Below are 115,343 nucleotides of genomic sequence, written 5' to 3'. Positions count from 1 at the left end.
TATAATTACACCAGTTTATAACGGTGAGAAATTTATAGAATCTTGTCTTCAAGTTGTCATTGACCAAAACTATTTAGAAGTGGAGCATATCATTTTAGATGGAGGTTCAAGCGACAAAACAGTAGACATTATTAAGGAAAAAGCCAATCAATATCCCCACATTCGCTGGGTTAGTGAAAAAGATCGAGGGCAATCTGATGCTATCAACAAAGGAATTTCTATGGCAAAAGGACAGATTATTGGTGTTTTAAATGTTGATGATTTCTATGAACCAAATGTTATTAACCGCGTTTGTAACATTTTTAAATTTTTACCAGAACCTAGCTTAATTGTTGGCAACTGCAATATTTTAAACCAGCAAGATAAATTAATTTCTATTAATAAACCTAACCGATTACAAACGCTTAGCTTACTATTAGAAAGGCGAGTTAACAATGGAACTATTGATGCTTCATTTCCAGTAAATCCATCTGCTTACTTCTATCACAAATCATTGCATGAGAAAATTGGTTTATATAAAGTAGAAGAACATTATGTAATGGATCTAGATTTTCTGTTAAAAGCGGTTTCTTCATCTCATGTTAAGTACTTTAATGAGACTTGGGGTAACTATAGATATTATCCAGGAACAAAAACATTTGATGATTCTGCAAGAGGAAACAGCCTATCGCGGATTAAACAATTATTTGATGATTATATTAAAACATTATCCTTGATGGAGCAATGGCAGATTTGGATAGCTAGGAACATGAATTTTATTTTGTTAAAAATATTTTATTTTTATAAGTATCCAGAACGATTACCCGAATCGATTAGGCAGCGATTAACGAAATATAGTCAAACTTACTAAAAAGAATTGCAATTTGCAAACATTAAAGTCAACAAAATCTCCAACTTGTCTGGACTTTCACCAAAAATGGCAATATAGATTCAGATGTTTCAGGAGGTATTATGTCTTTAAGTGTCAAAGATTTGGAGAAAATACAGGCTGCGTATCCTGACTATCGGATGGAATTGGTTGATGGGGATATAGTTGTCATGAGTCCATCAGGTTACGAGTCGGAAGAAGTTGGAACTGAATTTTCACGTCTTTTGGGTAATTGGGTAAGACCGCGCAAGTTGGGGCGTGTAACTGGTTCCAGTGCAGGCTTTAGACTGCTTAACACAGATTTACGCGCTCCTGATGTATCTTTATATACGGGAAGACAGGCTCAAACGTTCCACGGAAGACTACGCCGAATTGGTTCGAGACTTAGTGATAGAAGTGAAGTCTAAAACTGATTCCCTAGATAAACTCCGCCAGAAGATTCAGGAGTTTATTGGCTTGGGTACTCAAATCGGAATTTTGATTGACCCCAAGACTAGAACTATGGAAGTTTATCGTCTTAGCGAAAAAGTAGTATTACGGGATGGCGATGTGTTGACTTTACCAGACTTACTCCCTGGCTGGGAAGTAGCGATTTCTAAAGTGTGGTCGCCAGTATTTGAATAGTTAAGTGCAAAGCATGAAAAACCTGACTAATAAGAGCAGCCGGAATCGAACCAGAGATTTGAGCTGGAGCTGGGGATTGGGGAGATGAGGGAGATGAGGAAGCAGGGGACAAAGGGCAAATGACCAATCGCTAATCAAAAGTCCTGGAGTGCATTACTAGCTTCTAGATACCCAAAGTCTCTACAATTCGTTTGTTAGTTAAAAAAATTTGTTCGACTTATGACTAATCAAGCTGCTATCCCAGTTATTGTCAACGGTGCTGCTGGCAAAATGGGCCGTGAAGTGGTAAAAGCGGTGGCGCAATCATCTGACTTAAACCTAGTGGGTGCAATTGACCGCAGTCCGCAACATCAGGGTCAAGACGCTGGAGAACTGGCGGGTTTAAGCGAACCTCTGGAAGTGCCTATTACCGACCAATTAGAACCAATGCTGGGGTACGTGGCTGGCGATAGACAGTCTCCTCCAGGAGTGATTGTAGACTTTACACATCCTGATTCAGTTTATGACAATATTCGCAGTGCGATCGCCTACGGTATTCGTCCTGTAGTCGGTACAACAGGTTTAAGCCCAGAACAAATTCAAGACTTAGCAGATTTTGCCGACAAAGCGAGTACTGGTTGTCTAATTATTCCTAACTTTTCCATTGGCATGGTATTGTTGCAACAAGCCGCAGTCACCGCCTCCCAATATTTTGACCATGTAGAAATCATCGAACTCCATCACAACCAAAAAGCTGATGCTCCCAGTGGTACAGCCATTCAAACAGCGCAGTTACTAGCAGAATTTGGTAAAACTTTTAACCCGCCGCTTGTGGAAGAAACGGAAAAGTTACCTGGAGCAAGAGGAAGTCTGGCAGACGAAGGTATTAGGATTCATAGTGTGCGCTTACCAGGATTAATTGCTCATCAAGAAGTAATTTTTGGCGCAGCAGGTCAAATTTATACTTTACGGCATGATACGAGCGATCGCGCTTGCTATATGCCAGGAGTCTTACTGGCAATTCGCAAAGTCTTGCAGCTAAAGTCGTTAGTATATGGATTAGAAAAAATACTCTAAGCTTAGCACTCATGCTCGTCCCACTGACTCGCCAGAAATTTGAACAAATCATCCCCCTGATTGCCACTGGTTTGCAGTATAAATACTACTGGGGGAAATTTTCAAATTTTTTGCAGCGGCTATTAATTTCTGTAGTTGCCGTAGTTGTTATTTTGCTTCTAATAACCTTGTTCAAGCTAGAGTTTGGCCTGATTATATTTGTGCTAGGAGTAGTTGGCGCTCTTTTTTGGCTGTGGTATCCAGCGTTTCAGGCGAGTGTGCAGAATATACAATGTCGCCGTTATAAGTACAGCGGCTTTTTCCGTGGTCGAGTGCTAGACTGGTGGATCACAGACCGAGTGATTGGTAAACAAGAAACTGTCAACAGCAAAGGCGAATTGGTAATTGTCGAAAACCGAGAGAAACGGATTAACCTAGAAATAGGTGATGATACAGGATTTAGCATTGAGTTTGACGCACCACTACGTCCTGCTCATAAAGCCATTGCTCGTGGTCAAGTTGCAGAAATGGTAGTCATGTCAAATCGCGCAGATTTGAGCATAATTGAAGAATTTAGTGATATATACTTTCCTAACCGCGACGTGTGGGTCAGCGACTATCCATATTTGCGAAGAGATTTCTTTAATGAAGTTGGTCGCCGCTTGAGTGAAGACCAACAAGAAAGGCCGCGTCGCCGTCGCCGTCCATCCAGGGAATAAGCTTTGCCGGAGTAGCCGAAATTGCACATTTACTCTAGTAGTCTGTCAACGAAAAATTGAGGAGTATACGCTCTCCGTAGTTGGCGCTTAAGCGGTGAAGCGTCAACTAATAACTGATGTATAGGTCAATACAGTTTATTTAAGCATTTCTTCCTTCTCTTAGCGTCCTTCTCCCTACAGCCCTTCTCCTAAAGGAGACCAAGCCGAACGGGCATCCTATGGCAGGCGCTAACCTCTCCCTTTGGGAGCTATCCATTAGTCACATCTTTCTTTACAATCTCAAAACCTTTGTTTTATAAGCATCGTAAGCACCAATGTGTTAGGCATACTTGACAAATTTGCCCTTAATCTTCTCGCTAAAATCTCATTTTTATTGAGAATTAAAGACTAGCTAATAAGGGTTAGAAAAAATGTGAGTGAATATTCTCGCAAATGTTGAGAAAGATCGGGGTAATGGATAGCTTTGGGAGAAGGGGAGACGCTAACGCGTAGCTTGCTTCTCCGTAGGAGTATGCGGTTAGTTAAAAAAAAATGACTTTGGCAAAGAGGTTTAGCCTTAACTGAACTGTATTGATATATTGGCTTAACTTTTACTTTATAAATAAACTCTTATTATGGTGTTTTACCTTGACAGTTTTTTAGTGTAGAAAAAAAGTTAAAATTACCAATTTTCCAGGCTTGCCACGTCCCTTGTCCAAAAAATCCCTGATTTAACAGGCTTCTATCGCTATCAACATAACTTTGCCAGCCAAGAGTAGCAACTGTTGGGTACTGTCCTACAAAGTCTCCTGGTACAGGATTTACCTGTTGGCTAAGATTCCATCCAACTTTTTTACTAAATTCTTTTATTTGATTCTCACAAGTTTTGCAATTCAAACCCCCCACTTGCTGCCATATACTTATCTGTGGGGTAAATCCATATTTTCCATTACTATGCTTGACCCACAGCTGGTCTATACTGCTCAGGTTTGGACAAGAAAGATTTGCCGAGTCATTGCGAATTAGAGAGATAGTCTCTTCATTAGCTTCGTACCATTTTCTTGCTTCTAATAAAGATTGGAGTTGAGCAAAGTTATTAGATGCTTGTTGTGATAAAACTGGAGATGCTGTATGAAAGACTATAAACGACACGCTAACTAGTGTTGCTGAAAACAGATAGTTAAGTTTCATCGTCAAAAACCTCAATTACTTAGTCTTAGCTTACTTGCTTTTGTTACATCTCATATGTTTTCCATAATACATTGTGAAGTCACGCACTTAATCTATTTTTAAAGCTATTTTTTAACTTCTCGAATTTCCATCTTGTCCATAAGCTTGCCAAGCCAAGTCTACCAGTCCATCAACGATCGCAGCTGCGACAACTGCATTACCTTTGCGACTGTCAATAGTAATATAAGGCACTAGAGAGTCTTGCAAACGCCCTTTGGCTTCATCCACATTCACAAATCCCACTGGCGTCGCAATTATTAAAGCCGGTCTAATTTCTTCAGTTTCAATTAAATCAATTAGTACAGTCAGTGCTGTTTGTGCTTGACCTACTACAAAAATACCTTCTGGATAACGCTTAGCTAGAGTTTCTATTCCCCACGCTGCACGAGTCTTTTCTTTTTGGGGACGTGTTAAAGTTTCCAAGCTGCAATACACAGGATTAGCAAAGGTATTTTGAATCTCGTAAGCAATACCTACTTGTACCATCGGAACATCTACTACAATCGTAGTACGCGCCGCTAATGCTGCTGCACCTGCTTGCAAAGCATGGTCAGAAAAGTGTATCAAAGACTTATACTCAAAATCAGCAGTAGCATATATCACCCGCCGTACAATCTCATATTCAGCGGGCGAAAATACATGATCGCCAATTTCACTATCAATAATTGCTAAACTTTGAGCATCTGTTGTGTGCCATTCCATTGTTGTTGAGCTTCTCAGATAATAGCTTTCAGCTTATCAGCTTAAGACAATTATGAGTCACCGAAGATTTGAGCGGCTTGCGCCGCTCAAACTTCTTGCTGAGTAGTAGTCAAAATACTCAGCACTAACAACTTCAAGACTCAGCATTAGAAGAAGGTCGGCTGAAAACAGGTGAGAGGTATGCAACTAAAGCACCGATTAGGAAACCAGCGATATTGCGAAATAAAGGTAACCAATCGCTCGTACGTGTCACAACTGGGCCAATACCAAAAGCAATAAACAAAATTCCCCACAAGGGCGAGAAAATTAAAGCCCATTGCCACGCAACAATTTGTTTATCACCGCGGGGTTGAGCCGCAAATCCACAAATCACTCCCCCAATGATTGAGGTGATAAGGGTAAGAATCCACTGCTCCCGTGGCAACCCGGGAACAACATTGCAACCACCTTTAAGCAAACAGCCTTTAACCGATTCTAAAGCTTGCAAAATGGCTTGGTCTTCGCCTTGTTCGCGGACAAAATACAAATTACCGAAGCGGGTTTGCAATTCTATCCAGAAAGTCCGGGGTAAAAGTTCATAAACAGCGTCGCCAACACTAAAACTGAGAATGTTACCGCCACGGGAATCAGCAACTAGCAAAATGCTCTTATCATCCAAACCCCAATATTTGATGACTGCCCGACCTGGAGTGCGGTCATATTGGGTCAATACTCGCAGTTTCCAGCCAGTATCTGCTTCAAATTGCTCTAAATCTTGGACAAGCTTTTCTTCTTGCAGGTCAGGCAGAGATTTAGCCAAGTCTACAACTGGGGTAAAGGTGCTGGGTAGTAAGTCAGGATTGTCGTAAGCCAGCGCTGAGGGAGAATGTATCGCCCAAATTGACCCAGCAAAGAAAAATACTGCAATAGATACTAAAATTCGTCGCCAAAAACAAGACTGCATGGACGTTTTTATATAAATATCAACGGTAGAGGTGAACAAGTTGTTTTAAAAGAGTATGGGAAAAGTGATACTTCTTTACACTTGTTTACTTTACTCTAATATTAGGGATCAAAGCAAAGCGTTTTTGGTGATTAGGGATTAGGGGAGATGAAGAGGATGAGGCGATAAGCAGTACAGACAAATGACAGATGACAAATACCTAATCCCTATCCTCAAAGCTGGCTTCCCAACTAGCAGGATCGCTGTAACTGTCATTAGTACGATATGGTTCTGCTTTGGTGCGGCGATTTTCTTGTCTTAGTGCTTCTCGTTCTCGCAAGGTTAGCGGTGATTTTTCATTAATTGGTAAATGTTCAACTGTCCGCCTTAAAGGTTTTTGGCGCGTGAAGGTTTTCCAAGCAGCTTTGACGCCTACAACAATGCTGCGTGTGCCTAGTTGAACATTCTGAGCTTGTTTTCTGGCATTATCCAGGCTTTGATCAACTTGTTTAACAACTTGACTGGCACTTTTGACACCTTCGCTGACATCATCAGTTAAATCAGTGATTTCCAAGCCAGTCATGCGGATAGCTTCTAGAGTAGGGGGTAATTCTCGTGAGAGTGTATCAAATAACTTTTCCGCACTACGAGCGGCGCGTGCTAATTCCTGCAATGCGGGTATCGCCGCCACCAGAACTGCGGTCAAACTGGTGGCGACTAAGAGTAGAGATAGTCCCAACCAAAACAGGGGATCAATCACAGTTATGCCATCTATGAGCGTTCTAATTGCTGGGGAAGAGAATCTGAGTCTTCTACTGCTACTGGTTTTTGCCGTTTCAAGACTTGAGTTTCTCTTTGACTGGCATCTACACCAGCGGCGATCGCTTCCCGCAATCTGTCCAATGTATCGTCCCAATTCCGCAGTGCGCTAGCAGAGAGACGATCTGCCTGAATTTGCACACTTGTTGATAAGTCCTCTGCCAATTCTGGGATAGCATTGGCAGATTTTTTCAATAGTTTACGCGTTTCACGCCCTGCGCGTGGAGCTGCGAGTAACCCAGTTAAAGCACCGATGGTAGCTCCCAGCATTAAACCGCCAATAAATACTCCAGAACGGTTATTAGACATTTTTATTGTTTCTCTCCTTACACTCATTTTAGGTGGGTTTTCTCCCCTTGCAAGACCCAAATGATTTTATCTAGTTAATCTATCGTGACAATATATCAGCTATGAATGTTGCTTTTATTCATTAACTCATTTTGCAGGGATATTTTTACCACGTATATATCCTCGCCTACCAAATGAACGTCCCCAGATTGTTCGTCCTAGAAATAGCAAGTTGACAATTTGCCGCACTTGCTGAATCTGTACCTCTAATCTTTGGTTTCCCTGCCGCAAATTATTAATATTCTCCTGGGCGGTGTAAATATTGTCGGGTGCATTGTAGAGCGCTGCATGGGTATTGCGTTCATAAACAGTCAACTTATCAGCTATCTGCCCGATGATTTGCTTTAATTTCCACACCCGCCAAGCCACGTAAAGTAGTATCAGCGAGATGAAGATGTTAATGAGTACAACCACCGTAACCATTGTTTACCTCTATAGAAAAAGTTACGATACTTAAGTAAATATGCGAAGTAAAACCCAAATAATGTCAAGTAATGTTCAGGTATTAATTGACTTAACTGATGCTGATCTAGATTTAGAGCCAGAAGAGTTAGAAGAATTAACTACTAATCTTGCACAAGAAATTAGTGAAATAGTAGAAGATGCTGAACCTGTTAGAGAATCTGAAATCCCAGAGGGGAGTAAATCAGCTTTAGCGGGATTTATACCAGGAATGTTGAAAACTGTGGTAAATCCGAAGAAAGCTAAAGAACTCCTAGACTCGCTGGGGAAACGCTTCTATGGTAAAACAGTGAAAGTGGAATATGAAGATAATGGCACAAAGTACAAGCTAGAGTATGGCAATAAAGAGCAGCTAGAAGATGCTTTGAGTGCTATTGAAAGACTTTCTAAAATAAAAGTTAGTGTAACAAAGGCTGATGGCTAAATTTGCCTTGCTGATTGGTGTAAGCGAATATGAACAAAGTCTGACCCCGTTACCCTCTGCTGCTAGGGACGTGGAAGCCCTAAAGCAGGTTTTGATACATCCTGAAATGGGCGGGTTTGCAGTAGCAGATGTGACGGTACTAACTAATCCGCAGCGACAGGTGATGGAGAGAGCCATTTACCAGTTGTTTAGCAATCGCCAAAAAGATGATTTGGTGCTATTTTACTTTTCTGGTCACGGGGTTAAAAATGAAAGTCGCAATCTTTATCTGTCAAGCGGTGAAACTAGTCTAGACAGAGGCAGATTAATTCCACCAACGGCTGTCGCTGCTAGATTTCTTCATGACAGCATGAATGGCAGCAAATCAGAACGGCAAATAATCATTTTAGATTGTTGCTTTAGTGGAGCTTTCCCTGATGGATTGGCTGCCAAAGATGATGGTTCTGTGGATATTCAGGCAGAGTTAGGCAGTAAAGGTCGGGCAATTCTCACATCTTCCACCTCCACACAATATTCCTTTGAACAGGAAGGGTCTGACCTTTCTATTTACACCCGTTATCTAGTTGAGGGAATTGAAAAAGGAACAGCAGATCAAGACGAGGATGGTTGGATTTCAGCAGATGAGTTGCATATTTATGCCAGTAGTAAGGTGCTGGAAGCAGCCCCGGCGATGACACCGCAGTTTTATCCTGTCAAAGAAGGCTACAGGATTCGACTGGCGAAAGCACCTGTTGGTGACCCCAAGCTTAAGTATCGTAAGGAAGTGAAGTTGCGGGCTAATCAAGGTAAATTTACCATCCCCGCTCGTCGGTTGTTAAACTCTCTACGAAATCAGTTACAGCTTTTACCAGAAGAAGCAGAGGCGATAGAAGCAGAGGTTTTGCAGCCCTATCGCGAGTTTCAACGCAAGTTACAAGAGTATGAGCAGACGCTACGGGAATGTGTTGAAGCAGAAGATCCGTTAAGCGAAAGAACCCTCGATGACTTACTGGCTTATCAGCAACATTTGGGACTCAGGGATGAGGACATTGCACCGATTGAAGCTAGGATTATTGCCCCACTAAAAGCGACCTCTCCCCCTACCCCTCTCCTAAAAGGAGAGGGGAGTTCAACTCCCCCCTTCCCTGCTAGGGAAGGGGGGCCGGGGGGGTTAGGTCAGTTTGAATTTGACATCGTAACTGTCAATGCCGAAGGTAAGGAAACTAACCGTCGTCGCGGTCAAGCGGAGTATTTTACTGCTGACTTGGGGAATGGTATCACCCTGGATATGGTTTCTATTCCTGGTGGTGAGTTTTTGATGGGTTCTACAAAAAATGAATTAGAGCGAAGTGACGACGAAGAACCACAGCATCAAGTCACAGTTCAACCTTTTTTTATGGGTAAATTTCCAGTAACTCAAGCTCAATGGCGGGCTGTTGCTGCTTTACCCAAAATTAAAAGTGACTTGGAACCTGACCCATCAAGTTTTAAAGGAGTAAATCGCCCCGTAGAGCAGGTATCCTGGTTCGATGCAGTTGAATTTTGCGCGCGGCTTTCTCAAAAGTTGGGAAAAGAGTACCGTCTACCTAGCGAAGCCGAGTGGGAATATGCTTGTCGGGCTGGAACTACTACACCCTTTCACTTTGGCGAAACAATTACAACTGATTTAGCAAATTATGACGGAAATTATATTTATGGTTCTGGTTTAAAGGGTGGACATCAGGGAAAGACTACAGACGTGGGCAGTTTTGGTGCAGCAAACGCCTTTGGAATTTACGATATGCACGGGCTAGTTTGGGAGTGGTGTCTTGACCAATGGCACGATAACTATCAGGGCGCACCCACAGATGGCAGGGCATGGTTAACTGACAACGATAATGATAATCATGCTCGGCTGCTGCGCGGTGGTTCGTGGGACTACGCTCCTAGGCATTGCCGTTCTGCTTCTCGCGATAGGCTCGCGCCGGACGATAGGTTCAACGTCATCGGTTTTCGGGTTGTGTGTGCCGTGGCGAGGACTCCTTAGCCCTTTGCTCTCTTGCTCTTTTGCTCTTTACACTTCTTTGCTTTTCTCTCTTTTTTTCCGCCGCAGGCGGATGATTTTTTTTTGAGATTTTTAACAACCAATAATGTTTTATAGCCTACTTATTATATGATTATTTAATGAATGAGTTACCAATTATCCAAAAAACGTATGACTTAATAAAGTGGTACGTCCCAATTCTTAATCGTCTACCCCGCGACCATAAATTCAACTTAGGAAATCGGATGATTTCAGGGCTTTATGATTTGCTGGAGAATTTAATAATAGCACGTTATACCCAAGAAAAGTTAACAATTATAGAGTCTTTAAACAGCAAACTAGATATTTTGCGCCATCAAACTCGACTACTGCTAGATTTTGACTTAATCAAGACAGAACGTTATGAATATGCAAGCAAGTTAATTAATGAAATAGGTGTTGATTTAGGTGGTTGGATAAAACAACAAAAGAAGCAAAAGATTACGATATGAAACGCTACGGTAATCTTTGGAACCAGATTACAGATTTTGCTAACCTATTACAAGCCGCAAAGCAAGCCCAGCAGGGGAAGCGGTTTCGAGAAAATATTTTAGCTTTTAACTATAAATTAGAACAAGAACTAATTCAATTACAAACAGAACTAAAATTAAAAACTTACTGCCCTGGTCAATACAAAACTTTTGAAATTAAAGAGCCAAAACCCCGTTTAATTTCGGCTGCGCCCTACAGAGATAGAGTTATACATCATGCTCTTTGTAATGTAATTGTTCCAATTTTTGAGCGTACTTTTATTAGCGATTCTTATGCTAATCGAGTTGGTTTTGGCAGTCATCGGGCTTTACATCGCTTTACTGAATTTGCCCGTTCTCATACTCACGTTCTTCAGTGTGATATTCAAAAATATTTTCCTAGTATCGACCACACTATTTTAAAAAATCTTTTACGTCGCAAAATTAAATGTTTAGATACACTTTGGTTAATTGATACTATTATTGATGGTAGTAATCAGCAAGAGCCAGTATTAAATTACTTTCCTGATGATAATTTACTAACACCATTAGAACGGAGGCGCGGTTTGCCAATTGGCAATCTTACTAGCCAATTTTTTGCCAATATATATCTTAATAGCCTAGATCATTTTGTTAAAGAGCAACTCAAAGTAGGTAAATATCTGCGCTATGTTGATGATTTTGCGCTGTTCTCTAACGATCATCAATTTTTGCAAACAGCCAGATTAGCCATAGAAGAATACTTGATAACCTTAAGGTTGAAGATCCATCCCATCAAAAGTCAACTTTTTGAAACTCGTCATGGAGCCAATTTTGTTGGGTTTCGTGTATTGCCTGATTGCATTCGCATTCGCACAGAAAATCTGCGTCGTTCTAGGCGTAAGTTGCGACAAATGCAGGCGGACTATGCCCAAGGTAAACTCGAATTTGAGCAGGTGTGCCATTCGCTGCAAAGTTGGTGCGCCCATCTAGATCACGGTGATACTTGGCAATTACGTCAAAAGATATTCAGTTCTCTTGTTTTTTCGAGAAACTGAAGATGGGGCAGGCACTTTCGGCTGCTGCGCGGTGGTTCGTGGAACAACAATCCTAGAAATTGCCGTTCTGCTTATCGCAATAGGAACGCGCCGGACAATAGGAACAACAACATCGGTTTTCGGGTTGTGTGTGCCGTGGCGAGTACTCCTCTCGGTCAGAATTGGCAGATGGGAATTTGCCGAGTGTATGAAGGGGAGTCCAGACCTGTTCCAGTGATGGGGGCGACTTCATCCAAAAATCAAACTGAGTCGGATGGCTTGGTAAGCAATAAAGCTGAACAGTCGTCTGACTCTAATTAATATTGGATACGAATCTGTGAGCGCTTCCCTACAGTCACAATGACGAAATTACGTTACTGTTGCGTAAGTCCTGATTGGATATGAATCTGCGATCGCCCCAAAGCACAAACTAGCAGCCTAGCTCATAATAAAATTAAGACTATTGGCAAAACACCTATGGAAGCTTTCACCTTGAATGTACCCCCAGCCGTAGGTCTGACGGATGAGCAGTTTTATCAACTCTGCGTAGCCAATGAAGAATGGCGGTTGGAACTAACTGCTGAAGGAGAATTAATAATTATGCCCCCAACTGGCGGCGAAAGCGGCATTAGAAATGCTGATTTAACAACGGATTTGAACTTGTGGAATCGCGAAACAAAGCTAGGAAAGGTTTTTGACTCTTCAACTGAGTTTCGGTTGCCTAATGGTGCTTACCGTTCTCCTGATGCTTCCTGGGTAATACTAGAACGCTGGGAAGCATTAACCCCTGAACAAAGGCGGCGCTTCCCTCCATTGTGTCCAGATTTTGTAATTGAACTTCGTTCTGAAAGTGATTCTCTAGCCAAATTGCGCTCAAAAATGCGGGAATATCAGGATAACGGCACTCGCTTAGGCTGGCTGATTGACCCTTTAACACCCCTAGTTGAAATCTATCGCGGTTTTACTGATGTAGAAACTTTAAATTTCTCTATTGACAAACCACCGATGCTTTCAGGTGAAGATGTGTTACCTGGATTTGTCTTGAATCTCACCGCAATTCTAAATACTTAAAAACTACGCTTCAGTCTGTGAAATCGCTCAGGATAAAAGAGTTAGGGATAAGCGATCGCCTTCTCTATTGTTCATGATTACATGAAATCGAGGTTCAAGGTTAGTTTCCTAAAACCACAACATTTAGTAAAGAAACTTTATCTTTAATAGACTTTTTTAGCTAATGCCAGGAACCGGACTTGAACCGGTGACACGAGGATTTTCAGTCCTCTGCTCTACCAACTGAGCTATCCCGGCGGGGATATTTTTCTTTGCCACGATTACTTAATGTAGCAAACTTATAATGATTTGACAAGAGGTAAAAGCAAAAATTTTATGCGGCTTTCATCTGCAACTTGACCCAAGTAAAAACAGCTACAAATAGTAGAAACTGGACAAGAACGATACTTGGGCCAGAGGCAAGGTTGAAAAGACCAGATACAATAATGCCGACGATGCTGCTAGCAGAACCAACAATCACCGAGATGACCAAAAAGTGGCTAAAGTGGTGACTCATCAGTTTAGCTGTGGAAGCAGGAATGACTAAAAACGCGTTAACTAACAAAACGCCAACAGCTTTAATCGCTACAGCAACGGCTAGTGATAGCAATACCACAAACCCGTAGCGATACAATTGCACAGGAATACCTTGAACTTGTGCTACATCCGGGTTAAGCGTCAACAAAATTTGCTGTCTGAGAGTTGATATTAAGAAAATACTGCTTCCCACAAGTATCAGCAGCGTCAAAATCAAGTCTGTGGCATCAATCGCGAGGATATCACCGAACAGTACGCTCATCAAGTTGCCGCGATATCCTTTAATCAGGCTAGTAAGAATCACACCGATCGCTAATGCTCCTGATAGCACTATACTGAGAACGCTATCGCTACCTAAATCGGTTTTGTCGATAAAGTAAAGGACAATAACCCCAAAAACTAAAGTAAAAGGTAATAGCATTCCAGTAGGATTTACCTGTAGCAGCACGCCTAACGCCACACCTACTAAGGCTGCATGACCGACAGCATGGCTGAAAAAAGATAGTTGACGTAAGGTGACAAAACTGCCTAACATACCACCAAGTATTCCCATCAAAACTGCACCTGCGATCGCCCGCTGCATGAAGGGGAATTGTAATAACTGAAATAAGTCTTGACTATTAGTAATAGCTAGCCAAATACTCTGGTAATCATTCAATAAATCCATGCGTAACATTTTAAACTTATTAACAGTATGAAGTCAGGAATTGAGGGTGAGGAAGAACAATCTCTAACTCAATTGTGGTGATGCTGGTAGCGACTGAACCCCGGGCCGTAAGTTGCTAATAAGTTTTGCGGTGAAAGGGCAATTTCTGGCTTACCAGTACAAACAAGGGTTTGATTAAGGCAAAGGACGCGATCGCAATGACGGTTTACCATATCAATATCATGGGAAACTTGTAATATTGTCCAACCTTCCTCCCGCTTCAATTTATTGAGTAAAGCATAAAAATCTGCTGTACCTTGCACATCAACCCCAGCAAAAGCTTCATCTAATACTAAAAGTCTTCGAGGCATTACTAAACAGTAAGCTAGTAATACTCGCTTCAGTTGACCGCCGCTAAGAGTGCCAATAGCTTGATGACGCAGATGATAAGCATCAGTTCGCCGTAAAGCTTCTGCTATGGCTGCTGATTTTTCCCTATTTGGTCTCCATAGCTTGGATAAAAATAAATTTTTCTGTTGTTGGGATGATGAACTTATAGAAGAATCTTTAGTGTCGTTATTTCTCAATCTGTCAATTTCTTTATCCGCCTTCCCGCTTTTCCCGTTCCATAATTCTCTAGGAGTTCTTACCCATCCTAGTCCTACTAATTCGCTGACAGAAATAGGAAAGCTGCGGTCAAAAATAAAGTTTTGCGGCATATAGCCCAACAGGTGACGTAAATTTCCTAGCCTGACAATTGGGCGGCCAAATATTTCAATCGTACCAGCACTTCGAGGTATCAAATCTAAAACGGCTTTTACTAAAGTACTTTTACCTGCACCGTTAGGGCCAACTATCGCTGTGTCTGTTCCTGGCCACAATTCAAAGGAAACATCTCGAACAGCTAGATAGCTGCCTTGGTAGACAGTTAATCCCTCTACTTTTAAAATAGGCGATGTCATTAGTCCTTGGTCGTTAATCATCGACAAACAAAAATTCATAAATCATTATTTATAATTAACCTATTTACACGCAGCTTCCAGAGTTTCCAAGTTAGCTTTCATAGCCTTGAAATAATGTTGCGGATCTGTTTCGCCATTTTCCAGAGAATCTAGAGGACGCAAAGTTAATTTCAAGTCTTGCGAGAGACTTTTCAGCAATTTGTTATCTACTCCTGGTTCGCTAAATAAGGCTTTAACTTTATACTTTTTTACAGCATTTACAGCATTTTGCACATCTGCTGGAGAGAGTTGATCTTCAGGAATTTCAACCACAGCAACTTGCTTAAGTTTATAACGTTGGGCTAAGTAGGGAAATGCATCATGAAAGGTCACAAAGGTACAGGTAGGAGTCTTCTGCAAAGTTTGTTGATATTCGCTGTTTAAGTTTTCCAATTCTTTAATATAAGCGGTAGCATTCGACTCATAACTAGCTTTATTCCCGGGGTCAGCAGCAATTAACCCATCTCTAATATTTGTTACTTGCTGTTTTGCCAACACTGGATCTAGCCAAACATGAGGATTACCAGCTTCATAATCGTGGTCTTTTTCTTCTTTTGCTGTTTGTTCTACAGGAGAAATTTCATTTAGAGGTTTAATACCTTTACTTGCATCAATTTCAGTTAATTTAGGATTTTGAGCATTTTTGACGGTATCTTGCAAAAATTGTTCTAACCCTAAACCATTTTTTACTAATACCTTAGCAGTAGCGATCGCTTTTACATTTTCTGGTGTTGCTTGATACTCGTGTACTTCACTACCAGGAGGTACTAAAATTTCTACGTCAGCTACATTACCAGCTACTGCCTTGGTAAATAAATACATTGGCAAAAACGTCGTCACTACTTTAGTTTTCTCTGGCTGCGCTGATGGTGTAGATGCAGCTTCCTGTGCTTGTTGCGACTGTTCAAAAGCTGTTCTTTGACTTGTATTTGATTGATTACAGCCAGTAGTTATTGACAACATCAGTAGAGCAATTAGAGGCAAGATGCCTCGTCTTTGCCTGTCTGTTTTACGCCGTATACGATTTTGGCTCACGCCGTTTCTCCCTCTAAAACGATGCTAGCTCTGCCTTTGGCAAATTTTTTTGACAATGAGACTTATTCTATACTGTATATTATAATAATTCTCATTCTCAAAAATTTACATAATATTCTTCTGGAGTTTCTTGTATAAGGATTCACAACAGAATTATTCAAGAGTGATTGTGTCTGCAATTATGCGATTCCTGAATAATTAGGATTTTTTGACTTGTTTTGTGAAAATATTTGCTTAATTCTGATAAGATTACTGAGAAACTTTCTTAAGAAAAGTGCCTTGAAAAAAGCGCAGTGTGGGTGTGAATTGTAGATAGGTGTGAGGAAAAAAATGCAAAGATTGTGGAAATATCTGCTGGCTAGCCCAGCAGTTTACGGTGCAATGCTATTTGTTAGTGCTGCTGCATTTGCAGGAGAAACATCAGCTACACCAGAAATTAATCAACCTCAAGTTGTAGCCAATCCAGATACAAAAACTCAGAATATTTCTCAAGACAAGGTAATGGCGCAAGTTACCTCGGTGTCTCAGTTGTCGGACGTACAACCCACAGATTGGGCATTTCAAGCTTTGCAATCGCTGGTAGAGCGTTATGGCTGCATTGCAGGATACCCAAATGGCACTTATCGCGGCAATCGCGCAATGACGAGATATGAATTTGCTGCCGGGTTGAATGCTTGTCTTGATCGCGTTAACGAACTAATTGCTACAGCCACTGGCGAACTTTTAAGAAAAGAAGATTTAGCCCAACTGCAAAAGTTGCAAGAAGAATTTTCAGCAGAACTAGCGACATTGCGGGGACGAGTGGATGCATTAGAAGCACGTACTACGGAATTGGAAGCTAATCAGTTCTCAACCACAACGAAACTACAAGGGCAAGTTGTCGCAGTCATCAGTGATGTTTTGTCAGGTGACAATGTTAATGGCGCAAAAATCACAGATCAGAATACAACTCTTGGGGTGCGGGCGCGTATCGAACTCGTAACCAGCTTCACAGGAGAAGATACGCTGTTTACCAGAGTCCAAACTAATAATATTGTTAGCCCTAACATTAACACTACAGAAGGAAACTTGTTTTTCGCCAGTGGTAATAGTGGTGCAGATGCTAACAATGAGGCTTTCATAGATGCACTTTGGTACAAATTTCCTCTGGGGAAAAATACACAAGTAATTGCGATCGCTAATGCAGGTGCAGCAGATGACCTGACGACGACAGTTAATCTATTCGATGGTGATGGTTCGTTTGGTGCTTTGTCCACCTTTGGCACGCGCAACCCAATTTATGGACAGATGGCTGGTGCAGGGTTGGGAATAACCCATGAGTTCAGTGATAAATTGGCATTAACTTTAGGATATTTGAGTGGTACAGCTAATAACCCGACACCTAAGAATGGTTTATTTGATGGTGCTTACGGTGCGTTAGGTCAGCTAACTTTTACGCCAAGCGATCGCATTTCTGTTGGTTTAACTTACATCAATTCATACAAACAACCATTACTCACTGGTAGCAATGCAGCTACTTTTGTAGATTTGGCAGCATCTCAGGGGTTGGACGATGTAGCATTTTCCAGTAATTCTTATGGTGTCCAAGCATCTATCGGCATCAGTGAGAAATTTGTCTTGGGTGGTTGGGCTGGATACACAAACAGCCGCACCTTAAGTGGAAGCCGTGGAGAAGTTGAAATTTGGAACTATGCCGTTACCCTTGGCTTCCCCGATTTGGGTAAAAAAGGTAACTTGGCTGGTATCATCGCTGGTGTAGAACCTAGAGTAACAAGTTCTACTGTTGCAGCACTGGATGAAGATGACGATACTTCTTATCATATTGAGGCGTTCTACCAATACAAGCTGAGTGATAATATCACCATTACTCCAGGAGTTATTTGGTTGACAGCTCCAGATCATAACGATAATAACGATGATGTTGTGATTGGTGCGCTGAGAACCACATTCAGTTTCTAATTTTCCTAATTTTACGAAAAGACGCAAAGTTTTCCTTTGCGTCTTTTCTTTCATGTGTTCTCAAAATAAAACCCAGTATTTTTGCTGGGCTTGATATCTCAAAACCAAATTTATAATTTTTAGAAAGTTTAAACTGTCTTCGATTTCCGTTTTACAAATGATCCAACACTCATAGCACCAAATACTAGTAAACCCAACGTAGTACTAGATTCAGGAACACTAGCTTGTCTGTAGCTATGGTTATCAGTTTCAAATGCACGACCAGTCGATCTCAAAACTATCTTGTCAAAAGTCTCCCCTTTACTAGTATCTGCTAATAAATTAACGTAGACATTATTTGTACTACCACTCTGTGTACCATTGGCTGGCGCACCAGGAACATCTGCCCCAGTAAAAGTTTTAACTAGATTACCCCCGCTATAGACATCCACAAAGTTATATGTGTCTATTGACCCCCAGTAGAAGCCATAATAATCAAGAGCCTGAGCAAACTTAATAGTTACGTCGCCAGTGTTTCCAGCAAAATCTTGACCATTAACTTTGTCACCTTTTGGGGAAATCGTTAGATAATTGCTGGTGTCACCAAAGGGAGTAGCATATTGACCATCTACAGACCCTTTTACAATTCCATTCGTTGCTGAGTAAGTAACAAATCCAGAAGAAGGTGCTACACCGTCGTTAAAGTTGATAGTTGTAGCTCCTTGAATATTAGTATATTGACCTTCTCCTGCAACAGGTGTAGAACCTCCTTTTGTTAGGCTAACAGCACCAGCTGGATTAGCTCCCATCAGAACAATTGCTGTTCCAGCTAAGGCTAATGATAGTTTTTGTAGAGTAAGCATTGATTTATTTATTTTTTAACAATTTGATGCTCATATCGTCACATATTATTTTGAGATATGTGTAGTGATAAAGAATTATATTTACCAAAAAAATGTATTGAAATAAGGAGTCTGAAGCTGAGAAAAAGCTATTTAAAATAAAGCATTCCCAAGCAAGAAATATCAATATATTTACGGAGTAAATATATAGGTTTTTTATTCACATCTATTATGAAGTATTATTAAAAATCAATTACTCAGTGAAGTTCACTATTTTTAAAGTCAGTGAGGAGGTGGAAAAATAAAATCACTAGTAAATTTAACGGAGTTAAAAGAGATAAGATGTGGAGATTACTGAAAATTTTCAATCATTTAATATCCGGCGAGACTCAATAAAGTTTGGTATTCCTCTAGAGATAGTCTTCTGTAACCACAGTTATAGCAATCTCTAAAGCTGTTAGGACAAGTCAGCGGTAGACGTCTTCAACAGGGTATATTGTGAATTGATTGTTGTTCTAAGCTTTCTGTTCGTGGCTAGATAGTACGAGTTCTTATAAATACAGCAAGATTTCTGCCGAAATAAGCTAAAAAAAGCCTTGCTGGTTCTAACAAAAAGACCAGCCTCCCACAGCTGGTCTAAACAATATTTTTGCGTTGTCTTCTCAATGGAGTTAAACTATGTTACGCGTTCCCAAAATGCAACGGGCAACTTTTCTTAACAATATTGTAACAGCCAACACAGATTTTTCGAAAAATTTACCAAAAAAAGATAAGAAAAAAGCCTAAAAGCCTCTATCTATCAGGGTAATTGGGTAGTCCGCAAGGTAGAGATGGGGGCAGAGAGGCAGGGGAGCAGGGGGGCAGAGGGGAGAATAAACACTGCTCCTAACTCCTCCTGTACAGACGCGATTAATCGCGTCTCTACTCCTAACTCCTCCTGTGACGCGTAGACGTTCTGCTTCGGCTTCTCGTAAGAGTATAATCGCGTCTCTACTTACTCTTGACTATTAACTGCGGTTGTCCCCAGAGGATGCGCTCTTGCTTATAAATGGCAATTCCAGGCTTGGCTCCTTTGGGTTTATAGACGTGCTTTGGCTGAGTGTAAACTACTGGCACTTGGTCACTTTGACGGGCGCGACTGTGGTAAGCAGCAAGATTAGCAACAAATTGCAAATCGGCTTCTTCAGGAACAGTTCCTGCTTCTAGACGCAGTAGCACATGGCTCCCTGGAATTTCTTGAGCGTGGAACCACAGGTCATAATCTCCAGCTACACGAAAGGTCAAGTGGTCATTCTGGCGATTGTTCCGACCAATTAATACTTCAAAGCCGCTAGGCGTGCGGTAACGATAAAAGTTGCTGATGGCGGCTTCATTTGTGTTGCGGTTACGGTACTCTGGGTCTTCTAAATACTTTTGACTAATTAACTCTTCGCGGATTTCTTCTAAAGCCTGCAAATCTTCTGTTGTTTGGTAGTTTTCTATCTGAGTAATCGCAGCTTCCACTTGTTCTAAATAGTCAATTTCTGCTTGCACTTCCAAAAGTAGCGGTTCGACAGCAGAACGAGCGCGTTTGAGCTTTTGGTTCTGTTTATAAAGACTTTGGGCATTTTGAACAGCATTTTTATCTGGTTGGAGAGCGATCGCAACGGGCTTGCTAGTATCAAAGTCTGCAAGGATAATTTCTTTCATCCCTGGTTCCCAGTTTTGCAGGTGAGCCATCAATAAATCAGCTTTTTGCCGATACTCATCGGCTCGATCTGATTGCTGCAAGCGTTCTTTAAAGGTTTGAGCTTTATTCCTTAATTTCGCCAGAATATTATTTAATTTCTGGCTCAGTTGATGTCGTAGCTGGGAAAATAGCTGTTGATTGATCTGGTCAGTATAATAGCGACCAAGTAACTCTTGGATATTTTTTACGGTTGCAACTGCACCCCAACCCATCACCGTGTATCCGTCTTTAGTCCAAGCTGGTTGAAATTTAGCAGATTCTAAAGCTTGCAGCCATTCTTGCCAGCGCTCAAACAGCCTTTGCCAGTCATCAGGTTTAAGGGTGTCAGTAGTTGTTTCTGGTGCTATATTTGCTGCCAATAACATTAAATCTAGCAGCGCTGCACTTAAGCCGCTATAACTTTTGAGTAACTGCCGCTTGATTGCTCCTGGTACTAGACTTACCCGTTCTTGCCATCGTTCTTGAGATTCGCTCAAGCTGGGAATAGTACCAGTGAGTTTCGGTGGCGTTTCATAAGGTTGTCCAGTTTGAATCGGACGAACGCTTGATTGTTGCTGGCTGACTTGATGGGCAGCTGTAATAATTACATTGCTGGCGTCGGTGAGGATGACGTTGCTATATTTGCCCATAATTTCCGCATACAGATGATAAAGCGGACTTTCACCAGGGCGACGGGCAAATTGTAAATCAATAACACGCTCCCAAGGAGCGATCGCTTCAATTCCTACTAGCGCCAAACCACCTAACTGATGTATTAGTTGTTGACTGAAAGTAAAGGTATCTGGTGTGCGTGGTGGCGGTTCGCCGATGCAAATATGTGCTGCTTGGGGATGCCAAGAAACCTCTAGCCAATCCCGCTGTTTGAGGGTGCGTAATGCTATGGCAATAGTGTAGCGATCGCGCTGGTAAACTTGCTCTGTCCGGGAGGGTAGCCAGTTAGCGCGCAGTTCGCTACAAGCAGCTGTAAGGGTGGTAAAGTCAACTGGTTGCAAAACGATTAATTACTGGCGTTTAAATGTCGATGCTCAGTATACTTCCATCATCTCTGATTCAGAGTGGAATAACCCAAAAAAAAAGCAGTCAGCCATCCTTATCTTTTCAAAGGTCAAGCTGACTGACTGCTTTTGTCCTAGAGGTGTAATATCATTTTTTTATCATTTAAATAATTTTTTGGACTCTGGCTTATACTTAGCAAAATTTGTCTTAAAGGTTAAAGGCACGCAGAGTCAAACAGAAGAAAATTCGCTACGAATTAAGGAAACGCTCTACTCAGCCAATCGCAAAAAGTAAAAAGGAAGAAGTAGAATAACAAATTAATGCCGAAGTGCTTCTTCCTTTTTACTCTTAACTATCAGCTATTACCAGACACAGTTAAGAGTTATTTCGCAACAAGCAGAATGGGTTGTTTGGTCTGTTCCTGTTGTTGTGATAGTTGAGTATAAAGTTCACTCAACTGAGTCGCTACCCCATGCCAACTAAACTTGGTTTCGACGCGCTTTCTGCCAGCTTTTCCTAACTCGTTTCGCCACTCTGGATTTATCAGAATTCTGTCAATGGCAGATGCAAAAGCATTGACATCTTCTGGTGGTGCCAATAAACCAGTTTCTTCAGGAACAACGGTAAACTGAAGTCCACCGACATCGCTGGCGATAACTGGTGTACCACTTGCCATCGCTTCGATCGCTACAAGTCCAAATGGTTCGTAGTGACTAGGAACGACGCAAACATCAGCAGCTGCGTAATAAGTTGGCAAGATATCCTGGCTGAGACGACCAGCAAAGGTGGTCAAGTCGCTCATCCCCAATTCTTTGACAATTCCCTCAATGCGATCGCGCTCTTTGCCATCGCTGTTACCTGGGGTGCTACCACCACCAATAATCAGTTGCAGGTTATGAGAGTCACGTAACTCAGACTTGTTTAATGCACGCACCAAGGTTTCTATACCTTTGCGTGGATCAAAACGACCTACATATAACACAACTTTCGCTTCTGGAGCAATTCCTAACTCGGCTCTAGCTGCATCTCGTCCTATCGAACCAAAGCGATTAATATCTGTACCACAAGGAATGATGTCAATATTACCTTTTGTGGAAACGAGCGATCGCATATGTTGTTTTTCTTGCGGACTCGTAGCCACAATCCTTTCTGCTGTTTCTAAAACTTCTTTTTCTACTGCTAATCGCTGACTAGCAATTAAGGGAATAGTCTTGATTGTATTGTACTTAACTGCTCCTAGAGAGTGATAGGTGTGTATCTGTTTGCTCCCTTGGATTTTCTTCAACTGCATCCCTACCCAGCTAGATAGCCAGTAGTTGGTGTGAACTAATTGATATCTAATGTTATTTTCTTGTTGAAATTTGAGAACATTCTCTACAAATTCTGGCAAATAGGTAAAAAGATTATCTCGCGGCACAAACTCAAGGGGGCCAGCTTTCAAACGAATGGTACGACAATTTTCGCTGTGTTGAACAATTGTGTCTTGCTCTGTACTCCCTTTTCGGGTAAACATATCAACTTGCCATCCCAGTTGTGCTAGCGCTTCACCCACATGGCGCACATAAACATTTTGTCCTCCAGCTTCTTCCTTCCCGATTTCAATCGCCGGATCTCCGTGGACGGATATTAAGGCGATGCGTTTTTCAGTGGTAGAGTTCATAGTTTGTGTGTTGCTGATGGTAACAAAGTCTCAGGCTGCTCCAAGTTTGCGCGTGGTACGCTTACCTGAATTGTTTAGTAACTTTGAGTATTCTATTTTAAATTTAATACCTGATTTTTTTTTATACATCTGCTACCAGAAGTATTTTATTAGGCTGAATCAGCATTTATATTTAATTTCTTTATGAATAAATTACTAATTTGTTATCTAATTCTCTTGACGTATCTATTCTACTTCCTATGGTGATTGTGCAGATATAATCCCGTAGATATATGCATTACATAGATAATTTACTGTTGCTGTAACAGGATCTTAAATTATGTAGTTTATAATACTGAAAATATAAGTGTTATCGGCTATTTACTTTAGCGAAATTAAAAATTTAATAATTTTTCTCTATTAAAATCCTACTTAAAATAAGCTTTTGGCAATTTAAAAATAATCTATAGATTGTGTAAATAGACCTTTTGCGCCAATATTTATTGAATTAAATTTACGTTCATCTAAACCTGTTTATTAGCGGTTTTTACCCAAATTGAGGAGTTTAAGCTGTAAAATCAGCTTTTTCTATGTATATAGCTCCAGACTTCCATTCTATTAGCGCACAAGCCTGTTACTAGCGTAATTTGAATTATCTAGCAAGAGATATAATCTGCTGATGATTACAATTTTAGACCGCAAGTAGCTGCATTATACTTGCTTAAAGTAGGTAGAAATAGATATTGGCAAATATTTACAGTAGAATTTAGTAGGCGGCAGCGCGGTGGTGAAGCAGTCCGCCCAAAACGAGCAGCTAGTGCGCTTCTCCAGCTTTGATTATAATGCAGAAGTAAAACAGCTTTATACTTGGCTGTGAGACCTAGTTCGTGTACTTGATCAAATAGAAATCCGCTATAAATACTCCTCAGTTCAAGCTGAAGGGATTTCCTTTTTATTCCTCCTTTATGCCTTTGCCGAAGAGAAGGATAAAAAGAGGCTTTTTAGTAAAGTTTACCTATGCAATAAGAATTGATTGCTGTTGATGAGTTTTACTTCGCCCTTCCCCAGGCATTTCGGACTCTAGAGATTTATAAAAATCTAGTTTATTTAAATTAAGTGCAATGGTACTAAGCGATCGCCTACAGTGAGCGCTTAACACCATCGCACTTACAACAATGGCTGCAAGTATACTTTAACTTAGCAGCCAGGGAATAAGTAACAATTAAAAATTAAAAATCAAAAAATAATTCTGACTTTTAATTTTTAATTTCTCTCCCTTAGTTATTAATTGGTAGTTTGTGCAGCTAGCATCTGCTTGAGCTTTTCTAATTCAGAAGCCCAACGGGGATCTGGACGAATAGCATCTGAATCTGTAGCAGTGCTGGTTTCACGGGAACCACCACCACCGCGACGAGGTTTCTTAGAGCTTTTCTCACGACGGCTGCCTTCTTTATTAGGGCTAGGAGTCGGGTTAGCACTAGGATGACTAGCAGCTTTGGGTGCTTGCTCTTCACCTTCGTCACCCTTTGTACGAGGTAATGCCTTTTCTAGCTTAATAGCAGTGTCTTTAAACAACTGACCATTATACTTTTCTATTATTTGATCAGCTTGTTCGTCATTGTTGACTGTAAGAAAACCAAAACCACGGCATTTGCCAGTTTTGCGGTCTTTTATTAGTTTAGTGGTGACAGCATCACCTTCTTCTGCAAAAACTGCTTGGAGCTCCTGACGATCTATTTCTTCTTTTGGCAAATTACCTATATATAGACGAATGGACATGAACTATACCTCCAGATTTAATTAAACATGGCAAAGCTAGAAAACAGTTACTTGGCTTTGGCTTTTAAATATATGCTATTTACCAAGACTGGCATAAACCAATTTTTTTGTTCCAAACTGTCAACCTATACAATACAGTTTTTCCTCGGGTTCAAGCTTGTTTAATCCAAAAGCTCACACTACGCTGAGCTAATCACACCTTAATTCTAAGAATTGTAAATTTAATAGCCTATTGCCTGCCAAAGTACACGCTTTCTTTAAATGCCTTTTTTTGCAGAATACAATACCATTCCTTACATTATCACGGTATTTTCTACGTAGCTAGTTCAGCGCATACATTTCTGACCATAGCATTATTGAATCGTAACATGAAACACATATTTTTTTTCAACAAGGGATATTTGGAAACAAAAACCAGCCAGTGGCTGGTTGATTTACTGCTGTGTTGGAAGAATAAAAGGGAATGGATTCATCACAAGCAACCAAATTGATAACAAAGCCATGAAGCTGAGTTATATCTGTTGCTATTGAATGTGTAAATAAATGTAACATTTTTAAAGAAAAATCTGCAACTTTTGTTTACATTCTTTTTGTCAATTGTCCTTTGTCTGAAAATAATAACCAATACTTCTCTACGAGAGGCTGCGCCCTAAGCGTAGCTATGCCGCAGGCTTTACGACTTCTCTGCAAGACCAAGGCGTTAGCGGAGCTTTCGCTTTAGCGATACGCTCAGTACAAGTGACTAATGACAAATGACTAACCTGTAAGGAAGATGTATGCACCCCAAGCTTGTGCCGCAACAGCCAAAACAGTAGACCAAATGGGATGAGGGCTATTAATGGTTTTACCATTTTGAGTTTGCAGAGTTTGGATATCGATCCAAGGCGTTGCTCCGCGCCGGAACCAACCTGTAACTGTAATCTGTCGACCAATCAATTCTTGATGATTAAAGGATTGTCCTAGCCAAGAAATATGGTGTAATTTCACCAAAGCTGTGCTGGACTGTAAGATTAAGTCTTGTGCTAGGCAGTTGCTTGTGCCTTGGCGACCTATTAGTTTGCCAACAAGACGCACGCTGACGCTATCAATGGGTAGAGCAGATGGGTTAGCTAACAGGGTAGGTAGATCGTCTTCAGTTTGCACCGTAGCAGGTTTGATATCAGGAAAAAAAGAATTCATCCGCATCACTGTACCGATGCTAAAGCCAATAAGTAAGCAACCTGTAATAAATGACCAATCCTGATATATCCACTTTAGGTTTAAAAACTTGAGTGCAAATGCTATTTGCCAAATCAGCCAAATCAAACCTGCAAACAGAAAACCTAGAGGAATTCCCAACCAAGGAGCGATTTGTAATAAGAAAGATTGACGCTTAACCTTTAAGGATTGTTCGCTAGGAAAATGTAGTTCGGTATCTAGATGCCAGTGGCGGGCAATTTGACAGAGGCGTTGAATGCGATCGCCTATTAAAGGATGGCTATTGTTGATCGTAAACCATCGGCGATAGGGATTAACAGTGTCCCACATCAAAAAGGATTCAAAAGAAATATGATCTAAAACACTACCCAACGAAAGGCTCTGTTGGTGACCTATTGGTGTTAAGAGATTTAAGCTTTCTAACTGCCAACTGGTGTATTCTTGTGTTTTGACATCACCTGTAATACCGATCGCAATTTTGAGTAAACCGCGAATTAAAGCATTGGGATTACCAGTTATTTCAGCTGCGACGCGATCGCTATAATAAAGCCGCAAGCGCGATAACCATAAAGCAGTCCCAGTCAGCAAACACCAAACTCCATAAACGAGACTAGCTAAGATTGTCACTGGCCAACGCCAAATTCCTGATGATATCTTATTTCCCCACTTTGATAGTTGCTGATATAATCTGTAAGTTGGTAGTGTCACCAGCAACACCAAAGACATTACAATAAAATCCCAGTGAGCAATATGCCCTAACTGCATCGCATAGAGAGTGGCAATTTCATCATCTGCCAATTGCTCTAATAGCCCCTGACTAACTACAATCCGGGCATTGCGGGGTAAATTACCATAGGTAAGAATTATTGGTGCAGCAGTTGGCAAAACCCGGAGTTTAGGTAACTGCCAGTGTCGCTGTTGGCAACAACGTTGTAAAACTCTTACTGCTTCACGACTATAACCATTCAATACATCCTTGGGCAATTCTCGCTGACCGTAATATTTTGCCAATAGCCAATCCAGCAACCAGGGTGATAGCCCGACCAAAATCGCCAACACGACTAGCAACAATCTGGTAGGGTCTTGGTATAAAAGTTGCAATGGTTCCAAGAATGGGAGTTTGGCTAATGCCTGGTTGATTAATCCCATCGCAAACTTGAGTATTTCCCGGATTACCCAAAACAGGGCAATAAAGGTTCCTGCCTCTAACAGTCGCAAGGGTATCAAATTCGGCTTACGCAGAGGTTGCCATGCCTTAGCGCGTTTTGCTTGTCGCCAGTAAATAACACCGAATAGTTTGGCTTGTGTGCGGGTTACAGATCCGAAAAAGTCAGTTACTGGTGCAGTAGGCGATTTTGCTACTGTCCTTTTGAGGCTTGCTAGTGGTACAGCAACCGAAGAACTCTTCTTTTCTATTAGTGGTTCTTGTTTGTTTTTTAATGCAACTGTATCTTCAAGACTTTTAGCTGGTATATCAGGTGAGATGCTAGAGCTACCAGTATCTGTTACTATATCTTTTGGCTTCTCCTCTGGTGCAGAAGTGATTGCTGGAGAAGTTGGAGGAGAATTCTCAAAAGCAACGAATCCAGTTTCTAAATTTTTTGACTCCTTTTCCTTTTTAGGTTTTTTGCGTTTTGTTAAATGTTCTAGTGCGCGTGTTGCCCACTCTTGAACTTGTAAATTATTACTTTCAATGAGATTCTGACACAGGGCGATCGCTTTTGAAGCTTCGCCACTGCGTGCATAAGCCATCACTAAACCAACCTGGGCTTGCAAGCTAGCAGTTCCTTTGTCTTGGCTGCTAGCTATGGGTTCTAGTTGAGCGATCGCTGTTTGATAATTTCCTTGTTTGAGGGCAACTAAACCAGCCTCCAAAGACGATTCGGCGTGTGAAGGCATACAAATTTTGGCACTCCAATCTCTGCTAGGTGATCCACTGTGCAAAAGCGCGAACCTCGGATGCCGTGGCAATCAACCATGCTTGGGTTAGTTCCATAAAGTGAATTATTCCACTGGTTGTTGACCGGAAAATACCGGGGCGATCGCGCTTAATTTCAACTCTGGATGGTCGCCTTCTAATTGTTGACAATTCCATTCATTGCGGAATAGCAACACTGGGCGATCCATGCTGTCTTTGACTGTAGTGGTGTTGAATAAACGTCCCACTTTATTCAAAGCTTCCCAACCACCTTCAACCCAACGGGCGACGCTATAGGGCAATGGGTCAAGGATGGTTTCTACACCATACTCATTTTGTAAGCGAAACTGCACCACCTCGAATTGCAACTGACCCACCGCTGCCAAAATTGGATCGCGTTTGGCTTCATCAGTTGAATACATAATTTGCACAGCACCTTCTTCGCGCAATTCCGAAATGCCTTTTTGGAATTGCTTAAATTTCGAGGGGTTGGGGTTTCTCAGAGTCGCAAACAGTTCTGGTGAAAAATACGGAATTCCTTCATACTCCAGTTTCTGCCCCGTGTAAATTGTATCGCCAATAGCAAAAACACCTGGATTGTTCAAACCGATCACATCGCCAGGATAGGCGACATCAATCGATTCTCGCTCTTGAGCGAATAGTTTTTGCGGGCGAGACAGGCGGACGATTTTGCCTGTACGGGCATGATTGACCGTCATATCCTTTTCAAACTTACCTGTGCAGACCCGGATAAAAGCGACGCGATCGCGATGTTTGGGATCCATATTAGCTTGCAGTTTGAAAACAAACCCAGAAAAATCTGGGTAAGTAGGCGCAACTTCGCCGACACTGCTGTTGTGAGAACCAGGCTTGAGGGCATAGTCAAGGAAATATTTGAGGAATAACTCTACCCCGAAGTTAGTCATGGCGCTACCAAAGAATACTGGGGTCATTTGACCTTCATGTACCAGTTCTAAATCTAGTTCTGGCCCAACTCCTTCTAACAGTTCTAAATCATTTTTCAGTTGGTAGTACAGGTCTTGTTCTAAGAGTTCTTCAATTCGGCCATCACCCAAGTCGACAATCGTATCACGGGCTTCTCGGCTGCCGTGGGCGCTACGTTCAAACAGGTGAATTTGTTGTTTATGGCGGTCAAAGACACCTTTAAAGCGATCGCCCATTCCAATCGGCCAGTTGACTGCATAGGTTTGCAATCCTAATTCTTGCTCAATCTCATCCAACAGTTCCAGGGGTTCCCTTCCCGGACGATCCAATTTATTAACAAATGTAAAAATGGGAATACCCCGAAGTTTACACACTTCAAACAACTTGCGTGTTTGGGGTTCCAAGCCTTTGGCAGCATCAATTAGCATGACTGCATTATCAGCCGCCGCTAGGGTACGATACGTATCTTCACTAAAGTCTTGGTGTCCGGGGGTGTCTAATAAATTTATCTGACAGTTACGGTATTCAAATTGCAACACTGTGGAAGTAATTGAGATACCCCGTTGTTGTTCCATCGCCATCCAGTCTGAGGTAGCCTTGCGTTGCGCCCGTCGCGCCTTAACTGCCCCAGCTTCGTGAATTGCGCCTCCGTATAGTAGTAGCTTTTCTGTAAGTGTTGTTTTACCCGCGTCGGGGTGAGAAATGATTGCAAAGTTGCGGCGAAGTTCAACTGCTTCATGCAGTTCTGACTGTAGTTCAGTTGACATAATTGTATTTGTTTGCTTTTTAATTAACTTAACTTAATTTTTTCTTACTCTAGCGAGTCTTTCAATCTTAAGACAATGATGCTCGCAATCGGGTCGTAATATAATGAAAAACCGAAATTGATGGGTGAATAGAATGTACGACTCAGATAAGCGAAAACTTTTATCTGCTTTATCTCATGGAGCCATTTTTTTTAGCACTACTTTTGTATCTGTAGGTGTACCTATTGCCCTACTTTTCCTAAGTGATGATCCTGTTGTTAAAGAAAATGCCAAAGAATCTATCAATTTCCATTTTAATGTCTGGTTTTATGGCTTGATTATTGCAGTATTGCTGGTGATATCATTTGGTTTGCTGTTCCCGCTGGCAGGTCTTGGCTATCTATTGCACTGGGGACTAACTATTTGGGCGATCGCCTCGGTTTTTAGCAATCCTGACACACCCTTTCGCTATCCCTTTATTTTCCGAATTCTTTAGTACAAATTATGGTAGTAGGTAATTTGGTTGCTGAATCAATGCCATATTACCCAATCTCCTTGATTACTTTGCTGAGAGCTTTGATGTTTTTTCAGTTCGTAACAGAACTCTCAACCAAGCTGTAAAATACAAAATTGCCCCACATCTTGATTTAGAGTAGGGCAAAAGACAGTTAAGCACTACTTGTAGTCTCTCTGACAGTAGGAATGTTTTACCTTGCTTTTGTGACGCTTTGTTTTGTGTCCATTAACACTTCCTGCAAGTAGCAGACGGCATAAATAAACTAACCATTCAAAATTGCAAAAAGCTTACTTAGTAAGCTTTTTTCGTTTGAAGAGAAGTGAGGTAGGGTGCGTAGACGCAGCAGCGGCTTATCGTAGACATCGCTCTGAACTTCTCCATTAAAGACCAAGACAACAGTAATTTTAAATTCCTGTTTGGGTAGTACAGCTTTTATACACGTAAATATGCGCTAGAGCGTGCCTCTACTTTTCCGAAAAATGCTGCAATTAGGTAAAGTCATAACCTTTTGCTAAGTAGCAGCAAAGCTCACCTCAGTTATTGGAATAGTACAGAGGTGGTACAGGAAATTATCCAGAGCATTCAATCGGCAGTGAGGTAACCTGTAACCATTTCACTTAGATGTTAATGTTTGATAATTAATAATTGATAGTGTGAAAACTTGGCTTAGGGTCGTCGTACCATAATACTTCATGGGGCAAGCAAGCACCAAGAATGGATGTAGAGCATTGACCCACAAGTTAGTCTTACTTTGAAAAATCCCTATGTTTCCCATTCATAGACCTCGCCGTTTGCGTACCCATCCTCAATTGCGCCGGATGGTGCGCGAAACTGTATTAACAACGAATGATTTAATTTATCCTCTGTTTGCTGTACCTGGTGATGGAATTGCCAATGAAGTCAAATCAATGCCAGGAGTTTATCAGCTTTCTGTAGACAAGATTGTCGAAGAGGCAAAAGAAGTTTATGACTTGGGAATTCCTGCCATTATTTTATTTGGGATTCCGGCGGATAAAGATGTAGATGCTACTGGTGCTTGGCACGATTGCGGCATCGTCCAAAAAGCGTCTACTGCGGTGAAGGAAGCAGTACCAGATTTAATTATCATTGCAGATACCTGTCTGTGTGAATACACTAGCCACGGTCACTGCGGTTATCTGCAAGTTGGTGATTTGACAGGAAGAGTTTTAAATGATCCAACTTTGGAATTGCTGAAAAAAACAGCGGTTTCGCAAGCAAAAGCTGGTGCTGATATCATCGCACCTTCGGGAATGATGGATGGCTTTGTGCAGGCAATTCGCGCGGGTTTAGATGAAGCCGGATTTCAAGACACGCCGATTTTGTCTTATGCTGCTAAGTATGCTTCAGCTTATTATGGCCCGTTTCGAGATGCAGCTGACTCAACACCACAGTTTGGCGATCGCAGAACCTATCAAATGGATCCAGGTAACGCCCGTGAAGCCATTAAAGAAATTGAATTGGATATCGCTGAAGGGGCTGATATGCTCATGGTTAAGCCAGCTTTGGCATACATGGACATTATCTGGCGTGTGAAGGAAGCTACCAATTTACCTGTTGCAGCTTACAATGTCTCTGGTGAATATTCAATGGTTAAAGCCGCTGCCCTCAATGGTTGGATTGATGAGGAGCGTGTGGTTTTGGAAACTTTAACTGGGTTTAAACGTGCTGGTAGTGACTTGATTTTGACTTACCACGCTAAAGATGCAGCGCGATGGTTAAAGTAAGTTAAACGGTTGAAGAATGATAATTTTTCTGGACAATCTCACGCACAGACGCGGAGGCACAGAGTTTTTCTTTGTGCTTTGGTGTTTGGGCGTGAGATTATTAGTATGTAAGCCACGTTTGCCAGAGTATGAAGCGATCGCTTATAAAGGAAGATAGTTAACAAATTTTTCGCAATTGACATTAAATGTCAATCGATTTAATAAACATATTCTATATTTTCAAGGGAGCATGAGATATGGATATGCAAGTCCTGAGAGAGCGTGCGGGTTTGAGCCGTGCAGAGGTTGCCTTCAGGCTTGCAATCAGTGAAACCAGTGTTCGCAACTGGGAAGCTGGGCGTACTGAACCGACAATGACGCCCAAAAAATATGTAGATGCTTTGCGTCTGTTCAAATGTACACCTGAAGAATTGGCAGTTGCAAGCGAAAAATCAATCAGTCAGCGTCATAAACGCAAACCAGGAAGACCTAAACGCTTTCCAGACAATCCAGCATCTCAGGTGACTGATTCACCAGTTTGCAGTTAATCAGGTGCTAGGTGAATTTTGCAATATCTGTTCTTTTGTGTAGAGACTTCGTAAAACAGATAAAATCTAATTTATGCTTTGGCTAACTCCAGCAAATAGGGTTCATGTATCATCATTACTTGAGGGGTAGGGATTTTTATCTTGGTAATAAAATTTTAAGCCCCCAATGTCTCTAAAAAACTAGCCAATTTGCCTCAGCTATTTGATGAGTCACCCACACATGAAGTACAGTACTTTTGCGTAAATTTTTGGTTTGGGAAAGAGACTTTATGTAGTGATGTCGGTAATGACTGTGTAGCTAACGGCAAAATAGCAATTAGATAGCAGAAGAGGCAGGGCAATAACAAGGAAATTTACCTTTTATCCCTCTGTACCTGGAGCAGTTAGTTTCAACATCCTAATCTCTAACTAGTGCGATCGCTCACGGTATTTGCCAAAGCAGCACGATAAGATTCTAAAACCATAATCGTCTTAAAGGTCTAAATGGCAGAAACACTATTTTTCAACGCCTTACGGGAAGCTATTGATGAAGAAATGGCGCGTGACTCCAGCGTGTTTGTTCTTGGTGAAGATGTAGGCCACTACGGCGGTTCCTACAAAGTTACCAAAGACCTGTACCAAAAGTATGGCGAACTCCGAATTCTAGACACTCCCATCGCTGAAAATAGCTTTACAGGCTTAGCAGTGGGAGCAGCGATGACTGGCTTACGGCCCATAATTGAAGGCATGAATATGGGCTTTCTACTACTTGCTTTCAACCAAATATCCAACAACGCTGGAATGCTCCGTTATACTTCTGGCGGTAACTTTAAAATTCCGATGGTCATCCGGGGCCCTGGTGGTGTGGGACGGCAATTAGGAGCAGAACATTCCCAGCGACTAGAAACCTACTTCCAAGCCGTGCCTGGGTTAAAGATAGTTGCCTGTTCCACACCCAGAAATGCTAAAGGATTGCTCAAATCCGCTATCAGGGATGATAATCCGGTTTTGTTCTTTGAACACGTCCTGCTATACAACTTGAAAGAAGACTTACCAGAAGAAGAATACCTCCTGCCTTTGGATAAAGCAGAACTTGTGCGTCCAGGAAAAGATGTCACAATTATTACTTATTCACGGATGCGGCATCATGTGTTGCAAGCAGTAAAAACTTTGGAAAAACAAGGTTATGACCCAGAAGTAATTGATTTAATATCACTTAAACCATTAGATTTTGACACTATTGGAGCATCAGTACGTAAAACTCATCGTGTGATTGTCGTGGAAGAGTCCATGCGAACTGCGGGTATTGGAGCCGAAGTCATCGCCTCAATTAATGATCGCTTGTTTGATGAATTAGATGCGCCAGTGCTGCGGCTTTCTTCCCAAGATATTCCTACGCCTTACAACGGCAATCTGGAGCGACTAACAATTGTCCAACCAGAGCAAATAGTAGAAGCAGTGGAAAAAATGTTAGCTTTGCGAGTCTAATATCTGGGATTGGGGGATGAGGGGCGAAGGGGCAAGGAGAGAAGTCTGAGCGCTGGAAGCTAACGCTCAGAACTTCGGGGGACAAGGGGAATAGACAATCCTCAGTACCTAATCCCTAATCCCTAGTACCCAATCCCCAGCGATGCACTGAGCTTGTTGTACCCCTCCGGGGAAGCAAGCTACGCGGAGCGTCCCGCAGGGAAGTGTACCCAGTACCTAATCCCTAATACTTACTCATAACTCTACAAAAGAACGCTATTATAGCGTTTGGCAGTTGCGAGTTATGGTATGCAAAGACAGCGATCGCTATTAGCTTTGATATTAGTTTTGGTAATCGCCGCTATTACGGTGATTGCTACGATTCCCATACCTTTGGGACTGGATTTGCGGGGAGGTTCACAGCTGACAATTCAGGTAAAACCATCAGCGGAAATTCCCCGAATCACTGAACGAGAATTAGAAGGTGTTAGAAAAGTTGTTGAAGGACGGATTAACGGTCTAGGCGTTTCCGAGCCAGTAATTCAAACGGTCGGTACAGACAAAATATTAGTGCAACTACCAGGGGTCAACGACCCAGAGCAAGCGGAACGGATATTAGGTGGTACGGCACAGTTAGAATTTCGTACGCAAAAGCCTAGTACAGAACCCCAACTCTATGCTTTCCAATCATCGAGAGCTGGATTGAAAGCAAAGCAAGAAGAGTTGCGAAAGAGCAACGATAAGGCCGCAATTGCTAAAAATCAAGAAGAGTTGCAGAAAAATAATCAAGCGATCGCCGAATTGTTTGAAAGCACCAAGCCACCACTAGATGGCAAATACCTCAAGGATGCTGCTGGTGAACCCACTCAAGGCAACAACTGGAATGTTGCCATTCGCTTCGACCAAAAGGGTGGTGAACTGTTTGCTGAATTAACCAAAAACCTCGCTGGTACTGGACGTAGCATTGGTATCTTTTTGGATAACGGACTAATTAGCGCTCCTACTGTTGGCCCAGAATTTGCCGCAACTGGGATTACTGGTGGTTCTGCCGTCATTACAGGTCGGTTTACCGCACAAGAAGCCAACGACTTAGGCGTACAGCTACGCGGTGGGGCATTACCTGTACCAGTAGAAATTGCAGAAAGGCGGACAGTCGGGGCAACTTTAGGCAGAGATAGTATTCAAAGTAGTATTTATGCTGGAGTCGGTGGTTTGACTTTAGTATTAATATTCATGGTGTTTTACTATCGTTTACCAGGACTAATTGCAGATGTGGCACTAGTTATCTACTCACTATTGACTTGGGCAACCTTTGCTCTGTTGGGCGTTACTCTAACTTTGCCGGGAATTGCTGGTTTTATTCTCAGCATTGGGATGGCGGTTGATGCCAACGTGTTAATTTTTGAGCGGACGCGAGAAGAATTGCAGGCGGGAAAATCGCTATATCGTTCTGTAGAATCCGGCTTTTACCGAGCATTTTCCAGTATTTTAGATAGCAACGTTACTACATGGATTGCTTGTGCTGCCCTGTTTTGGCTGGGGTCTGGTTTGGTCAAAGGCTTTGCCCTTACCTTAGCTTTAGGAGTCGCGGTGAGTATGTTTACTGCAATTACCTGTAGTCGTACATTGATGTTTTTGGCAATTGCAATTCCATCTTTGCGGAAGCCAGAACTTTTTTGTCCGAACCTGCCAACTTCAAATAAGGCAGAGGTAACCCAATGAAACTGAATATTAACAAATCGCGATCGCTTTGGTGGATTATTTCTGCTGTGATCATCCTCGCTGGTATCATCTCAATGGTGATTTCTTGGCAACAACCAGACATTCGCGCACCACTACGCCCTGGCTTAGATTTTGTAGGTGGTACGCGGTTGCAGTTTGTGCGGGACTGTAACAAACCTGGTAACTGCGACCAAGCAATTGATATTAACGCTGTCCGGGATGTCGCTAAAGAACAAGGACTGGGTGATAGCAGTATCCAAGTTATCTCGGAAAATGGTGGAGAAAATGGTGTATTGATTCGGACAAAAAACTTGGATGTTGAGCAACGCACTAAGTTACAGAACGCCTTAAGCGAAAAAATTGGCGTTTTTGATCCGCAAAAAAATCAAATAGACTCCGTTGGCCCTACCTTGGGGAGAGAATTATTTAGGTCTGGCGTCATAGCTCTGATAGTTTCCTTCATTGGCATTACTATCTACATGAGCTTCCGTTTCCAGTTAGATTATGCCGTGTTTGCGATCGTTGCCCTATTCCACGATATCTTGATCACGGTCGGGGTATTCTCAATTTTGGGTTTGGTATTAGGTATTGAAGTAGATAGCCTCTTTATTGTCGCCTTACTTACCATTACAGGTTTCTCAGTCAATGACACAGTGGTAATTTACGATCGCATTCGGGAAACGATCAAGATCAATCCTCAACGACCGATTGCCGAGATTGTTGATGATGCAGTTAACCAAACTTTAGCAAGGTCAATCAATACTACCTTAACCGTGTTGCTGACATTACTTGCTATCTTTCTATTTGGGGGAGAAACACTGAGGAATTTTTCCTTAGCATTGATTGTTGGCTTTACGATGGGCGCTTACTCTAGTATTTTTATCGCTAGTACGCTCCTGGTTTGGTGGCGAGAACGCAGCGGACAATCTTATGCGGTAGATAGTGCTGAGTCGATTGATACACCTGCCAGTTCCCAAGATAGTTAAACCCGTGTGCATTTCACAATTGGATTAAAGCATTTTGAATTGCGTACCTGCACCTTGCAATTTTCTTCCCTTATGGATCAACCAAAAGACCCATTACTCACTGGCTCAGAGTTTGAGAACTCCGACCCATCTTTTGCTCAACAAGTACAAAAGCTACACCAATTGACAATATATGGTAGGTGGCTATTTGTTAGCTGTTTGTGGCTGATTCTTGGGCCTGTTTGCTTGTGGAATTTACGTAGAGAAATTGCCTTGTGGCATGAATATTTTACTTGGGTGGCAGTGCGATATGGACTCTTCTACCACCCATTGTCTACTCTTGGTCTAGCCTTTTGTATATCAATGACTGCTGCTGTTTTAGTTTGGCAAAGTCGAAATCTTTTATTTGGATTACCACAACAGGAAAAACAACGTCTAGAAAAACAAGTTTGCTTCATCCGTCAGCAGGGACAAACTCATCCTCTGTGGAAATGGATTTGTCATTAAATATTTGCCCAGAGAATTAAATTTTTAAATCTTTACACTTATATACACTTTCAGTAATTTTTAGCAAAATTATGACTGAACAATAACAAAGATACCGTCAAAATTGGGTGCAATACATGAACTATCCTCAGATTCAATTTAGCGAACAGATCCGCTGCACCGAAAGCGATGTCTACGACGGACTATGCCTACGCAAGTCTGAAATTGACCTTTACCAGCTGCAAGAGCTATTAAATGTTTCAGCTTTCTGGGCAAAAGGGCGCAGTATTGAAGATTTAAGCATTGCCATTGCCAACAGCGAGCCAGTGGTTTGGGCTTGTGATGGAGAGAGACTCATCGGCTTTGCTAGGGCAACTTCTGATGGCATCTATCGCGCCACAATTTGGGATGTTGTGATTCACCCAGAATATCGTAGTAGTGGGTTGGGAAAAAATTTAGTGCAAACTGTTTTGAGTCATCCGCGGATAAAGGATGTTGAACGCGTGTACCTGATGACTACTCACCAGCAAGGTTTCTACGAAAAGATTGGTTTCCAACCCAACACTACCACCACAATGGTGTTATGCAACCAAACTAGCCTTGCTTCGCTTCCTGATTCAGAAGTTGAGTTTCAGGAATCGCTAGGGGGATAGAAACTTGTAGTCTGGTAAGCTGCTCAGATGGTTCCTTAATGGTTGGAGTGGGAAGGATTTCCAATTTTCCTCCCATAACTTCCAGCAGAGTTTGATTGAGTAATAGCTTCATTCCTGGAGAAAGAGCAGTGTTTTCTTGGTCAGTCTTTTGGCTTGGCTTTGCTTCGGATTTAATCAAATCAATTGGCTCGCTCCAAGGTATGGCATCAGTTGGCACATCCAGCCAAATCTCAACAAAATTACTTGTCTGAATATTACTGGAAATACAGATACTGCCTTCCTCCATGTGAGCAATAGCAGTATCTACTAAATTTATCAACACCTGGCGGAGCCAGCGCTGATCTGCCAAAACATAAATTTCTGGCTCGGCAGGTAACATACGTAAAGAAAAATTGCGATTTGCCGCCAGCATATAAGTTAAGTTATAAACCTCCTCCAAAACTTCAGCTAAGGGTTTCGGCTGAATATCTAATTTGTTAGTGCCGTGTTCGGTTCTAGCAACACTAAGAATTTCATCCATCAACTTGAGCAGTTTCAGCGTCCGTTCGTGAGCTTGAGCAATAAATTCTCGCTCTTCAGCTGGGTCTTCACACAAATCTGACAAAATTAACTGATGTAACCCAATTAGGCCGCTAAGCGGCGATCGCAATTCATGAGTAGTACGCGCCAAAAAACCAGCTTTAAACTGGCTCATTTCCTTTGCCATTTGGTATGCCAACTGCGTTTGCTTCATCTGTTGCAAAATCGGTGACATAGGCTGTTGCTCTAATGGCGCTACTGGAGATGAGCTAGATAAAACGTTTGACGACGACCGTGCAAATAATCGATGAAAACCCATTCCCAGTAACAGTCCTGCTCCCAGATATATCCAGTTGCTCCAATTCATAATTTGTCATTTGTCATTTGTCATTGGTTATTGGTCATTGGTCATTGGTCAGTAGTTATTATCCCTCTCTCCCCTGCTCCCTGCCCCCTTTCCTTACTTCCTTATCTCCTTCATCTAAATCACAATCGCACCTTGCCGCAAAATTTCCCAATTTATCCCTGTCCATTTAACAACAGTTGAAGGCACACCCACGCCTGATATTTCGTCCGGAAATTCTGTGCTTGCTAGAGTCAGAACCTTGGGAAACTGAGCCTCAATTTCTGTCATTGTTTGCAAAGGCGGCTGACCGGAAAAATTGGCGCTAGTCGTGGCAAGAGGGCCTGTTTTCGCCAAAATGGTTTGGGCGATCGCACTTTTCGGCACTCGAATGCCAATTGTAGTTGGGTCATTAGGGTTCATCACTTTTGGCACGAAATCGCTCGCTGGCAAAACCAAGGTTAGCGCTCCCGGCCAATATTGGTGTACTAGTTCTTGCCAAATTTTATACTCTTTTTCATTACCTTTGACATAAGGCCACAAATCCTCAGCACAAGCTGCCATCAAAATCAAAGGTTTGTCCTGGCTACGTTGTTTAGCCGCAAAAATTAATCCAGCTTTTTCTGGTGTAGCTGCCAGCGCCGGAACGGTATCTGTAGGAAAGCTGACTAACAACCCAGCCTGTGCGCCAGCTATTAGCTCTGTTAAAGAAACTTGTGTCATATTTACCAAGTTAGGAGTTAAGAGTTAGGAGTGAGTAATTTCATAACTCATAACTCATAACTCATCACTCCTAACTCTTATAGGCTAGAGCAAAGCGTTCAATTCCAGCTAAATCAGCATGAATTTGAATGTTGTAATAGCTACCTTGATTTTGCAAAAGTTCTCGAACTACATCCGCTTGCCCTGCCATCATCTCAATCAGCCACACGCCACCAGGTTGTAAGTAACTGGGAGAGACTTCTATCAAATGGCGGATGGAATTTAAACCATCAACACCACCATTTAGAGCTAGATGTGGTTCATGATTAACTACTTCTGGTTGGAGAGTAGACAAGGTATTGGTGGGGATATAAGGAGGATTTGACACCATCCCACTGAACTGACCTTTAAGAGATGCCAGCGGCTCCCACCAGGAACCTTGATAAAATCGAATGCGGTTAGCAAGACCTAAATTATGGGCATTGGTTTGGGCGATCGCCAAGGCTTCTTGGCTGTAATCAACGGCGTGAATTGTTGCCTCTGGGAAGACATCTGCTAGCCCTAGAGCGATCGCACCACTTCCAGTCCCTAAATCTGCCCAATGCCCTGATGCATTGCTAGCAGCCGCTACAGCCAGATCAATCAAGCACTCTGTCTCTGGTCTGGGAATTAAAACTGCACTCGACACTGCGATTTTAAACTGCCGCCAAGGTGTAACTCCCGCAATATACTGCACAGGTAAGCGGTCATTTAATCGCCTCTGCCAGAGATGGTCTAACTCTTCTATTGACAACTGCATCTGAATTTGAGGCAGAGTTTTAAAAGACTCCAAACGCAGTGCCAAGCGGTCTAACCCAGCCACCTCTAACAGAAGCCAATCTACTTCTGCTAGAGGTACATCAGTTGCGATCGCTGCTTTGATTGCCCTATCTCGCCATTGCCAAAGTTGTAATCCGGAAACTACCTTCGGCTGTTTATCCACCATGCCTTAACGTTGTTGAGGCTTTGCAGGCTGCGAATTGCTTCTATTTGGAGTAGCAGGTGCGTTATTCCTGGGTAGTGTCTTGATATATTCTCTAGATTCTGGGGATGGAACTAAGACAACTTGGTTCAGCCAGGGATCATTTTTATCCTTTAAGGTTTTAATCACCCCGTCTACATCTATTACTTGAATATCAGCCTTGGGATTTTTTGGCTTCACTTGGTTTAATAAACCTTGTGCGTCTTGCTTACTCAAAAATAAAGGAATAAGTTGCTGATTATCAGATGTCAGTTTAATGGGTACATATCCTTTATCTGGCGCAAATCTGACAGCAAAAACAGGCACACTCTTAAACTGATTTACTTGTTGACCGCTTTGACGCAGTAATTCCAATGCCCCCTGAATTTCTTGGTCTACGGGTTTAAAGGCAAACAAAAGACGGTTTGGCTGGTTTTTGGTTTGTTGCAATTGTTGATAAATTACCCCTAAAGGTACTGGTGTAACTTGTAGGTTTTTCACCATGTCACTCAGTTTCGGGTCTTTGCCTTGTGCATTCTTCAGCTCATTGATAAAAGCTTGAGCTTCTTGCCGACTCATATAAACGCCAGTTACGGAACCACCTTTTTGTGCGTTTTGTCCTTGAGGCAAGGTACGACTTAGGGGTAAGCCTTTTTCGTTAGTAATCAAGTACACGGGTACTGAGTCTAATTTTTCTTTTATTTGCTGTTCTGACAATGCCAGCACTGCCAAATTTGCCCCAAAGACCGTACCCAGCAGTGTACTCCCGACTAGACCTAATGTTGCGCCCCAGCGAACCAATGATTTCATAACTGCTCCTTGCATCAATAATTTCATTACGTTTGACAAATTGTTGTAACTGCACAGCGCTAACTTGTTTTAGTTATATAGCAATCCATATGAGTTGTAAAAAACTCATCATGGTTGTTGACCATTAAACTGTCAATGCTCAAAACGCAATATTTCCGAAGCATTTAGGATTGCTATGGTATCGCCTTCCCCAATTGACTGTTTGACTTTGCTCAAATTGAGTTTTACTTAATTGAGCTTTCTTATTTACCGTGAAATGCTGTAGATACCTATTATATGCCGCTCTCAAATAGCGACATATTTTCGCAACCCTGAAGTTGATAAATGCCATTTTGTTGTCTTTCTCGGATATGTGTGACGTCATTACCTAATTAATCGTTCCATTTGCTGTTAGTTCCATATCTGCTCAAATCTATACAGAACAAAGTTTTCAGAGAACTTAGCGTTTAAGGAGAAATTTACCTATTAGTATTGAAAAACCAGTCTAAGAGCAGAAAAACTAAATTGATTATTTCCGTGGAAATATGCAATTTAAATGCACATCTTACCAAGAAAACCCTGAGTCAATCCTTAATCTAAAGATAGGAAATTTTAATTTTTTAATTTTATACATAAATAAACTCCAGATTTACTAACAAGTCTGGAGTTTATTCCTCAAAAATATAAAATCGGGATGACAGGATTTGAACCTGCGGCATCCTGCTCCCAAAGCAGGCGCGCTACCAAGCTGCGCTACATCCCGAATAGATCAATCTACATTATAGTGCTTTGGCTTTCACTTTTGACAAAAGCGATAGTACTTTAAATAGGCACCAAGGCTATTATATCAGATGAAGCAGTTTTTTGCTAATAACCTTAGTCTGCTGTAAGAACGAGGTTATTAGATTCTTACACTAAATAAAGGCTACAGTAAAAAGTTAGTTATAAGCATACACCAGCTTATTTGTTAGCGTAAACTTATCCAAATCACTTTGCAAAAATAGACTTTCACTACTATAGCTGATTTTCTTTTAGTAAGCTGTTTTATTTTGGCTGAGTCTTAGTGAGGATACCAGAACATACCTTTGATACCTTCAGGATCTGCCATAAACCCCATAGTTCGGTAGAAATCTACAACATGGGGGTCTGCAAAGAGAGTCACATTACTGATCTCTTCACTCCTAAGTTTTTTGAGAACGTATTTCATTAGCGCCTTACCTAACCCTTGACCTTGAAAGTCTGGGTGAACTACCACATCCCAAATAGTGGCATTAAACGCATGATCTGAGGTAGCACGGGCAAAACCAATGAGCCGCTTTTGGTTTCCTCGCACTTGCCACATAGAGGCAACGAGAAAACTATGCTCAATAGCTTTTTTCACTTTTCTCAAAGGACGACGAGACCAACCAACTGCATCACAGAGTTCTTCTAGTTCATAGAGATCAATGTCTCGCTCCGTGCTGAAGACGATGCGAGTCTCTTTTTGAGAAGCTTCGCTAAGACCACTCTGGCTAGAATTGCCAGTAGTTTCCGCTGTATGCTCTTCAAAGGAGGTTGTCCTAGTTGTCGCTCCAGATTCAGGAGTACTAAACCAAGTTTTCCAAAAACCCATGCCAACGTGGTTCGGTTAGTATAACTGAATTGGTTTCCACTCTCTTTGAGTGTTGATTCACGTTCAACAAAGCCACTTCCAATTACTATCCCTTACAGTAAAACTTTTTCGGTTGTTTTTGGGATTTGCAATGGTAACAGCTAATTAAGGCGTGTTTCACACCAATCATTTTCAACTTTAGCATTTTGTTGTAAAGCCTAGGAGAATTTTCTCAAAAGGGCAGGATATAAGAGTGAATTGTATATAAAGAGATAGGGTATTAGGGATTGGGGGTTAGGAATTGGGGAATAATTTGTTAACAGCCCTTATCTTTATAGATATGGAAATAGGCAAAAGCAAAAAAGTCTGTGACAACAGAACATAAAAGTGTAATTATTTCAGACAAGCAAATTTATTCGTAGGGCTTCCTAATCCCCAGTCCCAATTGCCCCTTATCCTCAGAGGGGCCCCGAGTTCCCCAGTCCCCAGTCCCCAGCCTCTTGGTGACGAAAGCAAGCGAGTCTTACCTCAACGATGGCTTCTGGTTTAAAATCTTCGACACTAGAACTCCTAAAGCGCTTTAACCGAGCGTTTCCCCAGTTTTATGAACAATTTGTCAGCAGTGAGATTCAACTGCAAAATTTACGGCTAGCCTACCGTCTCTATAAAACTAGACGCGCTGTTATAGAACTCAAACCGGAAGGTAGCAAGAGCGCCCTGCATTTTGCTTACCGTAACCAGTCTTTTCTTCTCAGCGATATTTTTGGAGTGCTGGCAGCTTATGGGTTGACTATCCACGGTCTAAGTCTATACGGACAGATCAGACCGCCGATGTTAGTTTTTATTAAACTGCTAGTGTCTCGCGGCAGCAAAGCTCTGACCGAGAAAACCGCAGAAAATGTCTGCCGTGCTATTCGCGAAGCTTTAGGTGGTCGGTTTGAAGTAGAAGAAATGCTAGCGGTAGAATTTAACCTAGATACTGGTTTGGAGCAGGTACAAACAGAGTTTTATGTTGATCCTGTCTTTCATCTCCCAGCCCTAGTAATTGAAGCTGATAATCAGCCAGGATTGTTTTACAAAGTGATGTACGCTATCTGGCAGGAAGACTTGTTAGTAGTCAATGCCAATTTATTGGTTTGGCGTGGACGTACACGACTAATCCTCTACTTGTTGGGGCCGAATGAAAGCCTGATTCCTGAATATCTAGGCCACAAAATTGCTGAAGGGGTGCGACAGAGGTTGTTGGGTAAATGAAAAAAGTTATGAGTTATGAGTTAAAAATTAACAATTCCTTACCCCTAACTCCTAACTCTCTTCTAATTCCGTATTTAGTCGCACCCGCCCTTAAGGGTACGATATAAATATGGCAACCATTGAAATCTTGGGCGTTCCACACGCATACGAGCTAACGGCTCCCACTTCCTGCCCCCATGCTTTAGTATTTATCCACGGTTGGCTGAATAGCCGTGGATACTGGCAACCTGTGATTTCTCGCCTATCAGCTGATTTACAGTGCTTGTCTTATGATTTGCGGGGTTTTGGTGAGTCCAAGTCCCAGGCAAAAACTGATTTTGATCAAACACAAACTTCTCTAAGCCTGACGCCTATATCTACTAGTGCGGTTGGCTCACCTTTCGATTCTCTTTATACTCCAGCGGCTTATGCTGAGGATTTAGCAGCCCTGTTGCAACAACTAAATATTAGTAGTGCTTGGCTAATTGGTCACTCCTTGGGAGGTACGATCGCTCTTTGGGCAGCTGCTCAATTACCTGAGTGTGTTAAAGGAGTGATCTGTATCAATGCTGGCGGTGGGATTTATCTTAAAGAAGCTTTTGAGCAGTTTCGCTCGGCTGGGCAGAAATTTTTGCAAGTCCGCCCGCGTTGGCTGTCCCAAGTACCTTTGATTGATTTGCTCTTTACTAGAGCGAGTGTGGCACGTCCGTTAGACCGCTATTGGGCGCGTCAGCGGGTGATTGATTTCGTCGTGGCTGACCCAGAAGCTGCTCTAGGAACTCTCTTAGATTCGACAACTGAGGAAGAAGTTAACCGTCTACCCCAATTAGTATCCCAACTTAAGCAGCCAGTTTATTTTTTGGCTGGTGCCGAAGACAAGGTTATGGAACCGAAGTACGTGCGCCATTTAGCTAGCTTTCATAGTTTGTTCCAATACTCTGCTAACAACGTTATAGAAATTCCTGATTGCGGGCATCTAGCTATGTTGGAGCAGCCGGATGCAGTTGCTGATAGTATCCAGTTAATAGTCAGGAGTCAGGAGTCAGGAGACACAGAGAAGTCTGAGCAGAGGCTTCCTCCAATCGGAACTTCTCCTAAAGGAGACGCTACGCGAACAGAGAGAAACTAGCCAGGAGTTATTTCTTCCTTATCTCCTCCTGCTTCCCCATCTTTCCCTCAAGACTCAGATTGATACAACTTCATCACCTGACTAAGGGGTAGCCTAGACTCAACGCCTAAAGTTAGGGGTGAAGTATGACCGCGGGATAGATGATCGGCGGCAGCACAGCCAATCATGGCAGCATTATCGGTACAAAATTTCAGGGGTGGAAATAGCACCCGCAGATTATGCTCAATGGCAGCGGCTTGTAAGTTTTTTCTCAGACCGCTATTGGCTGCTACACCGCCACCGACAGAAATTGTGTCTAGACCATAGTCAAGGGCGCAAGCGATCGCTTTTTTGGTGAGCGATCGCGCTACAGTTTCCTGAAAACTTGCGGCTAAATCTGCCACTGGGACTTGTCTACCATCTTGCTCTAACTGCTGCACTAGACGCAGTACTGCTGTCTTTAATCCACTAAAACTTCCATCGTAACGATGATATCCGCCACCAGGAAGAGAAACTTTTCCTTCTGGTAATGCAAAGGCATGGGGATTTCCAGTTTGTGCCAGCTTGTCAATTACTGGCCCACCGGGATAACCCAGCTTTAACAAGCGTGCCACTTTATCAAAAGCTTCACCCGCAGCATCATCACGGGTTTGACCCAGGGTTTCGTATATACCACAGTCTTTGACGTAAATCAAGCTTGTATGTCCACCAGAAACTAATAAACTTAAGAAAGGGGGATTTAAGCTTGGCTCGCTCAAGTAAGTCGCGTAAATATGACCTTCCAGGTGATGAACTCCTACCAAAGGTTTGTTGTGTACCATCGCTAGGGTTTTGGCAGCAGTTAACCCCACTAACAGCGCTCCTACGAGTCCAGGCGCACAAGTGGCAGCAATCCCATCAATTTGATTCCAGCCTAGTTCGGCTTGCTTTATGGCTTCGGCGATCGCCTCATTGATAGTTTCTAAGTGCTGACGAGAAGCTACTTCTGGTACTACCCCGCCATACTGCTGATGAACTGGGATTTGCGAAACTATGATGCTGCTACAAACTTCACGATTGTTCACAATCGCGACGGCAGTTTCATCACAGCTGGTTTCTATTGCTAAAACGGTTGCCATAAAAAAGAGTAATGAGTCCTGAGTCCTGAGTAGTAAAGAGAATCTTACTTCTCTACTACGCTACAACAACAAGAGTGCTGAGTTAGGAGTTAGGAGAGACGCTACTCGTCGCGTCTGTACAGGAGAGTTAGGAGTCATTAATTATTCTCCCCTACTCTCCCACTAAGTACTCAAAACTCCTAACTCAGCACTCAGCACTCAGCACTCAAAACTCCCTCTTGGTTGAGAAGCTTTAACTTTTATTTACTTAAACTTTACTCGGTTACCGCCCAAGAGTATGATGACTTGCTAGTTATGCAAATAAAGACTGTACAAGCCGCTTCGTTTTGTACAAAAAACTTTTTGTTTTGTAATAAAAGGAAACAACTCCATGCGACGATTGTTTGCTTTGATTTTAGCGATTTGTCTTTGGGTCAATTTTGCCCCCCCAGCTAAAGCTCTTGGGGCTAATTTAGTACCTTGTAAAGACTCTCCCGCTTTTCAACAGTTAGCAGCAAATGCCCGTAATACTACCGCCGATCCCGAATCAGGGAGAAAGCGATTTGAGCGTTATTCTCAGGCGCTGTGCGGCCCTGAAGGTTACCCCCACTTGATTGTTGATGGTCGTCTTGACCGTGCTGGTGATTTCTTAATTCCCAGCATTCTCTTCCTCTATATTGCTGGTTGGATTGGTTGGGTAGGTCGTACTTACCTGCAAACAATCAAAAAAGGATCTGATTCTGAACAAAAAGAAATTCAGATCGATCTTGGGATTGCACTACCAATCATCTTGTCAGGCTTTACTTGGCCAGTGGCAGCGCTACAAGAATTCCTTTCGGGAAAATTAACAGCCAAGGATACAGAAATTCCTGTTTCACCACGTTAATTGAGCTTAACTGATTCACTTGTTTTGGAGACTAAATTCATGGCTGACAAAAGCGACCAATCATCCTATTTGATTAAATTTATTTCCACAGCGCCGGTGGCAGCTACTATATGGCTGACAATCACAGCAGGTATTTTGATTGAATTCAACCGCTTTTTCCCAGACCTACTTTTTCACCCACTGCCATAGGTAGAAAATGGAGATTTAAGACAGTTGAATGTGGTTGTCTTTTGTCTAAAATTGTGTAGTTGTTCTACTCAGCTTATTTAAGTGAAATTATTACTTAAATAAGCAGCAAAAATAATTTTTGAAACTCGTGATCTTATTTACAGATCGCGAGTTTCACAGATTTGAAAACAGCTTAATTAATTTTTCTAAACTTATCAGTCAAAAAAAATCTTTAGCTACAATTATTATTAATATAAAAATGCCACCATTCTAATTTAGAGGCGAACATAAAATATGGCGCAAGCAGTAGATGCATCAAAAAATCTGCCGAGCGATCCCAGAAATCGGGAAGTTGTTTTTCCAGCAGGACGTGATCCGCAAATAGGCAACCTAGAAACCCCGGTTAATTCTTCTCCCATAGTGAAGTGGTTCATTAATAACTTACCCGCTTATCGCCCAGGTCTGAGTGCTGGTAGACGCGGGCTAGAAGTGGGAGCAGCTCATGGTTACTGGCTGTTTGGCCCCTTTGCAAAATTGGGGCCCTTACGTGATACAGCTAATGCTAACTTAGCTGGATTATTGGCAGCCATTGGCTTAGTTGTTCTTCTTACTGGTGCTTTATCCTTGTATGCGAATAGCAATCCTCCTAAAGCACTAGCTAGCGTTACCGTACCCAACCCTCCAGCAGATGCTTTTAATTCCAAAGAAAGCTGGAATAACTTTGCCAGTACTTTTTTAATTGGTGGAATTGGCGGTGCAGTAGTTGCTTACTTTCTGACTAGTAATTTAGGACTAATTCAAGGTCTATTCGGTTAATTTACGAGTTATAAGTTAGGAGTTAGGAATTTGAATTTTTCACTCCTAACTCTTAACTTATCCAAATAAAGCCGCTTCAATGTCATTTAGAGCAGTTTCTAAATCGTCATTAACGATTTGAAGATCAAATTCATCTGCGGCTTTAATTTCTTCCTGGGCGCGGCGCAAACGACGGGCGATCGCTTCTTCAGAGTCCTGGGCGCGACCACGTATACGTTTTTCCAATTCCTCAAAGGAAGGTGGCAAAATAAAAATGCTCTTAGCACTGGGGAAGGAGGTACGAATTTGTCTTGCTCCTTCTAGTTCAATTTCCAGCACCACTAACTTGCCGGAGCGAATTTGGTTAAGCACAGTTTCACTGGGTGTACCGTAATAATTACCAGCAAACTCCGCCCATTCTAAGAACTGGCCTTGAGCGACCAATTGTTCAAACTTACTACGGCTAATAAAGTAATAGTTTTTGCCATCAATTTCCCCTGGACGGGGAGAACGAGTCGTCACGGAGACAGAATAGTATAGTTCCGGATGACGCTGGAGAAGCGATCGCATTAAAGTTCCTTTGCCAACGCCACTAGGGCCGGTTAAAACAATTAACCTGCCATTAGGCGGGCATTCTTTGGTAGTAGCACTCTGGATGGGTAAAACTTGCATCATCCATTCAACCTGTGAATTAATCAAGAGATATTCTTTCATTAGCCATGAGTCTTGTGTTTTTAGCCAAGACTACTATTGACTAAGAAATTTGTAGCACGGGTGACAGAAAAATTGTCTAATTCACATAGTACTGCCGAAATGGTGCAAATAGAGGTAGGGTTGTAAATCGGATTCTTAATTAATTATCTACAACTTGATGATCGCGGGAAATCACAAAGCGATTCGCCACCGTTTCCGGTTGAATCGCCGACAGAATTACGTGGCTGGAATCAGTGATAATTACAGCCCTTGTTCGGCGACCGTAAGTTGCATCTATCAATTGACCTCTGTCCCGTGCATCGGTGATGATCCGTTTAATCGGGGCAGACTCTGGACTGACAATGGCAACTACTCGCTTGGCAGATACGATGTTGCCAAAACCGATGTTGATTAACTGAATGTCCATAAAAGAAACTGACGCTAAACGCGCTATGACAAGCTTGTAATAAACTTACTCCCATGTTATCCCCAAAAATGAGAGTTAAACTGCTTAAATTCAAGCAAGCCTTTGTATTTAAATAATGTCTGCTTTTTTTTGCTGTTTATCAGTCAAATTTCCTGAAAATCCCCCCAGAGATATAGGCGGAAATTTACTGATACAAGCTAATTGTTTGATGTAAATTTTATTTTTAATAACTAACTAGCTCGAAAATTCATAGAAAGCAAAATTGATTGTAACAGTCTGGCTCTAACTGTTCTGGTTGAGTACGATATTGATGCAGATCGATTAGTGTTTTTGGATCATAGCGAAAATTTTTGGTTTCGCGTTAAAACTCAGAATCAGGATGAACAAGCGTTATTTCTTCTTTGAATCCATTATTCCGATCGCATCTAGTGAAAAGCCGCCGTCATTGAGTAAGCATTCATGTGAGTCACCGCATTGCATCAGGATAATTCGCTTGTGCCGTACTCTGTGCAGAACATCATTTTGGAGAATTGGTGTAGGAAAAAACTGTTTCCCCTACACCTTTTCAATTAACTTCGAGCAATACCTTCTTCACGGGCTGCACGTTGTACAGCAGCAGCAACAGCAGTAACGACACGCTCATCAAAGACCGAAGGAATAATATGTTCCCGATCTAGATCCGAAGGCTTGACTAAAGAAGCGATCGCACTTGCAGCTTCTAAATACATTGTGGTCGTTATTGTTTGCGCCCGACAATCTAAAGCACCACGGAAAACTCCCGGAAAAGCTAGAACGTTATTGATTTGATTTGGGTAATCACTGCGACCAGTGGCGATGACAGCTACATTTTTATCAACTAATTCTGGCTGAATTTCTGGAATGGGATTTGCCATAGCAAACACAATTGGGTCTTTCGCCATCGATTGCACCATTTCTGGAGTCAAAACTCCGGGGGCGCTAACACCAATAAATACATCTGCCCCTTGTAGCGCCCCCGCTAGAGTACCTTGGGCCTTCACCGCGAATTCACGCTTTTCCTCCGTCAGGTCGGTGCGACTGGTAGAGATAATTCCTTTAGAGTCGCACATCCAGATTTTATCTGCTCCAGCTTTGCGAAGTAAGCGGGCGATCGCTACCCCAGCCGCTCCAGCACCGTTAATTACGATGCGAATTTCTGCAAGCGATTTATGTACTAATTTCAGGGCGTTAAACAACGCTGCCAACGTCACAATAGCTGTACCATGCTGGTCATCGTGAAAAACGGGGATATCTAATTCTTGCCGCAATCTTTGTTCAATTTCAAAGCAACGAGGTGCAGCAATATCTTCTAAGTTCACGCCGCCGAAAACTGGGGCGATATTCTTGACTGCTTGGATAATCTCATCTGTATTTTGAGTGGCAAGACAGATGGGAAAAGCATCAAGTCCAGCAAATTCTTTAAACAGCATGGCTTTGCCTTCCATAACTGGTAAGGCAGCAGCTGGGCCGAGATTGCCCAAGCCCAAAACCGCACTACCATCGGTAACAATAGCAACAGTGTTTTGTTTGATTGTTAAATTGTAAACTTCCTCTGGGTCTTGAGCGATCGCCGTACAAATCCGCCCGACTCCGGGTGTGTAAGCCATTGCTAAATCAGAAACACTTCTTAAAGGAATTCTGCTAGTAATGCTGATTTTGCCACCCCGATGTAAATTAAAGGTACGGTCATAAACACTTAGTAGCTTAATATCTGGCAATACCTTGACTGCTTGGACAATGGTTTCAGCGTGTTCAGTGCTGGCAGCATCAACAGTGATATCGCGGATGGACTCTTTGCGGGTTTGCTCGATTAGATCAATTTGACCAAGATTACCACCAGTGGTAGCGATCGCCTGGGTTACTGATGCCAGCATCCCCACACGATTGGGAATTTGTAAACGCAGCGTCAAACTAAAACTAGAATTTGGAGTTAGGGGAGTTAGGTCTGCCATTTTGATTTTTGATTTTAAGTTTTTGATTTTATATTGAATTGATTGATAAAAATCTAGACGAAAGCTAAAATCTTGAATTTATAGTTTGTATATGAAAATCTAAACTCTTGTAATAACCGTCAGTACTGACATACAGCAGAATTCAGGTGGTCGCCGAGCGTAGCCGAGGTGAGTCAGAATGGGCTGCGCCCCGCTACGCTAACAGAAGTCAGAATGAAAACAGGCTTGATACCTGACTTTGAGAACTATATTGTCTACTTCATAAACTTGAAATCTGCTGTATCTTTACTTTTAACTAAGAAACTTGACAATTATTTTTATTTATAACCATGCATCCACTAAATGTAAACGAGTAACAATTTTGTAACTGTACTCAAAGACACAAGATATTTTTGATCACTTAATCTATGTAAATCTCTTGTGTATCCGTGATTCTATAAAAAAGCGCCCTCTAGTTAGAGAGCGCTGTGCATTTATATTAACCTCTGTGATTAACCATGAATTGCAGGAGCTTGTAAAGCCACAGGTACTGCCTCACCAGCAGCCAAATCTAGCGGGAAATTGTGAGCATTACGTTCATGCATCACTTCAATACCCAGGTTGGCACGGTTCAGCACATCCGCCCATGTATTAATTACACGACCTTGGGAGTCAATAACAGACTGGTTGAAGTTAAAACCGTTAAGGTTGAACGCCATCGTACTAATGCCCAATGATGTCAACCATATGCCAACAACAGGCCAAGCTGCCAAGAAAAAGTGCAAGGAACGCGAGTTATTAAAGCTGGCATATTGCCAGATTAATCGCCCAAAATAACCATGAGCCGCTACGATGCTGTATGTTTCTTGTTCTTGACCAAACTTGTATCCATAGTTGAGGGATTCACTTTCAGTCGTTTCCCTAACTAAAGAGGAAGTTACTAAAGAACCGTGCATTGCACAAAACAGCGCACCACCGAACACCGCAGCGACACCTAGTTGATGGAAGGGGTGCATGAGGATATTATGCTCGGCTTGGAAAACGAACATGAAGTTAAACGTGCCACTAATGCCTAGAGGCATTCCGTCAGAAAAGCTACCTTGACCAATTGGGTAAATTAAGAAAACAGAAGTTGCAGCAGCTACAGGAGCAGAGTAAGCTACACAAATCCAAGGACGCATCCCCAGACGATAGCTTAACTCCCATTGCCGACCAAGCCAGCAGAAAATCCCAATCAGGAAATGCAAGACAATGAGCTGATAAGGGCCGCCGTTGTAGAGCCATTCATCCATTGAAGCAGCATCCCAAATTGGGTAGAAGTGCAAACCAATAGCGTTGGATGTGGGTACAACAGCACCAGTGATAATGTTGTTGCCGTATAACAAAGAACCAGAAACTGGCTCCCGAATACCGTCAATATCCACGGGGGGCGCAGCAATAAAGGCAATAATGAAACAAATAGTAGCGGTCAACAGAGTAGGAATCATTAAAACCCCGAACCAACCAACATAAAGTCGATTTTCGGTACTAGTAATCCATTGACAGAACCGATCCCACAGGTTGCCGCTTTCGCTTCTTCCTAGAGTTGTCGTCATGGCTGTATTGTCGATAATTCGCTAACAACAAAGTTTCCCAATTCCTAAAAATTGAGAATAATGATGTTTTCAAAGACTTTCGTGAAATACCTTCTCCCTAATCACCGGGACTCTTTGGAATTACCTCACACAGAAAAATATTACTAATCAATTTCCCAAGGGAGATGATGTGAAAAAAGGGAAACTTTTCCCGGCTCTTAATACCAGGTTTTACATTAAATATTTGTATTTTTCAATCTGTTTTTATTAATTTTTATTAATAATATCTAGGAGTATCACTATCCGATAGAGAGACAACGCTTTAACTAACAAAATCATCAAATATTCTCAATGAATTAACTTTTGTCAGCGTTGGCAAGAATTCTGTTGTGAACAAACTTGTTGGAGAGACTGCGTTTGCTTCTTTGCGAGTGTATGACAAGCCGTCTACAGGTGTCTACGCAGGTGAGAAAAGGCGATATCGCTATCGGACAAAATCTATTATAGAAGTTCTGAAACTACTTATTTTTAAGTAATTACAACTAAAAAACGCCCCCCATTTCTGGGAGGCGTCTTTGATTTAGTTAATCTTGAGAATTAACCGTTGATAGCAGGAGCAGTTAGGGCTACAGGAGCAGCTTCAGCAGAAGCCAAATCCAGAGGGAAGTTGTGAGCGTTACGCTCGTGCATGACTTCCATACCCAGGTTGGCGCGGTTGATGATGTCTGCCCAAGTGTTGATTACACGACCTTGTGAGTCAATAATCGACTGGTTGAAGTTGAAACCGTTGAGGTTGAAAGCCATTGTGCTGACACCCAAAGCGGTGAACCAGATGCCGATTACTGGCCATGCTGCCAAGAAGAAGTGCAAGGAACGGCTGTTGTTGAACGAAGCGTATTGGAAGATGAGACGACCGAAGTAGCCGTGGGCTGCAACGATGTTGTAGGTTTCTTCTTCTTGTCCAAACTTGTAACCGTAGTTCTGTGATTCCGATTCGGTTGTTTCACGAACTAAGGAAGAGGTTACCAAAGAACCGTGCATTGCACTGAATAAACTTCCGCCGAATACACCTGCTACACCTAACTGGTGGAAGGGGTGCATGAGGATGTTGTGTTCCGCTTGGAAGACAATCATGAAGTTGAAGGTTCCGGAGATACCCAAGGGCATACCGTCTGAGAAGGAACCTTGTCCGATTGGGTACACGAGGAATACTGCGGTTGCTGCTGCAACTGGAGCTGAATATGCAATTGCAATCCAAGGACGCATTCCTAAGCGGTAGGATAGTTCCCACTCACGTCCCATGTAGCAGAATACGCCAATCAAGAAGTGGAATACTACCAATTGGTAAGGGCCACCGTTGTACAACCATTCGTCTAGGGATGCTGCTTCCCAAATTGGGTAGAAGTGCAAGCCGATGGCGTTGGAGGAAGGCACAACTGCACCGGAGATGATGTTGTTACCGTATATTAAGGAACCTGCTACTGGTTCGCGGATGCCGTCGATGTCTACTGGAGGTGCAGCAATGAAGGCGATGATGAAGCAGGTGGTTGCAGCTAGCAAGGTGGGAATCATCAGTACGCCGAACCAACCGATGTATAGGCGGTTGTTGGTGCTGGTGATCCAGTTGCAGAACCGTTCCCATACGTTGGCGCTTTCGCGTCTTTGTAAGGTTGCTGTCATGTCTTTATGATTACGTTTTGTTTATGATGTTTGGGTAGATTTGCTACCTGAAATATATCTTAATAGACTTATTAAACTTTGTAAAGCATTTTTGCAAAAATTTTTCTATTGATTCCCGAAAAGCCCCAAAAAAGAGCTTTTAAAGCATAAGAGCGTGTTTGGTGCAAAGCGAGTTTTAACAGCAAGATTTATGAAGTTTAATTGCGATCGCCTACTCTAACCATTTGTATCGGGTTAGTTTCCGTAACCTTACCAAAGTAGAGATCACTGCGTGGTGAACACCTGTTTTATTTTTATGCCAATTGATAATTCCCGCATTGTCACCTATAGCCCTGCTTATACAATTGTTCCTACTTATGAGTGCTTCAATCGCTGTAGCTACTGCAACTTTCGCAGCGAACCGGGTAAAAGTCCCTGGATGAACCTCTCAGCCGCCGAAAGCGTTTTGAAACAACTGCAAAGCCAGAATGTATGTGAAATTCTCATCCTCAGTGGTGAAGTACATCCCCATTCGCCTAAGCGTCAGCCGTGGTTTGAGTTGATTTACGATTTGTGCGAATTAGCCCTGACGATAGGATTTTTACCACATACCAATGCGGGGCCGCTGAGTTTTGAGGAGATGCAAAAGCTCAAGTGTGTGAATGTTTCGATGGGGCTAATGTTGGAACAGTTAACACCAAAATTATTAAATACTGTGCATCGTCACGCACCGAGTAAATTGCCACAGGTGAGGTGGCAACAATTACAATGGGCGGGAAAGTTGCAGATTCCCTTTACTACGGGTTTACTTTTGGGAATTGGAGAAACTGAAGCTGACTGGTGGGAAACATTGGCAGCTATATCTGAGTTGCATCAACGTTACCATCATATTCAAGAAGTTATTTTACAACCCCACAGCCCCGGACATCAGCAAACTTTTGATGCACCATCTTTTGATCCCCATCAATTACCACAAGTCATTGCTAAGGCACGTCAGATTTTACCGCAAGATATTACGATTCAGATTCCGCCAAATTTAGTGAAAGATGAGCAATGGTTACTTGCTTGTATCGAAGCTGGTGCTAGAGATTTGGGCGGAATTGGGCCAAAAGATGAAGTGAATCCCGATTATCCACATCTACAAGAGCAAGCGTTAAGAGAAATTTTACAGCCTGCTGGCTGGGAATTAGTGCCGCGTTTACCGATTTATCCGCAGTTTGATAGCTGGTTGTCGGAAGAGTTGCAAAAATTGGTAAAACAGTGGCGAAAGATTTTAACCCATTAGAATAAGCGATTTGTGCTGGATGCGAGACTGTCAGTTTGCACACATAATGAAAAATAATGTGTCACTGTACAAAGGAAAAAACCGCGAAACTCTATGTTTCACGGCTTTCCGTGTGGTGTAAGGAGCTTAACTAGATATCATCATAAAGTACTTACCCAGCAACAAAGCACTCGTAACAATTTTGGTAACAGAATTTTTTCGCGATCACTTAAATGACACTCTCCTGTAAGCGATCGCATTACCGTAATCCACAAAAATGCTTACATACAGCAGAATTCAGAAACGGAGTCGGAGACCCTCGCGGCTTGGCGTCAGAATTCAGGAGGGAACCTGGCTTTGAGACCTATATTGTGTATTTTATTAACTTTAAATCCGCTATATAAGCTTGCTGATGGAGCTACAACTTCTAACTACCAAGACAAAAGCATCATAATATTTTCTTGAAAAAACTTGTATTTTGCATAATAATTCTGGCAAGAACTAACTATAATTTTTACCAATATTAGATTCAAATATATTAAATAAGTGCGTAAGCTAATTGATAAGTAAGCTGTTGATTTTATCTCTAATAAAAAATAAAAGCCGTAGAAAATTCTACGGCTTTTTGGTGTGGTGTGAGGAGACTTAACTGATATTAGTATAAACCCATTCAAATATTAATGACACTTACGTAACAGATTTTGTAACAAAATTGTCTTTTTATGACATACAGAGAAAATGTCAATTAAAAATTAAAAATCAATTGGCCTAATTTAAACGTAGATATCTTTTAGTGGCTTTAGAGCAAAGCACCACCACAACTAGAACCGCAGCCAGCAGTACAACCATAGCAATAAGCAGCTGTTTGTACTTCAGTAATTAGGTCTAAACTGCCAGCTTCTAGTAATTTGCCAACTGTCAAGGATTCTCCTTTGCGGGTTTTGGCTGGCAGATTCATCATCTGATTAAAGTCACAATCATATACATTCCCTAGATAGTCAATTGAAAGTTCATCACGACACATTAAATGTTCAATTGTACTAGGATTAAAATGCAATTCTAAAAACTGTAAATAACTGCTGTACAGTTTTTTCCGTTCTAAGTGCATTTTAGTTCTGCCAACTGGTAGGTTGGTAATGGTGAAGAGGTTATTAAATATAATACCAAAGTGTTCTTGCAAGAACATTTTGTAATCTCGTTCTAGGTTCTTCTGTTCAGGAGCTAAAGAAAATTTTTCACTTGAGGGCAACTGCGGATTATATACCAAGTCCAAAATTAAATTTTGCTCCTTACCATAACCTTGTTGATTAAGCACTTGTAAGGCTTTAACGGAACTATCAAAAACTCCAATACCACGCATCGTATCAACATTATCTGCTAGATAGCAAGGTAAGGAAGCGACTACTCTCACTTGGTGTTTAGCAAAGTATTCTGGTAAATCACTAAATCCATCTTCAAAATAAATGGTCAAATTCGACCGGACAATCACCTGTTTACCAGTAATCCTTGCTGCTTCTACAAGTGGCTTAAATCCGTAATTCATTTCTGGTGCGCCACCAGTTAAATCCACAATTTTAATTTCAGGGAATTTATAGATGAGTTCTATCAGTTGTTGGCAAATTTCTGGTGAAAGTTCTTCTGTGCGTTTTGGGCCTGCTTCTACATGGCAATGTGTACAAGCCAGATTACAGCGTTTACCTAAATTAATTTGTAAAACATTAATTTCCTTTTTTGTTAAAGAAGAATTAAGTTTATCTTTAAATGGAGTGACTGATTTATCTGGTGTAGTTAATGATTTTATTTGCATTGATTACTACTCCTTAAATATAGAAATAATTTGCCGTATCTTGCTAACCTTGCAATAACCTGTAAGTTATTCCACTAATAATTGCGGCAATTGGTAAAGTTAAAATCCATGATAGTAATATCTGAGAGAAAACACGTGCATTAGCTTTTTTAGTAATCAGTCCCACTCCAAAAATTGAACCGACTGAAACGTGAGTAGTAGAAACAGGAAGCCCAAACTGGCTAGCTGCAATTACTAGAACTCCAGTTACTATATTAGCTGATAAACCCTGAGTATGATTCATGGAGGTAATTTTTGTACTCATCGTTTCGGCAATTCTTTGAGAGTTAAGTAAACCTCCAAGTGCCATTGCGATCGCTATAGTGATCATTCCTCCCTGAATTGAGAAATACTCAATAATCAAAATCAGCGAGACAATCTTAGGAGTATCATTCAAGCCTCTAGCAAAACTAACTATACCAGCACTAAGAAAGTGACATTTATCAATCATCCTCTGATTAATTAGCAAGCGCAATTTGGAATTTATATATCTAGATAAACTATAAATCCCTGCTCCCAAGGGAACAGCAATAATCGGACTCAGCAATAGGGGTAAAATAAAGGAATTTCCTAAAGCTGCAAAATTAACTTTTAGCCCGATCGCTACTAATCCAGCTCCAACCAGCGAACCTGTTAAACCATGAGTTGTAGAAATGGGAAATCCCATAAATGTAGCAATTATTACTGTTAAACCAGTGGCGATCGCCACTGCTAAATGAAACTCTGGTGCATTAGCGATCGCATCTGGTAATAGTCCTTTGCCTGAAAAGTTTTTAATTAGTGTACTTGCCCAGAAAATGGAAGCTACAGCACCAGCAGAAGTTGTAAAAGTAGCCCACAAAATTGCTGTTTGATAGCTAGTTGTTCCACTTCCATATAGTGTTGCTACCCCTTTAAAATTATCATTAGCACCATTGGAGTAAGCTAAAAAAAGCGTAGCTATAAATAGACTAATTAACAACATTTATATTATTCAAAGTTAAAGTAAAAAGCAGAAGTCAGAATGCTTTGATGTGGAGATTTAAACCCATATATTCGTCTCTCTAACGTGAAATTAGTTTACCTAGACAAAGAAACCTTCTAGCAGGACTAGGCTCAAAAATTGTACAAAATTAATGCCAAATTCTGGCTTTTGACTACTGAATTCTTGTTAAGGACTTCCAAAAAATAAATTATTCAGTTAAGCCTAATGCACCGTCTACATAATAGGTGCGTTAGGCTATCGGGTTAACACACCCTACGATATACACTCATTGGTTGCATATTTTTTAATTGGAAGTTCCTTAACAGCAACCACCGCCACTATAGTGCCAAGTTGAATCGGTAATAATTATTTCTACTGGCTTTAAAGCCCCAAGTTTAGCAGCAGTTTTATCACACACTGCTGCGGGAATACCACGCTGAAGTAGATGACCTGCGGAATCGTCGAAAAAAGATTCTGCACCAGCATAAATCGCTGTTTTTCCAGTGAAAATACAAGCACCATCCTCTGGAATAGCAACTTTAAAAGATACAGAATCTAGGCTTTCTAAAAGTAGGTTTTTTTCGAGTTTGTAAGTCTGGGAATCTAGCAATCGGTAAGGGCGACGAGCGCGAATTTCAACTTGACCAAAGCCTGCATTTATAATACGTTCAGTGTACTCCTCATATGTGAGAGCGCCTGATAAACACATGGCTCGTAGCCTTTCATCTTCTTGTAGATGTGCTGGAATTGGTCGAGTAGCAATTGGATCACTCATCTGTAAGCGTCCGCTTGGTTTTAATACTCGATATGCTTCTTTTAAAGCACGAGTTAAATCTTCTGGTTCAAAGATGTTGAAAAGGCAATTCTGCGCTACTATATCGACGGTAGCATCATTAACGGGTAAGTTAAAGGCATCGCCTTCGTGAATTTCCACGAAGCTGGTATCAAACCAGGGGTTTTCTTGAGCAGCAATTTCCAGGTTGCGTGCAGCTGCTTCCCGCATAGCAGCGACTGGTTCAACGGCAATTACAGCACCTGCACGGCGGGAAAAATAAGCGAATTGTAAAGCTTCTAAACCACCGCCAACACCAACATAAAGTACAGTAGGTTGGTTTCCTAGTTCGGCGGGGTGAACAGTAGTACCACAACCATAATTCATTTCCTGCATATTATAGGGAATTTTCAGTCCTGGTAGTTGCAGGGGTGTACTTTGGACACAACAAAGTCCAACTTGCGGTGTTTCGGCGACTTCCCGGTAAAATTCTGCCGCTGTTTCTAGATAGGTCATGCCAATTCAGATTTCGGTTTTCGACTGCTTTGTGCATCCTAATATAGTTAACTCTGAGTTGCATGAGTTTTTCATGAAATTATCAAAACCCCCAAACTCTCTTTTTTAAGAAGGGTGTGGAGGCTGTGCGCTAATGCGAGCGAGTTTAATCACGTAATACGTAGCCGACATCATGCACTGTTTGAATCAGACGTTTTTCGTTATTAGCTTCGAGTTTCAAGCACAGGTAGCGAATATAGTCTTCAATAACGTTGGTATCACCGATGAAGTTGTAGTCCCAGATTTCTTGTAAAATGCGATCGCGTGTAATTACCTGTCGGGGATGAGCAAGCAAATATTCTAGTAAATCAAATTCCTTGGTAGTTAACTCTACTAGCCGCTGGCATCGGTATACTTCCCGCGTGCGACGATTTAAACTCAAGTCTTCAAATTCTAAAATATCTACGGCGGTTGCTTGCCGATTTCTTCGTAGTTGAGCGTGGACTCTGGCTAATAATTCCTCAGCGGTGAAGGGTTTAACTACATAGTCCTCAACACCAGCATCTAAGCCAACAACGCAATTGCTCTCTTTATCTTTAGCAGTTAACAAGATTATTGGTACTTGATTGCTGATACTTTGCAGGCGGCGGCAAGTTTCCAAGCCCGACAAACCAGATAACATCCAATCTAAGATTATCAAATCTAAACGCAACTCCCGCGCTGCGGTGAGTGCAGTTAGTCCATCGTACGCGACGCTGACTAGATAGCCTTCATAATTCAGTTCCAATTCGATAGATCGTGCCAGTTTGACTTCATCTTCAACCAGTAAGATGTGCGTCATGATAATGTTAATGATTTCAGCAGGGTGTGGTAAGCAAAAATACTGACTAGAAACACTTTAGAGGTGGTAGCTACTAAATAGCTAAACATCTAATTAGGTGTACGTTAGCTTAGTATAAACCTGAGTAAGTAACAACCGTAAGTCTGCAATTACCAATAGCTGCTTGATCACTGAACGCTCAAACCAGCTATCAGCAATAAGCTGTGACATCTTCACCGCATTCATCAGCAAGATAACACAAAGCTTTGAAACGCAGGCTAACTACTTGCTCATATAGCGGGTTTAATTTACACATTGGCGGGATATGAAATAACTTCCGACCAAATAGCGTGATGTCTCTCTCAAAGGGACATTGAGATGGAATGGCTCTGCACAAAAAATGAGCAAGTTTGGAGTTATGAATTTCTATCGTTTCCAACCACTCGCGGACTGGGTGCAGTAAATCGTTGTGTAATCGGAGTTGAATAAAGCTTGTCATAAATTCCTCACTTAATTTCTTCAGATTTTTGAGTGTGAATCTCTACAAATGTCTACGGTTGGTTTCTCCAGTTTTATGCAGTATTGCTCATTCTTGGGTTTTGACTGCATCTGCTGATTGCTTGTTCCTTAGTTTCAACTGCATCTGTTCTCTGTAGAAACATACTTAACTACAGATTCACGCCTCAGAATTCCGGACAATTTATCCTATTTGGTTAGTGACGACCGTGATAATACATAAACATCACAGGAATTTTTATCCACTTTTTAGCTAATTGAGATAGTCTAAACTTGCGTTGCAGTGATGGTGGCAAGTCTTCAAAAGAAATTAGATCAAAACCAAAACGACTGTAAAACTGCATTAAACGTTCACCTAGACATTCAAGATACAGTGGTTGCGTCGCTGTACTAATCAAATGCTGCGTGAGAAAACTAGCCAAACCCTGTCCTCTCCAAGCAGGTGCAACGACTAAACTACCAAGTTCTTGTGCGCCTGAGAAGTTACGTAGTTGTCCACAAGCTATTAAATCTCCATTGCGTTCAATCACCCAGAATTGCTGCCAACGTAATTGGGTAGGGTCGAGTTTGGCTAAGAACACTAATCGTCGAATCGACCACATATCCGCAGATGTTGCCCTACGAAGGACACACCCAACTGGTAATGAAAAATCATTTTGTTTCATTAATTACATTTATATTTACTAGTGTGAATCAATACTCTGTATTATTTATTTAGCGGAAATTAGGGTATTTGGCAGTAAATAGTAGTTGCCAATTCAGCAATTACAAGGGGATTATAGGCAGATAAGCAGTATTATCTACTCCATCTTTCTTTCTTAACTGTGAAAAGCGCTTTTACTTTAACAGGCTCCGTTTCGTGCCTTCTAGAAAGCATATATAAGTAGTACTAAACAATACTTTCGATAGAGGGATAAATCAGCCATAACTAGATTCTGGATAGATGAACTTACATTTATTATTTTCTTAGAATGACGGCAAGATTAAATGACTAAATTATTAGGAGTCTAGTAATGGCTGAAGAAAAGAAAGAGAAATCTGATAATCAAGGTACTACTGCTTCTGGTGGCTACCAAACTACCCTCGAAGAAATTAATCGCAAAACAGGTGACGCTGAAGCAACTGATGCAAGACCTACTGCTACACCAGAATCTCCAGAAAATGATTCTGTACCAGGTAGCCCCAATCAGGGAACCGAGTCTCGTTAATTAGTTTGAACTATCCCAAGTTGAAGTAATCTAACAGGGTTTTTTAAGAATCCTGATTCATGATATATTGAGTAGACGATTGTTGTTAATATTACAATCGTCTACTCTTATTTGTAAGTATGACAATCGTTACCGAAAAGGATGAGGGAAAGAGCGATCGCCTCTGCCCCTTGAAAGAAGCGTATAGATAGGCAAGCACTACATTTCCGACCTTTTGTTGATCACAAAATATTGTCAAGTTTTTCTACAAATTAAGTAATTATTTTATATTTTTGTATTATTTAATTCCCTAGTCGCCAGCGGCTTGTTATAGAGGCTAAAACTGATGTGGTGATTAGCTATACTTCTGTGAGTATTTAATGAACAAACTGTCAGAAAAATTAGTTCCAGGCGGTTTTAGCTTAGCATTACTACTACTGTGTGGCGTTGGAGCAGCTTCTTATGTAAGCGTCCAAAGGTTGACCGAAGATAAGCAGTGGGTAATTCATACTTATGAAGTCTTAGAAGTCTTAAACAAGACCGAGGCTAGTCTTAGCAATGTTGAAATTGGACGACATAGTTACATTCTCACTGGTAAGGCAGTTTACCTAGATAATTACGAGAATAGCAAGCAAAAAGTATATCAGTACATTCAAACCCTACGGCAGTTAATTAGGGATAACCCTAAGCAACAAAACCAACTAAGTAAACTCGAACCTTTAATTGCACAAAGATTTGCCTTAGTTGAGCAGACAATCAAGCTGTACAGGCAAAACAACTTAGACAAGATAACTCAAACCGCTGTTACAGTTCAGGGGATGGAGGTACGCGAACAACTCCAGGCAATATACCAAGCAATGGAAAATGAAGAAAAAACTTTATTAAAATTGCGAACAACAGCGACAGACTCTAGTGTTTATCAAATCATCATTATAGTGGGTCTGGGGTATGGTTTGAGTTTAGTGCTGCTAATTGCGGTTTTCAAACTGCTGCAAAAGCAAATTCGCATCAACAAGACTTTATCTGAAGAAGCTCTGCGATTGGAACAGCAAGCAGCAAAGGCAAAACTAGCAGATATTTTAGAGTCTATTACTGATGCTTTTATGACCCTGGATCGCAATTGGTGCTTCACCTATATTAATCACAGGGCAGGACAAATTTTTGACCGCAATTCTGAAGACTTGATTGGCAAAAACATTTGGGAAGTATTCCCTGAAGCTGTGGGAGGTAAGTTTCATGACGCCTACCACCGGGCTGTGGCAGAACAGCAAGTGATTCAGTTGGAGGAATATTATCCACCGTGGGAGCGCTGGTTTGAAAATCGCATCTACCCCTCAGCAGAAGGTGTATCGATTTTCTTTCAAGATATCACTCGGCGCAAACTGGCAGAAATTGCCTTAGAAGAAAACGAAAAACGCTATCGCTCACTAGTCCTTGCCACTTCTCAAGCCATTTGGATAGCTGATGCTAAGGGAATGCCAAAAGACTTTTCATCTTGGATAGATTTGACTGGGCAAAGTGAAGCAGAAGTCAATGAAGGAGGATGGTTAAATGTAATTCATCCTGAAGATCGGAGCTTTACACAGTTGTTGTGGACGGAGGCACTGGCAACCAAAATTCTTTACAAGAGCGAACATCGCATACGTGTTGCTGATGGTAGCTATCGATTTTTTGCCGCCCGTGCAGTTCCTGTGTTGAATGTCAACGATGAGATTCAAGAGTGGGTAGGTACTTACACTGATATAAGCGATCGCAAACTTGCCGAGGAGGTCATAAAACAAGCAAAGACAGACCTAGAAATCAAAGTTCAAGAGCGAACGGCAGAATTACAAAGGCTGAATGAGGATTTAAAACGCTCTAACCAAGAGTTAGAACAGTTTGCCTATGTGGCTTCCCACGATTTACAAGAACCCTTACGAGCTGTAACTGGCTATAGCCAACTATTAGGACAGGAATATCAAGAGCGTCTGGATGAGTCTGCACAGGAATATTTAGGTTACATCATAGATGGGGCAAAGCGGATGCAGCAGTTGATCCAAGACTTGCTAACTTATTCGCGTGTGGGGACTCGCACTCAAGAATTTGCTCCTGTTGATTGTAACGTTGTACTTAGTCTGGCTTTGAGGAATTTACAAGTGGCGATCGCAGAAAGCAACGCCATCATCACTTATGACCCTTTGCCAAAGTTAAACGCAGACAAAACCCAAATGGTGCAATTATTCCAAAATCTCATTGGCAATGCGATCAAGTTTCGTCAAAAGGAAACACCACAGATTCACATTGGCGCAGTCAAGGGGGGAGGAGAGGAAGCAGGGAGCAGCACTTCTCTACGAGAGGCTGCGCCAACGGCTACGCTCAGTGACCGAGGAGCAGGGGGAGATGTTACTCCCTCATCCCTCACTCAAAATGAATGGCTGATCTGGGTACAAGATAATGGCATTGGTATTAAGTCACAGTATCTAGAGCGGATTTTTGAGGTATTCCGCCGCCTTCATACACGTCGAGAATTTACTGGTACAGGTATTGGTCTAGCTATCTGCAAAAAAATCGTCGAACGGCATGGTGGTCGGATTTGGGCTGAGTCTAAGCCAGGCGTAGGAACAACGTTCTACTTTATCCTTAATGAGAATTAACTTACTTTATAATTTTGTAAGTGTTTAATATCAGATTAATAACATTATGATACACGTTCAGGCATTCCGCCACATTGAGATTTTGCTAGTTGAAGACTCTCCAAGCGATGCTAACCTCACCATCAAAGGCTTTCTGAATGCCAAAATTGCCAATAACTTGCATTGGGTTGAAGATGGTGAAACTGCTATAGAATACCTACGACAAGAAGGAGAGTTTGCTGATGCCCCCCGTCCGGACTTAATCTTACTTGACCTAAACCTCCCAGGGCTGGATGGTCGCGACGTGCTAAAAGAAATTAAAACCGATCCTAATCTCAAACTCATTCCTGTTGTCGTTATGACTACTTCAACTGATGAGCATGACATACTACGCACCTATAATCTCAGTGCTAATTGCTACGTCACAAAACCGCTTGATGTCTACCAGTTCATTGAGGTTGTACAGTTGATCAAAGATTTTTGGCTAGCAGCAGTGGCACTACCACGAGAGTAATTAGCTTGTTGAATTTTAATTTTTGCTCACAACGGCAGAAGATGTGGCGCTTTTTAACAAATCTGAGATCAGGAGATTATCCGGTTAATTGATATAACTCTGTACTATGGAAAAAATCAGGATTCATATTCTGCTGGTAGAAGATAGTCCTAGTGATGCACGTCTGCTACACCAGATTTTTTTGTATGCAGATCAAGAAGAATGGCATTTATCTCACGTTGAACGCCTATCTGAGGCGATAGATGCTAGCCGAGAAAACTCCACTCTGACGCTTGATGATGAGACTGAGAGCGGAAGACAACGCAGATTCGACCTAGTGCTGTTAGACCTTAGCCTCCCAGACTCTATTGGACTAGAGACACTCAAAGAATTTCGGGCAGCAATACCCGATATTCCAGTTGTGGTACTAACAGGACTTGATGATGAAGATTTAGCATTGCAAGCTTTGGCAGAAGGCGCTCAAGACTATCTTGTTAAAGATCAAATGACGATGCAACGATTAGTCCGCGCCATTCGCTATGCCGTTGAACGGGGTGAAATTCTTAACCAAATCCGGGAAAGTGAAGAACGTACCCGTCAAGCACTGGCAAAAGAACAGGAACTCAACGAGCTAAAGTCCAACTTTGTAGCAATGGTCTCCCACGAGTTCCGCACCCCTATGACTACGATTCGGACATCTGTAGATATCCTCGAATATAACAGTGACAAACTGACTGACGAACGAAGAACTAAATATTTTGATCGGATTCAAAATGCTATCAACCAAATGCTTCAACTTTTAGATGAAGTATTGTTCTTGAGTAAAACTGAAGCAGCCAAACTTGAATACAAACCTGCACCTGTAAATTTAGAAAACTTCTGTAGCGAACTCACAGATATTATTCAACTCAGTGTAGGCAGTCAGCACAATATTATCTTTACCTTTCAAGGAGAATCTGCTCAAGCTTGTATGGATGAGGATTTACTAAATTGCATCTTTACTAATTTACTCTCTAATGCTATTAAGTATTCTCCGCCAAATAGCACTATCTGGTTTGATTTGATTTGCAAAGATGGTCTTGCAACTTTTCAGGTAAGAGACCGGGGAATAGGCATTCCGCTTAAAGACCAAGCCCGATTGTTTCAAACTTTCTATCGCGCCAGTAATGTAGGTGTAGTTCAAGGAACAGGGCTAGGACTCTCTATAGTTAAAAAGTGCGTGGATTTACATGGCGGTCATATTCAATTAGAAAGTGAGCAGGATGCTGGAACAACGGTGATAGTAACGCTGCCATTGTAATCTGTTGCATCCTGTTAAACTACTGTTAGTTTAATTTGCATCTAATATTAATTGATTCTGAATTCTTCTTCAATATCATGCTTTCAAAGATGCATAACCAAAAGTGGCATTGAATTTGCGACACCAGATAGCTACAGAGCCAAAGTCTGCCAATTTCACATTCTCAGGCAAGGCGTAGCGTTGAGAACCGTTGTTTTTTTGTAAGCGAGCAATACTGACATAATCTTTCTCCTTAATACCAGATTTAGGCGGTGTATCAGTACGATATAGAATTACAAATAAATCAGGCCCTTGAGCAGTTTTAAAATTTTGATTAAACTCCAGGTAGCGTTTCCCTTCTTTAGTTACAACGCTGACTGCTCCTTGAGTAACGTGTTCTCCGGCCTTAAAGGTTCCAGAAGCCGCTGCTGGACTTGCTGTGGTTGTCGTAGCTTGTTCTTGAGTCTCTGTGGTATTTGAAGTTACCTCTCTTGTACAGCTAATAGTTACAACAGTAAGAATCCCAATAATGGCTAGATGCTGAAATTTCACTGCTTTGATTCCCTCAAATTTTTGCTAATGACAATTTAACTGCTTGTGCTATTACTAAGTTTAATTTAAGCTTTTCTTCAAAATTAATATTTTTGCTTGACAGTATGCTTCTTATATAAATTACCTAATAGATAATGCTAAAGGCGATCGCAGTTTACAATATTTCATATTTATAAGATAAAGATTGATAGATAAACACTGTGTTGCTTTTGAACAAAACACCTAAGACAGTTCTAAGTTTTCTTTAGTTAACTTGGTTATCATTGGTCGTGATTTTACAGATTTAACTAATTTCCAGACTGAATAATAGTTGTCATTATAAACAATCTCTGTTTTCAATTTATACCTTTTTTCTATCGTTGTGCGCCAGCTAAAGGAAGGATTGAATAAAAAAACGTCAGTAAAACCATCAGGGATTTTGGGAATTTTTTCGTCTTGGACTAATATAAAACGCACTTTTGGTTTTAAAAGATAGCTTAGAGAAAAGATATTACCATAATTATCACCAAAAGCATCACTAATAAAAAGTGGACTAGTAGTCTGATTGATGATTTGGGCAACTTGTGGATTACTATAGCTGACACCCTTATTCCACCAAGTCTCTGCTTGAGAATTTACCTTATAAGAAACCAGACCACAAATAATCACCAACGCCATAATGATTTGCCAAATGCTCCGGCGTGAAAAGTTCCCATTATATATTTGTGTAGCTAGTAAGTAAGCAGTAGCCAATTGAATCCCTAAATATGATGGGATTAAATATGGTTCAGCATTTGAGCGGATACTACCTGAAATTAAATCAGGTAGCATTAGTGGTAGTGCAGGCACTATTACTAATGCTAGGATAAATATCCATACTTTGTAATTAGTTGTCTGACAAATAAAATACATTGCGTATCCGACCAAAATTAGAACAATAAACAAAATTAAATAGCTAAGAGGATTTTCTAAGCTTAAGTCAAAATCAATAAAAATCCTGCTTAACTGCATCAGCAAAAATGGGATTACAGGGGTTAATGATAACTGTATTTTTGTTCCATCTGATGAAATCAGAAACTGGAAAAAGTCAGCAAATACAATAGCCATCCAAGGCAGAAAAGCTAAAAAACTTACTAAAGAAGCTAGCACATAAGTTCTAACGGTTTCAGTCAACTTAAATCGAGCAGTTGTCATTACATAGATTCCATGAGCAACTGCTACAAATCCACTCCATAAAAATGTATATAAACTCAGTGTTAAAGTTACTGCATAAATACTCCAATTATTGAAGCTATCTGTTGGTTTTTGTCTTTTGGTTAACTCATCTTTCTCTTGTGATTCCACCCGCATTGCTCGCAGTAGTGCAGCACTAGATAGTAAAATGGTGACTAACCAGAGAATATATGGCTGTGCTTCTTGAGCATAGACTAGGTGAATTGGAGAGATTGCCATGAGTGCGATCGCTATCCCAGGTAGAGATAACGGAACATTAAATAATTCTTGGCATAGCCAATAAATACAAGGAAAAACCAGCAAGCTGATGAAGACCGATAAACTTCTGATTGCTGTTACCGAGTTACCAAAAATTTGTAACCAAAATCGGGCTATTAAATAATACAGTGGTGGATGTTGAGAATCTTCTGTTGCCAAAGACATAATTGTGTCATTCAAGGTATTTTCTGGATTGAAACCTTGGAACTTGGCAAAACTTTCTTTAGTAATGACACGACCATTAAAAATTTGCTGTTTAACTTTAATTGTTGTATAACCAGAAATCCTTAATGAGGTATAAGTTTCATCATGCCAGAAAACTTTGCTGTCAAGATTAAAAAAGCGAAACAATATACTCATTACCAATAAAAATACAATTAAAAACCGCAACCAACTCGGAGTAAGTTTGAGATGGCGCATAATTAGATTTCCCCAAACGGTGTCCAAAAGATTTTATTCAGGCAGATTAGGTGAAGTGTGTTAGCGGAGATTACCCCAAGCATCGCCTTTCTGAAATGAGCGATTAACACCTCTCTTCTATTAACCTGAAAAGAATTGAATAAGGTTGTATCAAATACCGCAAAACTGCTTTTGGTTTTGAAGCTGAGATGTGAAGTTAAAGGAAAATTGCTTCATCCGGTATTAAACTAGTTTTCTCAAACAAATTAAACAGGTATTTTCTGGTTTTTTTGGAAGCCAAAGATAAGTTATTTTCGACACGTTAGAGTACTAAATTACATTTATACTAATTCTATGTCAGGCTACGCTATGTTCACCCTTAATGGGGCTACAGCAACAAAGCTCCGAAGTTCAACAGCCCACAGAAAGAAGCTATTAGCTAGTACGCTTTCTTCTAAGGAAGACCAAGGCGTAGCTTGCTTCCCTGTGGGGGTACAAGTTGGGGAACTCACCCAACACATGGCTTGTAATTGCGCTGAAGCGCAATTACAAGCCATGTGTTGCTTTCATACAAGAAAATTGGTATAACTTCTGAATTCTGGTTTCTGACTCCTGAATTCTGCTGCATGTCTTAGAGCTAAGTATAAAGCCTGTTTTACTTCTGAAATAGAAATTTTGAATCTAGCATATTTTTTGTTACTGCATGAGTTGATAAAAAAATATGTAAAATCATAGTTTGTTTACAAAACGATTAACGCCATCTATAAAAGTCTGCAATATTAGATATAGTTAAAAAATCAATAGTTTTGAACTGTCTATCAATAGCTGGAAGGCTACATATTTTTGCTCCAATACTCAAATATGCCTGTAAAATATTAGGGAGTTCCACATTATATGAATCTATACATTTTGGGGTAACATCCAGAAAAGATTGTGAATTTGGATAAACTAAAATACTTGGATGCATCAAGTTATTTTGCTGAAAATAATCATAAGCACAAGCAGCTTCACAAGGAGATTGTGTTAGTAATGATGCACAGCCGAAAAAATATTGTTTTCTACTCCAGATAAGATAATTTGCTAGCCCTTCCCAAAGTAATAAAAGTGCTTGAATATTGCGGAATTCTTTAGCTATACATGCACGCCCAACTTCTACGGATGCCTGAAGCACAGAGTCGGGAATCGTATTGAGATTAAATATGTCAGCCGCATCAAAACCTAGCCCTTGAGAAGCCATTATATAAGTTTGCATTCGATAAGTTCCAATCGTTTCCCCGGTCTGTTTGGAGATTAGTAACAAATGATGGCAAACTGCATCAAACTGGTCTTCATCCATCTGGGTAAGGTTAGAAGTAGAGAATCCCAAGCCTAGTTCCAAATTAAAAACTTCAAAACGCAACCGCAAAATAGATTTTAATTCTTCTTCAGTTGAGGCAAGTCGTAGGATATATTTTTCAGTTTGCAAAACAGGAAAATCTTTCAGGAGCGGAGGAGGACTCAGTGGGTAATTGATGTTGCGGTAATAAATTTCCATCTGTCTTCCTACTTCGATTTTTTGAAATATCCTACTAGGATTTAGGCAATGCAGAAATAGACCTCACTATAGAACTCTTAGAAAAATATTTTGTGGTGTAGTACAGAGTTTTGTGGCGTTTATCTTACCATTGCATAAAGTACTAACTAACCCGCAAAAAACCTATCTAGTGGGGAAAAGGGGCAGAATAATAGCTCCTAAATCCGTCTTTGCTTACAGTTTAGGATGCACAATTACTGCTTACTTTCTTGTATTAGAGGTAAGTGTTTTTATTATGAGCTTGAATTTTAAAAAAATCTGGCAATAAGATACAAAATTTCGCTTTTAAATAGGTTATGAATCCAAATTGACGAATGAACTCACAATATAGGCAGAAAGCCCCCAGATATAATATATCTGGGGGCTTGGAAAATTTTGCTGGCGATCGCTCTTTGAGCAGTTTTTTTTACAAACCTCACAGACAAGCTGTGGCAAAAGCTCTGTTAGATACTTAATCAATTTCGATGATTATTGCTGTAACGAACCCTTGTACCTGCCCAAAGCAACTTCTCTCTCAGCGTCTGATAATATGAATTGTTTTCCCGCAAAATAATAAACTTAACCCGACAATCTGCCATCCGCACATCAACGCGGTGTCCTGGCCAAATTGAAGTCCCTAACACCCCATCCGTCCACAGCTTGGTGCTTAAATCGTAATCTCCTAAAGGCCAAACACTGACCACAGAACCAGGGGGTAAAACGAGGGGGCGACTAGAAAGACTCATCGGGCAAATCGGAGTGATGGTAAGCGCTTCCATACCATCATGCATAATTGGGCCATTGGCAGAAACGGTGTAACCTGTCGAGCCTGTAGGAGTGGCAATAATTAATCCGTCTCCCACATATTGATCGACTACCTCACCGTCAATTTCCATTTCTAGAATTGAGGTAATCATCCGGTCAGCAGAAGCAGGTTTAACACAAAATTCATTCAAAGCCAGGTAACGCTCACTCACTGGTTCCAAATTTGAGCCATGACCCTCATACACCGCCGCTTGCAACATCATCCGCCGTTGGACAGCATATCGATCCTCTAACAACCTATCCCAAACTTTTTCTGTATCCTGAAACTCTTCCACCGACTCAGTTAAAAATCCTAAATGACCCCCAACATTTACTCCTAAAATTGGGATGCCAACAGGGGCTAAATGTCTGGCACTAGTTAAAACCGTACCATCACCACCGAGTACCAAAGCCAGATCGATTGGTTGAGCAGCCGAAGCCAAAAACACTGGATAAGGGTTGTCTTTTGGCCCGCTTGGCCCCATCAACACATGGCAATCGCGGTTTTCTAGTTGTTTAGCGCAGAGTTCTGCCCAGCGTTTACTCTGGGCATCTCGCGCCTTATAAGCAATAATTACCTGCTTGAGTTGCACGCACTGTTACCACTTCAGGAGATTAAACTGCTCCATATCGACGGTATCGCGGTTGCGATAAATGGCAAGCACGATCGCTAAACCCACCGCCGCCTCGGCTGCGGCCACGGTGATCACAAAAACAGTGAAAACCTGACCCTTAATTAATGTTGAGTCAAGGTAGTTGGAAAATGCCATTAAATTCAGATTAACGGCATTGAGCAGCAATTCAATTGACATCAATACCCGTACGGCGTTCCGGCTGTTAATTAAGCCGTAAATACCGATGCAGAATAGAGCGGCTGCTAGTAATAAAAAGTACTGAAGTTGCATGAATCTTTATGTTCAGTTGTCAGTTTTCAGTTTTCAGTTTTCAAGAACTGCATAGGGGATTGGGCGTGGGGCATTGGGGAGGCAGTACGTTGGGCGGGCAATGCTCGACTTGTACCCCTACGGGGAAGCAAGCTACGCCTTGGTCTCCCCTTCTCTCAAAGGGAGAGGCTAACACCAAGGGAGAAGCAACTGCCGTCATTCAGGGTGCTAAGTGCTGAATTAGGAGTTATTATTCTCCTCATCTCCCCCATTCCCTCACTCCCGACTCCCTACTCCCTCATTCTCGACGAGAGCCACCACGATTGGTATCAGTACCGCTTGTTCCAGTCCCACGCCTTGCTGATACTAGTTCTCTGGGGCGTTCTGGCAAGGTCAAAACGGTTTGTGGCAATTCTGAAGGCGTAACTTGGTCTGGTAAATACTCACGACGTGCCAAAATAATTGCGCCCACCATTGCGATTAACAACAAAATGGAAGCTAGTTCAAAAGGTAGCAAAAAGTCAGTGAATAAATGCTCACCAATCAGAACTATGGAACTATCACCAGCCACAGAAGTAGTTGAGTACTTCCAAGGAGTTGCCAACACCATCGTACTCAAAAGAGCAAACAATCCTAAACTAACTACCCCTGTCAGTACTTTCCGCACCCAAGCATTGGGATATGGTACAAAATTTTGTCTTTTGTTTACCAACATAATGGCAAACAAAATCAGCACGTTCACCGCCCCAACATAAATTAGCACTTGTGCTGATGCTACAAAATCAGCGTTCAGCAACAGATAGATTCCCGATATGCTGATGAATACGCCTCCTAGCATAAAGGCAGAATAGACAATACTGGGTGACAGCACCACACCAAGCGCCGCCCCAATCATCATCACTGCCAGTATGCCAAATGAAACAGTCTGTACTCCTTCGGCTAGATTCACTGTTTTTTGTCCTCTGTCAAGGGTCATTGGTCATTGGTCATTAGTCATTGGTCATTAGCAACTCATTACAAATGACTAATGACAAGGGACAAATGACCATAAAATTTATTTTTCTGTTTGTTCTACAAGGTCTTCTGGACGCGCACCTGCACGAGGCGCATCCACAGGTAGATCATGGGGTTCGAGGACACCTTTGGGTAGATAAACTAGTTCCCGTAGTGGTGTGACCATTGGGTCATCTGTGACTTTATAGGGCAGACGACCTAGCGCCACGTTGTCGTAGTTCAATTCATGGCGATCGTAAGTGGAAAGCTCATACTCTTCTGTCATTGATAGACAGTTAGTGGGACAATATTCCACACAGTTACCGCAGAAAATACAAACTCCAAAGTCAATACTGTAGTGATTGAGCTTTTTCTTTTTGCTGGCTTTGTCAAATTCCCAATCCACCACAGGCAGGTTGATTGGACAAACTCGAACACAGACTTCGCAAGCAATACACTTATCAAACTCAAAGTGAATTCTACCGCGAAACCGTTCGCCAGGAATCAATTTCTCGTAAGGGTACTGTACGGTAATCGGACGCCGCCGCATATGATCGAAGGTGACAGAAAGCCCCTGACCAATGTAACGACCGGCTTGCACCGCTTCTTTGGCGTAATCGCCAACTTGTTTCAGGAACTTGAGCATCGTGTTTTACTCTCTCTTCAGGTGATAAAAGTTAGGAGTGAGAGTGATTAGTTAGGAGTGAGTAGTTAAGAGTGAGTAGTTAATTAAAAATTCACAACTCATAACTCATAACTCTTAACTCTTAACTCTTAACTCTCTTAATTACCCACCAAATGCAAAGGGAAAGGCTAGTTTCAGGGCTGCAGTTAATAGAAGATTAACCAAACCAACTGGTAACAAAAACTTCCATCCTAAATCTAACAATTGGTCAATCCGTACCCGTGGCACTGTCCAGCGCAACAGGATGGCAACAAATACTAGTAGATAGGCTTTGAGTACAGTCATGGTAATACCCAAAGAAGCAGTTACTATCTGCAACACGGGATTCGTATCACTGATTCCCAACCAGCTAGCTATGAGGTTGATGGGAATGGGAAAATCCCAACCGCCCAAGTACAAAATTGCTACCAATAAGGAAGAAAGTATTAAGTTAACGTAGGAACCCAGGTAGAACAGACCGAATTTCATGCCTGCGTATTCAGTTTGATAACCTGCTACTAGTTCTTCTTCTGCTTCGGGCAAGTCAAAGGGTAAGCGTTCGCATTCGGCAAGGGCGGCTATCCAGAAAATCAGAAACCCAATAGGCTGCCGCCAAATGTTCCAGCCAAGGATGCCATAGCCGGATTGCTGATTAACAATGTCAACAGTGCTGAGACTATTAGACATCATAGCGATCGCCAACACTGCCAGTGCCAAAGGAATTTCATAACTAATCGACTGGGCGGCTGCTCGCAAGCCCCCTAAAAGGGAGTATTTGTTATTAGATGCGTAGCCAGCCATCAACAAGCCAATGGGTTGAATGCTAGACAGAGCAATCCACAAGAATACACCCATGCCTACATTGCTAATTACGATATTCTGTCCAAAAGGAACAATCAGGAACGACAGAAACACCGGAATCACAACAATAATTGGGCCGAGGGTAAAAAGCCAGGCGTCAGACTTTGCTGGCACTATGTCTTCCTTAAATACCAGTTTTAAACCATCCGCTACAGGCACTAACAACCCAAAAGGCCCCTGGTATTCTGGCCCAATTCTCTGCTGTGCAGCAGCAGAAATTTTTCGCTCTAGCCAAGTGGCGACTAATACCCCCACTGTTGCCCCAATCAGCATTAGTATCATTGGCAGTGGCATCCAAACCGCTTTGGCCGCCCCTGGTGGAATTCCTAAATCCATTAGGGATTCAATAAAAGTTCCTTGAAGGTCAATTCCTGAGTTCATGTTTCCACTCTTTAAGTCATCGAGTCATGGTGAGTTACAACTATTAGTTGAATTAATAACTGTAAACTCACCTAATTTATAATCTTTGCTGAGATGACGCCTAATTGAAGATTTGTTGCTAATACCCATGCCTAGTATATCGTTGGATGGTTTTAGCCCTCTGAAGCGACATGAGAATTTCTACTTATGGCTGGCATTGAGTTTAGCTAATAAGTCCCCATTGGGGAGTAAGGGAGCAGCACTTCTCTACGAGAGGCTGCGCCCTAAGCGTAGCTATGCCGCAGGCTTTACGACTACGCTCAGTGACCGAGGAGCAGGTGAGCAGGGGAGCAAACTAACAATTATTCTTCCTTGTCCCTCTCATCCACCCCTCTCCCTTTTACCCCCTCTGCCCCTCCTTTTGCAGCACGGCATCACAAAACATCCGCTTCCCTTTTGGCAACGGCTGTCTAGTTGGGACAAATTTTTTGCTTCCTCAAAACTGGGGGTTGCCATAACTGACAATTCTAGACTGCGATTTGAGATTTTTTGGTAAAAGCACCTTGTTTTAACTGAGAAATAAATCCAAAATCCAAAATCTCAAATCCAAAATTGCTTAATGCCAGTTATCGTTGGTCAATGGGAATATATGGAGCTTCGTGGCGACCGTTGTAAATCTGAGTAGGGCGGAAAATCCGGTTTTCTGCTAGTTGTTCTTTCCAGTGGGCTAGCCAACCTGCAACACGAGCGATCGCAAATATTGGTGTAAATAAGTCTGTGGGAATACCCATTTTTCTGTACACCAAACCAGAATAAAAGTCAACATTGGGATAAATCCCTCTGCTACCGAGTTTTTCCTCGACCACGCGTTCTACCTCTAGGGCAATATCATAGAACTTGTCATGCCCAAACTTCTCAAACAGTTGTTCTGCTAATCCTTGTAAAATTGTGGCTCGTGGGTCTTTGACTTTGTAGACACGATGCCCAAAGCCCATAATTTTGGCTTTGCGTTGCAGACGATCCTCGATAAAAGGACGTACATTTTCTACAGAACCAATTTCTTCCAACATCTGGATTACTTCTTCATTGGCTCCACCATGAAGCGGCCCACCCAAGGTTCCCACTGCACTAGCAACCACAGCATAGGGGTCAGTCAAGGTAGAAGCTGTTACCCTAGCGCTGAAGGTCGATGCATTCATTGTATGCTCGACTTGCAGTATTAAGCAGATGTCAAAAATTTTTGCCGCCAGAGGATCAGGTTCTTGCTCATTGAGCATATACAGGAAGTTGGCGGAGTAGTCTAAGTCATCACGGGGACGCACGGGGTCATTGCCTTTTCGCATCAACTGGAACGCCGCCACCATTGTCGGAATGGTTGCTATCAAACGCACCACAGAATCCCGAATGTAAGCAGGGTTATGTAAGTCACGAAGCGAATAAAACAAGCCTAAAGCCGCAGCTGAGGCTTGTAGGGCATCCATTGGGTGACCGCTTTCTGGAAAGCATTTCATCATGTCCCGAATGCGGTATTTTATCCGTCTGTGATAACGAACTTCATGCTCAAAAGCTTGCAGTTCTTCCTTAGTTGGCAATTCACCCCAGATTAAGAGATAAGCAGTTTCTAGAAATGTACTTTTTTCTGCTAATTCCTCAATCCGGATGCCACGATATTCTAGTATTCCCTTTTGCCCATCAACATGACTGATACTCGATTGAGCGGCGGGAATGCCTTCTAGACCAGGCTTGTATTCGCACACCATCATGGCAACACCATTTGCTTGTTGTAATTTCTGATCACGCTAACTTACCAGAAATTATTATCGCTATAACAGTAGCTGTTCTACCAACAATTAGAAATGTGGAAAACTGTTACAGCAGGTACTTAGGTGGTGTCAACCAAAACATCTGACTACGACCCAGAGGAGTACCTGTTTCTGGTAGTTTTATCCCAATCATACCTGCTTTTTTCAAGACTAAACCTGCTTTGGCTTCTGACAGCTCTCTTATCTGGCTTCCAACGCTCGGAATTTCGCTTCCCCAAAGGAGAATTTCTGCCCAATTACTCAAATCAGGTTCATGTCCAACCAGCGCCAGTTGAATATTTTGTGAATAATTCTTAGGCTCTAACCAATCTACAACCCAGCTTGAGATTTCACCATCAGGGGCAAGGTGGCTAGATTCCTCTAATTGGGAACTTAATCCGGCTGCGATGAGGATTTCAGCTGTTTGTCGCGCACGCACTAAGGGACTGGTGAGAATTAATTCAAAGTTAAAACCCAGCTTGACGAGTCTTTGGGCAACTTTCTCAGTTTTTTGGCGTCCTTCTTTGGTAAGGCTGCGCTCTTCATCTTTGATGCCTAATTCTCTCTCTTCAGCTATGCCATGACGAATTAAATACAGTTCCACAATTTGAGTCCTGTTAGCTTTCTTCTCTACGAGAGGCTGCGCCAACGGAGCGTTGAGCAGCGTGCTGAGTTAGAAGTTACGCTGATGTAATCAACTGATCCTAATCTTAAATCATCATTTTAAAACAAATGAAGGTGTTTTGAATTATTAAATATATTTACACCATTCACATATTTACACCATTTACATTGCTCAAGTCTCTTTTTCAAAAATTTTTCATTGGGATGACACATTTCATCTTTCGGAACTCGTAGCTCTTTGCCCTCAATTGATCAATACTCAGTGGCTTGGAGAATTGTCTAAAGGAAAATCAAAGTCAACAACTGAATCTATTTGTATGTAAACATAAAAACATCCATCATAATCAGATATGTATGCTTCACTTAAATCTGAATAGTTGCTGTCTAAAAGCCTTAATTACTCGTCTTTGGGTGCTGCAAAATATTACCAGCAGCAATAAAACCACTGGGTTCATTACTAATATTTCCACTTCTCTGAAAGTAAGCTCTATCTCCAACCTTTATAAATCTAGAATTCCAGCAACTCCAAGATGTTATGTAGTACTTGCCTGACGAAATCACTGAGTTGATAAACCTAGGAAGTTCTCTATTTTTAATAATTCCTTTTTCGCTGTAATATTCTGCTTCACCGTTGCAAAGAAAAATTATAGTTTCCATCACAATAAAAATGAATAATCATGATTATCATGATGTTAGCCATTTACTATACTAAATATAAGCCGTATACTTACTTGTTTTAGGAATATCATAGTGGCCGCCTTAGCATAAATAACCTTACAATTAATTATTCTTCAGCATTAGGATAAAAGTCTAAGTCTAAAATTTCATCGACAGCAAAGGGACAGGCGATCGCAAAATTCTCCTCTGATAAACTCGTTTCCACTATGGCCTCTCGCCGCGCTCTTTGATAAGTAGTATTAAGCCACTCTGCATCATTTAAAAAACGCCGCAAGCTGGGACTTTCTTGCAGCAACTCATCTAGATTAAGTCGCTCACGGGTAATGGTTACTTGCCAACTGTGACTACGGCGTTCGGGTTGATACTTCCACTTCAACAAATGCGATAAAACTAACCGCAACGCGCTCTGTAAAGCACGCTGTTGACTCTTACCCAAGTCCACCACTTCCTCAATTAAGTGTTCTAAATCCAGCGTGTCCCACTGATGCGATTGTAAAAGCTCTGCGGTTTGCTCTACCCAAGCACAAAAATCTTGTTCATACAAGGTTTGTAACATTTGGAATTCTATAGAATTCATGGCGTTCCTTCTTCGCAAATAAAAAAGGTACGCACGAGTTAATTTTATTTGTGCCTACCTGAATTGAAAGTACTTCAGTCAAGAGTCAAGAGTTATTGATTATTCTCCCCCACTCTCTACTCCTACTCTGACTGAATCGGATTGTCTCTAGGATTGACCAATCTTAGTAGCTTTTGCTTAATTTGCGTATCGAATACTTCCCATTTCATTTTCGCATAGGCAGAATTTTCGTTACTGCCAGACAAGAAACCCATCGGAATCTCAAAACCGCCTGCACTTGTTCTTCCACCGCCAAAAAAGCGCCCAGTGCTATCTTGTCCAAAGGCTTCTTTGATGAACTCATCGGGGTCAAGGGTGAGTTTCGTGGTTCTCAGGGAGCCGATGACTATTTCTAGTTCTTCATCTTCATCGTGAACAATGCCATAAACTACGGCAGTGTGAACGTTTTCTTCAGTGACGAGAAAATCTGCCGCTTGGGGGATGGCGTCGCGGTCGTCGTAGCGTAGATAACCAACACCAGCAATGGAAAAGTTATTTTGGACGATGCGATTTTTGAGCGATCGCTCGATCACATCCATCACCCGCTTGGAACGATTCGCTAGTAAAATGGCGTTCAGCAGTTGGGCGTCATAAAATCGACTCAGATATGCCGCTGCCATGAAGTCTTCTTCTTGCGCTTGCATCAGCCGATTTGTATCTGAGCGCAAGCCATGCATCAAAGCAGTAGCACACTTAACGTGTTGATTGATGCTGCTATCTAATGCGAGTAATCCTGTTTGTAAGTATTGAGTAAAAATTGTTGCCGTAGCTCGTACATGAGGACGGACATCTTCAAACTCTGATTTGAGTTCTCCCTGGATGCTGTGATGGTCAACCAGCGCCACTAAGGGAATTCCAGCCTGCTGCACCGCTGACACTAGCTGGGAGGTGGTTCCTTGGTTATCAATTAATACAAAACCTTGATAAGATGATAAGTCTTTGCTCTTTAAGGTTTGCAGTGTCCAGCGTTGGATAGGTAAACCAGTCAACCTCACTAAAGCAATATTCTCTTGGTGGCTCAAAGCACCAGCGTAAATAATTTCAGATTTGATATCGTATTGCTGAGCAATTAACTGATAAGTCCAAGCAGAAGAAAGGGCATCAGGGTCTGGAAAATCTTGTAAGATTACCAAATGGCGATCGTGTCGGTGTGCCAAAAGGGTTTTTTGCAGTTCTTCTGACTTTTGGGTTGCCAGGGAACTGCCACGCTGTGCTGGATAGATAGCTCCTTCACCTGTCGATTGCATCATGGACGGACGGGTGAGGGGAACTTCTAGCGCTTCTTTCTCTATTTCAGCTTCCTCTGAGTTTGGCTCTGTGGTCAATGACAATCTCTCAAACTGATTAACGGGAGAATTCAAGTACATAAGTAATGTTTTTTGAAGTGTAAGGCTTCGTTGATAAGAAATACTAAAACTTGCAGTTTCCTGATTTAGCCATACATTCTGATCTTCGCAAAAATATCAGCACTTTGCACTATATATCTAAGTATATTTTTGGTCAGCAACAGAGATTAGCTAGCAAATAACTCCCGTCATAGGGCGTATGGGGCTGAAAACAAGAATGCTTAGGATTTTTAGCTAGAACTAAGCACATCAATCTTTTCTCTCTTCCATAGCTTTAATAAAACGGGATTTTTATTGAAATGTGATAGCTTAGCTTGAAAATTTTTCTAACCTAGGATGTGTAAACTTATTTTTTATTTCATACTTGGCTTGTATTAAACAGCCTCTTGATGTTAATAGTCTCATCCTTGTGACTATTGAGCAATTAAAAACTAATTTGAGTAAAGAAATAATTTTTCTTGTCCTCTGGGATAATTTTGATAATTTCAAGCCCACTCAGTTCTTTTGCATTTTCATGAGGTATACTCAAAAGCTGCTAACTTGCTAGCCTATATTTGTGCAGATTACTACAATAGCTTCTGCTTTTAAATTATGCTTTGCAATACTTTGACAGCCTTATAGATAATAAGGCTGTCAAAGCAAAGTGTATCCAAGCAGCATCTAGGCATTCCTTGGAAGGACAGGTTGTTACCCAAATGGAAAGTAACCAGAAAAATTAGCAAGTAATCATTCCTGTCCCACTCTCTAAATGGTTGTATAATCTCAAAGGCCTATGACATATTTCTGCCACTCTTGGTGTAATCCACTCTTAAGATGTTTGCTGACCTCGAAATAGAGACTACTATAAGGTTGGCGGGGAGGATGACGTAAAAGCATATGAGCTTCGTGAGGAGTGCGACTGCCTTTTTTGACATTGCAACGGACACAAGCTGTCACAATGTTCTCCCAGGTATCGCCCCCACCGCGCGATCGCGGAATCACATGATCTAACGTTAACTCGTCTCCTGTGTAACCACAGTATTGACAAGCATGACCGTCACGGTGCAATATATTTCGCCGGGTCAGAGGAATTTCCTTATAAGGCACACGCACATAATGTCGCAACCGAATTACGGTTGGCAGCGGAAAATCCGAGTAAAGAAATTTACCGTTATGTTCCACGCGTTCTGCTTTGCCCTTGATTAACAGAACGACAGCGCGTCGCCAGCTCGTTATATTGAGCGGTTCGTAAGAAGCGTTTAAGACTAAAACCTTCCCCATTGATCTGCGCTCAGGGTATTAGTTTTACATATATTAACACAAATATCCTCTGCTTGGGAGATGAGAATATTTTATACTTTCGGCATTATTCAAAAACTAATTTAGAAGTTATAAGTTATGAGCTATGAGTTAGGAATTTCAACTCCTTGCTCCTCACTACTTACTTTTTTTAATATCCCAGCATCTTGTATAAATTCTACTAACAAGGGTAAAGTTCCTGTTTAATCTGAGTCTGATATGGCTCTAAGAGCGTGAATAGATTGTTTGGTAGTACAGCAGCGGTGTGATAGGAGGGAGTCTAAATGTTAAGTCACAACCAAACCCCCAGTGTGGCTTTTAATCAGCAGTGCGATACTTACGCGTGGTTCTCGCAACGAGCTTGGGTAGAAATTGATTTAGGGGCGTTGTCGTACAATGTTCAACAGTTGGTGCAGTTTTTATCACCAGACACCCAGTTGATGGCAGTGGTAAAAGCTGATGCTTATGGACATGGAGCAGTAACAGTCGCCCAAACGGTATTAGAATCGGGTGCTAGTTGGTTAGGAGTGGCGACAGTCCCAGAGGCTATTCAATTACGAGAAGGGGGGATTAAAGCTCCGATTTTGATTTTAGGAGCAACCCATACACTAGAGCAAATTCATGCGATCGCCCACTGGAACCTTCAGCCAACATTGTGCAGTCCCAAACAAGCGCTAGTATTTTCGGATACTTTAGAAGCAATTAAGCATGATTCACCTATACCCGTACACATCAAATTAGACACGGGAATGTCTAGGTTGGGAACGAACTGGCAACAAGCAGGTGAATTTGTGCAATTAGTGCAGCGCTTACCGTATCTTTCTATTGCCAGTATTTATTCTCATCTGGCAACAGCGGATAGTCCAGACCCCACGGTAATGAATGAACAGCATAGAAGATTTGAAGAAGCGATCGCTCAAATCAAAGCAATGGGCATAGAACCACCTTGCTTACACTTAGCAAACTCAGCTGCTACCCTCGCAGATCCGAAATTACATTACGATATTGTGCGAGTAGGTTTAGCTGTTTACGGACTCTATCCAGCACCTCATTTGCAAAATGCGATTAACCTGAAGCCAGTCTTACAACTAAAGGCGAGAATCACCCAAATTAAAACAATTGCTGCTGGAACTGCTGTCAGTTATGGTCATCAATTTATAGCCCCCCATGAACTTCGCCTCGCCGTTGTGGGAATTGGATATGCTGATGGTGTCCCTCGGAATCTTTCCAATAACATCCAGGTATTAATTCGCGGTCAACGGGTGTCGCAGATTGGCACAATTACAATGGATCAGCTAATGCTGGATGTGAGTGCTATACCCAATATTCAAGAAGGGGAAGTAGTTACCTTACTGGGGGAACAAGGAAGCGAACAAATCTCAGCAGACGATTGGGCAGAAAAATTAAATACGATCTCTTGGGAAATCCTCTGCGGGTTTAAGCATCGTCTGCCGCGTGTGGCTGTAATGTAGCTTAGTTGGGCAGTTGTCAAAAAAATAGGAGTGTACGGGAAGCCAACGCCGTGGTGAGGTAGTCCATTGGGTGGGCAATGCCCGACTGTGGAATAGAAAACGTTGGTAGTAGCGCTTTAGCGCCTAATAAATTATAAATATTGATGCACAAATCTAGCCTAGAGCCAAAGTCAAGGTTTTCAAAGGTTTCAGCCTGAAGTTGACACGTATACATTGCGCGGGTTTCCCTGAAGCAGGTGTTGTTGGCTCCCTGACTTTAAAAAACTGGCGTAGTTTTTACACCACTCCCCCTAACGGAGGAAACCTCCACAAGGGGGTGGCTCCCCATGAGTGACTGGCACAGCTTAGGGCTATCTTCAAAGAATAGGATGCTATACATCACCAGAGGTATGAAAATACACCCTAGCCCTCTAGACTTCATTTTCACCTCAAGCTAGGCGCTTTATTCCCGTTTTCAACAATGCGGATGAAAGGACTTGAACCTTCACTCCTTTCGGAACTAGAACCTAAATCTAGCGCGTCTGCCAATTTCGCCACATCCGCAATTACTCACCTATGCTAGCATAGCAAATTAATTATGGAAATGGGAATTAGAAAAGAAAAATATTTGTTAGTCTAGCAATACCCAAAATTTCTGAGGATACTGATAAGTTAAAGTGCTAATTTCAGAGTAACTATAAAATTCTATAGCCAAGTATAATAAACAACAATAAAGTTAAAAGTATATGCTGAAGAAGCTATGATTTAAAAAGATAAAAGTACTATATTTCATAGATTTTCCTCTTAAAACTATTTTTTTGTAAATGCACAAATATTACATGGTATCAAATAATACCAAGCAATTGCAGTTGACCCTATTAAAAGTTAAGAACTATAACCTAGACAGAACTCAAGCAGATAGTGATATCAAGTTCGGGTAATTACTTTATTGTTCAAATGTCTGTGCGTTCGTCGTATCCCTACGGGGAAGCGGGCTACGCCTTAGTCTTTGATAGTAAAAGTTTAGCAGCCCACAAAAAGCGAGGAGCTACCACTAATGGTGAAAGTTGCTGCTGTGACTTCTCTTTGCGTCAGCCATAATGATAATTCTTTGACAGAGCGTGATGTAACACTACTCAAAATTGAACAAATTAATCATAAATTTTTACCTAAATTAAGCGAATACACTTAAAATATCTCAGATTTTCACTAAATTAAGCCTTAGTAATTGCTTAAGTGATTATGCTGAGATTTCAATATATTACTGTCAATAAAATCAGTATTATTCCTGTGGTCAGATTGGGGTCACTCAATGGAAAGTGGCTTCATCTAGCCTTAATATTTTTTGCCTTATTATCCGAATCTGTTCTTTTGTCTCAGTACTAGTGTGTAAATTAATCACGAATTATGAACAACTGAGATTTGGTAACCCAAAAATAACGCTGCTGAGATTGAGTTTCACCACAAGCCTTAGCTACAAGCTACGTATCATTAATTACAGTAGTTTGCTACCTAATATTTAATTCCGATTGTGGAAGAAGCTCTGCACGAATTTAGCTTACACGTATTGAATTTAGCTGAAGTAAAAGCAAAATGAGTACAACTCCCATAGGTAGCTATAGGTTGTTCCAGAAACTACATCCGCTATCTCTGCTGGCACAACTAACTAGTCGGCGTGCTACAGGTTGTTTAAGGGTATTTGCTGGCACAGTTTCTTGGTCAATCTATCTAGAGGAGGGTAAACTTACTTATGCCTCCTATTCAGATAAACTGTTTGAGCGTCTTGACAGTCACTTACGACGTTTGAGCCAGCAAATTTTTGCTCTTACCAGTGCCACTCGGATGCAGCTGCGTCTGATGTTTGAAACCAAGAATGAACATCAATCAATACCAAATGCAGACTATCAAGCGATTTGCTGGTTAGTAAAGCAGAACTATATTGCCTCTACACAAGCAGCAATCTTGATAGAAGAATTGGCAAAAGAAGTGCTGGAGTCATTTTTATGCTTAAAAGAAGGAAGCTACGAATTTAATCCTGAAAACGCTTTAGATGAACTACCCAAATTTTGTAATTTGGATTTGCGCTTACTAGTAGAACACTGTCAAAAACAGTTACGAAATCGGCAAAATATTCAGTCATCAGTTCCGGCTGGTTCTCAAGTTTTGTCTACGGTTAAACCTCCTCAAGTTCAGCCACAGTTACAAATAAAACTTGGGAAAAAGGTTTCTCACAACAGTTTTGATATGGCTGAGAATAGGAATCATAAAAATACTCAGCAATCTGACAAATCACTATATACAATTGCCTGTATTGATGATAGTCAAACAGTGTTAAATTCAATTAAACATTATTTGGATGAAAACACATTTTCTGTTGTACTGATTAACGACCCAGTAAAAGCTTTGATGCAAATTTTGAGAAGCAAGCCTGACTTAATTTTGCTAGATGTTGAAATGCCAAGTTTAGACGGTTACGAGCTATGCTCTTTATTAAGAAAACATTCAGCTTTTAAGAATATACCTATTGTTATGGTGACTGGAAGAACAGGATTTATTGATAGAGCAAAAGCCAAGATGGTCAGGTCATCAGGCTACTTAACTAAGCCTTTTACACAATCAGATTTGCTAAAAATGGTTTTTAAACACCTTAGTTAATTTAACCACTGTAAATAAAAATAACTCAATTTAATAACATTAAGTTAGCTTTAGGAGATTTTAGTAGTGAGCCTAACTTTGCTCGGCACAATTCTGATTGTGGAAGATTCTCCCAGCGAATTGGAACTAATGAGCCATTATCTTAAAGAGAGTGGTTACAACGTAATTAAAGCTACTGACGCAAAAGAGGCTTTAGAAAAAGCTGCATTACAAAAACCAGATGCAATCGTTACTGATGTCGTAATGCCAGGAATGAGTGGATTTGAGTTGTGCCGTTCCCTGAAAAAAAATTCGATTACTCAAAAAGTGCCAATTGTAATTTGCAGTTCCAAGAATCAGGAAATAGACCGTTTTTGGGCAAGGAGACAAGGGGCTGATGCTTATATAACTAAACCTTATACGCGCGAACATCTTCTGCGTACTATTAAATCAGTGGTGATTTAAATCAATGACTAGTTCAAAAATTACATCTTCCTTGCAACAAACTCAGAACAACTTAGGAGATGGCTATCTTAAGTTTCAGCTAAATCAACAAACTGCTGCTGTTTTATCAATGAAGCATACACAAGAAGCAATTCTTGTGCCTGTTGAATCTGTTACTTCAATGCCAAATATGGCGGACTGTATACTAGGATTAATGAATTGGCGGAGTCGGATAATTTGGGTAATTGATCTGCCAAGGATGCTCAATTTAGAATCATTAGACAATAGGCAGCGGCAGTACAATGTAATTGTTATCAAGGTTGAATCACTGCTGCTAGGTTTAGTTGTGCAAGAAATTAAAGGTACAACTAAGTTTACACCTGATGATATTCATTCTCCTATCGGGCAAGTTGCATCTAGTTTAGTTCCTTATTTATGTGGCTGTGTTGTGCAACAGAAAGAAATATTACTAGTATTAGATGCACCGCCAATTGTACAGTCTTCTATTCTCCATAGTGATTAGGTTGTACTACTAAAAAAATGTTTTTTAGTGTTCTTATTCACATATTGAGGGGAATTATTTTATGTCTAATAAAACTGACACAGCTAAGAGTAGTAATGCTCAACATCGAGCATCATTGATTTCATCGCAGAAAGATAATGATACTAAATTTCAATTATCAAGTAATTCTCATATCAAATCTGTTCATAATTCTCCGCTAGATTATGCAGTTAGCTATTTAAATAACCTCAGTTTGAATACAAAAGCAACAGTTGCAGCGATCGCACTCTCTACAATACCAGTATTGGGTATTGGTGCGATCGCATATAGCTTCGCTAATAAATCAATTACTCAACAAATCACTCAATCTCAAGAAGCAGAAGCCGCTGGCTTAAGTGATCAAGTCAACCGTTTCATGTTAGAGCGTTATGCAGATATTCAGGTACTATCTAATCTGCCTTTTTTAACAAATTATAACATTAAAGCAAGTACAAGTAAACAAGAAAAGCAAGTAGTATTAAATCGCATTCTTGAAGCTAACAAAGCTTATGACAGTATTGCTGCTTTTGACCGCGAAGGTAACTTAATTGTTCAATCTACAGGCGAAGCTTTAGATAATCATAAAGACCGTAAGTATTTTAAAGAGGCTCTACAAGAAAATATTGCGGTCATTAGTAACCCTGAAACTGCAAAAAATACAGGTTTAGTTAGTATTTATGTAGCTACACCCTTTAAAAATACAGTTACAGGGCAAACTATTGGCGTTGTAAGAGCGCGTATGCCTCTAAAATCTTTGGATGAGGTAATCAAAAATTATGCAACCAATGGGCAAAAATATTATTTGTTAGATGCTTCAGGCAGAGTTTTTCTTACTCCCCAAAAGCAAGTCTTGGGTAAAGAGGCAAAGCTAGAATATCCTAATTTAGCTAAACTGACTGATGCAAAAAAGAGAGACAGTTTTATAGCAGTCTCCAACACTCAGAAAAAGCAAGAACTAGTCAGCTATGTGCCATTACAAAAGTTAGGAGTATTACCTAATTTAAACTGGCAAGTACTTCTGTCAACAGACACAGCAATTGTATTTGAGGCGCAAAGACAACTGTTGTGGATTATTACTATCGGCACTGTACTGACAGCATTTGTAGTGGGTGCGATCGCAGTTCGCTTAGCTAAACTTCCCACACAGCAAATTCTCAACGCTACTGCGTCATTGGTAAGGCTACGTCAAGGTACATTCAATACCCGTCTGGCAATAGAAAGAGAAGACGAACTAGGGATATTGAATGCAAATATTAACCAATTAGCTGGGCAATTGCAGGTATTAGTTAAAGAACAGCAACTAGAAGTTGAAGGGGTAAAATTAGTTGCAGAAATTATCTGTAAGGTGCGAAGAACTCTCAAAACTGAAGATATTTATCAAGCATCAGTTAAAGAAGTTCAGCAAGCATTAAAAACAGACCGGGTAATCATTTATCAATTGAATCCAGATACCTGGGAAGGCATTGTTGCTGCTGAATTAGTAACTGGGGGTTTGCCGAAAATGATTGGAGTAAAAATCGATGATCCGTATTTTCGAGAACACTACATAGAACCTTATCAAGATGGTAAGTTACAGGCGGCAAGCATCAATATTTATCAAGACCAAAGCTTGAAAAATGCAGATGGTTACACGCAACTATTAGACAAATTTGCGATCAAAAGTAATTTGATTGCACCAATTTTTATCCAAGAGCAACTCTTAGGCTTACTTATTGCTCATGATTGCGACACTCCTCGTATTTGGCAACAACCACAAATTGATTTGTTTCAACACATAGCAACTCAGATTAGTTATGCTCTAGAACAAGCTAAGCTCCTAGAAAAGATAGAACAAGCAAAGACTTTTGCAGAAGAAGGCTCTGATGACGAACGGCAACAGAAAGAAGCACTCCAACAGCAACTTTTAGAACTGCTCAAAGATGTAGAAGGTGCAGCAAGAGGCGACTTGACAGTGCGTGCAGACGTTACTGCTGGGGAAATAGGCACTGTTGCCGACTTTTTCAACTCTATTGTCGAAAGTCTCCGGGATATCGTCACTCAAGTTAAACAAGCTGCTAGCCAAGTAAATGGTGCAGTTGGCTCTAATGAAGAAGCTATCCGCCAATTAGCTGAGGAAGCACTCATACAAGCATCTGAAATCAACCGTACTCTAGATGCTGTTGACCAAATGACGCAATCTATGCAAACTGTAGCCGAAAGCGCCCAACAAGCTGCCACCATTGCCCATCATGCTACCCACACCGCTAGCAAGAGTGGACAAGCAATGGATTTAACAGTCCATAACATCCTATCTTTACGGGAAACTGTTGGTGAAACAGCAAAGAAAGTCAAACGTTTAGGAGAATCATCTCAACAAATTTCCCGTGTAGTGTCCTTGATTAATCAAATTGCTATCCAAACTAACTTACTCGCCATCAACGCCGGTATTGAAGCAGCGCGGGCTGGTGAAGAAGGCCAAGGTTTTGCTGTAGTTGCTGAAGAAGTTGGTGAACTAGCAGTCCGGAGTGCAGCAGCCACCCAAGAAATTGAAGAAATCGTTGAGAATATCCAACGAGAAACCAGTGAAGTGGTGCAGGCAATGGAAATAGGAACTATCCAAGTAGTAGAAGGCACTCGAATTGTAGAAGAGGCTAAGCAAAGTCTGACTCAGATTTTGGATGTATCGCGTCAAATTGACTCTTTAGTACAATCGATTTCTACAGCTACCTCATCTCAAGTAGAAACATCGCATACTGTCAGCCAACTGATGAAGAACATTGCAGCCATATCACAACGTACCAGCGATTCTTCCCGTTTAGTTTCCGAATCTCTGCAACAAACTGTCGAGATTTCCCAAGACTTGCAGGAGACAGTCGGGACATTTAAAGTTACGTAGAGACGCGCCACGGCGCGTCTGCACAAAGGTCAAGAGTCAAAAGTCAGAAGTCAAGAGTCAGAATATGAACCTTAACTCTTGCCCTTAGCTCTATCAAGGTATGTGTATGTTAATTTCATCAAAAAGGATTCAGAGAGAACTCTGAACACCAAATTTTAAGTTTTAAGCGCGAAGTTCCGAGTTCTGAACATGAAGTTCCGAGTTCTGAACATGAAGTTCCGAGTTCTGAACATAAAATTCCGAGTTCTGAACATAAAATTCCGAGTTCTGAACATGAAGTTCCGAGTTCTGAACATAAAATTCCGAGTTCTGAACATGAAGTTCCGAGTTCTGAACATAAAATTCCGAGTTCTGAACATGAAATTCCGAGTTCTGAACATGAAATTCCGAGTTCTGAACACGAAGTTCCGAGTTCTAAGCTAGTAATGAATAAAAATTAGAGTCTTATCCCAACTCACTTTAACTCTTGACTCTTGACTAAGGACAAAAACCATGTCACAGGAAAAAGAACTAGAAATCCAGATGCAGTTTCTGGAAGAAGCGACTGATTATCTCAACACCCTGGAAGGAGTATTGCTGGAAATCGACACCAGTAAACGCATAGATTTAGATAAAATCAATGCTGCACTCCGAGCCGCTCATTCTATTAAGGGTGGTGCGGGAATGATGGGGTTTCGATCGCTCAGTGATTTAGCTCACCGTCTGGAAGATTCTTTTAAAGTTTTAAAAACTAGAAAAAATTCTCTAGAAATTGATACCCAGTTGCAAAGCTTATTGCTATCTGGAGTTGACTGGTTACGTCAAATTGTCGAATTGCTCTCAGAGGGAAATGTTGTAGAAGAACAGTGGTTAGGAACTTTTTGTTATCCCATTTTTGATGAGCTACACGATCGCCTGGGCGACCCCACCCCTGAAGATGCCACAAGTATACTATCACCAGAAGATGGACAAGATATTATCCCTTTGCTGTTTGAAACAGAAGTAGAAGAGTGTTTGCAACGCTTAGAATCTGTGTTGGCAGATAGCGAACAGCCTAGTTTGCAAGAAGAACTAGCTACTATGGCAGCTGAATTAGGCGGTTTGGGTGAAATGCTCCAGTTGGCAGCTTTTACTCAACTTTGTGAGTCAATAATAAACCATTTAGCAACTGCTACCCTTGAGCGTGTGCCTGAAATTGCTCAAAAAGCATTGCAAGCCTGGCGGCGATCGCAAGCTTTGGTATTGACCAATCAACTCGATAGTCTGCCTACAGAAATTGAACTTGGTGAAATAGCGATTGCTTCAGCAAGTTATGCCCAATCAATAGCAGTGCCAAGAGCAGAAGCAATAACACATATCGCTACAGTTACAGATGAGGCTAACATCCTCAATAGAGAAATAGCACCAGAAGAAGTTGAAGAAGCCTCGACAGAAGATGAAATAATTGCTGCTAATTTTAAATTCTCGGATATCGATTTTGCTGATAATTTAACTGCTGTCAATGTCCAAGACTTAAATACATCTAGATTTACTGAGCGCAAAGGCGAACCAATGGTCGTTGGCAAAGAGCGCGATATACAAGAAAATACTGTCCGAGTTCCTAGTAAACAACTTGAGCAAATTAATGATTTATTTGGCGAACTGATTGTCCAAAGAAATGGACTAAACTCACAACTAGAAAGATTACGCAAGTTAGTTCGTAATCTTAGCCAGCGTGTACAAACTCTTGAGCGAGAAAATCAAGAACTACGCACAGCATCTAATAAAATTATTACTCAGGCTGTGATGCCATTTGGTGACCGTAGAGAGCAAACGGCTGCTCAACAGACATCGCTACCTGACAATGTAGAAAAGAACTTGATATTCGAATACAACCACCAGGCACAAGGCTCAGAGAGGGAATTTGATGCTTTAGAAATAGAACGCCATAATGACTTAAACCTGCGATCGCAGGAAGTTATGGAAACTATTGTTCAAGTACAGGAAGTCGCAACTGATATTCAACTGAGCGTTGACGATACAGATCAAATTACTCGCAAACTTAACAAAACATCAAAACAGTTACAGACCAAGCTGAATCATATCCGAATGCGCCCGTTGACCGATTTAGTCGAGCGTTTCCCTAGAGCCATCCGCGACTTAAATGTCGAGTATGGGAAAAATGTGCAGTTGAAAATTGAAGGTGGTAACACCTTAATTGAACGTAGTATTTTAGAGGCTTTGAATGAGCCTTTAATGCATCTGTTAAGAAATGCCTTTGATCACGGTATCGAAGACTCTACTACCCGCCGCGCTTTGGGTAAACCAGAACAAGGATTGATTGAAATAAAAGGTATTCATGACAACAATCGCACGCTCATTTCGATACGTGATGATGGTCGGGGCATTTCTCTAGAGAAAATTCGCGATCGGGCTTTAGCTATGGGATTAGATGCTTCTCTAATTGCTAGTGCCAGTGATGAAGAACTACTATCACTAATTTTTGAACCAGGTTTTAGCACTTCTGAGCAGGTGACAACGTTATCTGGCCGCGGCGTTGGTATGGATGTAGTTCGCAACAACCTCAAACTAATTCGCGGAGATATCAAAGTTGATACAGAACTAGGAGTTGGTACTAACTTTATCTTGTCAGTACCATTTACACTTTCCGTTGCCAGAGTTCTGTTAGTAGAAATTAACAAGATGCTGTTGGCATTTCCCATAGATGTCGTTTCAGAAATATTTTTGTTCCAAACTGAACGAGTTATCTTAATGGGAGGAAGCGAAGTGCTGAATTGGCAGGGAACTATGCTGCCACTAATTCATCTGAACCGTTACTTAGAATTTAATTGCCCACGCTACGATCGCCCAGAGCTAGAAACTCCACCAGCAATTAATGCTAACAGTGTGTTAGTAGTTAGAGGCAACAATCAGACAGTAGCAATACAAGTAGACCGTTGCTGGGGTGAACAAGAAGTTGCTATCCGCCAAGTCGAGGGAAATATACCTTTACCTGAAGGCTTTAGCAACTGCACAATTCTCGGAGATGGTCGAGTAGTACCATTAGTTAATACTAACGAGCTACTATATTGGATTGCCACTAATCAACGTAGCTCCAGAAACAATCAATTACCCTCAGTTCGGTTAAAGACGGCGTTCCTATTCTTTGATGAGGAAAAAGCACCAGTTCCACCACCTGCCAATCAGAAAGGCACAATTTTAATTGTGGATGACTCGATTAATGTTCGCCGCTTCTTAGCTCTGACTCTCGAAAAAGGTGGGTATGAAGTAGAACAAGCTAAAGATGGCCAAGATGCCTTAGAAAAACTTCAGAGTGGTTTGAGAGTTGAAGCAGTAATTTGCGATATTGAAATGCCTCGCCTTGATGGTTATGGTTTCTTGGATCGTGTCAATTCAAGCGCGCAGATGAAAGATATTCCAGTCGCTATGCTAACCTCTCGTAGCAGTAATAAACATCGGCAACTAGCAATGCAATTAGGAGCGCGAGCTTATTTCTCTAAACCTTATAACGAGCAAGAATTACTCAAAACGATAGATGAATTAATTTCTGATGTAGTACTTACTACTACATCTAATTAAATTTCAAATTTAGTAGTAAGTAAATACTAATTACAAATTAGCAATTAAATATTACGAATATGTATACTAACCAGTAGCCCGAACCCAGCATGACTGCTTTGCTGATGAAAAGAAGGCAAGCAAAACTGCGTAAAGGGAAAGTATAATTACATCTGAAAACCTCAATTGTCTAGCATTCTGAGTAAGCTTTTCTATGCAGAGCTATCAGGGTATACTTTTCTGTCTGGAATTACAAAGAGCGATCGCCTCAAGTGAATATACCCCAAAAGCTTTGCTTCACGAGGGCTAGCACTTTTTTATTTTAATTACTCTACCAAAGAAGAATTCGTCTTACATTTGTAGGCAAACCGTGCTTATATAGATCCTACTTCGCAAGATTAACACTTGGTAAAATCATATCAATATTACTAACTTATACCAAAATTTTTGGTAAAAATATGCCAAGAAAAGAACAAGGATGGGTCACATTTCAAACATCTGAAGAGGAGCGGAAGATTCTCGAAGAATTCTGCCAGCAGTCTCAGCGCACCAAAACTGAGATTCTCAGAGAACTAGTACGTGGTTTAAATAAAGACTCTTCAGTAACAACATCATTACCAACTAAACAAGATGTCAAAGAGGATACTTACACAACCGAGAAAAAAATTAATAGTCAAAATAAACCATTAAAAGTTAGCTCTCGTAATGTCCTTAAAGGAGTAGTCAAACGAGTGACTATAGGCGCAGTTAATACTGAGGTAACACTAGAGATTGTTCACAAAGTTGAGCTAACCTCAATGATTACCAGAGTATCAGCAGAAGAATTAGAACTGGCTGAAGGTATAGAAGCTTATGCAGTTATTAAATCTAACGATATAGTTATTGCCAGAGAATAGAAAGTGAAGCAAGAATTTAAAATGTAAAATTTAGAAAGCTTTAATTTGTCCAACCACCTCTATTTGGTTTTTTGCTTTCGCTCGTACAACAACTGATTCTCCAGATTTCAGGTAATAATCGCGGGCGATCGCTGTAATATTAACTTCGTGTGTAATCATCACAACTACACCGCGAGTATTACGGTTATTCAATATGAACTGACGCACTTGTGCAGTTTGTTTCGATTCTGTTGTCTGATTTAGGAAGAACGAATTTAGAGGTGCAAAAGGCTCAACTGCGCCTATATTCATTAGTTTTGCAGTCTCCAAACAACGACACCACTGGCTTGATAAAACTCTAGCAACTGGAATATTCCTGCTTTTAAAAGCTTTTCCGGTTCGTACTGCTTGTTTTCTACCTTCATCCGATAAGTTTCGTTGCGTAGAGCAATCATTAAGTCGAAATTCAGGCGGATCACCAATTCCTGGTGCTAAAGCATGACGCATTAGCACTACATACCCTCTACCTTGTTGAAGAAAAGACCAAATTGCAGCTTTAGAACTAGCAGAAACATTAATTGCAGAGTCTGAAGCTAAACTTTCCTCGCTTGTGGCTGGAGATTTTTGAGGTTGTTTTACAGGTGCTATTTGCTTTTCTTTGGCTTCAGGTTTGTATAAATCTTTGAGTGCTAAGGATAATGCAACAGCACCAAGACCAAGGATAATTTGGCGACGCATGATTATAAAGTATGGCAGTTATATTAAAACAGCAAAAGATTTGTGTAACAATCAGCACTTTAATATCTGCATTTATTAATTAAGTTTTCAACCCATTTGGAGAAAAAGCGATCGCTATCTGCTTGGCTTAAATTACAGAGAGTTTGTAAATCGCTCAAACAACGTTGTGAAATAACTGGGTATGCTAAAGAGCGATCGCTGTATTCAAATTTATAGCAAGCAAATAAGCGTGAGCCACTAATTGTAATCTAAATTCGGTAGGCTAGAGTAAGCTATCGCGATACCATCCTTATAATGTAAATCAAATAACATAAGCTTATGGAACCAGACTCTTTACAAACTGAGGTGATTCTGACACATCCCCGTCAGTCCCTTGGTAGGGTGCGACTTGATTGGACACCTCAACCCGGAAATTATCTGGATTTTCAAGGTAAAACTTACGCAGTTTTAGAGCGCCGCCACAGATATCAATTTAAAGCAGGACGCTACCGCTTACACAATATTGCTATTTACGTGCAGTCTGCTAAACGTCCAGCCGAAAAAAGCTTAATAGACGGACGTTGGGTAATTGGCGATGCCACCTGTAGATATAACGCTCATTCAGAAATCATTCGCTGTGCAGTCAGTCCAGATGGGCCGTGCAAATCCTGTCGCTTCTATGAAAACTTGGAAGTCAAAATTCAGGAAACGGGAGTCACAAGTCAGGAGACAGGAGACAGGAGTCACAAGTCAGGAGACAGAAGTTAAGAGTTATTCTCCTGATCCCCTCTTCCACTCCCCCACTCTTCTAGCTCCCATTACCAAATACCTCTCCTACGGTCAAGCGGGAACCATTAACAAAATCCCAACCTGACTGGGGACGTTTACCAGCTAGCTGAACCTCGCGCAACAGCAAAAAACCTTCCCCAGTTTGGGCGATCGCTCCAATTCCCTTGATAATGCTCACCACTTCTCCAGGGCTGCCTGATAGAGTTGACAAATTAGGCAATTTATGAGTTATTTTTTCTAATTCTGCTGGTAGCTCGTAACCATCAGTAAAACCCAAGGGAGCAGAAGCAGTAATTTTTAGAGGTTTGTTACGAAACGTAGCAGTGCAGTTAGGATAAAAGCCTCTAATTTGATTGTGTAATTGGACAGCAGTTTTTGACCAATCCAACCCATAATCCTGTTTTTCAATCAAAGGTGCATAAGTAGCTTCTGAATTATCTTGAGGTACTGCTTCAACTTCTTTGCGTTCCAACTTCAACAGCGTTTCTACCAACAAATCTGCACCGATTACAGCTAGCCTTTCAGATAAATCTTGGGCATTTTCTAGCAACCCAATGGATGTAGTAGCTTTGAGGAGCATTGCCCCTGTATCCATCCCTGCATCCATTAACATTGTTGTGATCCCCGTCTCCTTCTCGCCGTTATATAAGCACCACTGAATCGGTGCTGCACCTCGATATTTGGGTAAAATCGAGCCATGCAGATTAATGCAACCCAGCTTTGGGATGTTTAAGATTTTTTGTGACAAAATCTGTCCATAGGCGACTACAACAAATACATCTGCGTCTGATTGTTTGAGTTGGGTTAATGTTTCAGTGTTCTTTTTCACCCGCTGCGGTTGCCATACTGGCAAGTTATGCGTGGCGGCAAAAGTTTTTACTGGAGAAGGAGTAAGTTTATTTCCGCGTTCTCGGCGTTTATCTGGTTGGGTGACAACTGCCAACACTTCAAATTCTGAATTATTTAATAACTTTTCCAGAGTTGGGACGGCAAAATCAGGAGTACCAAAGAATACAATTTTCATTAGTCATTAGTCGTTAGTGAGCCAGCACAGTCTTCTCCCTTAGCACTAGCGCAGCGTCAAGCCTTCTCGAAGAGACGCTAACGCGTGCTTGCTTCCACGTATCGCTAAAGCGAAAGCTCCGTTAACGCGCAGCGTCCCGCAAGGAAGTGGTACGCTTAGAGCGAGTCCGCAAGCGTTTGAGGGTTTCTCCCATGAACGACTGGCGTTCGCCTTGCTGCGTTTTGCGCTTACCCGCAAGGGTGATTAGTTTATAGTAAGTGCGCTCCTAATAACTGACAACTGACTCAACGACAATTTGAAGTTAGAGTTAAGAACTATTAGCTCTTTCTCCCATCTCTCCCCCAGTCCCCAGTCCCCAGTCCCCAGTCCCCAGTCCCCAGTCCCCAGTCCCCAGTCCCCAGTCCCCAATTTAGTATTTGTGAAACCAAAAGGCACTTGATATACTTTTAATTAGGCTGGCAGTCGAAGGGGTCAGTAGAAACTGTATCTAATTCAGGTGAATCGATTCCTTCGGTAATGTCTTGTGACAAACCGCTAAGTCATCTACCTGCTAATTTCGTTAAAAATTCTCTCTGGGATTGGGGCTAAGTGCAGTTGTGTCTCTTAAAATAGCATTGCTATCTTTTTATTTATTTTACTGAAGATTGCAATTTCTATCTTTAGTGGATGACACTGATACTTTTTGAGTATTATGTATTAGCGTCCGCTTTCCCAACTTTTAAAGTAACGCCTCACGTCTAAGGTTTATCAGGGTCGGTGCTGTTGTAGCATTACACAAACTGACGCGCTTTCTGCGGGTCAGCTACTGCTAAAGCAATTTACAACAGTTCTGCCATTTGAATTCTTCGCTCGCCAGTATTAGTAGGCTAAAAGTGAGCCTTAATAGTCCTTGTGCCAATACCTATTTTTAGGATGGTTGGGTTTAAGGTTAGCAGTTTCTATCGTGCAGTAATTGCTGAGTTATCTGCATACTTACTATACTGACGTACTAGTGTAAAAATATACGGCAAACTTGCAAGTAGCAGGTGTAATTAATGGTACTTACATTAAGTGATAGTACTAAAAGTTGAGTGTTAAAATCTCAAGACTTTTAGTTTTTTTATACATAGAAATCATAGCCTGTTCCATTGTTGTATAGGCATTGCTCCTCACACAGCGATCGCCCCTATAGAGACCCTACAAATGCTTAAACCCCTTTTGCTATCAGGATGGTTCCGCGCCCAACCATTTCTTAAATACTTTGTCGTTGTAATATTAATTGCACCCTTACTTGCGGCATCGGGTAGCTCTAGCTCAGCAAAATCTCAAGTAGTAAAGATTACTTCTGTGACTGGAGAATCAGACTCTGTGTCGAAAGAGGTGGCTGGTGGCAAGGAACCTAATGTAGGTGAAATAATAACAACGGATCAAATCAACTCGTCAAAAGAAGAATTTGATTCTGTGCCAAAAGAAATCGCTGCTGTTAATAAACCGCAAGTATTATCAGTAGATAAAATTGAGTCTTTGGCAAAAGAAAATTATTCTAAAGCAGATAGTTCTCTGTCAAGCAGCAATCTGCCTGGAATCGATCCATTAGCAGCTGTTGAACTTGCACCATTACCAGATGTCTCTGTCAGTCAACAGAATTTAGTGCAAAAATTAAAGGCTAGTAAAGTCCAATCTTTGAAAAAAGAAAGAAATTCTCAGGCTAGAGTAAAACTAGCAAATGAATTGGCAGCAGTTGAACTTGCACCAACTCAAAAAACATCACCACCAATCATAATAGAGACACCTGTTACTGAACCACGTGATGGAGCTGAAGTAGAACAAACAGATCCACTAGGAAGTCCTCATCCTATTCCTTGGAAATGGATCACAACTACTCAAGAGGCTATTGGTTCCAAAGGTGCTTCTGGAGTACGCTACTACCGGAGTGTACCTGTTATTTCTCCTGATGGTAAATATGCAGTTTATAGTCGGGTGCAACTAGAAGTAAAACCCCAAATGTACAACAGCCGTGTCACTAGTGTTCTGTTTGTACAAGATATGCAAACTAAGAAGTTGTGGGTGATGGCTTCAACTAATCCTGTTAAAGATCCTCTATTAAACTTAAAAACGGTATCTTCAGCAGAAAACGATGCAACTGGGACAATTGGAGTATTAGTTCCTGTTAGCTGGTCGAAAAAAGGCGATCGCTTTTTGGCACGAAAATTTGAAGGGATATTTAACACAGGCGATTCTACAGATCATGCAGTGATTTGGGATCGGCAAAAAAACCATGCCAATACTGTTGCTCCTGCTCAGACAGAAAATGAGCATGAGAAGATTGCCATATTATTAGGTTGGAGTAAAAGCGAACCAGATCATGTACTGTTTCGTGCGGGTGAATTGGGCGAGGAAAACTGGCCTTTGGTAAAAGTTACTAATGATGGCAAAACTGTAAATACAATAACAGACGACGATCAGCCTATTATTTTTGGTAAAAAGGTTACAGAAATTTGGGCAGGGCCACAAGTCGCCTATCGATAGTTTATAGAATTATTGAAAATTTTATATACTCCCGTTGTCCTTCTTGCTGACAACGGGATATTTTTTTGCAAAAGAAGAAAGACTAATAGCCTTATGATTCCAATATTTTTACAAAGAAAGCCAGGAGGTAGGAGACAATAAGTATTAATAAAAACTTTAGTTCTGGGACTAATACTGATGAAGAAAATTTTATTGATATGTTTATTCTTATTCTTGAGCATTAACATAATTATTCATAATGCCCAAGCATTCACGCCACCAAGTAAATACCACCCACTCGACATCATTGATGGAGCTGGATTATACCAAACCCGTCTTACTAATGGCAATCAAGCTTACCTACAAATAATTGATTTACGAAAAATACAGATAGATCAAATCATTGGTGAGATAGATGAAATGGGAACTAAACAAGGAAAGTATTATAAAAAAATAAATAATTTTTACAGTCCTTACTTTCAAAATAAACCATTTTCTAATGTATGGAATGAATATAATCTACTTTATGGTAAGCAAATATTTTCTTTAATAAATTGTGCTTTTTTTGAAGAATATAAATCAAGTACGCAACTAGCATTCCCTGTAAAGTTAAGTGGTCAAGTCATTACAGGAGGAAGTAGCCCATACGGCCCTTCTAGTAACACAGCAAATGAATACTACAAATATATAAAACTCAAAGCATTGGTTTGGAATAATAAAAGTGCTTATATTACTGACTATGAACCAAAATCGGGTTTTCCTTTGAATAGACAAAGCGTCCAGAATGCGCTCGTAACTTATAGCTACGGTGACCATCCTGCTAAAGTGCTGGGTAAAAATCCAGCAAATAAATACCATGTGATAGGTACATTAAATAAAGATGGCATTCCTGGTGATGAATTAATTTTAATACTAACTGTTCATCAAGCCACATTAGATGAAGCAGCAGAATTACTACGTAATCTAGGGATAAAAGGGGATATTATTACAATAGATGGTGGCAGTTCTACATTGATTACTAATCCCCGTACTGGGGCTTTAATTAAGCCGCAACCTGTTAACATGATAGATAATCCAGTTGTTAGGTACTTACCGCATTATCTAGGATTTAGGAAAAAAGGTGAGTCGAAAGAACCAAGAAAAATTTTCATCAGCCAACCCTCAAATACTATTCCAATTAAACCAAATTTTCCTTATTTTATTTTGTGGAGAGACAATATAACTGATAATGTTAAAATTGAGTTGTATACAGGGTCAAAATTAGTTAAAGTAATTACGCCTAAAACTTCCAGTGACGGAGTTTTTGAATGGACTCCAAATACAGGAAAATTAGCAGGTTCTACAATCCAAGTAACAAGCTTAAAGCAGAAAAATGTTGTAGGTAGATTGGAATTAAAGTAGTACTGAATCTAACTCTATAACTGAACTCAGAATTGAATAGATAAAATTAGATGTAGATAATACAGAATACATGACGGAAGCATATTGTGAATTTTTTGCAAGAGTCTTATCGTTTAGTTAAGTTAATTAGTAAAAGAGGATTTGGTAAAACTTTCCTTGCTGTAGATGAAGGTAAATTCCCTCCCATTCCTTGCGTAATTCAAGAATTATCATTACAAAATGAAATATCTAAAACCTTTGAGCAAAAAGTGCAATGGCTTGAGGAGTTAGGTCAGCATCCTAAAATTCCTAAATTCCTGGCAAGTTTCCAGCAGAATGGACACTTTTATTTAGTGCAGGAGTTTATTGCAGGTAGAAATCTGGCTCAGATGGTTGAGGAAGAGGGCGCTTTTGATGAAAGTCAGATTTGGCAGCTTTTAAAGGAGTTATTGCCAGTTCTCAAGTTGATGAGCGATCGCAACATCATCCACTGTGATATTAAACCAGAAAATATCATTCGTAGATCCTCCCCAAACCTCGAAACCAGAGGAGATTTAGTCTTAGTTGATTTTCGCAGCGCTAAAATCGTTACAGAAATTGACCAGCTAACAACTGAAATCAGCATTGGTAGTCCAGAATATGCTGCGCCAGAGCAAACTAGGGGAAAAGCGGTTTTTGCTAGTGACCTTTATAGCCTGGGTGTAACTTGCATTTATCTACTAACCCAGATTTCTCCGTTTGATTTATTTGATATTGCGAATAATTGCTGGGTTTGGCAACAATACCTTACCACTAAAGTTAGCGATCGCTTAGCACAAATCCTCAACAAGCTATTGCAAAATGCTGTTAACCACCGCTTTCAATCAGCAGATGAAGTTATGCAAGCAATAGGTATGGAATCTAAAACGGAAGATTTCAAGTTCTCAACTCCAAATCCGCCGTGGCAATGCTTGCATACTTTAACTGAATATTCTACTGGAGTGAATAGCGTGAATGCCCTTGCTATTAGCCCTGACGGCAATATTTTAGCTAGTGGAAACAATGATAAAAAAATTAGATTGTGGGATTTAAATAGCAAAAAAATCCTAGCTACTTTATCGGGACATTCTCAGGCTGTCAAATCAGTTAGCTTCAGTCCTGATGGAAAAACTTTGGCAACAGCTAGCGATGATAAAACTATCAAATTGTGGCACAGCAAGACATTTGAGGAAATCTGCACCCTATTCGGACATTCACACGCTGTCAAATCTGTTGCTTTCCATCCAAATGAGCAAATTCTCGCTAGTGGTAGTTGGGATAAGACAATCAAACTTTGGGATATAAACACTGGCACAGAAATTTGCACATTGATTGGACACAAATTACAGGTAAATTCAGTGGCGTTTAGTCCTCAAGGAAAGCTTTTAGCAAGCGCTAGTTGTGATAGAACAATTCGTTTGTGGCAGATAGCTGCACTTGAAGATTCTGACAAAGAATTTAAAAACCGCCCATGCTATAGCTTGTTAAGCACCCTTTCAGGTCATGCATGGACGGTTTTAACAGTCGCTTTTAGTCCCGATGGGAAAATTTTGGCGACAGGTAGTGATGACAACACTATTAAATTATGGAAAGTCAGCACTGGTCAGCTAATTAGCACACTCTCAGATCATTCCTGGTCTGTAGTGGCTGTAGCTTTTACCGCCGATGGCGAAACGCTGATAAGTGCAAGTTGGGACAAGACAATTAAACTCTGGAGGGTAAGCACAGCAGAAGAGATTATTACTCTTTCTGGTCATGCAGACTCAGTGTCTACAATTGCTATTAGCCCTGTTGCACAACTAATTGCAAGTGGCAGCAGGGATAAGACAATCAAGCTGTGGCAGCTTGTAGAACAGCAGGAGAGCTAATTGTCCAATATTAGGCGCTACCTGTAAAGGCAACTTCCGGAAATTTCAATTGAGCTTCCGCCATTGGGCGGTTTCTGCCTTCCTCTTGCCAGTAGTTAATCACTTCTGTCGCTTTATTAAGCAACTCGACGCGATCTAAGTCACTGATCCAGTGTTTGGATTCAAGTTCCTTCTTTAACTCTTCCCACGCATCATTTCTGGGCCAGAAAAAGTACTTTGTCAAAGGACTTGTACCTTTGCCTACAACTTGATCGACTGCTAGAGCGACATTCTCGTCTAACCAAAGAATTTTCAAAATGAATTTGGTCAATCACACCTCCGGGAATTTCCGGGCATTACTTACTAGGATAGCGATCGCTTATTTTAACGCAATACCTTGCCAGATGACCAAACAGTGATTAGAAATGGGACATTATCAATTACCAACAAAGGCTACCATGAAGTGTAGTCGGCGCTTTGAGAGATGCTTATGACTGCCCAACTACCCCAATCTCAACCTACATCTTGTTCTGAGTTATATGAGCAAGACTTTTACCTGTGGATTCAAACAACTATAGAACTCCTCAAGCAAGGTCGGCTTACAGAACTGGATTTAGAAAATCTGATTGATGAAATTGAAACAATGGGTAGGAGTGAAAAGAAAGCACTCAGAAGCAATTTGGAAGTGGTGCTGATGCATCTATTAAAGTATCAGTATCAAGCTGACAAGCGTTCTGGTAGTTGGCGAGCCACAATTCGGGAACATCGAAAACGCCTCAGACAAGCTCTAGAAGAAAGTCCTAGCCTTAAACCCTATTTTGATGAGGTTTTCGGACTGTGTTATGACGATGCAAGGCTGTTGGCTGCCGATGAAACTGAATTGGCTCTGGCTATGTTCCCTGAACAATCTCCTTTTACACCAGAACAAGTCCTCAACCCTGATTTTTTACCTGAGTCATGATCTCACGCTTTATGATGAGGTAAAACTTTTTTGCTGCGTAACCCATGACTCAAGAAACTTCTGCAAAAGCGATCATTGTTTTCGATATTGATGGCGTAGTCCGCGATGTTAGTGGTTCTTATCGTCGAGCGATCGCAGATACTGTAGAGTCTTTTACAGATAGCGCATATCGTCCAACACCATTAGATATTGACCAGTTGAAGTCTGAAGGGGTGTGGAATAACGATTGGGAAGCATCTCAGGAATTAATTTACCGCTACTTTGCCAATCAAGGACAAACCCGCGAACAATTGCAGTTGGACTACGATGCGATCGTTAGTTTTTTTCAATCCCGTTATCGAGGCCCAGACCCCAATAATTTAACAGGGTATATCTGTGATGAACCCTTATTGCTGCAATCTAGTTACTTAGAGCAACTTACACAAGCTGGAATTGCTTGGGGGTTTTTCAGCGGTGCGACTCGTACTTCTGCTAACTATGTATTAGAAAAACGCCTGGGCTTGCAATCTCCTGTATTGATTGCGATGGAGGATGCACCAGGTAAACCAGATCCCACCGGACTTTTCGCCACCGTTGATAAATTAGAGAATAAGCTTGAGCAAGCACCAACAATATTATATGTGGGGGATACAGTAGCAGATATGTATACCGTGCAGAAAGCACGGAATTTGGATGCTTCTCGTACTTGGATTGGTGTAGGTGTTTTACCGCCTCATGTGCAGGAAACAGCAGCGCGTGCTGAAGCCTATCGTCAGACACTAAGAGCAGCAGGAGCAGCCATAGTTTTGAATAATGTCCAGGAATTAACCCCAAGGGAAATTCAGGAATTGGTCACTCGACCTAGTTAATCTATGGTATAGGATCAATCAAGTTATGTGTGCATCAATAACTGGCTAATAGTAATCTTGCTCCAATTATTCGGAGATGAATAAAAATGCCTGCACTTCAACTACCTGACGGGCCTCAAGCTCACCCCTGGGTACAGACGTTTCAGTGGCTGAGTAACCCCGTAGAATATATGGAAGCTTGTGCTAAACGCTACGGTGATATATTTACTCTCCGCATCGGCCCAGTTTTTGCTCCTCAAGTATTTATTAGTAACCCCAAAGCAATTCAGCAGATTTTTTCCAGCGATCCTAAGCAGTTGGATTCTGGTGAATCAGCGGGTTTTAAATCGCCTTTGTTGGGGCAGCAATCACTACTAGCACTAGAAGGAAAGCCCCACCAGCGCCAGCGTAAGCTGTTAACTCCTCCGTTTCATGGGGAACGGATGCTGGCTTATGCTCAAGTAATTCAGAACATTACCGAGCAAGTAACTAGTCAATGGCAGGTGGGCGAAAGCTTTCCAGTTCTACCATCTATGCAGGCAATCTCCTTCCAGGTGATTTTAAAAGCTGTCTTTGGTTTAAAGGACGGTTCCCGTTACGAAAAACTCAAAGAACTCCTGCTGGAAAGGCTGAATCCAAAGAGGCCTCTTTTGCGGGCTATTCTGCTTAGCTTCCCGCTACTGCAACAAGATTTAGGTGAATGGAGTCCGTGGGGACGCTTGATGCGGCAACAGCAGCAAATGGACGAACTAATTTATACCGAAATTCAGGAACGCCGCTCACAATCAGATGCATCTCGGACTGATATCCTCTCTTTAATGATGGCAGCTCGCGATGAACACGGGCAGCCGATGACAGATGTAGAATTGCGCGATGAGTTAATCACCCTTTTATTTGCAGGTCATGAAACGACTGCAACTTCCTTAGCATGGGCATTGTACTGGATTCACCATCTGCCACAGGTGCGAGAAAAACTTTTGCAAGAATTAGATAGCTTAGGAGACAATCCTGATTTAAATAATATTTTGCGATCGCCTTATTTAAATGCTGTTTGTTCTGAAACGCTGCGCCTTTATCCAGTGGTAATGGTGACATTAAATCGAGTCGTCAAATCGCCACTAGAAGTTATGGGCTACCGATTTGAACCTGGTGCTTTACTAGCTCCCTGTATTTATTTAACCCACCAACGAGAAGATTTATATCCAGAACCAAAGCAGTTTAAACCAGAACGTTTTTTAGAACATCAATTTGCCCCCTCTGAGTATTTACCATTTGGTGGCGGTAACCGTCGCTGTATTGGTATGGCCTTTGCCCAATTCGAGATGAAACTGGTTTTGGCTCATGTGCTATCCCATTGGCAGATGGAATTGCTTGATAGCAAACCAATACAGCCAGTGCGTAGAAATGTTCTATTAGCGCCAGCAGAAGGCACTCAGATAGTAGTCAAGGGAAGGCGTTCTCAAAATCAGCGGACACTCCAAACTAGCTCTAGTTCAGTCTGAAGAAAACTAGGCTAAATAGAGCTAGCAACAGGCTCAGCAGGATGCTCTGAATGCACCCGCTTACCTGTCATTACCATCTTGAACCCAGCGGACGGGGCAAGGAAAAAGCCCCGACGCTGTGGTTTTATAGGTTGGTTATCACTCAGTACCAGTTGATAATTTGACAAAATTGTTGCCAATACCAGTTTCATTTCAAACATAGCCAATGCTGCACCAAGACAACGGCGATTACCCCCACCAAAAGCAAAAAACTCATATGGGGTAAATTGCCGTTCTAAAAAGCGTTCTGGCTTAAACTGTTTCGGTTCTGGATAAAGATCCTCGCGTTGGTGGGTGAGATAAATACAAGGAAGCAACGTGGTATTGGTATCAAAGTGATATTCTCCCACCTGCAAAGGAGCTTTCAAAATCCGGGGCCAAGTTAGGAATAGAGGAGGATATATACGCAGCGTCTCTTGACACACAGCAGTTAGATAGGGTAGACGAAAAATTTCACTAGGGTCTGGATTACTATTGAGGCTGTTGAGTTCTTGCAGCAGTTTTTCTCGCACCTCCGGGTGGTAGTGAATCCAATATAAACCCCAGCATAAAGAGGTAGCTGTGGTTTCGTGACCAGCTAAGAGTAAGGTGATTAATTCATCGTGCAACTCTTGATCTGTCATGCCTTCGCCCTGTTCGTCGCGAGCTGAAATCATCAAGGAGAGGATATCAGTGCGCTCAGGGTCGTTTTGTCTACGCCTGTCTTGAATTTCAGCGTAGAGTAGCTGATCAATTCGCTGCTGTCGACGGCGAAACCGTCCCCACGGACTCCAAGCCCCTAAATCTTTTTGCAAGAATTTGAAGAACAGCATAGATGCCCGTAATGGAGAGGCTGTCATATCCATCATTGCCGCTAGCAACTCTATTAGTTCTTGATAGCGCGGCCCTTCATGAAGACCAAAAACGGCTTGCAAGATGACTCTTAAACTAATTTCTTGCATGGATTCCCGGACAGCGAAGGGCTGATCAATTTTCCACTCACAGCTAACTTGTTTGGTGAGGGTACAAATTAAATCGCCATAAGCTTGCATCCGTTCGCCATGAAAAGGGGGGGTTAGCAAACGCCGCTGACGCTGGTGGCTAAATCCATCTAATAAAACTAGCGATGTTTCTCCTACCAAGATTTTTGCAAGTCCATTTCCTCGACCAGAGTCAAATAGTTTAGGGTCAGCGGTAAAAATTGTTTGAATTGCTTGCGGATGACTAACAAATACTGCTTCGGGGTAAAGATTACCCCAGTGGACAGTAAAGAAATCTCCATAACGTTGGAAATTTGTTTCCATGTAACCTAGAGGGTCAGCAATCCACTGTAATAACTGGAACCAAGAGGAAGATTTCGGCCCATCAGGTAATTTCATCTAAATATCCCTACTTGAGTTTTAAAAACTTATCCAAAGCAGCGACCATACTGGGAGGCCAACGGCGGATATTTGCCACCCAGTTGATATCTTTGTAGCGGCTATCGAGTCCATAAGCTGCTACCCAATTACTTTCGGCTTCACCTTGTTCTCCCTTTAACCAATAAGCAGCTGTGAGTGCAGCACGCATATCAGCAAACTTAGGATATTTACGGACGATATTCCGCATTTCTCGAATTGCTTGGTCGATTTGACCAGTTTCATAAAGGGCAAGGGCGTAGTTAGCACGGGCAAAAGCAAAATTCGGAGCGATCGCATTAGATTTTTGATAATCAGCGATCGCATCTTCCCATTTTCCTAAACCAGCTTTGGCATTGCCGCGATTGTTATACGCCATCGCATCCTTAGCATCAAGTTCTAGAACATGATTGTAATCAGCGATCGCTTCTTCCCATTTTCCCAATCCTTCCAAAGCTGCACCCCGGTTCAAATAAGGATCAGTAACATTGGGGGCTAGTTCTATAGCTTTGTTATAGTCTGCCAGCGCCTCTTGTAACTTGTTCTGACTTACCCGTGAATTGCCTCGGTTACTCCACGCCCCCGCATTAGTAGGAAACTGCTCAATAATCTTTGTCCAGTACTCTTCAGCTGTGGCAAAGTCACCTTTATTCGTCGCTGTAAACGCTTGAGTTGCCCACTCATCACCTTGTTTTAACTGTTCTTCAGTAATGCTGGACGGTTGGGGTTGTGCCATTACTGATTCACCCCAGCCAAACACAAGCAATAGACTGAGAATAATAGCAATTAACTTAAACATTTAGGTTTACCTGTATCTATAGGGATTGGGGAGTGGGGGAGTGGGGGAGTGGGGGAGTGGGGGAGATGAATCACTCATGATTAATGCCCAATGCCCTATGCCCTATGCCCCATGCTCCATCATTACAACAACGACAACTGTTCATTAGGCGGGGTAAACCCCAAATGCTTATATGCCCCTTTTGTTGCCACTCTCCCGCGGGGAGTCCGACTTAAATAGCCAATCTGCATGAGATAAGGTTCGTATACTTCTTCAATTGTTTGAGTATCTTCGCCTGTAGCAGCAGCAATTGTTTCTAATCCTACTGGGCCGCCATTAAAATGTTCAATTATTACACTTAGCATTTTGCGGTCTGTCCAATCCAAGCCGCATGGATCTACTTGAAATAGTTGCAATGCTTCTGCTGCGATGCTTTCGGTAATCTCGCCAGATAATTTGACTTGAGCATAATCACGTACTCGCTTAAGTAATCTATTTGCAATACGTGGCGTTCCTCGCGATCGCCGAGCAATTTCTGTAGCGCCATCTTCTGTAATGGGAGTTTTGAGTAATTGAGCAGTTCGTAGTACAATTTGGCTCAATTCTTCAACTTCATAAAATCGTAGCTTCTGAACTAAACCAAAGCGATCGCGCAATGGTGAAGTCAGCGCACCCACACGCGTTGTCGCCCCCACTAAAGTAAACTTTGACAGTGGCACACTCCTAATCCGAGCGCTTGAACCCTTGCCAATAGTAATATCTAAACGATAATCTTCCATTGCTGGATAGAGAATTTCTTCTGACATCCGCGACAGGCGATGAATTTCATCTACAAACAGGATATCTCCTGGTTTAAGGTTCACTAGTAGCCCCGCAATATCTCTGGGACGTTCTAGGGCTGGCGCACTGGTAATTTTGTAATTTACCCCCATCTCCGATGCTAAAATCATCGCCATTGTAGTTTTGCCCAATCCCGGCGGGCCATACAGTAGCAAGTGATCCAGCACCTCACCGCGAGACTTAGCCGCTTTGATGGCAATATCTAATACATCTTTTAAGTCTTTTTGCCCAATGTAATCGGCAAATCGCTGTGGTCGAATACCCTCTTCTTGCTTATCTTGTTCATCAATAGCAGCTTCAGGTTGCAAAATGTTGTCCGTGGAGGGTACTTTTGCTGACTCATGACGCTGCTTGGGTTGTCCGTTGGGTTCTGGAGGCTGTTTTTTCGAGGATATTATCGCCATAATTTCAGCTATCAAGGGAACTGGTGGGGCTGGGTAATGGAGGCTGGGGATTGGGGACTGGGGGTTGGGGAATAGGGAATTGGAAAAACTCTTCTATTGTCCCTTTGAAGTTCTGTTCGCCGAAAGTCGACGCCCAGACTTTTCTTTTTGTCTTCTTTGTCCTCCCAGTCCCCAGTCCCTAATCCCCAGTCCCCATTCACACGGGTGCGAAAATTTTCGTTTGGGAATACCCGCATCAATTTAAAATTTAAATTCCGGTCAATTACCCAGAAGTGCAAAAGTTGCTATGTTATCTAAAAGAATCTTACCGTGCTTAGATGTGAAGGCGGGACGGGTTGTAAAAGGAGTTAACTTTGTTGAGCTTAAGGATGCAGGCGATCCGGTAGAGCTGGCAAAGGTTTACAACGAAGCCGGTGCGGATGAGTTAGTATTTCTGGATATTACAGCCACTCATGAAGATCGAGGCATTATTCTTGATGTAGTCTACCGTACTGCTGAACAGGTCTTTATTCCGTTAACTGTGGGTGGTGGCATCCAATCCTTAGAAAATGTTAAAGCTTTGTTACGAGCTGGCGCAGACAAGGTTAGTATTAATTCTGCGGCAGTGCGAGAACCAAACTTAATTAATCGGGCAAGCGATCGCTTTGGTAATCAGTGCATAGTTATTGCTATTGATGCTAGGCGCAGAATTGACCCTCATAATCCTGGTTGGAATGTATATGTGCGAGGTGGCAGGGAAAACACAGGCTTAGATGCTTTACTGTGGGCGCAAGAAGTTGAAAAACGGGGGGCCGGAGAACTGCTAGTTACAAGTATGGATGCTGATGGTACTCAAGCAGGTTATGACCTGGAGCTAACAAGAGCGATCGCTGATTCTGTGGAGATTCCAGTTATTGCTTCTGGTGGCGCAGGTAATTGCGAACATATCTATGAAGCCCTAACGCAAGGCAAAGCTGAAGCAGCATTACTGGCTTCGCTTTTACATTACGGTCAACTAAGTGTGACACAAATCAAAAATTATTTAGGCGATCGTAACGTACCAGTCAGAATTTTATCCTGATTTATGCTTCCTCCGTCAATGACAACTAACCCAGGTTAGACACACTTCTCTCAAAGGGTGTTAATATTGGTTTACATCTATTAAGATATATTAACAAATATGTTACTTCCTATTTTACTTTTTGATGTAGCCTTGGTGGCGTGGTCGCTGCACCTGATGGAAAAAGCTTACGAAAATAAAGAGTTTTCTCTCATGTTGGCTGGTACATTAGTAGCTTTAGCTGCTGCTGCCATGCTAGTTGTTTACTTTCTCATGGGACACTGCATGAGCTATTTGTTGCAAGTGTCTTAAGCCATGCTGAGGAGCCAGCGCATTGCTTTGATTTCCAAAGTTGTAGCGGCTGGCGTCGGTAATACTTGACTCAGATAACGGGCATTGCTAACTCAGAGAAAAAACTTGACAAAGTAAAAAATATTAAGATAAGATTAAAAACGGATTTTATGGGGTTATAGCTCAGTTGGTAGAGCACCTCAATGGCATTGAGGGGGTCAGCGGTTCGAATCCGCTTAGCTCCATCCCATATACCTCACTCTCTTATATTCAATTGGGTTATTGGAAGTATAAGCTTTCGTAACAGAAAGTTCATATCTCCCATACACCTTATAAATATTCTGTTGCCAATTTTTTAGAGTTAATAAAAATATCCCCAAAGTTATAGTGAGCTTGATTTTTAACTACCCTAAATTGAATAAATAAATCCCAGAAATCAAGCTCAACAACCCAGACTCTAAGAAATGGATATGATAGAAAAGTGGATAAAACTTAAAGAATATTCATCAAATGCTGGTTCACTCCTCCGGTTTGTCCAAGGTCAAAGACTCAGTAACAGAGAAAATCTTCTTAGGTAATGAACCCAATGCCGAATTAATTGCAATTCTGACTGTCTACTTCGTCCAAGGAATTTTGGGGCTGGCGCGTCTAGCTATCAGCTTTTTCCTTAAAGATGAACTGATGCTGACTCCGGTTCAGGTATCAGCGTTATTGGGAATTGTTTTCTTACCTTGGATGGTGAAGCCACTGTTTGGCTTTATCTCTGACGGCTTTCCCATATTTGGCTATCGCAGGCGTCCATACTTGGTTTTATCTGGAATACTGGGAGCGGCTTCTTGGGTGAGTCTGGCCACAATAGTTCATACTAGCTGGGCAGCTACGGTGGCGATCGCCTTAAGTTCACTCTCCGTCGCTCTCAGTGATGTGATAGTTGATTCGCTGGTTGTCGAAAGAGCCAGAACAGAATCTCAAGCACAAGCAGGTTCATTACAATCTCTGTGCTGGGGTGCTTCCGCAATTGGAGCTTTGATTACAGCTTACTTTAGCGGTGTACTTTTAGAGCATTTCACCACCCACACAGTCTTTTGGATTACCGCCTTATTCCCCCTCATCGTCTCAGTGGTAGCATGGTTGATTGCCGAATCTCCGGTGAGTAAAGATGCTCAAGAAAGTAATCACCTCAAGTTCATAAAAATCAAGCATCAAGTAGGACAACTGCGCGAAGTCTTTACTCAAAGAGCCATTTGGCTACCAACAGCCTTTATCTTCATCTGGCAAGCTACCCCAAGCGCTGAATCAGCCTTTTTCTACTTCTCTACCAACGAACTACACTTTCAACCAGAATTCTTGGGGCGAGTGCAGTTGGTGACAAGCTTTGCTTCTCTAGCTGGAGTTTGGATTTTTCAACGTTTCCTTAAAAGTATCCCTTTCCGCGTGATTTTTCGTTGGAGTATCATCCTTTCTGCAACTTTAGGGATGACAACACTGCTATTAGTGACTCACGCAAACAGGTCATTAGGTATAGATGATCACTGGTTTAGTTTGAGTGATAGTCTGATTCTCTCCGTGATGGGAAAAATAGCTTTCATGCCAGTGATGGTATTAGCAGCAAGGCTTTGTCCATCTGGAGTAGAAGCGACATTATTTGCTTTGATTATGTCAGTATTTAATTTAGGTGGGACAGTTTCCCGTGGGTTTGAAGCATTAATCATGCATTGGCTGGGAATTACCGCAACTAACTTTGACTTGCTGTGGCTGTTAGTTGTAATTGCTAATGTCAGCACACTGTTACCCTTACTATTTCTTCACTGGCTACCTAATGCAGAGGAGCAAACACAAACACCGATTTTGCAACCTGCCTCAGCAAATAATAGAGAACAACCGTTTTCTCCTGATTTGATGCCTGAGTTGATATTGCGAGAACCAGAATCAAAAGCAGTAGAGTAACGACGAAATACAGTAGAGACGCGATTAATCGCGTCTGCTGGAATTTTGTAAAAATCGAGAAGATGCTTGTGGATTGATTATCTTTGTGTCTTCAACCAATTTAAGAGTTTGTACCCAGTTTAATAAATAGATATCAAGCAGATGCAGAATTTAGAGATTCGAGAAAACGCAGTTCGAGAAAAATCTTACACTCGTGCAGACTGGCAGGGAGGATATGATTCTCTCACCCAAGAGTTTGATTATCAAATTGATGATGTAGAAGGGCAAATTCCCACAGAACTGCAAGGAACGCTATTTAGAAACGGCCCTGGTTTACTGGATGTGAATGGACAACGCATTCATCACCCCTTTGATGGTGATGGAATGATTAGCCGAATTACCTTTGTCAATGGTCATGCTCATTTCCGTAATCGTTTTATTCACACTGAGGGCTATTTAGCAGAACAAAAAGCTGGAAAAATTCTCTACCGTGGTGTCTTTGGTACTCAAAAACCTGGTGGTTGGCTAGCTAATTTGTTTGACTTTCAAATCAAAAATATTGCCAACACCAATGTCATCTATTGGGGTAATAAACTTTTGGCACTATGGGAAGCAGCTGAACCCCATCGTCTCGACCCTTACACACTAGAAACTTTGGGGAGAGAATATTTTAATGGTGTTTTATCAACAGGTGAAGCTTTTGGCGCACATCCTCGTTTAGATCCCAGTTGTGAGCAAGATGGGGGCGCACCTTGCCTTGTAAACTTTTCTATTAAGCCGGGATTATCTACCACAATTACTATTTTCGAGCTAAACCCAGCAGGAGAAATAATCAGAAAGCACGCTCATAGTGTTCCGGGTTTTTGTTTTATTCACGATTTTGTTGTTACTCCTAATTACTGCATCTTATTTCAAAATCCTGTCAGCTTTAATCCCATACCTTTTGCTTTGGGAATACGTGCAGCAGGGGAATGTATCAAGTTTCAGCCAAATCAGCCAACTCGCATTATAATTATTCCTCGCACACCCGAAAAAGAGCAAACAGGTGTCAGAATTTTGGAAACTCAATCTGGTTTTGTCTTCCACCACATTAATGCTTTTGAGGTGAAGGATGAAATTTTTATTGACTCTATCTGCTATGAATCGTTACCTGAAGTAGAGCCAGAAAGCGATTTTCGGCAAGTTGATTTTGAGGCACTTACGCCTGGACAACTTTGGCGATTTAATCTCAACCTCAAGGATGGGATAGTCAAACAGGAATTGATTGAAAAGCGCTGTTGTGAGTTTCCCACCATACATCCGGCTAATGTGGGACGCCCTTATCGATATTCATACATAGGTGCGGCTCATGCAGAGACTGGTAATGCTCCGTTGCAAGCATTGCTAAAAATGGATTTAGAGTCAGGAGAAAGACAAATTTGGAGTGCTGCACCCCTTGGCTTTATGGGTGAGCCAGTTTTTGTCCCACGCCCAGGTTCTCAAAAGGAAGATGATGGTTGGGTACTGGCTTTAGTTTATGATGCTGCTCATCATCGGTCAGATGTGGTGATTTTGGATGCCAGTGATTTCTCGAAAGGTGCGATCGCTCGGTTGCATCTCAAGCATCATATACCCTACGGTCTACATGGCAGTTTCACTTCTAAAGTGTTTGCAGCAACTTGATTTTTGAGTTAGTGATCGCCACAGATGATTACAGAAAAAACTAATCTGTATTCATCTCCACTATCATAAAACTAAAATAAAAATGTAACAAAAACTACAAAATGCTTATTTTCTCCAAAAAAAAGGTTTAAGCTAGGCATATATATATGACTCGCGAAGATACCGCGATCAGGAGAAAATTTTATGATTTCAACACCTACGCTGCCGCTGGAAGCTGCTTCTCCAGCGCATATTTGTCCATTCGATCAAGCCTGTAGCTATCTAGAGGCGGCAGCTAAAGAATTAAAGCTAGACCAAGGTTTATTAGAAATCCTCAGCCACCCACGCAAGGTCGTGACGGTTTCCATTCCCGTGAAACTGGATAATGGTCTAGTGCAAGTTCTCGCTGGACATCGGGTACAGCATTCCGATGTCTTAGGCCCCTACAAAGGTGGAATTCGTTATCATCCAGCTGTCACATTACGAGAAGTATCAGCCCTGGCAATGCTGATGACTTGGAAATGTGCATTGTTGGGTATTCCTTACGGCGGTGCTAAGGGAGGTATTGCTATAGATCCTAAACGCTATAGTGTCGGCGAGTTAGAGCGGATTAGTCGTCGTTATATGAGCGAATTAATTAAAGATATCGGCCCTTCCGTAGACATACCTGCGCCTGATATGGGTACATCTGCCCGTGAGATGGCTTGGATGATGGATACTTATTCTGTAAATGTCGGTCATGCTGTGCCTGGAGTTGTAACTGGTAAACCACTTTCTGTAGGTGGTTCGCGGGGACGAGAAATGGCTACAGGACGCGGTGTGATGATTATTGTGCGTGAAGCCTTAGCAGACCAAGGTAAATCTTTAGAGGGCGTGCGAGTAGTTATCCAAGGTTTTGGGAATGTCGGCTGTGCCGCAGCAGAATTGTTATACCAAGCAGGAGCGAAAATTATCGCTGTGTCAACAGGTGCTGGAGGAGTATTTTCTCAAGCTGGTCTTAATATTCCTGCATTGAAAGCCTACGCTGCCCAAAACCGCAAGAGTGTTGTAGGTTTTGAGCAAGCAGTATCAATTAGCAATGCAGATTTATTAACTTTGCCCTGTGACGTCTTAATCCCCGCAGCTTTGGAAAACCAGATTAATGAAGAAAATGTTAATCAGGTGCAAGCGCAGATGGTAGCAGAAGCCGCTAATGGCCCAGTTACGCTTGAGGCTAACCTGTCGCTAGAGGCGCGGGGTGTGACAGTGTTACCTGATATTTTGGCGAATGCTGGCGGTGTGGTAGTTAGCTATCTAGAGTGGGTACAAGGTCTTTCCTACCTGTTTTGGGATGAAGAGCGCGTCAACCGCGAGATGGAACACCTGATGGTGCAAGCTTACCATCAAGTAATTCAGCAGTCGAAGTTGCGACAAATTCCTCTGCGATTAGCAGCTTATACTTTGGGTGTGGGTAGAGTGGCGCAAGCGCTGAGTGATAGGGGTCTTTATCCTTAATTTTTTATACTAAATAGTTCGCGAGGCAGATAAAACAATAATTTATCTGCCTCGTTTTGTTTGGAATTAAAATTGCATAGAAGCTCAATTGAGCTAAATTAACCTGAGTTCGGGATAAGGAAAGGGACAGGTAGTAAGCTGAAAATAACGTCAAATCCAGCACCTGTCCTATGTTTAGTTTAGAATTTTTGTTCTGCCATGTAGATGATTTTTGTAAGGCGTTT

General features: G+C 41.5%; 102 protein-coding genes, 4 tRNA genes and 4 pseudogenes (2 of these 110 cut by a window edge). 55 read left to right on the top strand and 55 right to left on the bottom strand.

The genetic code is table 11. The features are described from left to right. The 4 genes and pseudogenes from WKK05_RS23825 to WKK05_RS23810 all read left to right on the top strand — a co-directional run. Positions 1–850, top strand: the 3' portion of a protein-coding gene (locus tag WKK05_RS23825; RefSeq protein ID WP_341525530.1) for a glycosyltransferase family 2 protein. It extends 8 nt beyond the left edge of the window; 850 of the gene's 858 nt are visible here — the last part of the coding sequence; its start codon lies off the left edge, out of view; its stop codon occupies positions 848–850. 101 nt (positions 851–951) lie between these two features. Then, positions 952–1,492: pseudogene (locus WKK05_RS23820) on the top strand (Uma2 family endonuclease). A 219-nt stretch (positions 1,493–1,711) separates the two neighbouring features. Then, positions 1,712–2,548: a 4-hydroxy-tetrahydrodipicolinate reductase gene (dapB, locus tag WKK05_RS23815; protein WP_341525529.1), complete on the top strand. Its 837-nt coding sequence runs from the start codon at positions 1,712–1,714 to the stop codon at positions 2,546–2,548. A gap of 11 nt (positions 2,549–2,559) precedes the next feature. Then, entirely contained in the window at positions 2,560–3,246 is a 687-nt protein-coding gene (locus WKK05_RS23810) for a phosphate ABC transporter permease (RefSeq protein WP_341525528.1), read from the top strand. Positions 3,247–3,858: 612 nt separating this feature from the next. Here the strand turns inward: WKK05_RS23810 and WKK05_RS23805 are convergent. The 6 genes from WKK05_RS23805 to WKK05_RS23780 form a co-directional block, all read right to left on the bottom strand. After that, positions 3,859–4,416 (bottom strand): GUN4 domain-containing protein, encoded by a 558-nt coding sequence (locus WKK05_RS23805; protein ID WP_341525527.1) that lies wholly within the window; start codon positions 4,414–4,416, stop codon positions 3,859–3,861. 111 nt (positions 4,417–4,527) lie between these two features. Next, a complete protein-coding gene (locus WKK05_RS23800) occupies positions 4,528–5,157 on the bottom strand; it encodes a precorrin-8X methylmutase (protein WP_341525526.1) in 630 nt (209 codons plus the stop codon). 133 nt (positions 5,158–5,290) lie between these two features. Continuing rightward, entirely contained in the window at positions 5,291–6,100 is an 810-nt protein-coding gene (locus WKK05_RS23795) for a TPM domain-containing protein (RefSeq protein WP_341525525.1), read from the bottom strand. Positions 6,101–6,299: 199 nt separating this feature from the next. Next, the gene (locus tag WKK05_RS23790; RefSeq protein WP_341525524.1) at positions 6,300–6,839 is read right to left on the bottom strand and encodes a DUF948 domain-containing protein; all 540 of its coding nucleotides are present in this window, start codon (positions 6,837–6,839) and stop codon (positions 6,300–6,302) included. Positions 6,840–6,850: 11 nt separating this feature from the next. Continuing rightward, complete coding sequence (locus tag WKK05_RS23785; RefSeq protein ID WP_341525523.1) at positions 6,851–7,207, bottom strand: YtxH domain-containing protein; 357 nt, start codon at positions 7,205–7,207, stop codon at positions 6,851–6,853. A 126-nt stretch (positions 7,208–7,333) separates the two neighbouring features. Then, the gene (locus tag WKK05_RS23780) at positions 7,334–7,669 is read right to left on the bottom strand and encodes a hypothetical protein (protein ID WP_341525522.1); all 336 of its coding nucleotides are present in this window, start codon (positions 7,667–7,669) and stop codon (positions 7,334–7,336) included. A gap of 61 nt (positions 7,670–7,730) precedes the next feature. Between WKK05_RS23780 and WKK05_RS23775 the strand changes: the two genes are divergently transcribed. From WKK05_RS23775 to WKK05_RS23745, 7 genes and pseudogenes are all read left to right on the top strand, one after another. Beyond that, positions 7,731–8,132 (top strand): hypothetical protein, encoded by a 402-nt coding sequence (locus WKK05_RS23775; RefSeq protein WP_341525521.1) that lies wholly within the window; start codon positions 7,731–7,733, stop codon positions 8,130–8,132. Further along, entirely contained in the window at positions 8,125–10,137 is a 2,013-nt protein-coding gene (locus tag WKK05_RS23770) for an SUMF1/EgtB/PvdO family nonheme iron enzyme (RefSeq protein ID WP_341525520.1), read from the top strand. The genes WKK05_RS23775 and WKK05_RS23770 overlap by 8 nt, the downstream gene beginning before the upstream one ends. Positions 10,138–10,274: 137 nt before the next feature. Further along, on the top strand, positions 10,275–10,625 hold the full coding sequence (avd, locus tag WKK05_RS23765) for a diversity-generating retroelement protein Avd (RefSeq protein ID WP_341525519.1): 351 nt from the start codon (positions 10,275–10,277) through the stop codon (positions 10,623–10,625). After that, entirely contained in the window at positions 10,622–11,680 is a 1,059-nt protein-coding gene (locus WKK05_RS23760) for an RNA-directed DNA polymerase (protein WP_341531171.1), read from the top strand. The genes avd and WKK05_RS23760 overlap by 4 nt, the downstream gene beginning before the upstream one ends. Before the next feature lie 21 nt (positions 11,681–11,701). Further along, positions 11,702–11,797: pseudogene (locus WKK05_RS23755) on the top strand (formylglycine-generating enzyme family protein); the annotation flags it as partial. Positions 11,798–11,815: 18 nt separating this feature from the next. After that, positions 11,816–11,980, top strand: coding sequence for a hypothetical protein (locus tag WKK05_RS23750; protein ID WP_341525518.1), 165 nt, complete (start codon positions 11,816–11,818; stop codon positions 11,978–11,980). Positions 11,981–12,136: 156 nt separating this feature from the next. Further along, complete coding sequence (locus WKK05_RS23745) at positions 12,137–12,730, top strand: Uma2 family endonuclease (RefSeq protein ID WP_341525517.1); 594 nt, start codon at positions 12,137–12,139, stop codon at positions 12,728–12,730. A 164-nt stretch (positions 12,731–12,894) separates the two neighbouring features. Here WKK05_RS23745 and WKK05_RS23740 read toward each other — a convergent pair. From WKK05_RS23740 to WKK05_RS23725, 4 genes are all read right to left on the bottom strand, one after another. Next, a tRNA-Phe gene (locus WKK05_RS23740) sits at positions 12,895–12,967 on the bottom strand. A gap of 76 nt (positions 12,968–13,043) precedes the next feature. Further along, complete coding sequence (locus WKK05_RS23735) at positions 13,044–13,913, bottom strand: metal ABC transporter permease (RefSeq protein ID WP_341525516.1); 870 nt, start codon at positions 13,911–13,913, stop codon at positions 13,044–13,046. Between the two features lie 68 nt (positions 13,914–13,981). Next, the gene (locus WKK05_RS23730; protein ID WP_341525515.1) at positions 13,982–14,854 is read right to left on the bottom strand and encodes a metal ABC transporter ATP-binding protein; all 873 of its coding nucleotides are present in this window, start codon (positions 14,852–14,854) and stop codon (positions 13,982–13,984) included. Between the two features lie 60 nt (positions 14,855–14,914). Continuing rightward, positions 14,915–15,856: a metal ABC transporter substrate-binding protein gene (locus WKK05_RS23725; RefSeq protein ID WP_341531170.1), complete on the bottom strand. Its 942-nt coding sequence runs from the start codon at positions 15,854–15,856 to the stop codon at positions 14,915–14,917. Positions 15,857–16,258: 402 nt separating this feature from the next. Between WKK05_RS23725 and WKK05_RS23720 the strand changes: the two genes are divergently transcribed. Continuing rightward, positions 16,259–17,887: an iron uptake porin gene (locus tag WKK05_RS23720; protein ID WP_341525514.1), complete on the top strand. Its 1,629-nt coding sequence runs from the start codon at positions 16,259–16,261 to the stop codon at positions 17,885–17,887. Positions 17,888–18,015: 128 nt separating this feature from the next. Here the strand turns inward: WKK05_RS23720 and WKK05_RS23715 are convergent, their stop codons facing one another. The 6 genes from WKK05_RS23715 to prfC form a co-directional block, all read right to left on the bottom strand. Next, complete coding sequence (locus WKK05_RS23715) at positions 18,016–18,729, bottom strand: PEP-CTERM sorting domain-containing protein (protein WP_341525513.1); 714 nt, start codon at positions 18,727–18,729, stop codon at positions 18,016–18,018. Positions 18,730–19,698: 969 nt separating this feature from the next. Continuing rightward, the gene (locus WKK05_RS23710; RefSeq protein ID WP_341525512.1) at positions 19,699–21,429 is read right to left on the bottom strand and encodes an NFACT family protein; all 1,731 of its coding nucleotides are present in this window, start codon (positions 21,427–21,429) and stop codon (positions 19,699–19,701) included. Between the two features lie 386 nt (positions 21,430–21,815). Then, the gene (locus tag WKK05_RS23705; RefSeq protein WP_341525511.1) at positions 21,816–23,093 is read right to left on the bottom strand and encodes a glycosyltransferase family 1 protein; all 1,278 of its coding nucleotides are present in this window, start codon (positions 23,091–23,093) and stop codon (positions 21,816–21,818) included. A 1,263-nt stretch (positions 23,094–24,356) separates the two neighbouring features. Beyond that, complete coding sequence (locus WKK05_RS23700; RefSeq protein WP_341525510.1) at positions 24,357–24,851, bottom strand: RNA-binding protein; 495 nt, start codon at positions 24,849–24,851, stop codon at positions 24,357–24,359. Positions 24,852–25,607: 756 nt separating this feature from the next. Continuing rightward, positions 25,608–27,947: a M48 family metalloprotease gene (locus tag WKK05_RS23695; protein WP_341531169.1), complete on the bottom strand. Its 2,340-nt coding sequence runs from the start codon at positions 27,945–27,947 to the stop codon at positions 25,608–25,610. A 105-nt stretch (positions 27,948–28,052) separates the two neighbouring features. Beyond that, positions 28,053–29,678, bottom strand: coding sequence for a peptide chain release factor 3 (gene prfC, locus WKK05_RS23690; RefSeq protein WP_341525509.1), 1,626 nt, complete (start codon positions 29,676–29,678; stop codon positions 28,053–28,055). 133 nt (positions 29,679–29,811) lie between these two features. On the opposite strand from prfC, the gene WKK05_RS23685 reads away from it, so the two are divergent. The 9 genes from WKK05_RS23685 to WKK05_RS23645 all read left to right on the top strand — a co-directional run bounded on the left by WKK05_RS23685 (position 29,812) and on the right by WKK05_RS23645 (position 37,718). Continuing rightward, positions 29,812–30,153: a DUF4870 domain-containing protein gene (locus tag WKK05_RS23685; RefSeq protein WP_341525508.1), complete on the top strand. Its 342-nt coding sequence runs from the start codon at positions 29,812–29,814 to the stop codon at positions 30,151–30,153. A gap of 785 nt (positions 30,154–30,938) precedes the next feature. Continuing rightward, positions 30,939–31,919 carry a porphobilinogen synthase gene (hemB, locus tag WKK05_RS23680; RefSeq protein WP_341525507.1) on the top strand — a complete coding sequence of 327 codons (981 nt, stop codon included), beginning with the start codon at positions 30,939–30,941 and terminating at the stop codon, positions 31,917–31,919. Between the two features lie 16 nt (positions 31,920–31,935). Then, positions 31,936–32,076 (top strand): hypothetical protein, encoded by a 141-nt coding sequence (locus WKK05_RS23675; protein ID WP_341525506.1) that lies wholly within the window; start codon positions 31,936–31,938, stop codon positions 32,074–32,076. 79 nt (positions 32,077–32,155) lie between these two features. Then, positions 32,156–32,446, top strand: a complete 291-nt coding sequence (locus WKK05_RS23670) for a helix-turn-helix transcriptional regulator (RefSeq protein WP_341525505.1) — start codon at positions 32,156–32,158, stop codon at positions 32,444–32,446. Positions 32,447–32,929: 483 nt separating this feature from the next. Next, a complete protein-coding gene (locus tag WKK05_RS23665) occupies positions 32,930–33,913 on the top strand; it encodes an alpha-ketoacid dehydrogenase subunit beta (protein ID WP_341525504.1) in 984 nt (327 codons plus the stop codon). Between the two features lie 288 nt (positions 33,914–34,201). After that, a complete protein-coding gene (secD, locus tag WKK05_RS23660; RefSeq protein WP_341531168.1) occupies positions 34,202–35,614 on the top strand; it encodes a protein translocase subunit SecD in 1,413 nt (470 codons plus the stop codon). Beyond that, complete coding sequence (gene secF / locus WKK05_RS23655; protein WP_341525503.1) at positions 35,611–36,600, top strand: protein translocase subunit SecF; 990 nt, start codon at positions 35,611–35,613, stop codon at positions 36,598–36,600. The genes secD and secF overlap by 4 nt, the downstream gene beginning before the upstream one ends. Before the next feature lie 72 nt (positions 36,601–36,672). Then, positions 36,673–37,086, top strand: coding sequence for a hypothetical protein (locus WKK05_RS23650; RefSeq protein WP_341525502.1), 414 nt, complete (start codon positions 36,673–36,675; stop codon positions 37,084–37,086). Positions 37,087–37,202: 116 nt separating this feature from the next. Continuing rightward, positions 37,203–37,718 carry a GNAT family N-acetyltransferase gene (locus WKK05_RS23645; RefSeq protein ID WP_341525501.1) on the top strand — a complete coding sequence of 172 codons (516 nt, stop codon included), beginning with the start codon at positions 37,203–37,205 and terminating at the stop codon, positions 37,716–37,718. Here WKK05_RS23645 and WKK05_RS23640 read toward each other — a convergent pair. The 6 genes from WKK05_RS23640 to WKK05_RS23615 all read right to left on the bottom strand — a co-directional run bounded on the left by WKK05_RS23640 (position 37,660) and on the right by WKK05_RS23615 (position 42,683). Then, on the bottom strand, positions 37,660–38,604 hold the full coding sequence (locus WKK05_RS23640; RefSeq protein ID WP_341525500.1) for a HAMP domain-containing sensor histidine kinase: 945 nt from the start codon (positions 38,602–38,604) through the stop codon (positions 37,660–37,662). The two genes, WKK05_RS23645 and WKK05_RS23640, sit on opposite strands and share 59 nt — an antisense overlap. 114 nt (positions 38,605–38,718) lie before the next feature. Beyond that, entirely contained in the window at positions 38,719–39,303 is a 585-nt protein-coding gene (locus WKK05_RS23635; protein WP_341525499.1) for an L-threonylcarbamoyladenylate synthase, read from the bottom strand. A 70-nt stretch (positions 39,304–39,373) separates the two neighbouring features. After that, positions 39,374–40,267, bottom strand: coding sequence for a peptide chain release factor N(5)-glutamine methyltransferase (prmC, locus tag WKK05_RS23630; protein ID WP_341525498.1), 894 nt, complete (start codon positions 40,265–40,267; stop codon positions 39,374–39,376). Between the two features lie 3 nt (positions 40,268–40,270). Then, on the bottom strand, positions 40,271–41,092 hold the full coding sequence (locus tag WKK05_RS23625; RefSeq protein ID WP_341525497.1) for a Tic22 family protein: 822 nt from the start codon (positions 41,090–41,092) through the stop codon (positions 40,271–40,273). A 668-nt stretch (positions 41,093–41,760) separates the two neighbouring features. Further along, a tRNA-Pro gene (locus tag WKK05_RS23620) sits at positions 41,761–41,834 on the bottom strand. A gap of 297 nt (positions 41,835–42,131) precedes the next feature. After that, positions 42,132–42,683 carry a GNAT family N-acetyltransferase gene (locus tag WKK05_RS23615; protein ID WP_341525496.1) on the bottom strand — a complete coding sequence of 184 codons (552 nt, stop codon included), beginning with the start codon at positions 42,681–42,683 and terminating at the stop codon, positions 42,132–42,134. A 513-nt stretch (positions 42,684–43,196) separates the two neighbouring features. On the opposite strand from WKK05_RS23615, the gene WKK05_RS23610 reads away from it, so the two are divergent. Further along, positions 43,197–43,916 carry a hypothetical protein gene (locus WKK05_RS23610; protein WP_012410214.1) on the top strand — a complete coding sequence of 240 codons (720 nt, stop codon included), beginning with the start codon at positions 43,197–43,199 and terminating at the stop codon, positions 43,914–43,916. A 109-nt stretch (positions 43,917–44,025) separates the two neighbouring features. Beyond that, entirely contained in the window at positions 44,026–45,024 is a 999-nt protein-coding gene (locus tag WKK05_RS23605) for an alpha/beta hydrolase (protein ID WP_341525495.1), read from the top strand. 47 nt (positions 45,025–45,071) lie between these two features. Here WKK05_RS23605 and tsaD read toward each other — a convergent pair whose 3' ends face one another. Next, positions 45,072–46,121: a tRNA (adenosine(37)-N6)-threonylcarbamoyltransferase complex transferase subunit TsaD gene (tsaD, locus tag WKK05_RS23600; protein ID WP_341525494.1), complete on the bottom strand. Its 1,050-nt coding sequence runs from the start codon at positions 46,119–46,121 to the stop codon at positions 45,072–45,074. Positions 46,122–46,491: 370 nt separating this feature from the next. On the opposite strand from tsaD, the gene WKK05_RS23595 reads away from it, so the two are divergent. The 3 genes from WKK05_RS23595 (at position 46,492) to WKK05_RS23585 (ending at position 47,970) form a co-directional block, all read left to right on the top strand. Continuing rightward, the gene (locus WKK05_RS23595) at positions 46,492–46,986 is read left to right on the top strand and encodes a Photosystem I reaction center subunit III (protein ID WP_341525493.1); all 495 of its coding nucleotides are present in this window, start codon (positions 46,492–46,494) and stop codon (positions 46,984–46,986) included. Between the two features lie 39 nt (positions 46,987–47,025). Then, entirely contained in the window at positions 47,026–47,175 is a 150-nt protein-coding gene (gene psaJ, locus WKK05_RS23590; protein WP_006276004.1) for a photosystem I reaction center subunit IX, read from the top strand. A gap of 273 nt (positions 47,176–47,448) precedes the next feature. Next, positions 47,449–47,970, top strand: coding sequence for a photosystem I reaction center protein subunit XI (locus WKK05_RS23585; protein ID WP_341525492.1), 522 nt, complete (start codon positions 47,449–47,451; stop codon positions 47,968–47,970). A gap of 57 nt (positions 47,971–48,027) precedes the next feature. Here the strand turns inward: WKK05_RS23585 and gmk are convergent, their stop codons facing one another. The 5 genes from gmk to psbA (WKK05_RS23560) all read right to left on the bottom strand — a co-directional run bounded on the left by gmk (position 48,028) and on the right by psbA (WKK05_RS23560) (position 54,272). Beyond that, complete coding sequence (gene gmk / locus WKK05_RS23580) at positions 48,028–48,624, bottom strand: guanylate kinase (protein WP_341531167.1); 597 nt, start codon at positions 48,622–48,624, stop codon at positions 48,028–48,030. Positions 48,625–48,802: 178 nt separating this feature from the next. Next, positions 48,803–49,069, bottom strand: coding sequence for a DUF370 domain-containing protein (locus tag WKK05_RS23575; protein ID WP_341525491.1), 267 nt, complete (start codon positions 49,067–49,069; stop codon positions 48,803–48,805). Between the two features lie 569 nt (positions 49,070–49,638). Then, positions 49,639–51,039: a malic enzyme-like NAD(P)-binding protein gene (locus WKK05_RS23570; RefSeq protein ID WP_341525490.1), complete on the bottom strand. Its 1,401-nt coding sequence runs from the start codon at positions 51,037–51,039 to the stop codon at positions 49,639–49,641. Between the two features lie 491 nt (positions 51,040–51,530). After that, a complete protein-coding gene (psbA, locus tag WKK05_RS23565; protein ID WP_341525489.1) occupies positions 51,531–52,613 on the bottom strand; it encodes a photosystem II q(b) protein in 1,083 nt (360 codons plus the stop codon). A 576-nt stretch (positions 52,614–53,189) separates the two neighbouring features. Further along, complete coding sequence (psbA, locus tag WKK05_RS23560) at positions 53,190–54,272, bottom strand: photosystem II q(b) protein (RefSeq protein ID WP_341525488.1); 1,083 nt, start codon at positions 54,270–54,272, stop codon at positions 53,190–53,192. A gap of 295 nt (positions 54,273–54,567) precedes the next feature. Here psbA (WKK05_RS23560) and cofG point away from each other — a divergent pair, with 295 nt between their 5' ends. After that, a complete protein-coding gene (cofG, locus tag WKK05_RS23555) occupies positions 54,568–55,536 on the top strand; it encodes a 7,8-didemethyl-8-hydroxy-5-deazariboflavin synthase subunit CofG (RefSeq protein ID WP_341525487.1) in 969 nt (322 codons plus the stop codon). Between the two features lie 778 nt (positions 55,537–56,314). On the opposite strand, the gene arsS is transcribed toward cofG, so the two are convergent. From arsS to WKK05_RS23525, 6 genes are all read right to left on the bottom strand, one after another. Then, positions 56,315–57,322 carry an arsenosugar biosynthesis radical SAM (seleno)protein ArsS gene (gene arsS / locus WKK05_RS23550; RefSeq protein WP_341525486.1) on the bottom strand — a complete coding sequence of 336 codons (1,008 nt, stop codon included), beginning with the start codon at positions 57,320–57,322 and terminating at the stop codon, positions 56,315–56,317. 43 nt (positions 57,323–57,365) lie between these two features. Beyond that, positions 57,366–58,325, bottom strand: a complete 960-nt coding sequence (locus WKK05_RS23545; protein ID WP_341525485.1) for an inorganic phosphate transporter — start codon at positions 58,323–58,325, stop codon at positions 57,366–57,368. Between the two features lie 319 nt (positions 58,326–58,644). Continuing rightward, a complete protein-coding gene (gene arsM / locus WKK05_RS23540; protein ID WP_341525484.1) occupies positions 58,645–59,613 on the bottom strand; it encodes an arsenosugar biosynthesis arsenite methyltransferase ArsM in 969 nt (322 codons plus the stop codon). 145 nt (positions 59,614–59,758) lie between these two features. Further along, a complete protein-coding gene (locus WKK05_RS23535; protein WP_341525483.1) occupies positions 59,759–60,433 on the bottom strand; it encodes a response regulator transcription factor in 675 nt (224 codons plus the stop codon). 190 nt (positions 60,434–60,623) lie between these two features. Further along, on the bottom strand, positions 60,624–60,911 hold the full coding sequence (locus WKK05_RS23530) for a Mo-dependent nitrogenase C-terminal domain-containing protein (protein ID WP_341525482.1): 288 nt from the start codon (positions 60,909–60,911) through the stop codon (positions 60,624–60,626). A gap of 214 nt (positions 60,912–61,125) precedes the next feature. Then, positions 61,126–61,593, bottom strand: coding sequence for a GNAT family N-acetyltransferase (locus tag WKK05_RS23525; protein WP_341525481.1), 468 nt, complete (start codon positions 61,591–61,593; stop codon positions 61,126–61,128). Positions 61,594–61,941: 348 nt separating this feature from the next. On the opposite strand from WKK05_RS23525, the gene WKK05_RS23520 reads away from it, so the two are divergent. From WKK05_RS23520 to WKK05_RS23505, 4 genes are all read left to right on the top strand, one after another. Beyond that, entirely contained in the window at positions 61,942–62,136 is a 195-nt protein-coding gene (locus tag WKK05_RS23520) for a hypothetical protein (RefSeq protein WP_341525480.1), read from the top strand. A 359-nt stretch (positions 62,137–62,495) separates the two neighbouring features. Next, positions 62,496–64,748 (top strand): CHASE3 domain-containing protein, encoded by a 2,253-nt coding sequence (locus WKK05_RS23515; RefSeq protein WP_341525479.1) that lies wholly within the window; start codon positions 62,496–62,498, stop codon positions 64,746–64,748. A gap of 46 nt (positions 64,749–64,794) precedes the next feature. Beyond that, on the top strand, positions 64,795–65,241 hold the full coding sequence (locus WKK05_RS23510; RefSeq protein WP_341525478.1) for a response regulator: 447 nt from the start codon (positions 64,795–64,797) through the stop codon (positions 65,239–65,241). 106 nt (positions 65,242–65,347) lie between these two features. Further along, complete coding sequence (locus WKK05_RS23505) at positions 65,348–66,520, top strand: HAMP domain-containing sensor histidine kinase (protein WP_341525477.1); 1,173 nt, start codon at positions 65,348–65,350, stop codon at positions 66,518–66,520. A gap of 75 nt (positions 66,521–66,595) precedes the next feature. On the opposite strand, the gene WKK05_RS23500 is transcribed toward WKK05_RS23505, so the two are convergent. The 3 genes from WKK05_RS23500 to WKK05_RS23490 form a co-directional block, all read right to left on the bottom strand. Then, positions 66,596–67,051, bottom strand: coding sequence for a DM13 domain-containing protein (locus tag WKK05_RS23500; protein WP_341525476.1), 456 nt, complete (start codon positions 67,049–67,051; stop codon positions 66,596–66,598). Between the two features lie 222 nt (positions 67,052–67,273). Next, positions 67,274–68,941, bottom strand: a complete 1,668-nt coding sequence (locus WKK05_RS23495) for a glycosyltransferase family 39 protein (RefSeq protein WP_341525475.1) — start codon at positions 68,939–68,941, stop codon at positions 67,274–67,276. Between the two features lie 730 nt (positions 68,942–69,671). Further along, positions 69,672–70,454 (bottom strand): GNAT family N-acyltransferase, encoded by a 783-nt coding sequence (locus WKK05_RS23490; RefSeq protein ID WP_341525474.1) that lies wholly within the window; start codon positions 70,452–70,454, stop codon positions 69,672–69,674. A 353-nt stretch (positions 70,455–70,807) separates the two neighbouring features. On the opposite strand from WKK05_RS23490, the gene WKK05_RS23485 reads away from it, so the two are divergent. After that, positions 70,808–70,948: a hypothetical protein gene (locus WKK05_RS23485; RefSeq protein WP_341525473.1), complete on the top strand. Its 141-nt coding sequence runs from the start codon at positions 70,808–70,810 to the stop codon at positions 70,946–70,948. Here WKK05_RS23485 and WKK05_RS23480 read toward each other — a convergent pair whose 3' ends face one another. From WKK05_RS23480 to nuoH, 5 genes are all read right to left on the bottom strand, one after another. Further along, positions 70,949–71,869, bottom strand: a complete 921-nt coding sequence (locus WKK05_RS23480; protein WP_341525472.1) for an NAD(+) kinase — start codon at positions 71,867–71,869, stop codon at positions 70,949–70,951. Positions 71,870–71,875: 6 nt separating this feature from the next. Continuing rightward, positions 71,876–72,181 carry an NADH-quinone oxidoreductase subunit NuoK gene (gene nuoK / locus WKK05_RS23475; protein WP_341525471.1) on the bottom strand — a complete coding sequence of 102 codons (306 nt, stop codon included), beginning with the start codon at positions 72,179–72,181 and terminating at the stop codon, positions 71,876–71,878. A 277-nt stretch (positions 72,182–72,458) separates the two neighbouring features. After that, positions 72,459–73,109, bottom strand: a complete 651-nt coding sequence (locus WKK05_RS23470; protein WP_341531166.1) for an NADH-quinone oxidoreductase subunit J — start codon at positions 73,107–73,109, stop codon at positions 72,459–72,461. A 105-nt stretch (positions 73,110–73,214) separates the two neighbouring features. Then, positions 73,215–73,799, bottom strand: coding sequence for an NAD(P)H-quinone oxidoreductase subunit I (ndhI, locus tag WKK05_RS23465; protein ID WP_341525470.1), 585 nt, complete (start codon positions 73,797–73,799; stop codon positions 73,215–73,217). Between the two features lie 141 nt (positions 73,800–73,940). Further along, positions 73,941–75,059: an NADH-quinone oxidoreductase subunit NuoH gene (gene nuoH / locus WKK05_RS23460; protein ID WP_341525469.1), complete on the bottom strand. Its 1,119-nt coding sequence runs from the start codon at positions 75,057–75,059 to the stop codon at positions 73,941–73,943. 127 nt (positions 75,060–75,186) lie between these two features. Between nuoH and WKK05_RS23455 the strand changes: the two genes are divergently transcribed. Then, on the top strand, positions 75,187–75,594 hold the full coding sequence (locus WKK05_RS23455; RefSeq protein WP_341525468.1) for a hypothetical protein: 408 nt from the start codon (positions 75,187–75,189) through the stop codon (positions 75,592–75,594). A 70-nt stretch (positions 75,595–75,664) separates the two neighbouring features. Here the strand turns inward: WKK05_RS23455 and WKK05_RS23450 are convergent, their stop codons facing one another. The 5 genes from WKK05_RS23450 to WKK05_RS23430 all read right to left on the bottom strand — a co-directional run bounded on the left by WKK05_RS23450 (position 75,665) and on the right by WKK05_RS23430 (position 81,364). Continuing rightward, positions 75,665–76,801, bottom strand: coding sequence for a citrate synthase (locus WKK05_RS23450; RefSeq protein ID WP_341525467.1), 1,137 nt, complete (start codon positions 76,799–76,801; stop codon positions 75,665–75,667). Positions 76,802–76,907: 106 nt separating this feature from the next. Next, the gene (sixA, locus tag WKK05_RS23445) at positions 76,908–77,444 is read right to left on the bottom strand and encodes a phosphohistidine phosphatase SixA (protein ID WP_341525466.1); all 537 of its coding nucleotides are present in this window, start codon (positions 77,442–77,444) and stop codon (positions 76,908–76,910) included. A gap of 804 nt (positions 77,445–78,248) precedes the next feature. Next, the gene (locus WKK05_RS23440) at positions 78,249–78,719 is read right to left on the bottom strand and encodes a DUF29 domain-containing protein (protein WP_341525465.1); all 471 of its coding nucleotides are present in this window, start codon (positions 78,717–78,719) and stop codon (positions 78,249–78,251) included. Between the two features lie 122 nt (positions 78,720–78,841). Beyond that, positions 78,842–80,125 carry a bifunctional oligoribonuclease/PAP phosphatase NrnA gene (locus WKK05_RS23435; protein WP_341525464.1) on the bottom strand — a complete coding sequence of 428 codons (1,284 nt, stop codon included), beginning with the start codon at positions 80,123–80,125 and terminating at the stop codon, positions 78,842–78,844. Between the two features lie 741 nt (positions 80,126–80,866). Continuing rightward, positions 80,867–81,364, bottom strand: a complete 498-nt coding sequence (locus WKK05_RS23430) for an HNH endonuclease (RefSeq protein ID WP_341525463.1) — start codon at positions 81,362–81,364, stop codon at positions 80,867–80,869. A gap of 302 nt (positions 81,365–81,666) precedes the next feature. On the opposite strand from WKK05_RS23430, the gene alr reads away from it, so the two are divergent. Beyond that, positions 81,667–82,854 carry an alanine racemase gene (gene alr / locus WKK05_RS23425; RefSeq protein ID WP_341525462.1) on the top strand — a complete coding sequence of 396 codons (1,188 nt, stop codon included), beginning with the start codon at positions 81,667–81,669 and terminating at the stop codon, positions 82,852–82,854. Between the two features lie 16 nt (positions 82,855–82,870). On the opposite strand, the gene WKK05_RS23420 is transcribed toward alr, so the two are convergent. Next, on the bottom strand, positions 82,871–83,068 hold the full coding sequence (locus WKK05_RS23420; protein WP_341525461.1) for a hypothetical protein: 198 nt from the start codon (positions 83,066–83,068) through the stop codon (positions 82,871–82,873). A gap of 247 nt (positions 83,069–83,315) precedes the next feature. Further along, a tRNA-Leu gene (locus WKK05_RS23415) sits at positions 83,316–83,397 on the bottom strand. Between the two features lie 493 nt (positions 83,398–83,890). Between WKK05_RS23415 and WKK05_RS23410 the strand changes: the two genes are divergently transcribed. The 7 genes from WKK05_RS23410 to WKK05_RS23380 all read left to right on the top strand — a co-directional run bounded on the left by WKK05_RS23410 (position 83,891) and on the right by WKK05_RS23380 (position 93,760). Continuing rightward, a complete protein-coding gene (locus tag WKK05_RS23410; protein ID WP_341525460.1) occupies positions 83,891–84,025 on the top strand; it encodes a hypothetical protein in 135 nt (44 codons plus the stop codon). 401 nt (positions 84,026–84,426) lie between these two features. Next, positions 84,427–85,488 carry a response regulator gene (locus WKK05_RS23405; RefSeq protein WP_341525458.1) on the top strand — a complete coding sequence of 354 codons (1,062 nt, stop codon included), beginning with the start codon at positions 84,427–84,429 and terminating at the stop codon, positions 85,486–85,488. 66 nt (positions 85,489–85,554) lie between these two features. Further along, a complete protein-coding gene (locus WKK05_RS23400; RefSeq protein WP_341525457.1) occupies positions 85,555–85,932 on the top strand; it encodes a response regulator in 378 nt (125 codons plus the stop codon). 4 nt (positions 85,933–85,936) lie between these two features. Next, positions 85,937–86,434, top strand: a complete 498-nt coding sequence (locus WKK05_RS23395; protein WP_341525456.1) for a chemotaxis protein CheW — start codon at positions 85,937–85,939, stop codon at positions 86,432–86,434. 61 nt (positions 86,435–86,495) lie between these two features. Then, entirely contained in the window at positions 86,496–89,327 is a 2,832-nt protein-coding gene (locus WKK05_RS23390; RefSeq protein ID WP_341525455.1) for a methyl-accepting chemotaxis protein, read from the top strand. Positions 89,328–89,819: 492 nt separating this feature from the next. After that, positions 89,820–92,885 (top strand): hybrid sensor histidine kinase/response regulator, encoded by a 3,066-nt coding sequence (locus tag WKK05_RS23385; RefSeq protein ID WP_341525454.1) that lies wholly within the window; start codon positions 89,820–89,822, stop codon positions 92,883–92,885. 437 nt (positions 92,886–93,322) lie between these two features. Beyond that, a complete protein-coding gene (locus tag WKK05_RS23380; protein ID WP_341525453.1) occupies positions 93,323–93,760 on the top strand; it encodes a molybdopterin-binding protein in 438 nt (145 codons plus the stop codon). 30 nt (positions 93,761–93,790) lie between these two features. Here the strand turns inward: WKK05_RS23380 and WKK05_RS23375 are convergent, their stop codons facing one another. Next, a complete protein-coding gene (locus WKK05_RS23375; protein ID WP_341525452.1) occupies positions 93,791–94,477 on the bottom strand; it encodes a histidine phosphatase family protein in 687 nt (228 codons plus the stop codon). A gap of 318 nt (positions 94,478–94,795) precedes the next feature. Here WKK05_RS23375 and WKK05_RS23370 point away from each other — a divergent pair. Next, positions 94,796–95,140 (top strand): annotated as a pseudogene (locus WKK05_RS23370) (DUF6464 family protein); the annotation flags it as partial. Positions 95,141–95,264: 124 nt separating this feature from the next. Here the strand turns inward: WKK05_RS23370 and fmt are convergent. Beyond that, positions 95,265–96,269: a methionyl-tRNA formyltransferase gene (fmt, locus tag WKK05_RS23365; RefSeq protein ID WP_341525451.1), complete on the bottom strand. Its 1,005-nt coding sequence runs from the start codon at positions 96,267–96,269 to the stop codon at positions 95,265–95,267. A gap of 1,182 nt (positions 96,270–97,451) precedes the next feature. On the opposite strand from fmt, the gene WKK05_RS23360 reads away from it, so the two are divergent. The 3 genes from WKK05_RS23360 (at position 97,452) to WKK05_RS23350 (ending at position 102,022) form a co-directional block, all read left to right on the top strand. Beyond that, positions 97,452–98,777: a hypothetical protein gene (locus tag WKK05_RS23360; protein ID WP_341525450.1), complete on the top strand. Its 1,326-nt coding sequence runs from the start codon at positions 97,452–97,454 to the stop codon at positions 98,775–98,777. A gap of 177 nt (positions 98,778–98,954) precedes the next feature. Further along, positions 98,955–100,157: a hypothetical protein gene (locus WKK05_RS23355; RefSeq protein ID WP_341525449.1), complete on the top strand. Its 1,203-nt coding sequence runs from the start codon at positions 98,955–98,957 to the stop codon at positions 100,155–100,157. 86 nt (positions 100,158–100,243) lie between these two features. Next, a complete protein-coding gene (locus tag WKK05_RS23350) occupies positions 100,244–102,022 on the top strand; it encodes a serine/threonine-protein kinase (RefSeq protein ID WP_341525448.1) in 1,779 nt (592 codons plus the stop codon). Positions 102,023–102,032: 10 nt separating this feature from the next. Here WKK05_RS23350 and WKK05_RS23345 read toward each other — a convergent pair whose 3' ends face one another. Beyond that, a complete protein-coding gene (locus WKK05_RS23345; protein WP_045870192.1) occupies positions 102,033–102,332 on the bottom strand; it encodes a 30S ribosomal protein PSRP-3 in 300 nt (99 codons plus the stop codon). A gap of 159 nt (positions 102,333–102,491) precedes the next feature. Here WKK05_RS23345 and WKK05_RS23340 point away from each other — a divergent pair, with 159 nt between their 5' ends. The 3 genes from WKK05_RS23340 (at position 102,492) to WKK05_RS23330 (ending at position 105,291) form a co-directional block, all read left to right on the top strand. Further along, positions 102,492–102,962, top strand: a complete 471-nt coding sequence (locus WKK05_RS23340) for a DUF29 domain-containing protein (protein ID WP_341525446.1) — start codon at positions 102,492–102,494, stop codon at positions 102,960–102,962. Positions 102,963–103,006: 44 nt separating this feature from the next. Continuing rightward, positions 103,007–103,810, top strand: a complete 804-nt coding sequence (locus WKK05_RS23335; RefSeq protein ID WP_341525445.1) for a TIGR01548 family HAD-type hydrolase — start codon at positions 103,007–103,009, stop codon at positions 103,808–103,810. An 86-nt stretch (positions 103,811–103,896) separates the two neighbouring features. After that, entirely contained in the window at positions 103,897–105,291 is a 1,395-nt protein-coding gene (locus WKK05_RS23330; protein WP_341525444.1) for a cytochrome P450, read from the top strand. An 11-nt stretch (positions 105,292–105,302) separates the two neighbouring features. On the opposite strand, the gene WKK05_RS23325 is transcribed toward WKK05_RS23330, so the two are convergent. From WKK05_RS23325 to ruvB, 3 genes are all read right to left on the bottom strand, one after another. Next, positions 105,303–106,688 carry a cytochrome P450 gene (locus WKK05_RS23325; RefSeq protein WP_341525443.1) on the bottom strand — a complete coding sequence of 462 codons (1,386 nt, stop codon included), beginning with the start codon at positions 106,686–106,688 and terminating at the stop codon, positions 105,303–105,305. A gap of 10 nt (positions 106,689–106,698) precedes the next feature. Then, a complete protein-coding gene (locus tag WKK05_RS23320) occupies positions 106,699–107,505 on the bottom strand; it encodes a tetratricopeptide repeat protein (RefSeq protein WP_341525442.1) in 807 nt (268 codons plus the stop codon). A 122-nt stretch (positions 107,506–107,627) separates the two neighbouring features. Beyond that, on the bottom strand, positions 107,628–108,728 hold the full coding sequence (gene ruvB / locus WKK05_RS23315; protein ID WP_341525441.1) for a Holliday junction branch migration DNA helicase RuvB: 1,101 nt from the start codon (positions 108,726–108,728) through the stop codon (positions 107,628–107,630). 286 nt (positions 108,729–109,014) lie between these two features. On the opposite strand from ruvB, the gene hisF reads away from it, so the two are divergent. The 7 genes and pseudogenes from hisF to WKK05_RS23280 all read left to right on the top strand — a co-directional run. Then, the gene (gene hisF, locus WKK05_RS23310; RefSeq protein WP_341525440.1) at positions 109,015–109,788 is read left to right on the top strand and encodes an imidazole glycerol phosphate synthase subunit HisF; all 774 of its coding nucleotides are present in this window, start codon (positions 109,015–109,017) and stop codon (positions 109,786–109,788) included. A 99-nt stretch (positions 109,789–109,887) separates the two neighbouring features. After that, positions 109,888–110,079, top strand: coding sequence for a hypothetical protein (locus tag WKK05_RS23305; RefSeq protein ID WP_341525439.1), 192 nt, complete (start codon positions 109,888–109,890; stop codon positions 110,077–110,079). Positions 110,080–110,230: 151 nt separating this feature from the next. Continuing rightward, positions 110,231–110,303, top strand: a tRNA-Ala gene (locus tag WKK05_RS23300). Positions 110,304–110,568: 265 nt separating this feature from the next. Continuing rightward, positions 110,569–112,005, top strand: a complete 1,437-nt coding sequence (locus WKK05_RS23295; protein ID WP_341525438.1) for a folate/biopterin family MFS transporter — start codon at positions 110,569–110,571, stop codon at positions 112,003–112,005. Between the two features lie 141 nt (positions 112,006–112,146). Beyond that, positions 112,147–113,646, top strand: coding sequence for a carotenoid oxygenase family protein (locus tag WKK05_RS23290; protein ID WP_341525437.1), 1,500 nt, complete (start codon positions 112,147–112,149; stop codon positions 113,644–113,646). Positions 113,647–113,829: 183 nt separating this feature from the next. After that, the gene (locus WKK05_RS23285) at positions 113,830–115,119 is read left to right on the top strand and encodes a Glu/Leu/Phe/Val dehydrogenase (protein WP_341525435.1); all 1,290 of its coding nucleotides are present in this window, start codon (positions 113,830–113,832) and stop codon (positions 115,117–115,119) included. Positions 115,120–115,289: 170 nt separating this feature from the next. After that, positions 115,290–115,343, top strand: a pseudogene (locus WKK05_RS23280) (IS982 family transposase) (it continues 847 nt past the right edge of the window).

It is taken from the genome of Nostoc sp. UHCC 0302, from assembly GCF_038096175.1.
Lineage (GTDB): Bacteria > Cyanobacteriota > Cyanobacteriia > Cyanobacteriales > Nostocaceae > UHCC-0302.
This window is presented reverse-complemented; position numbering and strand designations above follow the sequence as displayed.

What these genes read in the sequence shown, in the direction of transcription:
- dapB (WP_341525529.1), top strand. Translation starts at nt 1,712, where the DNA reads ATGACTAATCAAGCTGCTATCCCAGTTATTGTCAACGGTGCTGCTGGC.
- WKK05_RS23810 (WP_341525528.1), top strand. Translation starts at nt 2,560, where the DNA reads ATGCTCGTCCCACTGACTCGCCAGAAATTTGAACAAATCATCCCCCTG.
- WKK05_RS23805 (WP_341525527.1), bottom strand. Translation starts at nt 4,416, where the DNA reads ATGAAACTTAACTATCTGTTTTCAGCAACACTAGTTAGCGTGTCGTTT.
- WKK05_RS23800 (WP_341525526.1), bottom strand. Translation starts at nt 5,157, where the DNA reads ATGGAATGGCACACAACAGATGCTCAAAGTTTAGCAATTATTGATAGT.
- WKK05_RS23795 (WP_341525525.1), bottom strand. Translation starts at nt 6,100, where the DNA reads ATGCAGTCTTGTTTTTGGCGACGAATTTTAGTATCTATTGCAGTATTT.
- WKK05_RS23785 (WP_341525523.1), bottom strand. Translation starts at nt 7,207, where the DNA reads ATGTCTAATAACCGTTCTGGAGTATTTATTGGCGGTTTAATGCTGGGA.
- WKK05_RS23780 (WP_341525522.1), bottom strand. Translation starts at nt 7,669, where the DNA reads ATGGTTACGGTGGTTGTACTCATTAACATCTTCATCTCGCTGATACTA.
- WKK05_RS23775 (WP_341525521.1), top strand. Translation starts at nt 7,731, where the DNA reads ATGTCAAGTAATGTTCAGGTATTAATTGACTTAACTGATGCTGATCTA.
- WKK05_RS23770 (WP_341525520.1), top strand. Translation starts at nt 8,125, where the DNA reads ATGGCTAAATTTGCCTTGCTGATTGGTGTAAGCGAATATGAACAAAGT.
- avd (WP_341525519.1), top strand. Translation starts at nt 10,275, where the DNA reads ATGAATGAGTTACCAATTATCCAAAAAACGTATGACTTAATAAAGTGG.
- WKK05_RS23760 (WP_341531171.1), top strand. Translation starts at nt 10,622, where the DNA reads ATGAAACGCTACGGTAATCTTTGGAACCAGATTACAGATTTTGCTAAC.
- WKK05_RS23745 (WP_341525517.1), top strand. Translation starts at nt 12,137, where the DNA reads ATGGAAGCTTTCACCTTGAATGTACCCCCAGCCGTAGGTCTGACGGAT.
- WKK05_RS23735 (WP_341525516.1), bottom strand. Translation starts at nt 13,913, where the DNA reads ATGGATTTATTGAATGATTACCAGAGTATTTGGCTAGCTATTACTAAT.
- WKK05_RS23730 (WP_341525515.1), bottom strand. Translation starts at nt 14,854, where the DNA reads ATGACATCGCCTATTTTAAAAGTAGAGGGATTAACTGTCTACCAAGGC.
- WKK05_RS23725 (WP_341531170.1), bottom strand. Translation starts at nt 15,856, where the DNA reads ATGTTGTCAATAACTACTGGCTGTAATCAATCAAATACAAGTCAAAGA.
- WKK05_RS23720 (WP_341525514.1), top strand. Translation starts at nt 16,259, where the DNA reads ATGCAAAGATTGTGGAAATATCTGCTGGCTAGCCCAGCAGTTTACGGT.
- WKK05_RS23715 (WP_341525513.1), bottom strand. Translation starts at nt 18,729, where the DNA reads ATGCTTACTCTACAAAAACTATCATTAGCCTTAGCTGGAACAGCAATT.
- WKK05_RS23705 (WP_341525511.1), bottom strand. Translation starts at nt 23,093, where the DNA reads ATGAACTCTACCACTGAAAAACGCATCGCCTTAATATCCGTCCACGGA.
- WKK05_RS23700 (WP_341525510.1), bottom strand. Translation starts at nt 24,851, where the DNA reads ATGTCCATTCGTCTATATATAGGTAATTTGCCAAAAGAAGAAATAGAT.
- WKK05_RS23695 (WP_341531169.1), bottom strand. Translation starts at nt 27,947, where the DNA reads ATGCCTTCACACGCCGAATCGTCTTTGGAGGCTGGTTTAGTTGCCCTC.
- prfC (WP_341525509.1), bottom strand. Translation starts at nt 29,678, where the DNA reads ATGTCAACTGAACTACAGTCAGAACTGCATGAAGCAGTTGAACTTCGC.
- WKK05_RS23685 (WP_341525508.1), top strand. Translation starts at nt 29,812, where the DNA reads ATGTACGACTCAGATAAGCGAAAACTTTTATCTGCTTTATCTCATGGA.
- hemB (WP_341525507.1), top strand. Translation starts at nt 30,939, where the DNA reads ATGTTTCCCATTCATAGACCTCGCCGTTTGCGTACCCATCCTCAATTG.
- WKK05_RS23675 (WP_341525506.1), top strand. Translation starts at nt 31,936, where the DNA reads ATGATAATTTTTCTGGACAATCTCACGCACAGACGCGGAGGCACAGAG.
- WKK05_RS23670 (WP_341525505.1), top strand. Translation starts at nt 32,156, where the DNA reads ATGGATATGCAAGTCCTGAGAGAGCGTGCGGGTTTGAGCCGTGCAGAG.
- WKK05_RS23665 (WP_341525504.1), top strand. Translation starts at nt 32,930, where the DNA reads ATGGCAGAAACACTATTTTTCAACGCCTTACGGGAAGCTATTGATGAA.
- secD (WP_341531168.1), top strand. Translation starts at nt 34,202, where the DNA reads ATGCAAAGACAGCGATCGCTATTAGCTTTGATATTAGTTTTGGTAATC.
- secF (WP_341525503.1), top strand. Translation starts at nt 35,611, where the DNA reads ATGAAACTGAATATTAACAAATCGCGATCGCTTTGGTGGATTATTTCT.
- WKK05_RS23650 (WP_341525502.1), top strand. Translation starts at nt 36,673, where the DNA reads ATGGATCAACCAAAAGACCCATTACTCACTGGCTCAGAGTTTGAGAAC.
- WKK05_RS23645 (WP_341525501.1), top strand. Translation starts at nt 37,203, where the DNA reads ATGAACTATCCTCAGATTCAATTTAGCGAACAGATCCGCTGCACCGAA.
- WKK05_RS23640 (WP_341525500.1), bottom strand. Translation starts at nt 38,604, where the DNA reads ATGAATTGGAGCAACTGGATATATCTGGGAGCAGGACTGTTACTGGGA.
- WKK05_RS23635 (WP_341525499.1), bottom strand. Translation starts at nt 39,303, where the DNA reads ATGACACAAGTTTCTTTAACAGAGCTAATAGCTGGCGCACAGGCTGGG.
- prmC (WP_341525498.1), bottom strand. Translation starts at nt 40,267, where the DNA reads ATGGTGGATAAACAGCCGAAGGTAGTTTCCGGATTACAACTTTGGCAA.
- WKK05_RS23625 (WP_341525497.1), bottom strand. Translation starts at nt 41,092, where the DNA reads ATGAAATCATTGGTTCGCTGGGGCGCAACATTAGGTCTAGTCGGGAGT.
- WKK05_RS23615 (WP_341525496.1), bottom strand. Translation starts at nt 42,683, where the DNA reads ATGGGTTTTTGGAAAACTTGGTTTAGTACTCCTGAATCTGGAGCGACA.
- WKK05_RS23610 (WP_012410214.1), top strand. Translation starts at nt 43,197, where the DNA reads ATGGCTTCTGGTTTAAAATCTTCGACACTAGAACTCCTAAAGCGCTTT.
- WKK05_RS23605 (WP_341525495.1), top strand. Translation starts at nt 44,026, where the DNA reads ATGGCAACCATTGAAATCTTGGGCGTTCCACACGCATACGAGCTAACG.
- tsaD (WP_341525494.1), bottom strand. Translation starts at nt 46,121, where the DNA reads ATGGCAACCGTTTTAGCAATAGAAACCAGCTGTGATGAAACTGCCGTC.
- WKK05_RS23595 (WP_341525493.1), top strand. Translation starts at nt 46,492, where the DNA reads ATGCGACGATTGTTTGCTTTGATTTTAGCGATTTGTCTTTGGGTCAAT.
- psaJ (WP_006276004.1), top strand. Translation starts at nt 47,026, where the DNA reads ATGGCTGACAAAAGCGACCAATCATCCTATTTGATTAAATTTATTTCC.
- WKK05_RS23585 (WP_341525492.1), top strand. Translation starts at nt 47,449, where the DNA reads ATGGCGCAAGCAGTAGATGCATCAAAAAATCTGCCGAGCGATCCCAGA.
- gmk (WP_341531167.1), bottom strand. Translation starts at nt 48,624, where the DNA reads ATGATGCAAGTTTTACCCATCCAGAGTGCTACTACCAAAGAATGCCCG.
- WKK05_RS23575 (WP_341525491.1), bottom strand. Translation starts at nt 49,069, where the DNA reads ATGGACATTCAGTTAATCAACATCGGTTTTGGCAACATCGTATCTGCC.
- WKK05_RS23570 (WP_341525490.1), bottom strand. Translation starts at nt 51,039, where the DNA reads ATGGCAGACCTAACTCCCCTAACTCCAAATTCTAGTTTTAGTTTGACG.
- psbA (WP_341525489.1), bottom strand. Translation starts at nt 52,613, where the DNA reads ATGACGACAACTCTAGGAAGAAGCGAAAGCGGCAACCTGTGGGATCGG.
- psbA (WP_341525488.1), bottom strand. Translation starts at nt 54,272, where the DNA reads ATGACAGCAACCTTACAAAGACGCGAAAGCGCCAACGTATGGGAACGG.
- cofG (WP_341525487.1), top strand. Translation starts at nt 54,568, where the DNA reads ATGCCAATTGATAATTCCCGCATTGTCACCTATAGCCCTGCTTATACA.
- arsS (WP_341525486.1), bottom strand. Translation starts at nt 57,322, where the DNA reads ATGCAAATAAAATCATTAACTACACCAGATAAATCAGTCACTCCATTT.
- WKK05_RS23545 (WP_341525485.1), bottom strand. Translation starts at nt 58,325, where the DNA reads ATGTTGTTAATTAGTCTATTTATAGCTACGCTTTTTTTAGCTTACTCC.
- arsM (WP_341525484.1), bottom strand. Translation starts at nt 59,613, where the DNA reads ATGACCTATCTAGAAACAGCGGCAGAATTTTACCGGGAAGTCGCCGAA.
- WKK05_RS23535 (WP_341525483.1), bottom strand. Translation starts at nt 60,433, where the DNA reads ATGACGCACATCTTACTGGTTGAAGATGAAGTCAAACTGGCACGATCT.
- WKK05_RS23530 (WP_341525482.1), bottom strand. Translation starts at nt 60,911, where the DNA reads ATGACAAGCTTTATTCAACTCCGATTACACAACGATTTACTGCACCCA.
- WKK05_RS23525 (WP_341525481.1), bottom strand. Translation starts at nt 61,593, where the DNA reads ATGAAACAAAATGATTTTTCATTACCAGTTGGGTGTGTCCTTCGTAGG.
- WKK05_RS23520 (WP_341525480.1), top strand. Translation starts at nt 61,942, where the DNA reads ATGGCTGAAGAAAAGAAAGAGAAATCTGATAATCAAGGTACTACTGCT.
- WKK05_RS23515 (WP_341525479.1), top strand. Translation starts at nt 62,496, where the DNA reads ATGAACAAACTGTCAGAAAAATTAGTTCCAGGCGGTTTTAGCTTAGCA.
- WKK05_RS23510 (WP_341525478.1), top strand. Translation starts at nt 64,795, where the DNA reads ATGATACACGTTCAGGCATTCCGCCACATTGAGATTTTGCTAGTTGAA.
- WKK05_RS23505 (WP_341525477.1), top strand. Translation starts at nt 65,348, where the DNA reads ATGGAAAAAATCAGGATTCATATTCTGCTGGTAGAAGATAGTCCTAGT.
- WKK05_RS23495 (WP_341525475.1), bottom strand. Translation starts at nt 68,941, where the DNA reads ATGCGCCATCTCAAACTTACTCCGAGTTGGTTGCGGTTTTTAATTGTA.
- WKK05_RS23490 (WP_341525474.1), bottom strand. Translation starts at nt 70,454, where the DNA reads ATGGAAATTTATTACCGCAACATCAATTACCCACTGAGTCCTCCTCCG.
- WKK05_RS23485 (WP_341525473.1), top strand. Translation starts at nt 70,808, where the DNA reads ATGAACTCACAATATAGGCAGAAAGCCCCCAGATATAATATATCTGGG.
- nuoK (WP_341525471.1), bottom strand. Translation starts at nt 72,181, where the DNA reads ATGCAACTTCAGTACTTTTTATTACTAGCAGCCGCTCTATTCTGCATC.
- ndhI (WP_341525470.1), bottom strand. Translation starts at nt 73,799, where the DNA reads ATGCTCAAGTTCCTGAAACAAGTTGGCGATTACGCCAAAGAAGCGGTG.
- nuoH (WP_341525469.1), bottom strand. Translation starts at nt 75,059, where the DNA reads ATGAACTCAGGAATTGACCTTCAAGGAACTTTTATTGAATCCCTAATG.
- WKK05_RS23455 (WP_341525468.1), top strand. Translation starts at nt 75,187, where the DNA reads ATGCCTAGTATATCGTTGGATGGTTTTAGCCCTCTGAAGCGACATGAG.
- WKK05_RS23450 (WP_341525467.1), bottom strand. Translation starts at nt 76,801, where the DNA reads ATGATGGTGTGCGAATACAAGCCTGGTCTAGAAGGCATTCCCGCCGCT.
- WKK05_RS23440 (WP_341525465.1), bottom strand. Translation starts at nt 78,719, where the DNA reads ATGAATTCTATAGAATTCCAAATGTTACAAACCTTGTATGAACAAGAT.
- WKK05_RS23435 (WP_341525464.1), bottom strand. Translation starts at nt 80,125, where the DNA reads ATGTACTTGAATTCTCCCGTTAATCAGTTTGAGAGATTGTCATTGACC.
- WKK05_RS23430 (WP_341525463.1), bottom strand. Translation starts at nt 81,364, where the DNA reads ATGGGGAAGGTTTTAGTCTTAAACGCTTCTTACGAACCGCTCAATATA.
- alr (WP_341525462.1), top strand. Translation starts at nt 81,667, where the DNA reads ATGTTAAGTCACAACCAAACCCCCAGTGTGGCTTTTAATCAGCAGTGC.
- WKK05_RS23420 (WP_341525461.1), bottom strand. Translation starts at nt 83,068, where the DNA reads ATGTATACGTGTCAACTTCAGGCTGAAACCTTTGAAAACCTTGACTTT.
- WKK05_RS23410 (WP_341525460.1), top strand. Translation starts at nt 83,891, where the DNA reads ATGGTGAAAGTTGCTGCTGTGACTTCTCTTTGCGTCAGCCATAATGAT.
- WKK05_RS23405 (WP_341525458.1), top strand. Translation starts at nt 84,427, where the DNA reads ATGAGTACAACTCCCATAGGTAGCTATAGGTTGTTCCAGAAACTACAT.
- WKK05_RS23395 (WP_341525456.1), top strand. Translation starts at nt 85,937, where the DNA reads ATGACTAGTTCAAAAATTACATCTTCCTTGCAACAAACTCAGAACAAC.
- WKK05_RS23390 (WP_341525455.1), top strand. Translation starts at nt 86,496, where the DNA reads ATGTCTAATAAAACTGACACAGCTAAGAGTAGTAATGCTCAACATCGA.
- WKK05_RS23385 (WP_341525454.1), top strand. Translation starts at nt 89,820, where the DNA reads ATGTCACAGGAAAAAGAACTAGAAATCCAGATGCAGTTTCTGGAAGAA.
- WKK05_RS23380 (WP_341525453.1), top strand. Translation starts at nt 93,323, where the DNA reads ATGCCAAGAAAAGAACAAGGATGGGTCACATTTCAAACATCTGAAGAG.
- WKK05_RS23375 (WP_341525452.1), bottom strand. Translation starts at nt 94,477, where the DNA reads ATGCGTCGCCAAATTATCCTTGGTCTTGGTGCTGTTGCATTATCCTTA.
- fmt (WP_341525451.1), bottom strand. Translation starts at nt 96,269, where the DNA reads ATGAAAATTGTATTCTTTGGTACTCCTGATTTTGCCGTCCCAACTCTG.
- WKK05_RS23360 (WP_341525450.1), top strand. Translation starts at nt 97,452, where the DNA reads ATGCTTAAACCCCTTTTGCTATCAGGATGGTTCCGCGCCCAACCATTT.
- WKK05_RS23355 (WP_341525449.1), top strand. Translation starts at nt 98,955, where the DNA reads ATGAAGAAAATTTTATTGATATGTTTATTCTTATTCTTGAGCATTAAC.
- WKK05_RS23340 (WP_341525446.1), top strand. Translation starts at nt 102,492, where the DNA reads ATGACTGCCCAACTACCCCAATCTCAACCTACATCTTGTTCTGAGTTA.
- WKK05_RS23335 (WP_341525445.1), top strand. Translation starts at nt 103,007, where the DNA reads ATGACTCAAGAAACTTCTGCAAAAGCGATCATTGTTTTCGATATTGAT.
- WKK05_RS23330 (WP_341525444.1), top strand. Translation starts at nt 103,897, where the DNA reads ATGCCTGCACTTCAACTACCTGACGGGCCTCAAGCTCACCCCTGGGTA.
- WKK05_RS23325 (WP_341525443.1), bottom strand. Translation starts at nt 106,688, where the DNA reads ATGAAATTACCTGATGGGCCGAAATCTTCCTCTTGGTTCCAGTTATTA.
- WKK05_RS23320 (WP_341525442.1), bottom strand. Translation starts at nt 107,505, where the DNA reads ATGTTTAAGTTAATTGCTATTATTCTCAGTCTATTGCTTGTGTTTGGC.
- ruvB (WP_341525441.1), bottom strand. Translation starts at nt 108,728, where the DNA reads ATGGCGATAATATCCTCGAAAAAACAGCCTCCAGAACCCAACGGACAA.
- hisF (WP_341525440.1), top strand. Translation starts at nt 109,015, where the DNA reads ATGTTATCTAAAAGAATCTTACCGTGCTTAGATGTGAAGGCGGGACGG.
- WKK05_RS23305 (WP_341525439.1), top strand. Translation starts at nt 109,888, where the DNA reads ATGTTACTTCCTATTTTACTTTTTGATGTAGCCTTGGTGGCGTGGTCG.
- WKK05_RS23295 (WP_341525438.1), top strand. Translation starts at nt 110,569, where the DNA reads ATGCTGGTTCACTCCTCCGGTTTGTCCAAGGTCAAAGACTCAGTAACA.
- WKK05_RS23290 (WP_341525437.1), top strand. Translation starts at nt 112,147, where the DNA reads ATGCAGAATTTAGAGATTCGAGAAAACGCAGTTCGAGAAAAATCTTAC.
- WKK05_RS23285 (WP_341525435.1), top strand. Translation starts at nt 113,830, where the DNA reads ATGATTTCAACACCTACGCTGCCGCTGGAAGCTGCTTCTCCAGCGCAT.